Origin of the sequence: Acetobacter senegalensis (assembly GCF_001499615.1) — a bacterium.
Taxonomy (GTDB): Bacteria; Pseudomonadota; Alphaproteobacteria; order Acetobacterales; family Acetobacteraceae; genus Acetobacter; species Acetobacter senegalensis.
Genome location: NZ_LN606600.1, coordinates 2265001 through 2380343, shown reverse-complemented (window position 1 = coordinate 2380343; position 115343 = coordinate 2265001). Strand labels below are relative to the sequence as shown.

Here is a 115343-nt window from a genome sequence, read left to right as displayed (position 1 = left end):
GCCATTCCCGTTGCAACCCTCAACATGGATGAGTTCGCTTACGGGTTTGCGACCGAGAACGCGCATTATGGCACCACATGCAACCCGCATGATACGGCCAGATTAGCAGGTGGGTCTTCAGGCGGGTCTGCGGCAGCGGTTGCTGCCGGGATGCTTCCTTTTACATTAGGTTCTGATACTAACGGATCTATTCGGGTGCCAGCTTCACTTTGTGGGGTATGGGGATTACGCCCTACACAGGGTTTACTGCCGTTATCTGGTGTTTATCCCTTTGCAGCCAGCCTGGATGTCATTGGGCCATTTGCGCAAAGTGTTGCTGATATTCGGGTTGTGACTGAAGTCATGGCCGGGCGTAAATTTGAATATAAGGATGACGTTGATAATCTGAAAGTTGGTTTGCTCGGTGGATGGTTTGCTCAGGATCTTTCGGCCGACCTGCAATCCGGGATGCAGAAAATTCTTCAGAGTTGCCCGATTACGTGTGATGTAACACTTCCTGAAGCTGATAAAGCGCGGGCCGCGTCTTTTGTCATTACAGCAGCAGAAGGCGGGAATTTACATCTACCGCGCCTGAAAACAACCCCGATGGCCTATGACCCCGCTACACGGGATAGATTAATGGCTGGCGCGTTGCTACCGGCCAGCACAGTTATTCAGGCACAGCGTTTGCGCAACTGGTTTAGGGACATACTGCATTCAGTTTTTAACGAGGTCGATATCCTTATGGCTCCCGCAACCGTAGGTATAGCACCGCGGTTAGACCAACCCACCATAATGGTTGGCGGGAAAGCTGTTTCTGCACGCGCAAACCTGGGTTTGTTTACGCAGCCTCTCAGTTTGGCAGGTATGCCGGTTCTTTCCGCGCCTTTGCCTCCTTCTGAAGGCAATCAGAAAAACATGCCTTTGGGCGTGCAATTCATTGCGGCACCGGGGAAGGAAAATATGTTGCTGGCGTTTGCTGAAAAATTGGAACACTCCGGTCTTTTAGGTTTTCCTGTGGCTTCTCATTAGAGCAAATCAAGATGCTGCACACACCACGCTCTACGCGCGGGATGGTAACGTCCCCACATCATCTGGCCAGTCAAACCGGATTGGACGTTTTGAAAGAAGGTGGATCAGCCATAGAAGCGATGGTTGCAACCGCAGCCGCTCTTGCGGTAGTTTATCCGCACATGACGTCCATTGGGGGGGATGCCTTCTGGTTGATTTGCTGGCCAGACGGACGTGTTGACACAATCGATGCATGTGGTGCTGCTGCGTCGGGTGCAGACCTTGCTCTCTATAGGTCCGCGGGCCATAAATCTGTTCCTTGGCGTGGTGGGTTAGCTGCAAATACAGTTGCCGGTACTGTGTCTGGGTGGCAGGCTGCTCTACAGCTTGCGGCGCAGTATGACACGCAGAAAAAACAATTATTACCTACATCCCGTTTGCTTCGTGATGCCATATGGTATGCTGAACACGGAGTGCCAGTAACAACCGGTGGTGCGGAAGTTGCCGCTGCCAAATCGGCTGAACTGAAAGATGTATTTGGCTATTCTGCCATATATGAACCAGATGGTCGCCCCTTAGGCGTAAACGACATTCTAAAAAACCCAGCCTTGGCCCAAACGCTGCGTCGTTTGGTCACTGATGGCTTTCAAAGTTTTTACACTGGGTCTCTCGCCTATGATATCGCCGCTGATCTGACACAGGCGGGTAGTCCTGTAACATTCCACGATTTAGCGCGCCATGAAGCAGCAGTCAGACCTCCTCTTTCTGTTAAAATAAAAGACGCAACACTTTACAACATGGCCCCTCCCACCCAAGGCGTGGCATCACTCCTCATTCTGGCGTTGTTTGACAGGCTTCAAGCGGAAAATTGCGACAGTTTTGAACATATTCACGGCTTGGTAGAAGCAACAAAGCAGGCATTTCGTTTCCGCGACACGCATGTCGGTGATCCGGCTTTAATGAGCGTTGAAGCGCAAGACTGCCTTGATGATGAACAGCAACTGGCCACTATGCTGAAGAACATTGATCGGCATAAAGCGGCACCTTGGCCCTATCCTTCGCAGGCAGGGGATACGGTCTGGATGGGCGCCGTTGATGCCAATGGTGTCGCTGTCAGTATGATTCAGAGTACTTATTTTGAATTTGGCTCAGGTGTCGTGCTGCCACAGACCGGTATTGTCTGGCAAAATCGTGGAGCAAGTTTCCAATTAAAAGAAGAAGGGTGGAATGTTCTGCGGCCCGGCCGCAAACCTTTTCATACTCTGAACCCCGCAGCAGCAAGATTTAGCGATGGCCGCGTCATGGTTTATGGCACTATGGGCGGTGAAGGGCAGCCCCAGACACAGGCTGCACTTTTTAGCCGTTATGCTCGTTACGGTATGGGGTTACAGGAGGCGATTACTGCACCGCGTTGGCTTTTGGGGCGGACATGGGGGCAGGAAAGTGTGACGTTAAAATACGAAGACCGTTTTCAGGCGGATGTCATAGCACAGCTTGGTGCCGCCGGACATGCTATTGAGCGCGTTGCCCCTTTTACATCCATGATGGGGCACGCTGGCGCAATTGTCAGGCACAGTAATGGTGTTCTTGAAGGAGCGACAGATCCAAGAAGTGATGGCGTAGTGGCCGCTTGGTGATGTAGCTAAGATTAGATTATAATTTTTCGACAAAAAACTGTTCGATTTCAGAGATAATGAGCCGCGCCGCCATGGAAAGCTGGCGGGATCGATCAACGCATAACGCAAGGGTTACAGGTGATAGTTTTTTATTCTGAATTGGCGTGAAAGCGAGCTGCTTCTTCTGAACTTCATCATATGCGTCCAGATAGCTTAGAATACCGACACCAGCCCCTTCGCTTACAAGCGATTTGATCATTTGGATATCATCAGCGCGTGCGACGGGATGAATCTTGATACCCGTTTCAGCTTCAAGCAATTCTAACGGCCGCCATAACGCAAGCGGTGGCGCGGGAACAACCATCGGGTATTCCGAACAGATGCTGAAGTGAGCTTCCTGTAATCCTGCAACCGGATGATCCGGCAGCGTGATAAAACCGAGCGGAATTTCTTTATACGCCCGAACAAAGAGCTCACGCATATGACCAAGGTTAAACATCAGGGCAAAATCGGCATCACCATTTATAAGCATCTCCCCCATATCTTTGCTGGTGCGCACGTGAATGTTCACGGTAATACCGGGGTGGCTGTCCCTTAGCTTTCCCAGAACGGAAGGGATGAAGCCTTTTGTTAAAGCATCCGGTATCACGATATCAGCGGAGCCCTGCCGCAGACCTTTGAGGTTATCAATCTGCGTTGTGAGCGCAGAAAAATCACGCGTCCATCGGCGGCACGTTGTCAGAAGCAGTTCACCTGCCGTCGTTAATCTTAGTCCGCTTGGAAGGCGTTCAAACAGAAGTGTGCCAAGCTGTTTTTCGCCCTGCAAGATTTGTCGATCAATGGCTGAGGCCGCTATGTGCAATTCGTCAGATGCTTTTCTGATGGAGCCATGCTGCGCAACGGCCATGAAATAGCGAAGAAACCGCGAAAAAACAGGCATGACAACCGCTCTCATTTTGCGAACGAATTAGACTGATTTAAATCATATACAAGAACAGCTACTCTATGAAATTATTCTTCTGTGTGACAGACCTGTGTGAATGGCGGCTCGGAAAGTGACGATAAAACCAGATAGATCAGTCAGAAAAATATTTGGTGTTTGTCCCGTTTATCAGGGTGTGTGTCTTTTAGGACTTAATAAATGAATCACGTTTCCTCGGATGCTGGTTTGGCTGAACTCAAGCAGCGGGTGCTGGCCGACCTTGCGAAGATTAGCTATGCAACGGGAAACTGGTGCATACCCGCCAGCCATAATGATGCCTCTGTTCTGGATGTCGCCATTATTGGGGCTGGGCAAGGGGGCTTGGCGACGGCTTTTGGTCTTCGCCGGCGCGGGATTTCGAATGTACGTATTTTTGAGAAAGCTGACCGAGGTGGCGAGGGGCCGTGGGTCACCTTTGCGCGGATGCTCACCCTTCGTACCCCCAAGCACGTTACGGGGCCAGATCTAGGCATTCCCAGCCTGACACCTCAGTCTTGGTATGAAGCCCGATATGGCGCGGAAGCGTGGAAGAATCTCGACAAAATATCTCGACAAGACTGGCAGTCTTACCTTGACTGGGTAAGAGACACTCTCGATTTACCGGTTACTAATGACAAAAAACTTGTCGATATTGATTGGCAGGATGGCTTGTTATGCCTGACTTTTAAGCAAAGTGATGGCTCTGTTGTGCAACAATGGGCGCGTAAGGTTGTATTGGCTACAGGAATTGAAGGCGGAGGGGCTTGGCATGTCCCTGATTTCATTTCCCAAGCCGTAAACAGCTCACGTTATGCACATACGTGCCAGACGATCGACTTTGAAAAGCTGCGAGGCAAACGCATTGGTGTATTGGGCGCTGGTGCATCAGCTTTTGACAATGCCGCGACTGCGTTGGAGTATGGTGCCGCAAGCGTTGATCTCTGCCTACGTCGTGCAAAAATCCCAACCGTGAATCCTTACAGATGGATGGAAAATGCGGGGTTCTTGAGCTATTTTGCTGACCTTCCAGATCTGACCCGCTGGCGCTTTATGCGTAAAATCTACGATCTGAACCAGCCACCGCCTCAGGACACATTTTGGCGCTGCCGCAAGCACGCAAATTTTGCATTCCACCCCGGAACACCGTGGCTCTCCGTGAAAGAACAGGGAGACGAAGTGGTTGTTGAAACACCGCACGGTGAAATGGTTTTCGACTTCCTGATTATTGGAACAGGTTTTGTCATTGATCTGACAAAAAGACCAGAAATGCGCAAAATTGCGGAGAGAGTGCAATTGTGGCGTGATAAATTCGCCGCCCCAGCAGGTGAGGAAAATACACTACTGGGCAGCCATCCATATTTAGGAAAGCATTTCCAATTTCTGCCACGAAACGCAGATGATGATCTTGCCCCCATGATGGCCGCCATTCACAACTTCACGTTTGCAGCCATGCCAAGCATGGGGCTCTCCGGTGCCTCTATCAGCGGAATGCGGTTCGGGGTGGAACGTTTAACAAAAGCTATCGGGCGCGATCTGTTTGTGCAGGATGGAGATAAGCAACTACAAAGCTTGCTGGATTACAATACGGATGAACTTATTAGCCTTGAGCCACCTTGCTAAACCAGACAGAGACGGAAATCTGAGAAAGTGGTGATGTCTTCTTACCCGCGTGACATGGTTGGTTACGGCTCAACCCCACCTGACCCGAAATGGCCAAATGGTGCGCGAATTGCTGTGCAGTTCGTTGTGAATTATGAGGAAGGTGCAGAAAACAGCATTCTACACGGCGATAAAGGGTCAGAAGCATTCTTATCCGAAATGGTGGGGACGCGATCAATTATCGGCGCACGGTCCATGCAGATGGAAAGTCTGTATGAGTACGGAAGCCGGGCAGGTTTCTGGCGTTTACATCGATTATTTGATGAAGCAGGGTTCCGGCCTACAGTTTTTGGTGTTGCGAATGCGCTTGCATTAAACCCTAAAATTGTTGCTGCCATGAAGGAGAGTGAGTGGGAAATTGCGTCTCATGGTTTACGGTGGATAGATTATCAGGACATTCCCGAAGATATTGAACGTGCTCATATTCGTGACGCTATTGCACTTCATACAGAAGTAACAGGTCAGCGGCCTCTTGGCTGGTATCAGGGGCGCTCCAGCCCCAACACGGCAAGACTGATCGTGGAAGAGGGAGGCTTCGTCTATGATGCAGACTCCTATGCGGATGATTTACCGTATTATGATCGGCACTACGGAAAACCCCAGCTTATTGTGCCGTATACGCTTGACGTAAATGACATGAAGTTTGCTGCTCTGAATGGTTTTACAGACGGCGAACAGTTTTTTAGTTACATGCGCGACAATTTTGACATGCTTTACCGTGAAGGCGGCCGCATGATGTCAATCGGTTTGCACTGCCGTTTAGCTGGGAAACCTGCCCGGGCTTTAGCGGTAGCGCGTTTTCTTGACTACTTACGCAAGCAGGAAAACGTATGGGTGGCAACCAGATTAGAAATTGCGCAGCATTGGTTGAAAGTTCATCCGGCATGACCCTTGACGATATAAATAGCTTAAGCACCGAAGATTTTGTTGCAGAATTTGGTGCTATTTACGAACACTCACCATGGATCGCGGCGAAAGCCTGCGCGTATCGTCCATTTTCTGATACAGCACAAATGCTTGGGGCATTTGCCCAAGTAGTAAGACAAGCTGATAAAGAGGCACAATTAGCCCTTGTAAAGGCTCATCCTGAATTGGGTCATCGTGCAGGAATTGACCAGGCGTTGAGCACTGAATCCCAGCACGAGCAGGGAGGGGCAGGGTTAGATAGGCTTACACCTGCTGAATATGAGCAGTTTCATAAACTGAATACAGCATACCGAGAAAAATTCGGCATGCCATTTGTGATCTGCGTACGCAAAGCCGGGAAATCGCCCAAGGCAGTTATTCTTGAGGCAATGGCCACACGCCTGCAAAGTAGCCCAGACGCAGAACTGGCTGAAGCGCTTACACAAATTGACGCTATTGCATCGTTACGATTGCAGGATAAGGTGCAGTTATGAGTTCTTTATCCACACATGTTTTAGATACCGTCACGGGCAAGCCTGCGGCTGGGATTGCCTTTCGCCTGTTGCATGGTGCTACAGTTTTGTTTTCAGGAAAAACAGACGTAGATGGACGGTGTCCGCAATTGCGGGAGTTAGACCTGCAAAAGGGAAATTATCGTCTTGAATTTGATGTGGCTGACTATTTCCTTTCCCAAGGGATGACACTATCCGACCCACCGTTTCTAGATGTTGTTCCTATCGTCTTTGGACTGAGCGCGAATGCTCATGCCCATGTTCCACTTTTGGCCGCCCCTTACGGCTATTCGACTTATCGAGGGAGCTAACGTGGTGAATTCTGTCAGAACCGCAAAACAAGATGTTCATCCCGTGGATGAAATATTACCAGCTTGGCAGTTGGGTGTTTATGGGTTTCAGCATGTTCTGACATTTTATGCTGCCGCAGTTATTGTTCCCATTTTAGTGGCCAGTGCGTTAGGCTTACCCCATGACGTGCTTGAACATTTAATAGAAGCAGATCTTTTTACCTGCGGCCTTGCCTCCATGCTTCAGGCGGTAGGAATTGGCAAAATAGGTGTCAGGTTGCCTTTACTGCAAGGGGTAACATTTGTTGCTGTCATGCCGATGATTGCGATTGGCACGGCGGCCGGTGGTGGTATTGGTGGCTTGCAGCAAATTTTTGGCTCAGTAATTATTGCAGGTATTTTTTCATATTTTCTTGCACCTCATTTCTCTAAATTAATTCGATTTTTCCCGCCAGTTGTTACTGGGTCAGTTATTTTAATTATTGGACTGGCTTTATTGCCGGTTGCTGCAAACGATATCGTTGCCGGTAGAGGTAGCAATACGATGCAAGACCCTGTGCAACTGAGAAATGTTGCCTATGGATTGGGTACATTATTCTGTATTCTTGGCATCCAAAAATTCTGTAAGGGGTTCGTCGGTACAATTGCCATTCTTTTGGGATTGGTATGTGGTACGCTGATTGCCTGGATTTTAGGCGATGCACAGTTTCAGGACGTTTCTGCTGCCCCTTTATTGACGGTCCCAACACCATTTTATTTTGGTATGCCAAGTTTTCGGCTGGTTCCCATACTGTCGATGATCATAGTCATGATTATTTCTATGCTGGAAACAACTGGGGATGTGTTTGCAACAGGGGCAATCGTCAAAAAAAGGATCACTGAACAAGATATAGCAAGCGCAATTCGGGCAGATGGTATTGCCACAGCTATTGGCGGTATTTTGAACTCTTTTCCTTACACCTGTTTTGCTGAAAATGTTGGTTTGGTCAGACTGACCCAGATTAAAAGCAGATGGGTGGTGGCAGCCGCAGCGCTTATTATGATTATGTTGGGGTGCATTCCCAAACTGGCCGCTATTATGGCTTGTGTGCCGTTGCCTGTTTTAGGTGGGGCTGCGCTCTCAATGTTCGCGACGGTTGCTGTTGTTGGTATTCAGACGTTAACGCAGGTCGATTTCGATAATCAGAATAATATGATTATTGTTGGCACAAGTGTTGGTTTGGGCATGATGGCGACGGCGCAACCACACATTGCAGACAACTTTCCTCACTGGGCTCAAATCGTGTTTGGCAGTGGTATTACATTAGGTTCTGTGTCTGCCATGGCCTTACATTTAGTTTTCAACCATTTCATGCCCGAAACAGAAAAGAAATCGCCAAAGCAGCTTAGCCTAGTCAGTGACATATCAGGGCATGATAATCTGACGTCTTTTAATATGAAAGAAAAGTGAGCTTGACCATACTTTTATGCGTTAAGATGTGCTAGATCTTTACCATTATATTTTAAAAAACTCTATCCTAACAATGAAAGCGTTTCAAAATTTTTAGTAATTAAGGATAAAGTTGAATGAGACGCTGCTGAGATCTGCCTCTGAGTATTATGGATGAGCGCAAAGCCAAGAGGCCTGATGTCACTTTGCGCTATTTTTACAAAGCAAAGTTCTCCGGATTTTTCTTCATCAATAACATCAGCTTGCGTTAGTAACGCTATACCAAGGCCTGAACGTACAAGTGCTTTTACGCTGACGATACGGTTGCAGGTAAAAGAGGCTTGGATATCAGATTGGTGCGCTCGCAATCCCTCTTTGATTGCAGCACCAACGGCAAGCGTAGCATCTGGAAAAATAAAGCGATTACCAGCGGCCTGACTTAAACGTATTTCGTGACGCTGTGCAATAGGGTGATCTGGTCTTACAACAAACCCGATGGGTGCATGAAGTGTTGCTGCCACTTTGACACGTCTGGGAGTTTTTTCATCACTTAACAAAGTGATGCCGAAATCAACTTCATTTCGGGCGACAGTATGCCAAATAGCCTTAAAATCTTGCGTCTGAACGGAAAATTCTACACGTGGATAAACCTTGCTCATATCAGCAAGCACATCAGGAATAAAACGGTCGCTCATGGCTTCAACCACGGCCATTGACACGAGACCGCCGTGCAAACCTGAAAGGGCTGCCAGCCGTGTCTGGAAAGCATCAAAATCTCTTTTATTCGCACGGATCGTTGCCAGTAGTAATTCACCCGCGCTGGTTAAGCTTAGGCCCGCATTGTGACGATGAAACAAAAGAGTATCCAAATTGCCTTCAATAGCTAAAATTTGTCGGTTTATCGCCGAAGGCGAGACATTAAGCACCACTGCCGCCTGACGGATTGAGCCAGTCTGTGCCACAATTTCAAAATAGTGAGCAAAACGGGACATCGTGAATACGCGGACCGAATTTGGCATGTGATTGTAAGCTCCTGATGCCTGTCGATGTATTCTATGATTGCCGTCGACAAAAATGCAACGCGCTGTGTGTTTCTTTGTGTTGGACAAAGAACGATTTTTTGGTGATTTTATAAGAGACTACTATGCTCTATCAGTCGTATACTCAAGATGCTGAATGGGATTAAACGCTTACTTGCAGGCGTAATAAGCTCATCTAGGATGAATTTTCAGGGGAAAAGTGTCAGTGCGTGATCATATCCAATTTTATCTGGGAGATCAGTATTGCCAAGTTTCTGGCTTTGCTCCTGAAACAACGGTTTTGGATTGGTTGCGAGAAGAACGTCACCGGACGGGCACAAAAGAAGGATGCAATGAAGGTGACTGCGGCGCTTGTACTATCTTGGTTGTCCGTATGCAGGACAATAAATTGCAATGGAAAGCCGTAAACGCCTGTATCCAGTTTCTTTGGATGCTAGATGGAGCTCAAATCTTCACTGTCGAAGATTTACGTGATCCTACAGGAGCCCTTCACCCTGTTCAGCTGGCCATGGTCGATCAACACGGATCACAATGCGGATTTTGTACGCCAGGCTTCGTTATGTCTATGGTCGCCTACTATAAGTCCCCTTCAGCCAGTACGGATGAGGGGGCAATTAATGATGCTTTGGCAGGAAATCTTTGTCGCTGCACTGGCTACGCACCGATTGTAAAAGCCATGAAGCAGGCACTGGCAACAAAATCTGATCACTTTGATCAGAAAGAACAGACCATAAAAAATAGACTTGAAAAGTTTTTGCCTCGTAGTGCCTGCAAGATCAGTGCGCCGGCAGGGACAGTAAGTTTGCCTGCAACTGCCGAAGAACTGGCCTCAATTTACCAAGATAATCCGGACGCAACCTTGGTAGCCGGAGCTACTGATGTAGGGCTTTGGGTTACGAAACGGTTAAACTCACTTCCTCATATCATCAGTATTGGCAGTGTCGAAAGCTTGAAAGCACTGCATGAAACGGATGATGAACTTTGGATTGGCGCTGGGGTCACTTATAGTCGCGCCCATTCAGCTATTGCTACAATTCTACCCGATGCAGGAGAAGTCATTCGTCGCATTGGCTCGACACAGGTTCGGAACGCCGGAACTGTTTGTGGAAATATCGGCAATGGTTCTCCGATTGGGGATGGGCCGCCTCTTTTTATTGCGGCGGAAGCTACTCTGATTCTTAGAAAAGGGCAGGTAACTCGCTCGTTACCTATTGAAGATTATTTCATTGCTTATGGAAAACAGGATCGGCACCCGGGAGAGTTCATAGAGGCTCTGGTTATTCCAAAGCCAGATAAAAATCTGCTTTATAGGGCCTATAAAATATCAAAGCGGTTTGATCAGGACATTTCAGCATTGTTGGGTGTTTTTGCTATGACGTGTAATAGCGACGGCCTTGTTACCCATATTCGTATTGCGTTTGGGGGCATGGCTGCTACGCCTAAACGGGCTTATGCGACTGAAAATGCTATTCTGGGAAAACCTTGGAATGAAGCAACGCTTGAAGACGCACGAGATGCCATTCAGACTGATTTTACGCCCCTTTCTGACATGCGAAGCAGTGAGTGGTACCGACGGCAGGTTGCAGCCAATTTACTGACCCGGTTTTTTGCGGAAACTGCAACACCAACTACTGTTGAAACGCGGTTAGCTGGATGGAAAGACAAAGCGTATGTCTGATGCGTCCATAAGGTTAAAAAAACCAGAAAACGATCAGCCGCACCTGCCTGTAGTGACTGGCGGCGCGACCAAAAGCCTGAAGCATGAAAGTGCAAGAATGCATGTTTCAGGTTCAGCAACATATATTGATGACCTCCCTGAACCGCAGGGACTGCTGCATGTTGTCCCGGGTTTGAGCACGAAAGCGCATGCACGGATTATTTATCTGAATCTGGATGCCGTCAAAGCTCTGCCCGGTGTGATTGGGGTTCTGACGCACCGTGACGTTCCGGGGCATAATCAGGTTAGTCCTGTTGGGAAGGATGATGAACCGCTTCTGGCTGAAGATGAGGTTTTTTATTACGGTCAACCTATTTTTGCTGTGATTGCGGAAAACAGAAGTATTGCGCGAAAAGCTGCCCGGCTGGCGGAAATTGAATACGAAGACCTCCCTGCGGTTCTCAATATTGCACAAGCCCGCGCGGCCGGTTCTGAACTTGTTTGGAGACAGCTCGAAATGAAGCGGGGAGATGTGGATAAAGGTCTTGCGGAGGCTCCACGTCGACTAAACGGACGTATTACAATTGGTGGGCAGGAGCATTTTTATCTGGAAGGGCAGGCGGCCCTGGCACAGCCGGGTGAAGAAGGCGAGATGCGTATCTGGTCTTCAACGCAGCACCCCACTGAAACACAACACATGGTCGCGCATGTTCTGGATAGGCCAAGCAATCTTGTCACAGTGGAGGTCCGTCGTATGGGCGGTGGATTTGGCGGCAAGGAAACGCAGGCAAATACACCAGCATGCTTGGCTGCACTTGCCGCAAACCTGACCGGCCGCGCCGCCAAAATCCGTCTTGATCGTGATGACGATATGCTCATGACCGGTAAACGGCATGATTTTGTGATTGATTATAACGTTGGCTTCACTGATCAGGGCGATATTCTCGCGGTTGACATGGTTCTTGCTGCCCGATGTGGCTGGTCTGCTGACTTGTCAGGTCCAGTCATTGATCGGGCATTGTTTCATGCAGATAACGCCTATTTTTATCCTGATGTCAGGTTCCGTTCAGAACCATTAAAAACCAATACGCAATCTAATACAGCTTATCGCGGGTTTGGTGGGCCACAGGGCATTGTGGCAGCGGAAAGAGTTATTGAAGAAATTGCGTTTGCTACGGGCTTGGACCCATTAGATATCAGAATACGCAATACATATGGTACAGGCACACGGGACATAACCCCCTATCATATGACAGTTGAAGACTCTATCGCTGCGGATATTATGACTGAGCTGGCAGAGAGTTGCGACTATCGCCAGCGTCGGAGCGCTTTGAGGGAAAGAAATAAACATAGCCCTTACATAAAGCGTGGCATTGCTCTGACACCAGTAAAGTTCGGTATTTCCTTTACAGCAACACATTATAATCAGGCCGGCGCACTGGTGCATGTTTACACTGATGGGTCGGTGCAGGTGAATCATGGCGGCACTGAAATGGGGCAAGGACTCCATACAAAAATGGTGCAGATTGCCATGCGTGAATTCGGCCTAGCTGAAGACAGAGTAAGAATTACGGCAACAACTACAGGAAAAGTGCCAAACACATCCGCAACTGCAGCATCAAGTGGTGCTGATTTGAATGGCATGGCGGTTTTGGATGCCGTTACTAAAATTAAAGGCCGGCTTGAAGAGTTTGCCGCCAAACATTGGAATATAACCAGAGAGCAAGTTCGTTTTCTGCCTGATGGAGTACATGTCGGCGATAAGGTGGTCTCTTTTCCCGAACTAACCAAAGCAGCTTATTTTGATCGTGTCTCGTTATCTGCAAATGGATTTTATAAAACTCCTAAAATCTCATGGAATCCGAATACGGGCCGAGGTCGACCTTTTTATTATTTTGCGTATGGGGCAGCATGCGCGGAAGTGGCGATTGATTTATTGACTGGTGAAACACGGATTGAGCGTGTGGATATCCTGCATGATGCGGGTCAATCTCTTAATCCCGCGATTGATATTGGCCAGATTGAAGGGGGATTTGTTCAGGGTGCTGGTTGGCTGACAATGGAGGAACTTGTGTGGGACGATAAAGGACAGTTGCGAACCCACGCACCGAGTACCTACAAAATACCTGCCTGCTCTGATCGCCCGCGGATTTTTAACGTACAATTGCTAAAGCAAAGCCCAAACAAAGAAGAAACGATTTTTCGTTCAAAAGCAGTAGGGGAGCCGCCTTTTGTGCACGGTGTAGCCGTGCTACAGGCGATTTCAGATGCTCTAGCCAGTATAGCAGATTATAAAATTTGCCCGAAGCTTGATGCACCGGCAACACCAGAGTGTATTTTGCGCACAGCCGAAAAATTAACTGCTCAAAAGCCCGATCATAATTTCTGAAGCTATGTGCCCGTGCGTTCTATTTCGTCCGTTTTAGCTGACTGGACACCGCATTCCGCGGATTTTGCGTGTGTTCAATTGACAGAGACGCGAGGATCCACGCCGCGAGAGGCTGGCACTTTCATGCTTGTAGGGGAAACCTGGCAGGCCGGCACAGTTGGGGGCGGAACGCTGGAGTGGGACTGTTTACAGTATGCACGAGGTCTGCTGCGTTCTGATAAAGATGTAGAGTTTCATGAGTTTGTTCTTGGAAATGGTACAAATCAGTGTTGTGGGGGGCGGGCAAAAATAAAAATTACCCGATCAAATCTGCCTATGATTGAAACACTGACGCAGCAACTTTGCAGAGACGAAGAGTCCCGTAAAACAGTGCTTCTATTTGGTGCTGGGCATGTGGGACGTGCCTTGGCTTATGCGTTGGCACCGTTGCCGTTGAAGCTGGTATGGATTGATCCTCGGCAAGATGAGTTTGGCACTGTTCCGTCAGGGGTGGAAATGCGCGTTACATCTGACTGGGAACGGCAACTGACACTTGCTCCCCAAGGTTCAGGTTTACTTGCGTTAACGCCCAACCACTCCCTTGATGCACTGATTGTCGCAGCAGCACTGGAACGAAATGATTTTGCCTATATAGGATTGATTGGTTCTAAAACCAAAAGACGGCGTTTTGAAAATAGTTTTAGAGAAATTGGATTAACTGAAGAGCAGATAAAATCATTTATCTGCCCCATCGGAGACCGGAATATACGAGATAAGCGCCCAGAAATTATCGCGGCACTGGTCGCTGCAGAAATTGTAGAAAAGCTGCTTCATGCCGCATAAAGAAACTTGGTAGACGCCCCGTTAAGAGTAACCGGCCGTTTGAGGCCGCCTTATGATTAAAGATTGTGACTGGTAACTTACCGTCGTTAACGACGTCGTTATTGACGTCATTTGAGAGGTAAGAATGGCCCAGGAAATCCTGATTGGTGTTGAACGCCGTCGCCGCTGGTCGGATGAACGCAAACTGGCGATACTGTCTGAAGTTGGTGTGGATGGAGCGAGTGTATCGGATGTGGCACGTCGGCATGACCTGACCCGCCAACACCTTTACCAATGGCGGAGTTCATTCCGTCAAAGACTATCTTCGCCAGATCAGTCTGTGGCGTTTATTCCTGTTGCTTCAGTGACGACACCTGCTGTGACATCTGGCGGTGGACCTGACGAACTGGCCATAGTGCTGCGCAATGGCCGTAGTATCAGGGTGACGGGACATCCTGCCGAAGATCTTCTGGCCCGGGTCATCCAGATTGCGGAGACGGCATGATTGGCGTGGGCAACGGCGTGCGTGTCTATCTGGCCTGCGGGGTGACCGATATGCGCAAGGGCATATCGGGTCTGGCAGCACTGGCACAGGACGTGCTGCGTCAGAACCCGACATCAGGGGCGCTCTTTGCTTTTCGTGGTCGCCGTGGCGACAGGATCAAGCTTCTGATGTGGGACGGTCAGGGGTTCTGTCTTTATTACAAGGTGCTTGAGAAGGGACGTTTTCCATGGCCGTCTCCGGCAGAGGGCGTTGCACGCCTGACGACAGCACAGATGGCCATGCTGTGGGAAGGCATGGAGTGGAGACGCCCTTCCTGGTCTGCACCACCGTCTCGCGTAGCCTGATTTTTATGGCGTGATCGTGTAGAACCTTTTGAATTTTCTTAGATTTTCTGCTATTTTTTCATAATGACGCCTGCACCCGTGGTCCTGCCTGATGATCCGGATATCCTGAGGGAAATGATTGTTTCCCTGCAGACCGAAGTGGCCCGGCTTTCTGCGTCGGCCCGTGCGTATGAGGCTCTTGTCCAGTCTCTCAAAATCCGGATCGCACGCCTTCAGAAACAGAAATTCGGGGCCAGTTCAGAAAAGATAGACCGTGAGATTGAACAGCTCGAACTGCTCCTTGAAGATGTAAAAATCGCCATCGCGGCAGCCGATCCTTCTCCTGATATCAGGGAGCATGATGTCAGCGATGATGCAGTCTCTCCCCCACGGCAGCGTGGCAAACCACAGGTTTCTGACACGACACCACGGGAGCGTATTGTTCTCGACCCGGGTGAGGCCTGTCCTGCCTGTGGCGGTCCTCTGCGTCTTGTAGGCGAAGATGTCACCGAAATACTGGACTTTATTGCGGCAAAACTGAAAGTTGTCGAAACGGCACGGCTGAAGAAATCCTGCCGCCATTGCGAAACGATGGTGCAGCCTGAAGCACCGTCGCGCCCTGTTCCACGGGGGATGGCTGGCCCCGGGCTTCTGGCCCATATCCTGGTCTCGAAATTCGATGACCATATCCCGCTTTATCGTCAGAACGAGATCTTTGCCCGTCAGGGTGTGGACATTCCCCGTTCAACCCTGATCGACTGGTGTGGTCAGGCCGTTGCCGTTCTGCGTCCTCTCACAGATCTGATCCGTCAGGATGTCGTAAAGGCAGACCTGCTGCATGCCGATGATACACCCATCCAGGTTCTTGATTCCCGTCTGCGCCAGGCTGGGAAACCACGTGGTGTGAAGGAAGGGCGGATCTGGACCTATCTGCGCGATCCCCGCCCCTGGGGCGGGAGTGATCCGCCCGCCGTGGCCTACTGGTTCTCTCCCGATCGCAAGGGGATCAATCCCCAGACCCATCTGGCACAGTTCCGGGGCATTCTGCAGGCTGACGCCTACGCGGGGTTCAGGGATCTGTATAAACCCGATGCAACGGGAACCGTGCATGTGCGCGAAGCGGCCTGCTGGGCTCATCTCCGCAGGGCCTTCCATGATGTCTGGAAGGGCAGTGATTCGACAATCGCAAGGGAAGCACTCGAGCAGATCGGGGAACTCTACGATATCGAGCGGCAGCTCACCGGGTCTCCTGCTCCGTATCGTCTGGCTGTCCGACAGGAAAAAAGCCGCCCTCGTGTCACAGCATTCCACGCATGGTGCGAAACACAGCTCGCCCGTATCCCTGGCAAGGGGGAACTGGCAAAAGCAATCCGTTATGCGCTCAACCGGTGGGCAGCCTTTACCCTCTTCCTCGAAGATGGTCGTGTTGCCATCGACAACAATCCTGCCGAACGGGCCATACGACCGGTATGCGTCGGGCGGAAAAACTATCTGTTTGCCGGTTCAGACGCCGGGGGCGACAACATCGCTGATGCCATGACGCTTATCGAAAGCGCAAAACTTTCAGGCCTCAACCCGCACGATTACCTCGCCGATGTTCTCGCCCGCATCAACGAACACAAGATCAACCGCCTCCACGAATTGTTGCCATGGAACTGGCAACCCGCGAATACGCTTCACAAAAAGGCCGCATAATCAAGGCGGCACAGAACGGCCGGTTACCGTTAAGATGCTGGCTGTACAGCTTCGGATTGTTCGGCCATGAGAGAGACATGAGCTGCAACAATCTTCCACCCTTGGGACGAGCGATACCATGTCTGCTGCTGACGCCCTATCCGAGATGAATTGTCGCGTTTGAATTCCAAGCTAATCACGGCAGCGTTGTTCCCCAACAAGGTAATCACACGCCTAATGACCGTCCGTGGCGGAGAGCCACCACGTCGGGCGCGGCGAAATGCCGCAATTTCATCCGCGCCATAGAGGTTTTCACCCACACCATACCGGACGGTTTCCGCTCCATTGTAAAAAAAACAATCCAGAGCTTCTAGATTATTATCAGCAAGAGCGCGTTCATAGGCATCAGAAAGCAGTGTAACTTCTGTGAGTGTCTTTTCAGTAGCAGGCTGCATAAGAAAACCTTATTGACCAATGATAGCATCAAAATACGCTTGGAAACGAAAACCGAAAAGGCCACCAACAGCCAAATAATCTGTCAGTGACCTTTATGTGTTCAGAAATAGAAAATTTTACAGATGCCAATTCCGTTAGAATGAGGTTGAAATCGTTCCCGTCATTGAAAAACGTGGCTCAACCATGAATGAGTTACCATAGCCGGTATATGCTGGAGAACTGCCGCTATATACTGTGCTACTATCTTTAGCACTGTAAACAGCCCCCATAGCTCCTGTGCGAACAATAGACCCTGTTAGGTTTGTAAAATTAAGCTTGAACGTCGGTGATTTGAGGAACCCAAATGGCTTAAAATGATACCCGAGAGAAAGAGAGTTGGTTACATAACCTGGAATGCGTTGGTCATTAGCGACGCTTACAGACTGTGGCCCGGTATAATGAACCGCACCATTCGCAAAGAACCCTTTATAGGTGTAAGTCAGACCAAAATTGGCAATAATTCTTGGAGCCATAACAGCCTGCGTCCCTTTGGAATGCAGCATAATTTGCTGATATGGGTCAAAGACGTTGCTATCTTGTGTTGCATGAAGATATTCGACTGAAGCGTAGGGGCTAAAGCCGTGAATTTCACGCCCAGCAATCATAAAGTCAAAACCACGCATGGTTTGATTGCCAATAGAGAATGGACGAAAACTGTTCATTCCTAAATACTGATCTACAATGCGGTTAGTCACATTATAATTGAAGAAAGACATATCAATCATCAGATATTTGTTATGATAACGATACCCGAGTTCTTCTTTAATAGAGTATTGGTTTTTAGGAATGGGCATACTGGTATAAAGCCAGCCTAGATCATTCGTGCTTGGTTGACGGTAATCACCCTCGGCATTGATATAAACCTGATTCTGATTATCTATATTATAGCTGATAGACAACTGGGGGAGGGGAGCCGTGCGATTGTTTCCTTGGCTTCCGTAGTAATCTTTGTTCCATGTATTTGCCATTACAAACTTGAAGCCGGCATTAATCTGTAATCGGTCATGTAAATAGTGTGCTGTATCTTGAATAAACAACGAATGGATTTCATACCCAGCAGTCTGTCGGTCTCCTTTTGAAATAAGGTAATTTGCATTACTCGGACCCGGTGCCGCTCCATCTTCTCTTGTATAGCCTGAAGGATAGTTACGGTCTGTCACGTTGTTTTCGTACCAGTATCCAAGCGAAATATGGTTATGACGGTCTATGTCATAGCCAAGCTTTGCGGTGGCCCCGACTTGGCGTGCCCCATGTTCATTAAAATAGGACGTCATATTGCGTTGTGCACCGCTGGTATCTGTCTCTACGCCGCCTGGTGCTGCGTTCCATCCTTGGCCAAAGCTGAAATATGGCTGAAGATCAAACGTGAATTTTTTTGGTAAAACAATATGAATGGGTGCAGTTAAAAAAACCTGATTCCAGTGATCATTGTTGTTCTTCCAGTAGTTAACATTATTGGGATGAGAAGAACGTCCCCAGCCAATGCCATTATGCTTATAATTCAGGAACTGCTGTTCAGTAGGGTAGTTATCACTAACGATATCTTCTGAGTTCCATGATAGGAAAAGATGCGCATTGGACCCATTCTCCCAGTCTTTTCTCAAACCAAAATCAATATGCTTACGCTGATTGATACCTGAACCCATCCAGCTACGAGCATGAGTGTTTGAAAAAGAGAAAAAGCTCTTCACGCCAGAGTGGCCAATTTCGCCTGAATCAAGTCGAATGAACTCGCGCGACAGGTTGTTGGTACCATATGAAAAATCGACCATGCCACCAAACTTGTTGGATGGAACATGGGTGCGGGAGTTCATGACGCCCCCGGCCGCAGACATTACAGGTAAATCTCGCGCAGCACTTCCGGGGGTCACGCTGACTTCTTCAAGGTTTTCGGAATCAATGTCATCATTCACATATTTGGCAGCAGCAGCAGGAGCACCATCAACCATCAACGCCATATCAAGATCTGTCAGTCCACGAGACTGGATTTGACCACCCTGCATCCCCGAACTGTCTGGGGCCATGATGTTCAAACTCGGAAGATTTTTAACGAGATCTAGCGCAGTAGAGGTAGGGCTACGCATATTGATATAAGCTTTTGTAACAGTCTGAACGGCATGAGGCGCTGTTTCACGTCGCATCATGCCGCCGCCGCCATTGAGTTCCTGACGATGAGAACCGACAAGAATGTCCTCCTCTCCTTGCGCTTGCATGGGGCCAGAGAGACGTTTGGGACGCACAGGAACAGTGCTGGCCGGTTTTGTGCCGTGCCTGAGATGCGGCTGAGCAGATTTTACCGGCGTTGCCGCCTGCACGGCAGAGACTGAAGCGCAGAGTGAGGCTGCACTTGCAAGACTGGAAAGAGTAAAGAGGCGCTGTCTGCGAGACAGACAAGAAAACAAGCGAAAAGCACGAGAGCGGCCCAAAGACATACTCTATATCCCCTGCAAGATATGTTTGGAAAACAAATAAATATAAGAAAAAACTGGTATGGTGTGTCGTTTTCAACCGTTAGGAAACCACCTCCAGCACCATAGCTGGGTATGTGTGGGCTCGAAGGCGGCAATAACGATCCTTTCAAGCTGAATATATTGGAGGCGGAACGTTCTCACAAAAGCAAAAAAAGCATTTTTGCGTTGCTTATATGAGGACGCTGCTGATGCAGCACAAAAACGTGTGTTTGGTAGATACAGTGCAACTTAAACGGTAGCTGGCTGTTTACTGTCTAGAGGTAGCAGTCCAGCACTAAGAAGGCCTTGTTAAAACAAGGTAAAAACTGGAAGCCGCTACCGGGTTAAGGCTTCTGTTTCAGACTTTAGCAATCTTTAAGATAAAGTCTGAATGGGATGCTTCCTAATAGTGTGAGGCCATGATCATGAAGATAAAAGACCACATCACATCTGCAGCGACCCAGGTCGGAGATTTTCTTACGTTCGCAAAGCAAGATGAATCTGGGTTGCTATCTGTCATCAACGATATTCTGGGCCCAGTTCCTCAGCCAGATCATCCCAGTAAGCTTGAAGAAAGAGCCAGCGCGGCTGGGATGATTGATGTTATTCGCTATTGGCAAGCAACCGACAAGGCTCCGCCAGCCACCGAAGAGGAAATTAGCCCATCTTATTCATGTGGATGGGCTAGATACCTATCTTGCGGTGCGAAACCGGACGACAATCGGCGAAATCCTGAAGGCCGTCCCTGATGCCGCCGAAAAGGAGTTACCTCTTCAGCTCAAAGAGGCTGGATGGGAGCCACGGCGGTCAGCTACAGAACGCTTTTGGGTGAAAGTTTAAAACGGGTAGACTGATGAACCGGCTCTCCTTCTCACCAGAGAGGGAGAGTTGGCGTACGCCAAGCAGAAAGGCAGCTTTCGCCTCATGTCGGGCATTCAAAGCTATGAGTAGTGTTTCAGAAAGCGGACATAATTCTGTAAAAATCTTATTGTCGAATTGGGTCGCAAGTATATAAGTTAAAAAGATTGATTGTTTTATATACTGCATCATCAAAAAATATTCTTTTCTGCAATGTTGCGTGGGGTTCCACGTCGCATTTTCAATTAACGCTTCACCGCATGGAACAGAGGTGGACCCGTCTGATCGGACAGTTTTTGGGTTTGAATAAGCTATACCCGGTTGTTGTTATGCCGCCATTCTGACGGCTTTGCTGTTGGCCCTCTGGTCCGGGGTTAACCCCGGACCAGAGGGCGTGGGCACGTCATGATACGCCTCATCGGGCGTACGTCCAGCCAGTGCTGCGTGCGGACGCTGCCCGTTATAGTGGGTGATCCATTTCGTGAGCCCCACTCGAAGTTCTGATCCGGTCTCAAAGGCGTGCAGGTAGACGCATTCGTATTTCAGCGACCGCCACAGACGCTCGATGAACACGTTATCCAGCCAGCGCCCACGTCCATCCATGCTGATGCGGATCTGACGCTCTTCCAGGAGCCCGGTAAAACGGGGCGTCGTGAATTGTGAGCCCTGGTCAGTATTGAAAATTTCCGGGGTGCCGTAGCGCATCAGCGCATCCCGGAGCGCCTCGATACAGAACTCCGCATCCATCGTGTTCGACAGACGCCAGGACAGGACCTTGCGCGTGAACCAGTCCATGATCGCCACGAGATAGAGAAATCCCCGTTTCATGGGGATATACGTGATGTCGGAACACCAGACCTGGTTGGGCCGGTCGATGACCAGATCCCGCAGCAGATACGGATATTTCCGATGCTCTGGATGGGGCATACTCGTGCGTGGCTTCTGGTAGATCGCCCGCAGACCCATAATCGCCATGAGCCGCCGGACCCGCTTGCGACCGACTTCATGTCCCAGACGGCGCAGATGCCATGTCATCTGCCGCGAGCCATAATACGGCGTTTCCAGGAACTGGGCGTCGATCAGCCGCATCAACGCCAGATTGGCCTCGTTCTGTGGCACAGGCCGATAGTACACGCCCGATCAGTTGAGTTGTAGCAGCGTGCATTGCCGGATGATCGGCAGACGTGCTCGCTTCGGGTCAATCATCTGCCGCCTCTGATCACGCCCAACCGAGCAGAGGCATCGCGTAAAAAATCCCGTTCCACGAGAAGCTCGCCTATCTTCGCGTGTAGTTTCTCCACATCAGCAGGGCTGACCGGGGGCTCAGACACCGCCTTCCCCGAAAAGGTTGCCGCCATGCCCTCGACTGCCTGGCGCTTCCACTGGGCAATCATCGTCTGATGCACACCATGTTTCGACGCCAGTTCCGCCAGCGTCAGCTCCCCACGGATCGCCTCCAGGGCAACCCGTGATTTGAACTCCGCCCCATACCTCTTGCGCGTAACCTTACCCATAAAACCCGTCCTCTTTCAGGTCGGATTATAGCTTAGACACCTGTCCGAAAAATGGGGTCCACCTCTAACTATGGACGGAAAACGGCTACAAGCTTTCTGGAATCAGGAGGTCAAATCTCTCCTTGCCGTCTATCGGCAATTTGAGACTCTTCTTCCCAATTCGAAGACCGCTGGCGCAGAGCACCGTGGCGAAGACGGTCGCTACGTAGAAACGCTACTCCGCTCCTATCTTCAAAAATACCTTCCAAAAGACCTTGAGGTATTAACCGGTTTTATCCTTCGGCCTGCGGTCAAGTTGGGAGATAATAATCGTTCAAGATCGAAGATGAAGGACCTTCATACGACCCAGCTTGACATCATCATTTACGATTCCGGCACCTATCCCGTCTTCCAGCGCATGGTGGATACGGTTATCGTCCCGCCTGAAGGGGTAATAGCGGTTCTATCTGTAAAAAAAACGCTTCGGGATACAGAGATCCAGGCTGAATGCAATGCGTTGTTGGAGGCTTCACAGGCGTGTCGTTGTGACGAAGTCAGTCCCGAATGTCGCCGCCGCGGGCCGTTCTTAGCCCTCGTTGCAACAGCTTCCGATCTTGCGGATAAGCAAAAGCCCAAGGAAGAAAATGTTTTCGAAAAACTTCAGACTCTTTACGGGTCTGGGAGTGTTTTTGACGATATGATTGGCTTTGTAGGCGATCTTTCCGGTTGGCATGTGTTTAAAGCGCGTCCACCCGCACGGATCACTAGCTCAAATAAGGTCGCTAAGTATATGTATGTCGAGTTAGACGATGACGAGTTGCATCAAGGATTCCAATATATACTTTCAGGTATTTTGTCGGTTTATTACGACAAAACAAGAAGTGGAGTGAAGCGCCCTGGCTATACTGCGTTTGCATCGAAACCAGCTAGCATGATTGGAAAAATTGCTTTCACGTCTCTCCGTTAGCTCGTTTTCATAAGAGAAGCCGAGTCCTATGCGGGGGCGAGCTAAGTTTGACTCAACAAAAAGGAGCCACCCCATTTCTGGAGTGGCCCCTTTTCCTGGTTTTTTCCGCTATCAGCCTTCAGGAGTGACCAGCAACACGTTTTGGCTGCTTCGTTGGCAGACAACTGCCTGCCTCTTCTAGCAAGATAATGATGGCGGGGCAGAATTTCAAGAAGCATCACTGATTTGTGAACAGGTCGGCGCTGTCCCAATCCCGGGCATAGGGTGACAGTGAGATTACGTCCGGTCTTGAGTGGTCGTATCGGAGAGCGGACAGACAACTCCCCCCCGATAGTGTTGAAAAACTCATGGTGAAGAGTGAAGGTGTTGCCAAACCACTTCGATATGCGTGCGGCTTTCTTGCCTCAGGTGGATAAGGCAGGCGCTCCGGGAGGTATCAGTTTCGCCATTTTGCGGAGATTTTGGGCAGCTGCGGCGAGATGGAACTCATCACGGGCGCCGTTTGGTCCTCTGAGCCTCAACCGATCGATCTTCAAAATGCGCTTGAGGTGAGCAAACAGCATTTCGACCTTCTTTCGTTCTCGTCTGGAAACAATATAGGCGTCGGTTAAGGCAATGTCGCGGGCCATATCACGAGCACCTTCATGAACAGAGCGCAGAACCTTACGATTGGGCTGATTGGGGCAGCATTTTTGTTTGAGAGTGCATACGTCGCACGCCAGTTTCGACGAACGGTATCGAAGTAGGTTGTCGGGAGGGGTGTTTGGTCGATCCGAGTTAATCTTGCGCCACTGCTGCTTCAGTTCCTGTCCACCAGGACAGACGTAAAGATCATGCACGTGGTCATATGTGAAATCTCGGCGTTCGAAAGTCCCGTCCTGCCGGGCAGATTTGTCGAAGACCGGAATGTGAGGTTCTATGCCACGCTCATGAACCAGCCACGCAAGATTTTCAGCGGATCCATAAGCTGTATCCGCAGCAAGCCTTTCGGGCCATATTCCAAATGTTTCCTGCGTACGCTCTATCATTCTGCGTTGCGCCGTAACCTCGGCCTGCCGGATGGCTGTCGTGGTTTCTACATCCATGATGACAGCCGATTTAAGGTCGATGAGGTAATTTGTGCAGTAGGCATAATAAGCAAGGCCACCGCTTGCAGCGTTCCAACGTGCCGCAGGATCGACCGGAGAGATATATTTTGGTTGTACGGGCGTAGCAGACCCAAATGCAGCATCGTCCAGCACCGAGAAATACTCCCGCACAGCACGATGGGCTGCCTCGATTGGCAGCTTGTCTGGGCTCGGAACACTGCGCTGCCGATTAGCGTCGGCCTTGATCGTGCTGGCATCGACCGCAAAGCCTTCACCGCCCACCAGTCCCTTGGCGATGCACTGCCGGACGGTCATTTCGAACATTTGGCGAAGCAGATCACTCTCCCGGAAGCGTCCGTGCCGGTTTTTCGAGAATGTCGAATGATCAGGCACAGGGCCGTTGAGACCAAGGCCACAGAACCACCGGTAGGCCAGGTTAAGATGGACTTCTTCACATAACCGTCGCTCGGATCGAATACCCATCACGTAGCCAACGATTAACATCCGGATGATCAGTTCGGGATCGATCGAAGGCCGCCCCGTGCCGCTGTAAAATGGGCGAAGATGCTCACGCAGGCCGTCCAGATCAACAAGGCGATCAATTGAACGCAAAAGGTGGCCAGCTGGCACATGATCTTCAAGACGGAACTCGTAGAACAGTGCCTCCTGTATTTTCGTTCGATCACCCATCATTTGCAGGTTCCTCCTGCGAAGAGTGAATCAGTGCTTCACTCTCAAAGCAAGCGCGACTTTTTCAACACTATCCCCCCATTGCGGTCAAATAGAGTTATTTTTGCAGCATCATTTCCGCCATCCCGTCCAGTTGAGCCTTATGTCGTTCCCAGTCCGGCATGGCACGTTCCATGAGTCCCCAGAAAGCAGGGCCATGATTGTGCTCCTTGAGGTGGCACAGTTCATGCAGGATGACGTAATCAATGCAATCACGCGGGGCTTTGACCAGATGCGGGTTTAGCGTGATGGTCCCACCCGGTGAGCAGTTGCCCCACTGGGTCTGCATCACCTGAAGCTTCAGAGCGGGGGGCGTTGTCACCCATAGCGTTGTTGGGAGAAGCGCGCCCAGACGTGTCCGAAACACGTCTTGAGCCTTCGCGAAATACCAGAGTTCCAGCATCTTTTGGATCCGCAGGGCGTGACGTTCCTGCACGGACACCTCCAGCCGCCCCCGCAGCATCCGCACGGTCTCAGGCTTATCCGGCTGATGATGCACCTTCAGAAGATGCCGCCGCCCCAGATAGAAGTGGCTTTCTCCGCTGACATACGTGCGAGGCGTGGCATGTTCCTGCACCGCCCGGAAGTCCCGCAGCTTCTGCCAGATCCAGCGGGTTTTCTGGTGTAGAGCCTTGTCCAGATCAGCCTCTGTTGTGCCCTTGGGAATAACCACCTGCACAGTCAGGTCAGGATGCACCTTGATACGCAATGTCGTGCTGGGGTGGGGGCGGGGGATCAGGTTCACGCGGATCTGCTCACCCCCATAGGTCAGAATGCGAGAAAGGCTTTCTTCCATTTCAGCCCCGTAGAGTATCAGCAGGACCAGCCCGCATGATCTGGATGACCTGCTCAATGATCTCCTGCGCCTTGTCCACGCCAAAGCCTGCTTTCTGGCCCGTGCTGAACAGGAGGGGAAGCAGTTCCTTGCGCACGGCTTTTTCCATATCCGGGCGGCTGAGCGAGTTCTCCCGTACGGCCTTGTCCACGATGCTGTCGATCTCGAATGCCAGATCAACCCAGCGCTGGTTCTCCTCCTCCGTCTGCTTATGGTTGAAGATGGCCGCTAGAGTCTTCAGAAACACACCATAATAGGCCTGCGCATGGCGATGCCCGTCAAAAATAGACGGAATATTGTTGAGTTTGCGCTTCGCTACCTGTTCCTCAAACTCCTGAAACAGCATGAACTGCTTGAGGGGATGGTCGAACAGGCTCTCGGCCTCCTCGATCACCTTGCGCAGCAGGGCCGAGAACGCTTCCTTCGCGTACGGATCATCCTGCATTTCGTGGTCGATCATCTTCGTCACACGGGTGCGGATCAGGTCCGTCTCGTTGCGGGTTTTCTCTTTGCTCCAGTTTTCTGGCTCGTTGTCTTCAGGCTTCTGGCCCATCTTGCCCACTGCATAGAGCCCCTGGGCCTCATGCACCTTCACACCCGCCACATGCCGGTCCAGCAGTTTTTTGACCTGTTCGGCATACTGGTCGAAGTCCACGGTTTCACCGGTATCCTGCATGACCATCTGGCGCAGACTGGTCATCTGCTTGAGTGTTTCCTTGTAGGTGGCGCGATCTTTTTCCGTAAAGCTGGTGTCTTCAAAAAACGCCACAGATTGCAGAGCCACTTTCAGGCAGGCGGCAAACTTCGTCAGCGCTTCATAGAAATCATCCCGGCGCTTGAGGTTTACGTCCACCATCTGGCCGAGTTCCTCCACCATGCGCGGCATCAGCACGGCGCGAAGCTGCTGGAGGTCACTCCTGTTCTTCACGCCCTCAAAAATGGCCCACAGCGCTTTGTGCAGGGCAGGGAGTTCGCGGTATTCCGTGCTCATCTGGCTATAGAGCCCGGCAATGTCCTTCGGGTCATATCCGCCGACATTCTCGGCTGCCAGCTCGTCATACCGGGCCAGTGTGGTGTCCAGTTCTGCCAGAATGCCCCGATAATCAATCAGCAGACCGTGCTTCTTCTGGTCATGCAGGCGGTTCACGCGGGCAATGGCCTGCAACAGATTGTGCTGCTTCAGGGGCTTGTCGATATACAGCACCGCATTCTGCGGTTCATCAAAGCCGGTCAGTAGTTTATCGACTACAATGATCAGCCTGAGGTCCGGGTCCTTCTCGAAGCGCTCAATAACGCCGCGTGTGTAGTCTTCCTCGTTCTGACTGCCGACATTGTCCTTCCACCAGTCCTGAATTTCCGGCTGCCTGCGCTCATCCACTTCCGTATGGCCCTCGCGCGTATCGGGCGGGCTCATGACGATGGCGCTCTCGAACAGACCGACTTCATCCAGATACTGCTTGTAGCGAATGGCGGAGAGCTTGCTGTCACAGGCCAGCATGCCCTTGAGGACGCTGTCGATATTGCTGTCAAAATGCGTGGCCAGATCCATGGCGATCAGCCGGATGCGGTCGTCCGCCTTGTAGACCTGATTGGCGCGGGCAAAGCGCTTCTTGAGGTCCGTGACCTGCTCGTCCGTTAACCCCTGAGTGATGCGTTCGAACCAGGCATCAATGGCGCGATCATTCACATCCAGATCGGGTTTACGTTCTTCATAGAGCAGGGGCGTCACGGTGCCGTCCGAGACGGCCTGCTGCATCGTGTAGGAGTGAATGATCTTGCCGAACCGGCTGGTCGTCTCACTCCCCTTGAGCAGGGGGGTGCCAGTAAAGGCAATGAAGGCGGCATTGGGCAAAGCGTGCTTCATGCGGGCATGGTTTTCGCCGCCCTGACTGCGATGCCCTTCATCCACCAGCACGATGATATCCGCGCTGTCATTATGACACTCGGGCAAAGTGGTCGCGGTGTGAAACTTGTTGATGAGCGAGAAGATAATCCGCTCCTGCCCATGCCCGATCTGCTGCGCCAGACGGCGGCCTGAAGTGGCGAGTGCCTCTTCCTTGTCCTTCTTGTCCGCCAGTTCGCCGCCGGTGGAGAAGGTCGTGCTCAACTGGCGTTCCAGATCTTTGCGGTCTGTCACCACCAGAATGCGGCACTGTTTGAGATCGTCATCCAGAATGAGGGCACGGCTGAGGAACACCATGGTGAAGGACTTGCCCGACCCTGTGGTGTGCCAGACCACACCGCCCTCACGCCCGCCATCGGCGCGGCGGGATTTAATGCGCTCCAATAGGCGCTTGATCCCAAAAACCTGCTGATAACGGGCGACGATCTTGCCTGCCTTGCGGTCGACCAGCGTGAAGAACCGCGCCATGTCCAGCAAACGCTCGGGGGAGAGCAGGCCGATCAGCAGCCGGTCCTGATCCGTGACATGTAGGGGGCGGGAGGCCCAGTCCTCGAACCATACCCGGTCAGACGGTTTCCGTTCCGCAAACAACGCGTCTTTCTGGGAACCAGAAAGCGGCGTGTTCTTGAGTGCCTCCATCCGGCTTTCGGGAATGTCCTCTTCCTTCCAGCTTGCCCAGAATTTTTTGGGAGTGCCGCAGGTGCCATAACGCCCGTCATGCCCGGTGATGGAAAGCAGAAGCTGGCTGTAGGCAAAAAGCTGGGGGATTTCATCCTTATTCTGATTGCGGATGCTCTGGGAAATTCCGGCCTCCACCGTCGGGCCTTTGCCCGGCTGGCCATCGGGGCGCTTGGCCTCGATCACCGCCAGCGGAATGCCGTTGACGAAACACACAATATCCGGTCTGCGCGTCTGTGTCAGATCCGTGCGCAGGACGCTGAATTCTTCGGTAAAGGTAAAGCTGTTATTGGCCGGGTTCTGCCAGTCGATCAGCGCTATGGTCGGGTTAGCCTTGCGACCGTTGATGAACTCGGTGATGGCGATGCCGAACAGCAGATGCGTTGTCATCTTTTCATTGGCGTCACGCAGGCCGGAGACAAAGTCCGGATGCGTGACGTGAGAAACAAGCCGCTCAATAGCCTGATCGGACAGGGCGTGGTCCTGTCCTTCAAACGTAAAGCGGCGTTTTTTCAGTTCCGTCCGCAGGAGGGTGTCCAGCACCACCGCACTCTGCTTGCCGCCCCGCAAGGCCAGTGCTTCGGATGGGGGTAGAAACCGCCAGCCGAGGGTGCTGAGCAGGGCCAGGGCTGGCAGTTTGGCGCTGTATTCTTCCTGAAATTTTGGGGCGGGAGGCATGGTTTTCAAATATCCTGCGGGCTTACGTTTTTAAGTCGTCCTTCACGCGAAGCTTTTCCAGTCAGAAGCTGCTGCATCAGGGCTTTCTTTTCCTGACGCAGGCGGAAAAGGTCGGATTCAAGGGCTGCGATTTCTTCATCCGCTGTGGTCAGAACAGCGGCGATGGCTTTCTGTTCAGGTAGTTCAGATGGGATCTTTATTTTTTGTCTAAGAACATCTTTTTTTCCCAAGCCCAACTGAGCTGTACCGTTAGCCCTGCGACGTAAATTCTTATTTATTGGGTATGAATTTATTATAAAATGAAGAAATTTACTGTCACAATCTTCAATATGAAGAGCGTAAACATGGTCGCCCAGCACATACAGATTGTCTCGATCAATGTAAGATGTTCGGCCTATAATATTTCCGCCTCCGATATCGTCTTTTGGCATGACTAACGTACCTTTTGGCAAAAGGTCTGCATTATGCTGAGTCGATTTCGTGCAAACGAGATTTCCTAATCTGTTTACCGAACCCATATCGACAATAAATCGCTCTCCATTTTCACAGATATATTGAGTTTTGGATGTTGCTGTTTGTACCGTGGCGACGTCTGAAAGAGAGCAAATTCTCCACTCCCCCGTGAACCCCGACAGGCGTTCTTTGCCTGTGAGGAGTTGCTGCATGAGGGCTTTTTTCTGCTGCTGGCTGTTGGCCAGAAGCTTCTCCGTCCCCTCAATCGTACGATCCCACGTCGAGAGGATCGCCGCGATCTTCTTCTGTTCGGGGAGAGGAGGAAGTATGATTGGAAAAGAACGAATGGTCGAAAGATTCAGTCCTGCTTTTGCGCCTGCATCGTTTAGAGAGTTCAGTTTTTGATTGAGCTTCTTCGAAGATAGGGCGTAAGCGACGAATGTGCTGGAAGCAGCCGCATTCTTTAATCTAACTAAAGCAAGATGCTGATTGATAAATGCTGTTCCAAATCCGCTCGGAACCAGACCGATTTTTCCAAGTTCCGCTGTGATGGAAATGAGAATGTCTCCATTCTTCAATGCTGTGCGTTTTCCATCAGTGGAGTCATGCGGAATGGAGACGAACTTCATGTCGTTTTCTGAAATTCTGACTCCATCACGTGCAAGGTTGGTCATTCTTACAAATTTATCGCCAGTATCAGAATAATACTGCGCCCAATCCCGTGATCCGCTAGTGACGTTGGACGCAATTTCTCCAATATTGGAATATTTCCACCCCTCAGGAAGCATAACCCAGCTCCTTCAGATAAGCGTCCATCTGGGCTTCCAGCTTGCTCAGTTCCGCCTTGATCTCCGCCCGTTCAGTCCGCACGGCGTTCAGGTCGATTTCTTCTTCTTCCTCAAACGTATCGACATAACGCGGAATGTTCAGGTTGTAGTCGTTCTCTTTGATTTCGTCCGGCGTGGCGAGGTGGGCGTATTTGTCCACGTCCTTGCGGGCGCGGTAGGTATCCACAATTTTTGAGATGTTCTCTTCGGTCAGCACGTTCTGGTTCTTGCCTGCCCTGAACTCCCGGCTGGCGTCAATGAACAGCACATCCTTCGTCTTGCGGTCCTTGCGGAAGATCAGGATGGCGGCTGGAATCCCCGTGCCGAAGAACAGCTTTTCCGGCAGGCCGATCACCGCATCCAGCAGGTTTTCTTCAATCAGCTTCTGACGGATCCTGCCTTCCGAACTGCCCCGGAACAGCACGCCATGCGGCACCACCACGCCCATGCGGCCCGTGGACTTGTAACGGTTTTGTGCCGGTTGACTGAGCGTTTAAAGCTTTCAACAGGAAAGGCATGAGACCATGGCATTGAAACAGACAGAAGAGTTTCGCCGCGAGGCGGTCAGGATCGCGCTGAGCAGTGGTTTGTCCAGGACACGGGTTGCGGCGGATCTGGGGATTGGCAAATCAACGCTGAGCCACTGGATTTCGCAGTATCGGTCGACTGATCTAACAGTGCCTGAAGCGTCGACGGACCTCGTCCGGGAAAATGAGCGTCTTCGCCTAGAAAACCGTGTCCTGCGGGAGGAGAGGGAAATATTAAAAAAAGCCACGCAGTTCTTCGCGAGCCAAAAGACGTGAGGTTTGCGTTTATCAGGGCACATCGTGACCGTTGGCCTATCGCCGATCTGTGTCGGGTTCTGCAGGTCTCGACGCGTGGCTACCGCGCATGGGTTTCCCGGCCCATGTGCGAGCGCCAGCGCACCGATCTGAAGGTTCTGGCTCATATCCGCGAGCATTATGCCCTGAGCAACCGGACCTATGGCCGTCCGCGGATGACCATGGAACTCAAGGAAGCAGGGCTTGCTGTTGGTGAACGCCGTGTGGGGCGACTGATGAAAGCCAACGATATTCGTCCCGTACGTACGCGTTGGCACAAAGTCACGACCGATAGTCGGCATTCTCTTGGTTTTGCTGACAATATTCTGGACCGCGACTTCATGGCCGATGCCCCCAATCGCAAATGGGCGGGCGACATCAGTTATATCTGGACCAGTGAAGGCTGGCTTTACCTTGCCGTCGTCATTGACCTGTTTAGCCGCCGCGTTATCGGTTGGGCCGCCAGTGACCGGATGAAAAAGGATATCGCTATCAGGGCACTCGATATGGCGATGCGTCTACGCAACCCACCATCTGGCTGTATTTTCCATTCTGATCGCGGCAGCCAATATTGCTCCCATGATTTTCAGAAGAAACTGACCGAATACAGGATGATACCGTCCATGTCCGGCAAGGGAAACTGCTATGACAACGCCGTGGTCGAGACCTTTTTCAAGAGCCTGAAGGCTGAAATGCTTTGGAGACAATGTTGGCCAACGCGGCGTCAGGCAACAGCCGCCATCTTTCAATACATCAACGGCTTCTATAACTCGCGACGGCGCCACTCCTATCTCGGGAGTATCAGCCCACTCGCTTTCGAGGCCAAAGCCGCGTAAAAGAAATTACATACCGGCACAAAACCGTTACAAGTCCAACACGTGATCTGGCCGATCTGGTGTTTCTCGGTGCCCTTAATCGGACGGGAGAAAACCGCTATGCACGGTATTCTCTTTGTCTCGGGTAAACAGGGTGTTTGCCGTTCCGCCGCAGGAAAATAGGGGAGGTCGTCGCATTTATGAACGCTGACAATCTGACAGGGCTTATCGGATATCTGAAACAGGATCAGTGGCAAGCCTGTTTTGAAGAAGTGTTGGGTGAGCATCTGGGACCGGCTTTAGAGGCGGCGGATATCAGCTTTGAAGAGCTGGGAGATATCCTCGGGCAGGGTGCGGCAATGTCACTCTGGGGCTGTGCCTTCGAAGATTTCTTGGGACAGAACTGGGATAACGAAAATTTCGTTGAGGTCTATCTGAAACGACGGGGCTGGAAAGAAGGTCCACGCAAAAGCGCTTATATGCGGGGCCTCAAAGAGGCCGTCATGAGCCTGTATGAGGTTTCGCAGATCGTGCCGGGTCAAAGCATGATGGTGCGTGACCTGTTGCGGGGTGGTGATCCTGTTCTGGTTCATGAACGCTCAGCCACACAGTCCTTGAAGCCTTGGGAGCGCATCGCGGCACGCCTTGTTCCCGAAGACGGCAAAATGGTTTTGGCAGGGAGTCTGTTGGCATATTCTCAGCAGGCTTGCGAAGATCTGGCTGAGAATTTGCGCGATGTTCTCAAGCGTAAGCGAGGTCAGGCTGAGTTTCCAAAGATCAAGGCAGATGTGCTCCGTGATCTGGCTCCGGTCTTCACGCTGACTTGGCTCTTTAGAACTATGGAAAACATGGTGAGCGCCTCCGAGCCACCTGTCCTGTTTAACAGCGATGGCGAAGACCTGGTCTTTCATGACGTATGTTTTCCTCTCAGCAAGGGAACCACCCAGAAGAGCATTGCCGAGGTTTTGAATACGATACCCTGTTTGCAGCATGCAGGGCGTATGATCTGGAATTGGACGCGTCAGGCTGGTGACCATGTTCCTGAGGCCCATTCTAAGGCAGGAGACAGCAAAGCTCAGTTTTTGAGTACGACGTTGGATGATGGTGGTCTTGTTCTGGGGAACTTGGAACTGAAAGGCCGTCAGCTGAGATTGCAGGTCAATTCAGAAACGCGGGCTGAGCAAGGCACGGCTTTACTCCGCAACGCCTTGGGAAGTCTGATTGGATCTCCTCTGACACAGATTATGACTGCCGAGCAGGCTATAGAAGAGCAGCGGACCTCTGGCCGAGGGGACGTGCTTGAAGACGAGATCTCGCTCGAAGAAGAGGCGGAAGTTTTGGCTGCTGTTCTGGAACAGCATTATCGCCGTGTTCTGGATGAGGTTGTTCCGGGGCTTGGGCATGTCACGCCGAGGCAGGCTGTTAAAACAGCTGCGGGGAAGAAGAAAGTCGCGGCTTGGTTGAAGCAGATTGAAGCCACGACAGCAGGCTTGGGGCGTGAGGGGGCAGGGGCCTCTTTTAGTTTCGACTGGATGTGGGAAGAGCTGGGTATCAAGGGGCTGCGGAAGTGACGGGGAGCGCTGCTCAAAAACGCAACAAGTCGGGCCAAAGATGTGTTTTAGGCAGCCTCTCTATGAGAGACGCGCGTCTGGTTTTAGGTGGGATGGTCGCGGCGCTGTTGTGCATGCCCATGATCGGTCATGCTGCGCCGTCTCGCTGTAAATCCCCATCTCCTGTGAGCCTGGGTCAGTCCCACCAGAAGAGCGGCAATCCGGTCGTTCTCCGCTGCCAGTCGCGGACGATAGCGAAAGCAGGTTTCCGATATCCCAAAAATCCGACAGGCCAGCGCAATGCTGACCCCGTGATGCGCCACAGCCTCTACGGCCAGTTCCCGGCGCTGGACTGGCCTCTTCATTTTTTTCCAAGGGCTTCCTTCAGGATATCCGTCTGCATGCTCAGATCCGCATACATACGCTTCAGCCGACGGTTCTCCTCTTCCAGAGCCTTCATCTGACTGATCATAGACGCATCCATGCCGCCATATTTCGCGCGCCACCGGTAAAACGTGGCATTGCTGATCCCATGCTCCCGGCACAGCTCTGGAACCGGGACGCCACCTTCAGCCTGACGGACCACACCCATGATCTGCGCGTCAGTAAAGCGATCACTCTTCATCAGAATCTCCTCATTCCATACGCTGAGAAAATTCTCATTCAAAAGCCACTCTTTTTATGGGGGGATTACCGGCGTGTCTGCACGGGCCGGCAACTCTATCATTAATTTCTGCACGTTTATCGCGATTAAGTGGTTTTTTCGATGATAAAAATCTCAGTCAGCAGAGAATTATCATTATCTTCTGGGTTTCAATAAACCCTCCTTTTCCGGGAGCCAACCTACTTGCGATAAATTCAGTTTACGAAATAAAGCTGCTCACATATCAATAAGAAATACATATTTATTATCCGGACTGTATCCATAATATGATTTAACACCAGTAATACCAGCCATTGTTTGATCTGACTCGTGGGGTACCCATCGGGTTAAAAATGTGATTAATAGGATGCATATCTTTCTCTGAAGGAGGCATCTGGGATGGCCATTCCTCTGGCCCTGCGTGACGATTATGATAGTCTGGAGTTGCGGCGCCTTGCGCGCAGAAGCAGGCACGCGGGTCAGTCTCGTCGCCTGCTGGCACTTGCTGGGATTTATGATGGTGCCTCGCGCGGCGCGGCGGCGCTCCTTGCCGGAACTGACCGTCAGAGTATCCGAGACTGGGTGGTGCGTTTCAATGCGGAAGGCCCGGAAGGCCTTGTTGACCGTCATGGCGGGGGACAGAAAGCCCGCCTGACAGCGGAGATGCTGGCTGCTCTGAAAGCGCACATTGAGGAGGGTCCGATCCCTGCGGTGCATGGTGTTGTGCGCTGGAGACTGTGCGATCTGTGCGGCTGGCTGCATGAGACATATGGCGTCACCCTGTCGGAAACCCGACTGGGCCAGATCATACGCCGCGAAGGGTTCCGTCTGCTGACAGCCAGGCCCCGACACTATCGGCAGGATACGCAGGCCCAGGACATTTTTAAAAAGAGTTCCCCGATGTCATTGCTGCGATCAGGACCAGACATCCCGGACAACACATTGAAATCTGGTGGGCGGACGAGGCACGGATCGGCCAGAAAACAAAGCTGACCCGCCGGTGGGCAAAACGAGGGACCCGGCCCCGGGCGGTTGCTGACCTGCGCACCAGGTCCGCGTGGATTTTCGGAGCTATCTGCCCGCAAAAGGGGGCAGCTGCAGGCCTTGTGCTCCCTGCCTGCAACCTCCACGGGATGCAGCTCCATCTCGCCGAGATATCCCGCACAATCGCGCAAGGCGCTCACGCGGTGCTGATTGTGGATCAGGCGGCCTGGCACACCAGTCAGAAGCTGGATGTTCCTGAGAATATCACCATTCTCCCGCTGCCTCCCCGCGCCGAGAAACTAAACCCGGAAAGTGCCGCTTGGAAGTTATACCAATTTGTCGTGGTTGTGACTCATGGGGGGTACCCAAAAAGGTAGAAATGTGATTCACCGGATACCATTGAAGAAGGAAGGTATCCGAGATGAGCAAGGCTATTGCACTGCGCGAGGATTATGACGCATCGAGGGTGCGCAGTATTGCCCGACGAAGCAGACACGCGGCCCAGTCCCGGCGGCTTCTGGCCCTTGCGGCGATTTATGACGGGGCGACGCGTGGTGAAGCGGCCCGTCTTGCGGGAACGGACCGACAGATTGTTCGGGACTGGGTTCTGCGCTTTAACGCACAGGGACCTGCGGGTCTGATTGATCGTCATGGTGGGGGTGCTGCCCGCCGCATCACACCTTTTGTCATGGAGGCTCTGGCGCAGCGGATTGAAGAAGGCCCCATTCCTGCTGCTCATGGTGTTGTGCGCTGGCGATTGTGTGATCTGTGCGCCTGGCTTCATGAGGAACATGGGGTCAGCGTGTCTGTCTCCTGGTTGAACAGGATCGTCCGGAGTGAGAATTTTCGTCTGCTGACAGCTCGTCCCCGGCACTATGCCCAGAACCCGGATGCCCAGAGCGTTTTTAAAAAAACTTCCCTCAAGCCCTTGCTGCCATCAGGGCATGTCACCCCGGAAAAGATATCGAACTGTGGTGGGCGGACGAAGCGCGGATCGGCCAGAAAACGAAGCTGACACGGCGTTGGGCGAAGCGTGGCACCCGCCCCCGTGCGACAGCCGACCTACGGACCAGATCTGCCTGGATTTTCGGAGCAATCTGCCCCGCTCAGGGGAAAGGGGCCGCTCTTGTTCTCCCTTCATGCAACATCCATGCGATGAATTTCCACCTCAAAGAAATCGCCCAGGCGGTTGCTCCGCAAAGTCACGCAGTCCTCATCCTTGATCAGGCCGCATGGCATACCAGTCTGAAACTGACGGTTCCCGCCAACATCACCATCATGCCGCTGCCACCACGCTCTCCCGAACTCAATCCGGTCGAAAACGTCTGGCAGTTTATCCGTAATACATGGCTCTCAAACAGAATCTTCAAAACCTATGACGATATCGTCGATATCTGCTGTCACGCATGGAACAAACTTATCGACCAACCTTGGAGAATCATGTCACTCGGATTACGCAACTGGGCTCATAAGTCATAGCAAAGACAAATTGGTATTATCCGCAATACATGGCTCTCAAACAGGATCTTCAGAATCTATGACGATATCGTCGATATCGCCTGCCATGCGTGGAACCAGCTTGTCGACCAGCCATGGCGTATCATGTCAATCGGACTACGAAACTGGGCTCATGGGTAATAGCAAACAACGGTTGGTATTAGGTGTAAAAATGGGGCGGCCTGCCAGGATCACAAAGCTACAGCAACAGGAAATCAAGGTCTTGCGTCAAAGTGGCGCAACACTGAAAGAACTTGCGTTGGAATACGAGATCAGCACCAGCACGGTCTCAAGAATTGCAACAGGGACAGATAGTCACCGCAGCCGTAAACGCCCTAAAAAGGAAAATTGATACTTCAGCTCTCTCATCTATGCCACTATTCATGATCTTACAGCGTAACCCCGCTTGAGTTTTTGACGTAATAGATGTGCCAGTTGATTAGCCGCAGCTCCTGCATCAGAAAAAAGATCCAGCCTTACTTTTCCGGGAGTTCCTATTCTTCCCCATCGTCGAATGAGTGCTGCGCCACCGAATAGATCCGGTTGAATCGAAAGATCGTAATAGCGCCATGTGTTACGCGGCGGATAGATGCGCACCAGAGAAACGGCGTCCGGGAAAAGAGCAAGTTGCAGACAAGCCCCATCTCGCACGGTAAAATCATTCCGCCGCATCTCAGGCAATCAGCAAAGCTTCATTGACCTGTCAGAGCATCCTTGACAGCCTTTGCTGGTGTATAGGCCAGTTTACGAGATGCGGGGATCACCAGATCCGCACCAGTTTGTGGATTGCGTCCTTTGCGCTCAGCCATCTGACGGACAACAAATTTGCCAAATCCTGAGATGGTCGTTTCGTCACCTTTCGCAGCGGCTTCAGTAATTGCTGCAAATACTGTTTCCAAGGCTGCTTTGGCATCTTTTTTTGAAATATCCGTTGCAGCAACAATACGTTCAATCAAGTCCTGATTATTCATTTAACGTGTTCCAACATGATCCATTAGGGAATGGAAGGGTAATAGATTTTACACCACAACCACAAGGGTTTACCTTCCACTCCCTCAATGATGGAACTTATGACCTGACTGGTGATACAGCGGAAACCGGCTCAAAGTAGGGGCCAGTGCCAAGCTTATCATCCAGCAGCCGCATAACTGTGGATAGACGGCACATATACTGGCGCATTTGATCCGACCGCTCATTATTTTGTCCAAGAGCAAACCAACTGATTTGCACGAGCTTCACCAGGTGAATGAGTTCCAGAATATCCAGATCATAAGACCACGGACGTTTTGCTTCGCTTAACGCTCTTTCGACAGAGAATTTTCCATTCATGCGGGTCACCAGGTGACGGGTTGATTGATAGATATCACCTTCTTTGAGCTCCGCAAGAAGACGCAAATCAGCCTCGCTAATATCGGGCGTGGCGGTGCCACTGTCGGTCTGCGTAACTGCATTCGGCCGGTATTCTCCCGTGCGACGGATCTGGGGCAACACCTCATCTGTTACCCACCGCCGGAACCGCTTGGCTACGGGTTTCGTCGCTATGAACGTCAGGTGGTAAGCGCCGCTCTCGTTAACGACGTGTGCTTCCTGAGGACCGCCCGCTGTCTGCAACAACACCAGCATGCACTCGTCATCGTCCAAACGGGTCACGGCGTGTCTAGGGTTCCTGATACCCAGTACGTTGCAAATTTCCTTTGCCAGAACCCAACGCTTACCCTCGATTGATACTGCTCCCAGTCCTTGTTCCTCAAAACGCAGACTATCAGTCTCAACAACCAACGGCTCCTTGTGCTGTTGGTGTCTCCGCTGCGCGCTCTCGCTGTTCATTAATCTGCCCCTCTCTCCAGATGTTCGATATCGCGAGCATCGCCGCCCATCATGCGACGGAAAACAGATTTCACTCTCAAAAAATCAAATGAATTGGCCCCCAAAGGGAGTCACGATTCTGACTCCCTTTCTCTGCTTGCCCAATCCTGGCGGCGCAGCCGCCGCACTGAGGGTGCAATGGTGTATGAAGGGCCTAAATTTGGTGGAACGGACGTGGGACTCATATGGGGCGGAAACGGAACGGAAACCCCACAGATATGGGACGCCATGAGGAACGGAACCCCCACGGAAATGGAACAGAAAGCCCCACAATCGTGGAACGGAAAAGCGGATATCGTTTTCGGTCGCATCTTGGAAGCGCACCCTCAGAGGACACTGAGGCCAAGAGAGAGACCCATGAAGTTCGCAAAGCTGAAAGAACGACTCAAAACGCAACCGCGCAAGCGCACGACAGGAAAACTCTATCAGTGGCTGTTTGAAAACCACGCAGAACTGTTGGAAATGCGGCTACCTGGTGAAATGTGGTTGCCTTACATAGAACTCGCCATTGAGGACGGCGTGCCTATCAAGACTGATACCAGGTCGATACAACGTGTGCGCAAAACATGGCACCTCGTTTGTCGAGCCAAAGCCAAACGGGCTCAAGCCCTTGCCACCTCAGGCATGGAAAAGCCAAAGAATGATGAGAATAACGACAGGCCCATCATGCCCAGCCGCTTGCCCGCCGACTGGACACCAGAGTTCGTTAATATTCCACAACCTGCCCCGCCACCTGTTCAGCCAGTTCCTCAAAGCTCCTCTCTGACCCTTAAAACCGAGACGGTTCCTGCAGGTGCCCCCATGACGATGGAGCAAAAAATAGACAAAGCTCGTTTTACGCTTGGTCAGGCCAAGTTCGATCTTACGTTGGCCAAGGAACAGATCAGGCGAAATGACAGTCAGGGTGCGCCGATGCTGGTCAAGGAAGTAGAGGCAAAACTCCCTGAACTAAGAGAGATCATCAAGCAAAGGCGGGCTCTCTATGATCGTCTGCTCGCAGGCGAGGATGTTCCCGAGGAAGAATTGGAATTCAAATCACCTCGCGAGAGAGAGGAAGATCAGTATTCGGACTGAAGAGGCTTTTCATTTTTTTCTGGAGAAATCCTATCTGGTCGCATGATGACACGGTGAAATCCTTCTGAACGGCACTCTCATGATTGTGCGGTGCCGCACCAGAAAAGGATGATTCAATGACTGCAACCAGAACGGATCCAGCGAAGACACAACCTGCCAAGCCAGCCCGCACCAAACCCCCTGTGCTCCTGACCGCAGTCGGTCGGCAACGCACGGGCAAGACCGTTTTCCTCAATGCCCTGACTGAGACAGTCATGCGTCAAGGCGGTGATGTAGAAGTCTGGAATACAGACCTCCTGAACGTCTCCCACTCCATCGCGCACTTCCACCCCAATACAAGGAAACCCGCTACGGGCAATCTCAAGGAGCAGAAAACCTGGCTGGAACAGCAGATCGAAGGCATGGTGAAACGCCAGAAAGACGTGATACTGGATATCGGCGGCGGCTGGACTGCCTTCCACGAAATCATCAATAGCACCCCTCTTGTGCCGCAACTGGCCAAGCTGGGAATTAAGGTTGTCGTGGTATATATGCTCGGCACGGAACTGGCCGATGCTGACTACCTGCAGGATCTGCAAGAGAAACGGCGCTTCCTGCCCGGCCACAGCATCATCGTGATGAACCGTGGCTTGCTGCCGCTTGGTTACTCAAACAACAGCCATTTCGACAAAATCCGTCAGACACCGGCAGTCATGAACGCCACGGTAGATGCGTCAGATGAAAATGGCGGAATTTACTTCTTGCCGGAACTGGACGGTATGGACGAAATCACGGATCGTCGGATGTCTTACGCAGACTTCATTGATGACAAGAATGTCGAGGGCCATCCCCCCAGCGGTCTATTTGACCGGATGCGCGCAGAAGTCTGGTTTCACCGCTCTTTCCCCGAGTTTCTTGCACAGATTGACCCTAGCCTCCTTCCCGACATGCCCAAAGGTCTGCCTGTCCCGAAAGACTTTGAGTAGCCATGAGACAGAAAAACGACAGACAGCCGGACAATCCACCCACTCCCGCGCAGGCGATTGAGGAGCTGAAGCATGCGCTTCAGCACTTCACTGTCAGGCCGGATACTGCGAACGGGCGTTTCTTCCTGGCGATACTGGCCGTGCTGGAAGCACAAAACCGCACCCTTGAAGCTATGCCCAGATGCCTCGATGAGGCCCTCGTCTTAGTAAAGGCAGAACGTCGCTCAATCGAACTTACATTGCAGGATGGTGTGGATGCAGCGAACGCGCTGAGCCAGATTAACGAACGGATGGTTGAGCAACGTATTCTGGATGTTGTCAGCAAAGTCTTCCAGTCTTTGAAACCTGAGATAGGGCGGCGGGCAAAACTGATTGCCGACCGGTATCAATGGCGCTCCACAGGCATCATCATCTTCTGGGGAATGGTGCTTGTTCTGATCGGTTTCGTGCTTGGGCGGCTTCCATGAAAGTGTGACCATAATGGACACACTTTCCCTGCCCGCTCTTTTTTTTAACTCGTCGCATCATGATGAGGAAAAATCACCGCATCGCAACCAAAGGAGATGCTCGTGAAAAAGAGACGAACCACGTGGAAGGTCTGGCCTGTGCTTGGCTCTTCGTTCTTGGTTTATCCTGCATTGGCGCAAACCGTCAATGTCCCGGCAGGTTTGCCGCCAACGGTCAATGCAACCTATCAGGAAGTTGGGATGGGCGGCTGGACACCGCCGACCTCCACCACAACACAGCAGATTAGTGGAAGTGGGTCCGTAGTCTCTACAACCACAACAAACGGCAGCAGTACGGATGCTCTGCAATCGATGTATTCCCAGTCATGGGGATATGCCGCGGCCCAAAATGCCAGCGCCCTTGGGGTAAATCCAGATGCTCTGGCCGCAACGTGCGCTGTAGAGTCAGGGTGTCGCAACGTTTATACAGCAAATGGCAACTCATCGATTACTGGTGCATTTCAAATGTCGAACGGCACCTACAATGAAGCTCTGCAAAAGGCGTTGGCCTCTAACCCCGGCCTTGCATCCAGTATCACGAACACGGGCGTTTCTGGCCAGCAAGATCCGGCCACACAGGCGGTTGCTGCAGCACAGTATCTCAAGGATGCTGCGACATCTCTTCAGAATTCAGGGATTAGCAACCCGACAGCTCTTGATGCCAGAGGCTATTATAACTTCGGTCCGCACGCAGGAGTTCAGCTTGCGCAGGCAGATGAGAACGCTTCTATGGCCTCCGTATTATCCAATATGTCGTCTGACCAACTTGCTAAAAACGGCATTTCGCCGGGTGAGACAGTCGGACAATGGAAATCTAATGTTGCTTCCAAAATGGGAACAGCAGCAAACTCTCCAATCCTTGCTAGTTAATTGAGGGTATTATGAAATTACGAAATCTACTGGCTTTTGCCTTAGCCGTTGCCCCTATCCCAGCTCTGGCTGCCAGTTTGACACCAGTAAAACCCTTGGCTGGTTACACATGCATGATGCTGAATGAAACTGCAGCACAATCAATGGACTTCCAACATCCGGTTTCGTTCAAGCTGAGACCTTTTGACAATGAGCCCGATATTGCGCCAGTCGGAAATCAGGTGGCCGTAAAAATTGGTGCCCGTGTTATGAATGGCTATGTCGAAACATTTGATTTTGCATTCCGCCCGCGCTGGGTCGCACAGAAATACCTTGAGCCTTATCATGCAAAGGCCGATCCCTCTGCAACATGTACTCCCGCCGTCATGTCAAATGGCCATCTTGGCTTCACGTATGGTCACTAAGCCCAGCTTAGGCACTAACGAGAGACCTTCCTGGCATTAATGTCTCTACTGTAAGGTAATAGAAAAGCCGCCATAAGGCGGCTTTTTTTGTGGTTCAGCTGACTGCGCTCAAACTGCGATCCTGAAACGCCGGATCATGCAGTCGTTTTCGAGGAGATGGTCGCGCTAGAATTGCTGCTTCCAGATCGAGCAACCATGCCGAGAGATCAGGAGGCAATGACGATGTCCCAGCAATGGCGCGTCGAAACTGTGTGCGATGCATATCGCATCTCTCGGCCGCGAGACGTTCCGTCCAGCCCAGCACCATGAGACACTGGAACAGTCGGCGACCGGAGAGCCGTAGAGCCGGGCGTTCGGAAGAAGAGGGGGTGTCTGTCGTTTTCATAGTGTGATGTTGGCTGGCCATGATGCGACCGGCCAACCTTCACTGTGTTTTATCCCTGAATCAGGAAGGCCCGGAGCAAGCGCTTCCAGAATGGCACCCCTTCTGCCCTCCATGTCCGCTGGAGTTGCCTGTCTGCCGCAAGGCTATCCCATAGCAAAGGCGAGACGGACAGCCTCTCTCGTCGGGTTGCCCCCTCTCTGCGTTGCCGTTTCCGCTCCTTGCGGATCATGATCGCACGGGCAAGATTCATGATACACCTCTCTCGCAAGCTGTACTGCCGCCGTAGAGCTTTTCCACGACGCCGATAACTTCTGACCCAGGCACTGTGACGGTCCAGTACGTTCCATTCCTGCCGACCTTACTCACGTTGCACTCGTCAATCATCCAATGATTTTCCATGGCTGTCGCGGGTGTCACGAAGATGGCGCGTCCGGCAGACAATTCCGTCTCCGGATGCCCTGACAGCCACAGCACGTCTGAACTGTCTTCGTGCTTCGGATCGTGAGGCTCAATCCCGGAAACCCTGGCGCCCAGTAAAGCCACTATTTTCAAGGATACATGATAGCACCCTTCCAAGGACTTCGCATAACCCGCTGGTTTTTGCTCGACAGTGATGGTCAGGGGCAAAGAGGGATCGAAATTTTTTTCTCTCCGGACTGCTTTCATGAGACTGCCGAATTGTGCTTCAGCCTCATCATCCGCCACAGTCATGGAGACAATCGTCTCTGGCTGATAAACCTCTCTCGGCACCTGACGCTCCTGTGTCTGTAAAACCGTCATCTTTTCAGACAGTCTGGTTAAGTCTTCTTGTTATGCTGACCGTTTGTTTCTTCTGGGGCAAAAGACAGTCACGTCCCATCCTCCAGCCAGTTTTCAACCTTCAAGCCTCGAATGCGCATAAACTCACGTGTGTTGTTCGTCACCAGGGTCGCCTTGAGGGTGTAGGCGTGAGCCGCGATGAGCAGATCATTCATGCCGATCGTCTGCCCTGCGGCTTCGAGTTCGGCGCGGATGCCACCGTATTCACAGTCGGCAGGAATATCGAGAGGCAGCACGGGGACAAACGCCAGCACGCTTTCAACCCGGTTTAACAGCTTTGCAGAGCCTTTTTTAGCACATCCATATCGTAACTCAGCGGCCACAATAATGCTGGTACAAAGGTCGCCGGGATCGATACGTTCGATGCGACGCGCGCACGGGCCGGAAGGATTTCGGACAAGATCACTGATGATATTGGTATCAAGGAGATAGGCGCTCACAGAATATCTTCCGGTCTGGCGGCTACGTCCTGAATATCGGGAAAATCGTCTTCGGGGGCCAGCTGCGGTTCTTCGCGCCATGCCATGAGAAGCTCCTTCAGAGTGGAAGGGGTTTTCACAGGCTCCAGAACGAGCTTGTCACCGTCACGGCGTATCAGCACGCGATCTCCTGGCATTTCAAATTCGACTGGAATACGCACAGCCTGACTGCGATTGTTCCGAAAGAGTTTCACTTCGCGCGGTCGGGGAGTCACTTCAGGAACTGGCATCAGAGCCTCCTTTATGTATATCCCTAATTGTATATGCCAAACATGATGACTTCAAGGCTTTTTAATTGCCCATTAAAGGTGCCCGACAGTCACACCATCCTGTCCCCGCATGTAGTGCACCATATAATCGACGCCCGCTATGGACAGCGGCATAGCCACCCCCTGCAACCCTTCCAGACGGGCTTCGTCTCGGCGTGAGGCGATAAAAGCCAGCGCACTCCCTCTTGAGAAAGGCCTGAAGGATTCATCCTCGCGCAGCTGAAACCGTAACGGGACAAGGTCGGCCAGCCCGCGGGCGACATCATGTGGGGTTGGCTCCGGCTCTGGCACCTTGGACCGGAGCAACGAAGAGGCCACTCGGTCTTCCTGAATGGCCAGCAGCAGCCTTTCAAACCGCCTGAGTGTGTTGAGCCTGACAAAGGAAGGTGAGGGCATCCCCTTCACGATATGAAATGCCGTCCGCCCCAGCTCCTGGACAAGCTGTCTCATACCGCCATTCTCCTGCGGATCATGCCAATGCGATCGAGAACCCGCGCATCACGGGAAGCGACTGCGGCCATCCTTGCCTGCTCTGCTTCCTCTTCGATTTCGGCCATGATCTCCTGATTGAGGGCTATTCTGGCAGCCTCTTCGTCTTCACTGTCCCAGTCGTCTTCCTCCACATCATCGCATCCTGCCGGACAGCATCCGTATTCAATGCCGTGGCAGCAGAAGCCCGCAAGGTGGAAGCCATCGGCATCCGGGGCATAGTCCCCTTTCTGTCTTGCATAGTCCTGCAGGGCTGCGGCCTGATCGGGAGCGAGCCGAGAGACAGTCTGATCAATCTCTCTTGTCAGTTTCTGAACATAGAGTTCATAAGAGCAGCCACAGCCCTTGCTGGCTGCGGAATTGGCTGTTTCATACAGTTCTGCGACATCACACATGAGGAATACTCCGGCTGAACTGGCCGGGGCACCTCCCCGGCCTTAGAGGAAAAAACTGGCACTCAGAACGGTATCTCGTCATCGAGATCATCGTTTGACTGCGGCGCATCCCACGCCCCCGCCTGACCGCCGTTACTGCGGGTGCCAGAGTTCCGTGGGGCGTTGCTGTATCCGCCACTCTGTTCACCCTCCTCAGTGTGTCGCGTATCGAGAATGGTCAGCTCTCCGCCAAACCGAGGAACCACAACTTCGGTTGTGTAGTTGTCCTTGCCGTCCTGCCCCTGCCATTTCCGGGTCTGGAGTGAGCCTTCGAGATAGACCTTGCGGCCCTTGCGCAGGAAGCGTTCCGCCACATCTGCCAGACGTTCATTGAAAATAACGATGCGATGCCATTCAGTGCGTTCACGCCGTTCGCCAGACTGGCGGTCGTTCCAGGTATCGGACGTGGCCAGTGTGAAAGAAACAATCTTCTGCCCGGACTGGGAGTGACGCACTTCCGGGTCTTTGCCGAGGTTGCCGACAAGAATAACTTTATTAACGGAACCAGCCATAACACTTCTCCTACACTGCTATACTTCTGATGAAACCGGCTTTACTGGCCGTTGGCGGTGTTGTTTCTTTCGCCTACAAGTAAAAGATAGTACGGATGCTCAAATAACGCAAGGAAAAACAACAAGAGAGCGCAAGAAAATATAAGTTTTTCAAGACAACCCCAAATACACAAACCTTTCATTCCCGCGTGCCCTTTATTTACTTACTAATACATAAGTAAATAGCAAGTATAGGAAAGAACGGCGGTGAGCATTAGCACGAAAGTGGCGAGACCCCGTTTAGGGGGCTCGACATCTCTTAGCGGCTCTGCCGCTTAGAGATGCTGAGCGAACGCACCCCGACAGGGGCGCCCCGGACACTGCGGAGGATCACGCGGAAAAGCTGAAACAAACAGAAAGAAAGGAAGCAACCCGACAGGAAATCCAAGGCCATGCCGGTCGAGACCAGAACGATTCAGGCTTACAGCCAAAAGCGTGAGAGGATCCAGAACGCCCTCCCCCGCACCCAGCCTCATATGAGGAGGAAAAAGGGTGCAGTGATCCCCTTCATGAGCAGATGCAATCGGAGCTAACGGGGAACCTGAAGCGTCAGAGCGTGAGAACAGTCCAAGAGCTGCCGGGGCGCAGCCCCGGCCGTTCATAGTTGGCCAGCTCTGCTGGCCGCCTTTTCCCCGCGCTGGTGCAAGGCATAAGAGAAAGGCGGCACTGAGGCCGCCTTGTTGTCAGGAATGATGGGACGCCTGAGCGTCGAGCCTGTCGCGCAATTTGTTAAGACGGCGCAGGATTGGACCGAGAGCGAAGCCAAAAGCCAACGTGAAGATGCAGAACGGCACGACAATGCCAATCATGTTGATTGTAAAGTTACTCATGGTCGTTGTTCTCCTTTTCTGGAGGATATTGGATATAGGCCAGAGTTAGCAAGGAAATTACTTCCACTGAAGAAGCCACGCCAGCGGCAACCATCATCATACGCCAATTTACCCCCATTTGTGAGGTAAAAAACGGGGTTATGATACCAACCCCAACCACACTTAGCGCCATAGTCTGCAAGGCTGACGCTACTGCCTTAAGCCGATCCTCCTGAGATTTCCGGGTCTGCCTTGGGGGCAGAATAGCCCTGAGAAAGCGGCGCTCCCGGTCTGTAATCTGGTTCGTGTTCATCCAATACTCATCCGATGTGAAGGAAAAGAACCGGGCGGCGAAGCCGCCCGGCCGCTGTATCAGAAGCCCAGAGCGTCTGCCTGTGCATCGGCGATCTGGCGATCAAGAGAGCGGGCGGAATTGCGGCTGTAGGGCTTCCATTCAGAGCCAAAGTATTCGGCGTAAGCCTTGGCGGCACCTTCTGCAAGGGCTGACAGGCCATAGGCTTTCATGCCGAGTTGTGCGGCAAATTCGCGGGCGAAGGCGGCACGGTTGGCCTGCCCATCCACCCCCATACGATCTTCGTCGCGGTTGTCGTTTGTAAAGCCAGAGGACAGTTCACGGGCGGCCTGCCGCTTGGTTTCATAGAACTGGGCCTGCCCGAAAGCAGAGGCCACACGCGCGCCCACGATGCGCTGCATGTGCATTTCAAGAGCGCGGTAATTCTTTTCACCGTTTACGGTGGTTGCAAGAATGGGCTCCATGATCTTGATTTCTTCCATCACGGAATTGAAACCGGCTCCGAACACTTCATCAGTGTCCACTTCATCAATGGCGAAGGCGCGGGCAATAGCTGCGGCCTGTGCATCGGTGGGAATGAGTGCCTTGACGGCTTCAAGGCTGGCGATAGGGGCAGCGGCCTTGCGGTCAACGGCTTCCTGAAAGGAACGGGCGCGTGGTGCGTTTTTATTGGCCTTGTTGGCTTTCTTCTCTTGCGCTTCGGTATGGGCCTGAGCGATAGCGGTAGCAGCGTTTGACATGATCTAGTCTCCTGTCTGGCGTTAGCCCCGTTTCAGTGTTCGCATCACTGGCTCGGGGCGCTTTATGATTGGGAGTTATTTCCCTCTCACAAGTAAAAGATAGTATAAACCGCCCCACCATTGCAAGCATAAAATGCAATAAAAACAACAAAATAAATGAATTGTTTTTGTTTACTTGTCCATTAATTTCCGTTTTCTTTTCCGCATGCCCTTTATTTACTTTCACACAAACAAGTAAATGTAAGTATAGGAAAGAATGACGGTGAGCATTAGCACGAAAGTGACGAGACCCCTTCAGGGGGCTCGACATCTCTTGGCGGCTCGGCCGCCTAGAGATGCTGAGCGAACGCACCCCGACAGGGGCGTCCCGGATCCGTATTGAGGTGGAACACGCAAGAACGGGGCAAACGGAAACAAGGAAACTGCGTCTGCCCAAGCCCAACCTGATCTGGACTCTCTTCATAATTTTAAAGAAGGACTGTGTCCGTCGTCGAAAGATTTGGGACTATGGATGGTGTGAAATAACGGAGGGTCTGGCCCATCTGATTATGATGTTTAGGCGGCACGCTGCTGATGAAGCAAGCGTCGTTTCTGGATGGTAGCTCTTTTGATGCGCTCACGTTCGAGCAGGATTGTCTGCCCCCGTCCGAACCAGACATCTGCCGGCGTGAGATTGTTGAGGCTCTCGTGATAGCGGCGCTGATTATAGTTTTCGACGAATGCCTCGATCTGGCTTTCGAGATCTCCAGGCAGATAATAATGCTCAAGAAGCACGCGGTTCTTGAGCGTCTGGTGCCAACGTTCGATCTTCCCCTGTGTCTGGGGATGGTTGGGAGCGCCACGCACATGATCGATGCTGTTCTGATTTAGCCATTTCGCGAGTTCGTCAGCAACATAACAGGGGCCGTTATCGGAGAGCAGTCGCGGCCGGTGTCTGACCGTGGCTTGATGAAGCCCTGATGCCTGCAAGGCGAGTTCCAGCGTTTGCGTCACATCGGATGCGGCCATGGTCGTGCACAACTTCCAGGCGATGATGTAGCGTGAGAAATCATCAAGGATGGTCGACAGATAGAACCATCCCCATCCGATAACCTTGAGATAGGTGAAATCCGTCTGCCAGAGCTGGTTCGGCGCTGTTGTTTTTGTATGGAAGCTCTCCGCCGCCTTGATGACGATGAATTTCGGACTGGTGATCAGGTCATGGGCCTTGAGCAGGCGATAGACCGAGGCTTCCGAGACGAAATAGCCCTGCTCGTCGGTGAACCGCACGGCAATTTCACGAGGCGACAGTTCCGGCGTCTCCAGCGCCAGATCAATGATCTGTGCACGGATATCGTCCGCGATGCGGTTCCATATCCGATTGGGTCCAGAGGGTTTGTCCGCCAGGGCTTCCGGGCCGCCCGTCCGATAGAGATCGCACCAGCGGTGAAAGGTTGAACGCGGGATACCAATCTTGCCGAGAACCTGCCGAACCGGCAGGGCTGATTGCTCGACAAGGCGGATGATCTCGAGCTTTTCCGAAGCCATATATCTCATGCGGGGTCTCCCCCAGCCCCGATCATGCTTTTTTTAAGCAGGCGCAGTTCCAGTGTCTGCTCGGCCACGACCTCTTTCAGGGCCCGCGCCTCGTCACGCAGATGACGGACTTCACTGGTTGTGGCGTTACGCGCCGTATCGCCCGCAAGTCGTTTCTTCCCGGCTTCAAGAAACTCCTTCGACCAGGAATAATACAGGCTTTCGGCAATACCTTCACGGCGGCACAGCTCAGCTATGCTGCTCTCGCCCCGCAGGCCATCAAGCACAATGCGGATCTTCTCTTCCGCCGAATACTGCCGACGCGTCGCCCGGCGGATATCGCGGATCAACCGTTCCCCCGATGTCGTCTCCGGCAAGGATTTCTGGCTCATACTTCACTCCTTCGTCGTTACGATGAGCCAGAAATCCTCCATTATTCAATTCACCAATTTCGTCCCATAGATCCTGACGGCGGACATACCAGCCTTTCTGGCGGCATTGTGTGGTGGCTCAGACTCACTGTTCAGCAATGTGCCCTAACAAGGAGAACACTTGATGATGGATCCCAACGATAACACACGCACCATAACCCAAGGCGTAACTTACGGGTTTGCAGAAATAGCGATTGGCTGCACCGCCATTGGCCTTGCCTGTTCTGGTCACACGACCATCGCCCAATGGATGATGATTCCTACCACAGTGACTGGTATGTTCGCCTGGGGTTACATGATGAAAGCCGCGAAGATACGGTGAAACGCTCTCCTCCCACCTGCAAGACAGACTATGCAGGTGGGATAACTCTGACGCTAGAATGCGTAAGGTTTCCGCATCGCCAAGTCTTTCATCAGAGGTAGTTTGGAGTGGTGGATGACTGAGACGCTCGCCATGTTATAAATTGGCCGACCGTCCATGTAGCCAAAGGCAAATAAAGCCGCTGCATCCTTCATTTCATGCAGGGGCCGGACAAACCAGTCGTGAGTATCTGTTCCTCCAGGCTGCCCAAGGAGCGCTGTCAGCGTCTCAATTTTCCTCTTTCTCCACCCAGGACACTCGTCACCGAGTGTTGCAATCTGCAAAGACACCCCACAGCCCATTTTTTGCAAGAGGGTGTCAGGCGTTACTGCCTCAGAGACTATTGCCCTACATTTGCGTATGTATGTCTCGGCGGCCGTTTCAGATGCCCCACTGAACCGCATACCGCCCCCTTCACATGACGCAGCAAAAGTGACGAGCTGACGCATCACTTCCCACTCTGATCCCATTGCAATCAGTGACCAGTTTCTGACACGCCGTTGGAGGATGCGCTGGCGGGACGCATAGGATTCATAGAGGTTGTTGTCGCCACCCAATTCGAAGAAGAGATACTGGTCACTAGAAAACCCATGATCTGGGAAGGCTGCGTTTAGAGTGTCCGCAGAAAACCTCGTGGCAGCGAGGTCATAAACAATCCGATAGGACATGAGATGTCGCTTTCTTAAGAGTTATGAACTCCTTCAGGTCCGACCGGAGCGGGCTGTCGGGTGGTAATCCCCCCATAAAAAGAGTGGCTTTTGAATGAGAATTTTCTCAGCGTATGGAATGAGGAGATTCTGATGAAGAGTGATCGCTTTACTGACGCGCAGATCATGGGTGTGGTCCGTCAGGCTGAAGGTGGCGTCCCGGTTCCAGAGCTGTGCCGGGAGCATGGGATCAGCAATGCCACGTTTTACCGGTGGCGCGCGAAATATGGCGGCATGGATGCGTCTATGATCAGTCAGATGAAGGCTCTGGAAGAGGAGAACCGTCGGCTGAAGCGTATGTATGCGGATCTGAGCATGCAGACGGATATCCTGAAGGAAGCCCTTGGAAAAAAATGAAGAGGCCAGTCCAGCGCCGGGAACTGGCCGTAGAGGCTGTGGCGCATCACGGGGTCAGCATTGCGCTGGCCTGTCGGATTTTTGGGATATCGGAAACCTGCTTTCGCTATCGTCCGCGACTGGCAGCGGAGAACGACCGGATTGCCGCTCTTCTGGTGGGACTGACCCAGGCTCACAGGAGATGGGGATTTGGCCTGTGTTTCCTGTATCTACGTAATGTGCAGGGACAGCCCTGGAACCATAAGCGGGTTTATCGGATCTATCGGGAGCTGGAACTTAACCTGCGGATTAAACCCCGCAGACGTCTGGTTCGCGAAAAGCCTGAAAAACTTTCGGTTCCGACCCTTCCCAACACGGTCTGGTCCATGGATTTTATGGCAGACAGGCTTTTGGATGGACGCGCTTTTCGTCTCCTGAACATTCTGGATGACTTTAATCGTGAAGGACTGGCGATTGAGGTTGATTTTTCCTTGCCGGCCTGTCGGGTTGTCCGCTGTCTGGAACAGGTTATGGAGTGGCGCGGCAGGCCAGGGGCTATCAGAATGGATAATGGCCCTGAATATATCAGTCATACGTTGGTTTCATGGGCCGCAAAACAAGGAATTACCTTGATCTATACGCAACCGGGCAATCCGCAACAGAACGCCTATATCGAACGCTACAACAGAACAGTCCGGCAGGAATGGCTGGAGCAGTCTCTGTTTGAAAGCATTCAGGACGTACAGGAGGTCGCAACACAATGGCTCTGGACATATAACCATGACAGACCCAACATGGGGAACGGCGGGTTCACACCCGCTCAGAAACTAAAAGCAATTGCCTGAATTCTCAGTCAGAACCCCACTAAAAGTGGGGGGATTACCGGGTCATGCGCGGCGCACAGCGCCGGCACCGCAGGCCGTCTGGCGCAGACAGACGGACGAGGAGCCACCGCTTGATGCGAGAGACCGTTTCGGTCAGAGCGCTCCTGTCTTAGAAAGGAATATCCTGTTCCTCACTGTGTCTAAGCGATAATCTCGACTTCATGGGCTTTCCAGCCATTTTCTTTTGAAGTTGGCGCCATCTTCTATTGCGTGTGCGCTGCTTTTTTCCTGAGCGCCAATACGAGCGCAGAAACGGTCGCAACTCAGGCCAACGGGCTGTTACATCCGCATAAGCAACTGACTGTTCAGACGCACAACATCCGTAGCGATCTATGCCCTGTACGATAGCAACGCGCCCTATTTCAGATGAAAGCTGGACAAGGCATCCATCGTTCAGGTCGGGTTGCGAAGGGAGCCGTAAGAGAACTTTGCAGTCTGCATTGTGCAGGGCAAGCCAGCCGCCAGCCAACGTGGCCAGCTCTGAGAGAGCCATCAGATCGTAATCGGGCAGGATATGCTGTATCGCCATCTTTAAATCGGGCACGGCTTGCCAGAACCTGATCCTTTTATCGGCTAACGGCCCGCTGTAGCCTTCAGGCTTCTCACACGAGACGATCTCGCACAAATCACATTGGTATATTTTACGTCCGCTTTTCCAATAAGCAACACTGACGTCCTCGAAACAATCAACCCATTCTACGGCTCGGATATCCAGTGCTGGATAGTCTACAGAAAGAGCGTCTGCATGATGGAGAAGGGTCGAACCTGAGCCGTTATAAAGTGAAATTTGTACCGTATTGTCATCGATAACCATGATGTCTTCGGAGTGGCAGTATCCCTCAACAAGCTCTTTAACGAGCCGGTTGATGAGCGAGGCTGGGCCAGTGAGTGTCTGGACTGATATTGTGGATATACTCATCTTTGGGATCCTTTGATTTTGGTCCCAATTTCGTGGGGCACAGACAACCGGTCGGGGCAATGGCGCGCCATTAAGGGCGCGGGCCGCCAGGCCGCACCATTGCGGCGAGCGTGTTGTTCTGTGCGCTCAAGGCATTATAAAAGTCTCTTACCTGAAAAATGAGTATTTTTCGTCGCATCAGCACACTCCAAACTGGTTCCCGATCAGTGAGGAGTTTGTAATGCCGCGAAAATCCAGTCCCCAGTCTGTTGAGAGCAAACTGTCGAACCATTCGGTCATCACGTCCTCTGTCGAAACTGAAAACATTGTCATTGCACCCAACGGTTCACCGCACAAAACAACTCATTATCCGCGCACCTCTGGCGATAACATGTCAAAGCATCAACGATACTATGCTCGAAATCGCGAGTTGGTTTGTGCACGCCAGCGTGAAGCCAGGCGCCGCAAGAAAGTGTTGCGGGTATCCCAGAAAATGGAGGACATCTAATGCGTCGGCGATACGGGGCTCCCATGAGGTCTGCACGAGAAAACTCGTTCTTGAAAGCTTTCAAATCTGATATTCAGGGGCGCAAAGGTGAGACGAACGTCAGGAATATTCTTGCTGAATATGGTCTGCCCAGTCTCCATGATATTGTGTTGCCAACCCGATCAGGAAACCCAACGCAGATTGATCATGTCGCTCTGACGGCTTTTGGCATACTCGTCATTGAAACCAAGCACTTACAAGGCCGATTGAGTGGGGATATTCGCAACGATTACTGGCGGCAAACTCTGCCGGGTGGATGGTCTGAGAAAATCTACAGTCCTGTGCGGCAAAATGCCGGCCATTGTGATGCCGTCTATATGATCGTTCGTCACATAGATTCTCGGATTCAGACACTTAGTAGAATTGTCATGACAGGGACTGCAGAAGTTGCCCCGGCTCTTTCCTCAGTGGTGCATACAAGTGAAACGTTTGCGAAGGAACTGGAAAGCCTACGGAACAACTCTGTTTCAGAGCTGCTCCAGCATGCCTGGGATCGCCTAACTGAAGCAGCAAAACATCATGAGGGCTTGCGGAAAGGAACGACTTTATCCCCATTTGCCTGATTTGCTTCGCGATCATCTTCTCGAACAAGAATGACCTTTTCAGCCGGCCGGTTAAAATTGCGTTGCATGTAATCAATGAATTCCTCCCGGTCTTCATCGGTCAACGGAAACGCTGCCTCATAGGAATCAAAGCCATCTTTCTGGTAGCTACCACAATCAATTTCGAGCGCTTCCAGGTAGTCCAGCCCGTCACATGTCGCATTGACAAAACCAAGTCTTGAGGGCTCGTACCCGTCATATCCAAGCTGTACAATCCAGCTCTTTCCGAGATAGATCACGTCTATCATGCCATCTTCTGCATTGATCGGGGGCCACGCGCCTATTTCCACGCCTTTGAACTGGCCAGGAAACATGTCGGCCAGAGCCTTCGCCAGCCGTGCTGTCTGGGGCCTCATGACGGCAAAATCATGCACAACAGGAATAGGTGCATCCTCACGCTCGGCTCGGAAATACGCTTCAACTTTTTCTTCTGGCCACGCTTTATCAATAAGCGCATCCATTTCATCTTCTGTATAACGATGCCGAGCTGGATCTTCTGGAGCTTTGGACACGACTGGTTTTTTGGTGCGAGATGTTTTCTTGGATGGCATAATAGACCTGTGTGGTTGACTAAAAACGAGAGTTTGAATACCGCAAGACGCCTGGTCTTCTCAGTTCAAATCGCGACAGTCTGATGTGACATTATGACTCGAACGCAACACGACGTTGCCGTTCCTGTCGCCAATCAATTCACACCTTACCCATGATGCCTTGTGGCCTAGCTGGGCCGGCCGGAAAAGAATCATGGCTGAGCCTGTTTCACTATTGGCGCTGGAACGGATTTCATATCCAGAATTCAGCAACTGCTCCAAAGAGGCCGGGTGTTCAGCAAAGAGAGTAGGAACAGCATGTTGCGTGGTTTTGAGCGCGAACTGGCTCGTCCCGCTGCTGATCATGTTTTGCGCTGAAGCCGGTTGTGACAATGCCATCAAACCAGCAAAGGCTGTCAGTGACAGGCTATACGTTAATTTCACAAAAAATTTCCTTCATAGACAGAATTTCACCTTCGAGGGTGGCGGAGCAATTTCTCCAACCCGCCGCTTCACTTCCTGCATGAGCACGGCGGCAATTTCATGAATGAGTTCCATCATATACGGAGCCTCAGACGGACGCGGCCCGTATGGCGTGTTCGATATCAATGTAACAAGCTGTGGGAGAATGCCGCTTTTTGTGATTTCCTTGGGTTTGCCTGTCGGGGTGATCTTTCCCTGAGCATATCCAAGGCTGCCCAGCAAACTGGCGGTAATCAACGCTCCCAGGCGCATGTCTTCGTCCCACGTCATCAGGCCTAATAAATATGGTCTGACGATCTGTTCAGATCCACGGAACAGCCTGAAAAAGACACTGCCATCGACTATGCTGCCGTCTTCACTCAAGATATCTACACGTAACCGCCACCCGTCACGAAATCGGGGATGCGGTACGTTTCCTTCTCCATCCTGGGCAATTTGCCTGTAACGCGCTCTGACCTCTGGTGAACCTGGAGTGCGGAATGTCACAACACTGGTGGATGTCTCCTCCAGCTTCAGGTGCTCACCCTGTATTCCAGTATCTTCTCTGGTGCTTACCGCGTCACAACTCGGATTGACGCCATGTTGCATAACAGTTTCGTCTCCTTATCCCCGTGAGCCCCTATCTTTGCCTCACAAGATGCGACGAAAAACTTCGTCGCACCAGATTCGTCTAAAAAAGTGAATCTGGTCGCATGATGAGAGGGAATACTCCTCCCTAAAGGAGAACCACTTATGCCTCATCCCTATTGCTCTGCCAGCCATGGCAGACCCGTCCGCACAGCAAAACTTATCCTGCCTCTCTTTGTCTTGCTTAGGGGCACGCCCACGTTCGCGGTAGCACAAACCACGTCACCAGCCCCAAAAATGACACAGCCTACGAACACAATTCCGGAGCCTTCTCCGCTATTGCGTGAGCAAACCCGAGCTATGACCGAAAGTTGTAGAACTTGGTTGCCCACAACATTCCCAGCTATGCGCCAAGGCGAAAAGGGTATTCCGCCAAGCGTCCAGTTTAGCAGCGAAACACGACATCAGCGTGATTTATGCACAATGGCTATTCAGCCCGATCGGGTAGAAACATCTCTTCTGATACTCACCATAGGCACTGGCTGGGGCCTATTACTTACACTGGCAGTATTGGGTTATGTTTTCTATAGGGCTAACAACTGGCTTACAGGTATCATTAAGAACAAATACGCCCTTTTGAGAGAAAAAATTTCTTTATATAGAAAGCGTAACGATCGGTGATAAACGTTATGAATATAATTGACAACAAACCAAAATACACTTCTGGATCTGAACTCAGTACCGCCCAACCTCTGTTTGTACTGATTGATTATGAAAATGTTCAGACTGAGGATTTGAGCTATCTAAATCAACCCCACATGCATGTATTACTGTTTGTGGGCGCCTTACAAAAGAAAATTTCTACGAAACTGGCAGTCCAGATGCAGGCACTGGGTTCTCGCGCACAATACATTCAACTTGAAGCTACAGGACAAAACGCTCTCGACATGTGCATTGTGCATCACACTGGATTTATCCTTGCCCGCATGCCCACAGCCCGTTTTTTTATCATATCCAAAGACAAGGGATATGATCCCCTCATCCAGTTTCTGAACAATCGTGGCGTTCCCATCGAGCGCAGTCCTCAGTTACCATCATCTTTACCACCCCAAGGAGAGCGCTCTGCCCAACAAACAACGCCTCATAAACACGCTATAGAGCGCATTATAGAAATACTTAAGAGACACGATAAAAATCGTCCCGCGTCACGTGCAACCCTTATTTCATGGACTACCAATAAGATTTCATCAGAAAAACTTGGCCTAACGGCAGAAAAAATCATTAAAGATTTTGAAAAAAAAGGGGTAATTTCTTACGATGGAAAACGGGTAATCTATTCATTGCCTTAGGTCTACTTGGAAACTAATCTAGTACTCGTCTGGTCTTAAAAACTTTTGATTTCCATTATCTCAGCCAGTTCTGTGGTATATCGCGGTGACAACATATCTTGCCGTGGACGCCATGACCTTACGATCCCTGTAGCAGCCGGTCTGACTGTTTCTCGACCGTATCGCCTGTTAAGGGTGTCCATTGCGTCCATCAACGCAGATGTCTGCTCCTGAGGCTTCTCAAATAATGAGGATTGTCGCCCACAAGGAGCAAGATCATTAAGTTGCACGCCCGCTTTCGTATATCTGTAGCCGTCTTTCCAGATCGTACGTAACAGCCGACTGACGATTCCGATCATTGTCAGAGCATCCTGTGTCGGAGCACAGGTTATGCTGGCTTGGTTGGCGTACCCCCCCTCAGAATGCCGATGTATATTTGTCTGGACAAAAACACTCACGTGCCCTGCATCAAGCTTTTCAGCACGAAGCTTTTCCGTCACTCTTACAGCGAATCCCGCCAGGGCTTCCCTCATCTCTGAGTAACACGTGATAGGCCTACCAAATGAACGCGTACACGCCAGACCTTTGCGAACATCAGCCATTTCTGACAGTTCAAGGCAAGACACACCGCGTAACTCTGCTTGCAGTCGCACCCCTGTCATTGTCATGATCTGCCGGATCTGAGCGGGGTCAGCTTCTACAAACTGTTCGATAGTCCGTATGCCCACACCATTCAGTCGTGGTACAAGTCTCCTGCCAACGCCCCAGATCTCACTGATCGGTAAATTACGATAATAACGCTCTCTGACACGATCATCGGTCAAGTCGCATAGGCCTTCTAACTCCGGTCGGTCCTTTGCAATATAATTTGCAAGTTTCGCAATCGTTTTACTTGCTCCCCACCCAACGCAAGTCGGGATTTTTGTGATCTGTTCGACACGGCTTCTGATTGTTTCACAGGTGCTGTCACATTAACTCTGACCTGTGATAGTCTCCGCTGATGAGCGCTGGATCTGTGAGCTACAAACGACATCGTTTTCCGAGTGAGCTGATCGCGCATGCGGTATGGCTGTATTTCCGGTTTCCCCTGAGCTTTCGTCTGATTGAGGAGATGCTGCTCGAACGCGGGATTGTTGTGTCGTATGAGACGATCCGCCGGTGGAGCCTAAAATTTGGAGTGGCCTTTGCCCGCTCGCTGCGCCGCAAGGCCGCTAGACCCGGGGATATCTGGCATCTCGACGAGGTCCGGGTCGTGATCCATGGCCGGCCACACTGGCTGTGGCGCGCCGTCGATCAGGACGGTTACGTTCTCGACGAAATCCTGCAGACCCGAAGGAACACTAAAGCCGCAAGGCGATTGCTGACGCGACTGCTGAAAAAGCAGGGTATCCGGCCCGCGCGCTTGGTCACCGACAAGCTGGGCTCTTACGGGGCGGCCAGACGTAAACTGAGGCTCACGGTCCGGCACCTATCCCACAAGGGCCTGAACAACAGGGCGGAGAACAGCCATCTGCCACTGCGAAAACGCGAACGGGTCATGCAGAAATTCCGCTCACCTGGGGGATGCCAGCGCTTCGTCTTCGTTTTCTCCGCCGTCCGCAACCTCTTCGTCCCGCCCCACTCCATCGACAATGCCCTCTCCCGGCACATCCATCGGATCAGGGCTTTCGTCCAGTGGAACAACGCTACCGCGCTTACCGCCTGAATGCGTCAACACCGAGAGGAGCTCAACAAACCAAAGTTAATGTGACAGCACCTGATTTCTGGTTTGTTGAGAGACAATGTAATAAGCGTTTGTTCAGTTTTCACGAATTTCGAAAGTTCAGCACAGTAAGTCCCCGAACCTGAGCAAAAGCCTGATCACTGGTCACTAACGCGAGATGCTCTGTCAGGGCATGTGCGGCGATCATCATGTCCAAAGACCCAAGAATTTGACCATGCCGCTCTTGCTCAGCGCGTAATTTGCCGTAGCGCTCCGCTACGCCATGATCCCAGGGCAGTATGGTCAGCCGATCCATGACAGTGCGTGTCAGACGCAGTAATCGAGTTGCCGATGGGCGTTTGGCTAGTCCATACGCAACTTCTCCGGCGGTTACGGCCGAGACACAACACCGGCCTGGATCAAGCGCCTCCACGTGTGAGAGCACTCTTTCGTCCGCGCGTATGATATCACTTATTGTATTGGTATCGAACATATAAGAAATCACGTTAGGCACACAGCAAATGGATCTCTGTCCTGTTGATCCTGGTTGCGACCTTCAGGGAAAAGCTCAGTCCCTTTGGCCTGCCGGATGGCAGAAAGTGCCTTACCCCACCCCAGGGGACGCGGCGAGAGAATGACATCACCGGTACGTGGATCTCTGCGGATTGTGACCTCTGATGTGTCAAATCGGTAAGCTGCAGGAAGACGCACGGCCTGGCTGCGACCGGTCATAAAAAGTTTGGCTGTATCAGACATGTCCACCTCCTTGGAGTAGGTATCATTGATATCTATCATTTAGATCCAAACGACGCAACATCAAACCCACGCGTGGCCGTATGGACTTACTTTATTTGGTGCTGTCACATTAACTCTGACCTGTGATAGTCTCCGCTGATGAGCGCTGGATCTGTGAGCTACAAACGACATCGTTTTCCGAGTGAGCTGATCGCGCATGCGGTATGGCTGTATTTCCGGTTTCCCCTGAGCTTTCGTCTGATTGAGGAGATGCTGCTCGAACGCGGGATTGTTGTGTCGTATGAGACGATCCGCCGGTGGAGCCTAAAATTTGGAGTGGCCTTTGCCCGCTCGCTGCGCCGCAAGGCCGCTAGACCCGGGGATATCTGGCATCTCGACGAGGTCCGGGTCGTGATCCATGGCCGGCCACACTGGCTGTGGCGCGCCGTCGATCAGGACGGTTACGTTCTCGACGAAATCCTGCAGACCCGAAGGAACACTAAAGCCGCAAGGCGATTGCTGACGCGACTGCTGAAAAAGCAGGGTATCCGGCCCGCGCGCTTGGTCACCGACAAGCTGGGCTCTTACGGGGCGGCCAGACGTAAACTGAGGCTCACGGTCCGGCACCTATCCCACAAGGGCCTGAACAACAGGGCGGAGAACAGCCATCTGCCACTGCGAAAACGCGAACGGGTCATGCAGAAATTCCGCTCACCTGGGGGATGCCAGCGCTTCGTCTTCGTTTTCTCCGCCGTCCGCAACCTCTTCGTCCCGCCCCACTCCATCGACAATGCCCTCTCCCGGCACATCCATCGGATCAGGGCTTTCGTCCAGTGGAACAACGCTACCGCGCTTACCGCCTGAATGCGTCAACACCGAGAGGAGCTCAACAAACCAAAGTTAATGTGACAGCACCGTAGAGTTCACACATGGCGGGTCTTTCCCTGCGGATAACAATCAGGCTTCGATCTTCGTGCCCAGAACCTTAAGGAACTGGCCGATCCAGGCCGGGTGTGCTGGCCATGCTGGTGCTGTCACCAGCTTACCGTCCGTCACAGCCCCATCAATCGCAATCGCCTGATAGTCTGCGCCTGCAAGGATCATTTCAGCACGACAGGCGGGATAGGCAGAAACCTTGCGACCGGAAATGACATTGGCAGCAGCGAGAAGCTGCGGGCCATGGCAGACGGCAGCAATCGGCTTGTCAGCCGTCACAAAGGCCCGGATCAAGTCCAGCACGCTTTCATCGGTGCTGAGCTGTTCAGGCGCACGACCGCCCGGAATGACCAGCGCATCGTAATCATCTGCTTTCGTGTCTGCATAGGTGGCGTTGAGCGTGAAGTTGTGGCCACGCTTTTCGGTGTAGGTCTGATGGCCTTCGAAATCGTGGATGGCCGTCGCCACCTGCTCGCCAGCCTTCTTGCCCGGAGACACCACATCCACCTTGTGTCCAACCATCAGCAGCATCTGGAATGGCACCATGATTTCGTAATCTTCAACGAAATCACCTGCGAGCATGAGAATACGTTTACCAGCCATGAGATCATCCTGACGATCGAGGTTCAAAAGACGGACTCCTTCTTACCGTATGCAGAAGGACTGTGGGTAATAGCTGGTAACGACACGCAGTCCTGTCACCCACCTGCCGGTGAGGTGGTCCCCATTTTTCGGACAGGATAATAAGCTCTCATGACCGTCATTAGGGGATTGTAGCAACGCGAAGCCTACACCAGACATCTGCCTGATGTGACCAATAACTGATGATGGACCTGACGGGTGTGCCGCGAGCCGATCGACGACGATTGATTATGCTCTCATCCGCGGGCTCATATGGAAGCGAGCGGGTTCGTACATCTTCCGGTGAATATGGGGCACGCCCTGAAGGCTGGGGACAGGGGAGCTATTTTACAGGTTTCCGGTGTCGCTCCTTTCGGCATGACCTATATCAATTCAAAAAATGATCCGCGACATAAATAATAATTACCGAATTAGTATTTCGGCGTAGCCCGAGACTTCCGTACAATGAGATGGTGGTCTCAGGCATGTCATACAGACTTCAACCACAATGGGTCGACACTCCCAACGTATTGGTTATGACCTGTGCGATATCACAGTTTGCACAAAAAAAATCTGCTCAGGCGCGTCGAGACGCGGGCCGACTGCTCACCGGGCAACTTTGGATAAGTCACTTATCTGCAACGTAGCACAAATTACATCAAGAAGCGGGATGAGGTGCAAGTCGTCGCTAAAGACTTCTATATGCATGTTCGGTTTTATCAGTGGCTTACACAAAGCAGACCTTCTGTTCCCTCCCCCCATAGCAGTCTATCACCAGATACGGACTGTGCCGTGATATTTAAAGAGAAGGCCTCAGTAGCTACGGCCAGGCGATAGAGGCAGCAGCCATTTTATTCGATCTTCATCGTGGGAAGTGGAGCATCAATCTCTGGCGCAGAGACCGATACCGGATTTTGACAGGCGTTGTTAACCTGTAAACTGAAGATATCAGGACGGGCATAATGCCCCGCTACGTCGAGATCATATTTCCCCCGGATGACATCATCCAGATCAATATCCGCCGTAAGGATGGCTTCACGATCATAGATCGGGCCTGCGATGATTTCTCCGAGCGGATTGACGATCACGCTTCCGCCACGAATGAGAGCGGTTTCCGGGTTGTTACCCTGATGGCAGGTATAATTTTCCGGCGCATCCGCGCGCGTCATGTACTGACAGGCACTGAGCACAAACGTCCGTCCTTCATACGCAATATGCCGCATGGAAGCCTGCCAGATATCGCGCTCATCCACCGTAGGCGCACACCAGAGATTGATACCCCGGGCATACATACTCTGACGTAAGTCGGGCATGTAATTTTCCCAACAGATCGCAGCCCCGATACGCCCAATCTCTGTTTCGAATACCGGAATGGTCGAACCGTCTCCCTGTCCCCAGACCAGTCGTTCGGTGCCGGTCGGCATCAGCTTGCGGTGTTTGCCAAGAAGCGCCCCATCTGGCCCAAAAAAGAGCGCCGTACAATACAACGTCGCCCCATCACGTTCGATAACCCCAACAACAACATGGGCTTTCATCTTCGCTGCGAAAGAGCCGATCTGCGCTGTTTCTGCTCCCGGAACGTCAATGGCTGACTTCCAGTATCGAAGATAATCCTCACGCCCTTCAGGAAAGCGGCTTCCCAGAACAGCGCCGAAGTTCAGACCTTTTGGATATCCGCCAACATAGGCTTCAGGAAAAACTGCCAGCTCCACACCCTGCGCTGCTGCGGCTTCGCAATGGGCCTCCATCCGATCGAGTGTGCAAGGGGTGTCGAAGAGACTGGTTCCTGCCTGGATAACGGCGACGCGATGCTGGCTCATGTCCGGATCTCTCATGGATGTAGTGTATTGCAATGACGGGGAGAGTGGACTTTCCTACATTATCGGGCAAATTGATTGTTTTGATAGTCAAAATCACCATGGTCGATATCTCACGTCTTGATTTTAATCTGACGACTACTTTTCTGGCGCTCTGGGAAGAACGCAGCGTCTCCCGAGCGGCAAAGCGATTGTCACTGAGTCAGTCAGCCGTCAGCGCCTCTCTGGCCCGCCTGAGGGAAGCGGCGGATGACCCTTTGTTCGTCCGCAACCGTGGCGGTATGCAGCCGACACTTCGGGCAATCGCCATGGCGGAGCCGATTCAGGGCGGGGTCGCTCTGATCCAGAACGCATTCTCGACGGTTACTGCCTTTGATCCCGCAACCAGCCGACAACATTTTTCCATAGGGATGTCTGACGATTTCCAGATTGCAATTGGGCCGCTGATTACAAGACGGCTGGCAGAAGAAGCGCCTCGTGTTTCAGTGACATTCAGGCAGGCTAACACACACCGCGTGGAGGCCCTTTTTGAAGCGGACGAAATCGACTTTGCCGTTGTCGCACAGCCGAATGTGCGCTCCGGATTACAGCAGCAGGAGATCGGGCGGTCTCGTTATGCCTGCCTGCTTGATCCAGCCGCCTGCGACCTTACACTGCCGCTAACACTGACAGATTATCTGTCTCTGCCACATCTTCTGGTCTCGTTTTCAGGCCGCGAAGGCATTGTAGATCACGTTTTAAAGGATCTGGGCTATTCGCGGCAGGTGCAATCAGCGTTGACACATTTCTCGGCCCTCCCTCCCTTCCTGATCGGGACGCGCGCAGTTGCAACGTTGCCAATCCATGCCGCCCAGAGCCTTGCTGCCGTTTCGGGCCTTACAGTCTGCGCTGCCCCGATTGATCTGGGAGAATATTCTGTATCGATCCTCTGGCAGAAAACGGCCGATAATCACTGGATGCGCCAGGTTATAAGCGATGCCTTCCTGGCGATTTTACCGGGCTTAGAGGCAATCTATTCGGGTTAATCTCGCATCTTGAATGTCTGATATCGGACAACAATAAACTGATAGCCGACCTTTGGCCCTTCGGTTCCCTTCCCCATTTCTTCCATTCAAATTAGGTTGACCCAAACAGTCTATAGTCAGATTGGGACAAGCCGGAGCCACGGTGTATCAAGGGCTGCATGGTGGTTTTTCCGGGAGGGTTCAAACAGGATAAAGCGGTCTTTGCTTTGTCTCCTCCAGATAATGTCCTTTATCAGGAAGAGGCGAGCGGAATGCAATTACCTTGTGTTTTGCATAATGTAATTGCATAATAAGCTTCTGACTTTAGATCAGGAGGCGATGATGCCCCGGACCACTTCCCATCCGAAGGCGGAGAATTTCAACTTCCGGATTGACCCGGCACTGAAGGCAGCGTTCACGGCGGCAACCCGTGCGGATGAACGGCCTGCGGCTGAAGTGCTGCGGGATTTCATGCGTGCTTATGTCGCGCGGCGAGAACAGCGTGCTTTCGAGACGGAAGCGCGGCGGCAATCCCGTGAAGTGGCGGCGCTGGCGTGTGATCCGGTAAGTGATGAAGCTCAGGTGTTGCGCGAACTGGACGCGCTCTTCGAGGAAGATGATTTCCAGGATGAGTGGACGGCGTGAAACGCGGTGATCTGGTGACGATCGCCGTCAATGGTGATTATGGTAAACCGCGTCCGGCCCTTGTCATACAGGCTGACGCCTTTTCTGACCTGCCGGCCGTGACTGTGTTGCGGTTGACCAGCACGGTGCAGGACTGGCCTTTGTTCCGGATTACGGTTGTCCCCAGCACGACGAACGGCTTGCGCCGCCTGTCGCAGGTGATGATTGATCGGGCGGTGTCCTTGCCACAGGAAAAAATCGGTCCGGTTTTCGGACATCTGGAGGTCTCGTCTTTGCGTCAGGTCGATCAGGCTTTGTCAGTCTTTCTCGGTCTGTCGGTCGGCCGCCTTCCATGATCGCGTGCAATCTGGACAAAAAGACGGATGCGATAGCTGGAAATTACCCTGTCCGATAGAGGATGGCTTACTGTCTGTGCAGGGCGGGTCAGTGCTTTGATGCGAGGCTATCCCAGACCTGCATGAGCGTCGTGATGGCTGCATCCAGTTTTTTTGCACTGTCGCCATCCCTGGTTTCGCAGGCCATGCCGTGGAGAAAGGTTGTCAGTAGCGTGGGCAGGGTTTCGGTAGCAGGCGAGCCTGCCAGTTCCCCGTTTGCAATGGCCCGGTCCACGCAGGCTTTGATACCTTTGCGGTTACGTTCCCTCTCGGCAGCCAAAAGGGTCTGCACGGGCTGGTTTTCTGGCGAGCAGTTGGCGGCTCCCAGCACAATCAGGCAGCCGGTGGGATGTGAGCGGGTCGTCTGCATACGGACGGAGCGTCGCAGGGTCTGTTCGATGGCGTCCCGTGGGGCAAGTGTTTCGTCCCATAGCGGTGCCATAACCTGACCGTAAGTTTCCAGATAACGCTGTACGACTTCGCGGAACAGCGCTTCCTTGGAGCCGAACGCGGCGTAGAAGCTTGCGGGCGAGATGTCCCCCATGCTGGCCTTGAGCTGGTTCAGCGACGTCGGTTCATAACCCTGCGCCCAGAACAGCGTCAGCGCGGCCTCCAGCGCCTTGTCCCGATCAAATTCACGGGGCCGTCCTGTCCGGGCCATGCAGTGTCTCCGTTGGTATGAATAATTTTCTATACTAATCGGTCCGGAAGTAGATTGCCAGCATTACGCACTGAAGCCACCATCAATGGTCTGCATGGCTCCGGTAATGCCGCGCGCCGCAGGACTGGCCAAAAACGAGACATAGGCAGCAACATCCTCTGCGGAGCCGTGTTCCTTGATGGCCATGACGCTGTGCATAAGATCGGCCTGTGGACCGTTGGCCGGGTTCATATCCGTGTCAGTCGGTCCCGGCTGGATGACGTTGACCGTGATGTGACGGTCCCCAAAGTCTCGTGCCAGACCGCGTACCATGCTTTGCAGTGCAGATTTTGTCATGCTGTAGGCCGCCAGTCCCGTGAAAGGTACCCGGTTGGCGTTCGTGGAGCCGATCAGAATGATCCGGCCCCCATCCGGCATGGAGCGGGCGGCTTCGACCGAAGCGTGATAGGCAGCGCGAATGTTGATATCGATCATGCGATCAATGTCGTCTGGATCGAGCGTCAGCGGATCTCCGGCGATGCAGATTCCGGCGTTGAAGACAAAGATATCGATGGGGCCGGCGTCGCGCGTGGCGGCAAGAATTGCGGAGCGGTCAGTTGCATCCGCCTGAATGGCTTCTGCCCCGGTCTGGCGGGCAAGGTCTTCGGCTTTTGTGCGCGAACCGGCCCATGTGAAGCGCACGGATGCGCCTTCGCTGGATAGTTGTTTGACGATTGCAGCTCCGATCCCCCGGCTGCCGCCGATGATCAAAGCTTTTTTTCCTGAAAGTTTTGCCACGTTATGATCCCTCACATTCTGTACCGATCAATACAGAACAAAAAAGACGGCGGCGCGCAAGTTTATTCTGTATCAAATGATACGGAAATAATTTTTAGATGATTGCTTTCCAGAAACTGAAAGATTGCCCTCTGCTTCCCACAGTATGGTTTTGTCTCCTCTGACCGGCATATTTCAATACTGACCGGTCCAGAAATTCGTTGCTAAATATCGGTTATGCACATATATGGATCGCCCGATACATATATGTGAGTTACAAATGACCGAACGTCTATCTCCATCGTCAGATGATAGCTTACCGGTAGCCGGTCTTCTGGCTCTCGCAATGACAGGCTTCCTGTGCATTATGACAGAGACACTCCCAGCAGGCTTGCTGCCGGAGATCAGCACTGGCCTACATATATCACCCGCCTATGCAGGGCAGATGGTGACGGCTTATGCTGTGGGCTCTCTGAGTGCCACCATCCCACTGATGCTTGCGACCCAAAGATGGCGACGACGGGCTGTTCTGCTTCTGGCGATCGTTGGCTTCCTGGTATTCAATGCCATAACGGCCCTTTCTCAGGATTACTGGCTGACACTTGCTGCCCGTTACAGCGCGGGAGCCGCCGCTGGCTTGGCTTGGGCGCTTCTGGCAGGATATGCGCGGCGGATGGTGAGGCATGACCAGCAGGGACGGGCGCTGGCTATTGCCATGGTAGGCACGCCTATTGCGCTTTCTCTCGGTGTCCCGGCAGGAACTTGGCTGGGGAGCGCGCTAGGATGGCGGCTGGCCTTTGGGATGATGTCGATCTTTACACTTTTTCTGACAGGCTGGGTATTGGCGACAGTGCCAGACTTTCCGGGAGTGTCTGATAAGGAACGTCTGCCGTTCCGGCATGTTCTGATTACACCCGGGGTTCGATCGGTTCTTGGTGTCGTCGTCTTTTGGATGCTCGCGCACAATATTCTTTACACTTATATCGTGCCTTTTCTTATCCCATCGGGGCTGGCGGGAAAGGCAGATCTTGTACTGCTGGTTTTTGGCATTGCTGCACTGGGTGGGATCGGACTGACCGGAAAGTTGGTAGACCATGCGTTACGAACGACCGTTCTGGTCAGCCTGGCGGTCTTCGCTGGGGTCTGCGCCATTTTTACTGTGGGGGCCAGCTTTCCTGCTGTCGTCTGGGCAGGTGTAACTGTTTGGGGACTGACTTTTGGTGGGGCTGCGACATTACTCCAAACTGCTCTGGCTGATGCAGCTGGAAAGGGGGCTGACGTCGCGCTGTCTATGAATGTTGTGGTCTGGAATAGTGCAATCGCTGGGGGAGGACTTCTGGGAGGGATACTGCTGAATCTATATGGCGCTTCCTCTTTTGCATGGGTGATGCTGGGCCTTCTGGCCTGTGGTTTGGGTATTGCATGGCTGGCGCGCTCATACGGTTTTCGGGCAGGTCATCGTCTTTCGCAGCATAACTCTGAATTATAATTGCGTTTATTATTTTAAATAATAGGAAAATTAATTCATATTTTGGATTTTTCTTATAAAAGTCGATTATAATATTAAATTTTACTTCAAAAATTATTTTTTATTCACTTTTTAAAGATTACCTAAAATTTTTTATTAAAGTATTCTGATGGTTTATCTTGGAGCGTGATAGAAGGTTCTCCCATTGATTTCAGATTTTTGACGACTAAACCGGATCTCCCAGATGCTTACGCATCCATTTGGTTTCTTTAGTCGGGCGGCGATGGAAATGGTGTTTGCAGTCCCGGCTGAACTGGGTGGGGCTGGCATAGCCGACCTCGGCAGCAATCAGGGCTCTCGAACTCTTACGATGTGCTACGGTAATCCCCCCATAAAAACAGCTGCCTGAATTCTCATTCAAAAGCCACTTTTTATGGGGGGATTACCGATCCAGTTATGGGACGCCGGGGCAAGAGAATAGAGCTGCGCGAGGTTATTGACCTGGGTTCCCAGCCTTCCCGAGAGGGAAGGCTGAAAGTAAAAACTTCTACTTATTACGTTGGAGTTGCTGGAAAACTCCGAGCCGCCCCTCTTCAACGCGATCACATAGCGAGCGCGACGGCAATCAGCACGATCACGCACACGGCGTAGGTAATGAGCTGTTGTGGGGCGAGGCCGGCTGGCCTCGAGGTTTCAGCCTCGAACTCCGGATCGGTCCACGCCGTGCCGGGGAAGATCGGTGCGAGCGCCATCGAGACGAAGTTGCTGGCGGCCGCGACCGTCGCGAACAGGAACATCGGCAGCGTCAGCGGATGCGAGCCGAATAGGATGGCGAGCGATAACCCGCCGCCGAAGAACCCCATCAGCATCGTTTGCGCGTTGTGAAACTTGGCATGGGGAGGCCAGTGCGGGTTCCACAGATGCTGCCTGGCGGTAGCGGGCACGAGCGCGTCGGCCACGAAGCCACCGAAGTTGACCACCGCCACGAAGGCGATGAGGTATTTTGCGATATCCATAAGACACACCTTTTCCGTTGGCTGGAAAAGGACGTGCCGGAGGTCGGTCCCACACATGCGGGCGACTTGTACGAGCGTAAATGCCACCCGGACTACCTACCGGGCTGTGACTTTTACACGTCCATGCCTCAGATCGCATATCTGTCTTGCTGCGGTCAAGTGAAGTGCCCTAGGCCTTGCTATCTCCACAAAACCCGGGGCGATTTCAGCTAGAAAGGCGAAACTTGATCTTCTGTTTGGAAAATGTCTTCGTATGTCGGTGCCGACTACTGGCAGCGTGAAAATTCAAGCCGTTGTTTCGGAGGTTTTTATCAGGGAAGCAGTCTGCTCACGTAACCATACGGAGGCCGGATCACGGTCGTTCCGGGCTGACCAGACCATTGAGACTGCCGGTATGCGCAGATCAAGCGGCACCGGCTGCACCGTCAAACCAAAATGAGCAGCATGCTGATGCGCAATCCGATTGGGAAGCGTCGCCAGAACTGGCGCCGCCGCTGCTGTCGCCAACGCCGTCAGGAAATCCGATGCCGCCAGAACAACATTCAGTTCCTGACCGATCTGCATCAGCGCGTCTGACAGGCACCCCTGAATGTCGTCCTTCAATGTCATAAGCACATGCGGGAGTGCCAGATAGCTCTCAACGGTGAGAGGCGCTTCCAGACTGATCAGATCAGGATTGAAACAACAGGCAAGCGACTGTTCATAGAGCGGCATCCCAAGGTGCCGCTCCAAGCCAAAGTCAAAGCACCCGATTGCGATATCAAGTGCGCCTGTATCCAGCAGAGCATGAACTTCGTTCCTCGGAGACCCTCGCGATAGCAGCCGTATTCCCGGGGCGTGATGCTGCAGATAAGCCGTCAGTCTCGGCATCAGGAAGACTTCAAGTTCGGATGAAAACCCAAAGCGAAAAATCCGCTGCTCCGTCCTGGGATCAAACTGGTCTTCGGCTGTCAGAATACCCTGAGTCTGCCTCAACAGAGTATGGATCTGCGGGGCCATGGCAGCCGCCTTGGCAGTGGGCTGCATGATCGCGCCGGTTCGCACCAGAATATCATCGGCCAAAAGGTGCCTCAGCGTCGCCAGCGCGTGGCTCATCGCAGGCTGCTGAATGCGCAAACGGCGTGCAGCCTTCGTGACGCTGCGTTCCGATACGAGCGCATCAAACGCGATCAAAAGATTAAGATCGAAAGACCGTAAATTGAAGTGATCGATTGGCTTCATTTTTCAGATCGATTTGCGTGATGCTTGGCTGCACCCTACCTTCCGATGCAACGCAACACAATCGCTTCGAGGCCAAAAATGACGCCGTCTTTTCAGGTAGGCGATGCCCGCATCACCCGCATCCCCGAACTCCATTGGAACAACGCAGATCCCGGTCACCTGTATCCGGATATTGATGCGGAGGCACTCGCGATGTTCGCGCCCAGTTTGACCGCAGGCTCCTATAACGCCGCGACTGGCCTGCTCGCCCAGGGCACCCATGCCTGGCTTGTTCAGCGGGCGGGTCTCACTCTCCTGATTGATACCGCTACCGGAAACGACAAGCCTTTACCCGACGCGCCTGCGCTTGATCATCTCCATACGCCGTTTCTTGAGCGTCTCGCTGATATGGGTGTCCAGCCGGAGCAGGTTGATCTCGTTCTCCATACACACATTCATGCGGATCACGTTGGGTGGAACACCCGTCTGCACGATGGAAAATGGGTGCCAACCTTTCCGAATGCACGCCACATCTTCTCGGCGGTCGAAGCACAATATGGGGCCAGCAATGATGGTGTCGACCCAGCTCCGGACTTGCCACCTGGTGTGTTAGGCGTGCCCAATCATCGTCCTCTGCCCCGGGTTTATACGGACAACATCCTGCCTGTCATCGAAGCTGGTCTGGCACAGGCCATCGAGATCGACGGACAGGAAATCGTTCCGGGCTTTTCCTTCCATCCGACCCCGGGCCACAGCATCGACCACGCTTCGATCCGTCTGCAGTCCGGAGGCGAAGAAGCCTGGTTTACAGGAGATGTCATGCACCATCCGCTGCAGGTCTACCGTCCTGATCTGCGATCCGTTTACTGCGAGTTCATCAAGCCTGCCGAGCAATCGCGTCGATGGTTCCTCGCTCAGGCGGCCGAAAGCGGGAGTTTGTGCTTCACCTCGCATTTTGCAGAAACCGGTGTGGGGCGGGTCAAGCGCCGTGAAGACGGGTTTTCATGGGAATTTGTACAGCCAAATCAGGAAGACATCGGATGACTGACATCCTTACGGAAAATCTGCATATCCCGAGCGATACTGCAGGAATTTCACTCCATCTTCGTCACAAGAAACGCACGGATCTTCAAGTGTTTGGTCCGGATCGCACCGTCCTCCTGATGCATGGCGCAACATTGCCGGCAGAAAGTCTCTTCGACGTACCCGTTGATGACGGCTCATTCATGGACAGCCTGGCCCATCAGGGATTTGACGTTTACGCGCTCAACGTACGGGGTTTCGGCGGCTCGACACGACCTGCGGGCATGGAAGGCGCTCCGGAAGATGCGCCTCCACAGGTCCGGACCGAGACAGCTGTGCGTGACCTGGGATCGGCTGTTGACCATATCCTCTCAGAACGCGCCCTTTCTCGCCTGTGCCTGATCGGCATGTCATGGGGCGGCACGGTGACAGGAGCATATACAGCAGCCAATAACGACAAGATCGAGAAGCTGACACTGATCGCACCGCAATGGATCAACAATGGGGTTTCCCGACTGGATCCCGGTGGGCCCATTCATGCCTATCGCCGCTTCGACGTTCAGGCGTTTCGGAAGCACTGGCTCGAAGGTGTCTCTGAAGACAAGTGCTCTGAAGTGCTCCCTTCAGGATGGTTCGAGCAGTGGGCCCAGGTCATTCTGGCCAGCGATCCGAAAGAACAGGGTGGTATCATTCGTGCACCTGCGGGGGTGATCCAGGATGTCCGAGAATTTTGGTCTGCGGGAAGGTCCTTCTATGTGCCCGAAGACATCACGGTCCCTGTTTTGCTGATTCATGCCGAATGGGACAGGGATGTCACCCTTGAGCAGATGGTAAACCTGTTCCCACGCTTTCGAAATGCGCCTTTCCGACGCTGGGTCGAAATCGGTGAGGGCACTCACATGGTTATTATGGAACGAAACCGGTGGCAGATCCTTGAGAGCATCCGAGCCTTCTTGGACATTAAGAACCCACTCGACCTTTCGAGGCACTAAAGCCACGGATGGAGAACGCGAAGGGCACTTGATTGATGTGTGTCCTGAGATGTTCTCGCTCTGCCATTTCTGAAAAGCAGACATTACTGTGCCTTAGGTGTTTAGTCCCCGGGATTTGATGGTGTGATATTTTCACGAGAGTGGAAGGAAACCTCATGGGACAGATACGTCATGGCCGCGGCACGACCACGCATGCCGTGCGAGCAGCACTACAGCGATAGCAGGCTTCGCTCACTGCGCTGAGCTCGGGATTAACCCGAAAACAGTTGCAAAATGTCGCAAGCGACAGACTGTCGAAAATCAGAAAACTGGTCCTAAAGAGCCTTGTTCAACGAGCCTGACAGAAAACGAAGAAGCCATGGCAGTTGCTTTTCGTCGGCATGCTTTACTGCTGCTGGACGACTGCCATTATGCCCTGCAGGCCAGTATTCCTCTGACACGTTCGGCCCCTCATGTCTAACGGGCAGTTTTTCGCCTTGCGGCTGTTTCTGGCCATCTAGTCCTTTTGATCTAGCGTTCATATACAGAGCTTGAATCACATCAGATCGATTTTCTTAACAGGCTCTTAAAGCTCTTTACGCTACCGAAGCCTCAGGCAGGAAGGGTACACTATTACCTATAGTGTAACAGGCAAGGCCTGAAACCGGCCGGCCGGTTCCGCGATCGGGGCAGTTTTCCTGTGCGGGCCAGGTGAGATGTGTTACACTTCTCAGGATATCATGCCCAAACCCGTCCCGAAGGCCCCTGTCCGGCCGCCTTGCCAGCTGTCGCTGTTTCCCGAAACGGCGGCGCTGGTGCGCGTGGACCCGGCGACCAACTGCTGGCGCTTCTATTCCCTGTCGCTGCAGCCCGACCTGTTCGGCGGCACCGCCCTGGTACGGCAGTGGGGGCGGATCGGGACGGCGGGGCGGCAGGTCTGCGCATTATATGATGATGCCGGGCAGGCGTGGGACGCCCTCGCCCGCCAGCTCCGGGTCAAGCGCCGGCGGGGCTATCGCGACAGGGGGGCCGGATGAGTGCCCCCCGAAACCGGGCAGCGGGCGATCCCGGCCGGCGCCCCCGGCGGGATGCAGCTCTTCGACCGCGACGGGAGCCGCAAATACCTCACGGTCGTCGAGCGGGCGCGCTTCCTGCGCGCAGCCGAGCAGGCGCCGCGCGAGGCCCGTACACTGTGCATGACCCTGGCCTGGTCAGGCTGCCGCCTGTCCGAGGCCCTCGCTTTGACAGCGGACCGGGTGGACCTCGCCGGCGGCGTACTGGTGTTCGCCACGCTCAAGAAGCGCCAGGACGGGATCTATCGCGCCGTGCCGGTGCCCCCGTCCCTCCTGGAGGCCCTGGATCTGGTGCATGGCATCCGTGAGGCGCAGCGCCGGCGGGGGCGTGGCGCAGGTGTCCGGCTGTGGCCCTGGTCGCGCATGACCGGCTGGCGGGCCGTGCACGCGGTCATGGTCGCCGCCGGCCTGTCCGGCCCGGCCGCCTCCCCCAAGGGCCTGCGCCATGCCTTCGGCGTCGCCGCCGTCTCCAGCGGCATCCCCCTCAACATGGTGCAGAAATGGCTCGGCCACGCCCAGCTCTCCACCACCGCCATCTATGCCGATGCCGTCGGCGCCGAGGAGCAGGATATCGCACGGAAAATGTGGGGGTAAACGAGAAATATCTCGTTTGGGGAAATATCCTATATTCAGATTGAATGAATATTTATTTCACATTTTATGTGATTGACAAAGGTAAATATATTATGAGATGAAAAGACGTTATTTTGAATATTCAAAAAGGATTAAAAAGTGATTATAGCAATAGGGAATACGAAAGGAGGGGTGGGGAAGACCACTTTAGCTGTTCAACTCGCCATAATCCGTGCCACTGCTGGTAGAGAGGTATGGCTGATTGATGGTGATCGACAGGGTACAGCTGTTGCTGCTATCGCAGCTCGTTCTGAAGCTGGAAAGCTACCTGGGATTGCTTGTGCACAGTATCCAGACGGCCCCAATCTACGTGCCCAAGTTCAGCAGCAGCGTGATAAATGGGATGATATTATCATCGATGTTGGCGGCCGAGATTCTACAGCGCTTCGTGCAGCACTCATTCTCGCTGATACGCTTCTGGTTCCGTTTGCGCCGCGTTCCTATGACGTATGGGCACTAGACGACATGGCTGCTCTTATTGATGAAGCACGAAGTGTTCGGGATGGATTGCGTGCTGTAGCTGTTATGAACCAAGCCGATCCAGGAGACCATTCAACGGATAATGCAGAGGCTGCTGCAGCAGTGAAAGAAGTGCCGCAATTCATTTATCTGCCGATACCAATTCGACGCCGCAAAGCGTTCAGTAATGCTGGTGGAGCAGGTCTGTCTGTTTCCGAACTGACACCGCGAGACCCTAAAGCTGTCGCTGAAATTTCTGCACTTGCAAATGCCGTTTTTAATCCAATTTGAATATTCATAACATATTAAGGATAGATTAAATGGCAATTCATCGCAAAGCTAAACCAACGCCGGTAGAATCTGCTGCAGATGCTTTCGTTACTGGAGCTCCGGATGCAGGAAAAACAAAGCCTCTATCATACGACAAAGGGTTGCCAAAGGGACATAAACGCCAGATTAGTTTGACCATTGCTCCAGACTTGTTACGGCGTGTTGATGAACGCGCTGAAGCTATGGGAACAGGCCGAGCTGCGTTTATCAGTATGGCAATTTTTAAAGCGTTAGAAGAAAGTTAAAATAATATTTTAAGAATATTCAAAAAATATCTTAATGGTAATTTTCTGGGTTAATTTTAGAGCCACTGAACGCGCATATGTCTCCCTAAAGGGGATCTCGGCGGTGCTGTCACATTAACTCTGACCTGTGATAGTCTCCGCTGATGAGCGCTGGATCTGTGAGCTACAAACGACATCGTTTTCCGAGTGAGCTGATCGCGCATGCGGTATGGCTGTATTTCCGGTTTCCCCTGAGCTTTCGTCTGATTGAGGAGATGCTGCTCGAACGCGGGATTGTTGTGTCGTATGAGACGATCCGCCGGTGGAGCCTAAAATTTGGAGTGGCCTTTGCCCGCTCGCTGCGCCGCAAGGCCGCTAGACCCGGGGATATCTGGCATCTCGACGAGGTCCGGGTCGTGATCCATGGCCGGCCACACTGGCTGTGGCGCGCCGTCGATCAGGACGGTTACGTTCTCGACGAAATCCTGCAGACCCGAAGGAACACTAAAGCCGCAAGGCGATTGCTGACGCGACTGCTGAAAAAGCAGGGTATCCGGCCCGCGCGCTTGGTCACCGACAAGCTGGGCTCTTACGGGGCGGCCAGACGTAAACTGAGGCTCACGGTCCGGCACCTATCCCACAAGGGCCTGAACAACAGGGCGGAGAACAGCCATCTGCCACTGCGAAAACGCGAACGGGTCATGCAGAAATTCCGCTCACCTGGGGGATGCCAGCGCTTCGTCTTCGTTTTCTCCGCCGTCCGCAACCTCTTCGTCCCGCCCCACTCCATCGACAATGCCCTCTCCCGGCACATCCATCGGATCAGGGCTTTCGTCCAGTGGAACAACGCTACCGCGCTTACCGCCTGAATGCGTCAACACCGAGAGGAGCTCAACAAACCAAAGTTAATGTGACAGCACCGCTGAGGTTCCCTATGTGGAAGACCGAAATCCGCGTCCGCTATAATCGGGACCGTCTGCGTTACCCGAGCGATCGGCTGATAAGGAACGGGCGTTGATCAGGTCGGTCACTCGCCACGCGAAGCGTGGCGGCATCTGGCCTGATTCGGTTGATGGTCAGAAGCCTATGTCATAGCTAATATTCTTTCCAAATGGACTCTGAGGGTGAGAGCTTCTCGTTTACCTCACGTTCAGAATCTGCTTTTGCCAGGATGCCTCTCCTTGATACTTGCTTCGTCGATGTAGGTTTCGACGATCTGCAGGCTTCTGTGTCGGGAGAAGCGTTTCAGTTCCAGCAGGTCATAGCCGTCCTTTGCGCCGGTGCTGATGGCGCCGCGTCGAAGACTATGACCCGAGAAGTCGCCTTCCAGACCAGCCGCACCACACCGCTTGCGAATAATGTCCGCGACAGAACGGTCGGAGAGTGCGACAGAACCGATCTTTGGCGGGGCAGGGGGTTCACCGGGCCTGGAGACTGGTGCAAGCCAGATCCGTCGAAACACCGGCCCAGCTTCTATGCCGACGGTTTTGATCCAGGCTTCATAGGCCCGCACCGGGCAGTTCCGGGTAATCCCACGTGGAATGCCGATCAGCACCCCCTTTGCGGCCGGGTCGCCTTTCGATCGCCTCAGCCGGATCCGCATGCCATCATCGTCGGTGACGATGTCGCTGACCTCCAGACCGGCCAACTCGGAGCGCCGGAATGCTCCTGCAAAACCGAGCAGGAGGATCGCACGATCACGGACGGCAACCGGATCCTGCCCCTGGATCGCATCGACCGCTTCGGTCAGCCGGTCCCAGGTGAGGGCAGTCTTCTGACGTGGTGCAGGATCGTCGTCCTCCCGCCGGATACCGGCCAGCGTGGCCGAAACAAGGGGATGGGATGTCGGCACGGCAACCTGTGCAAGATGATGCAGATAGCGCAAGGCGGCCCGGTGAAGATCGATGGTGCTGGTTCTGCGCTTGCGCAGCGCCATGTCGGCAAGATAGGCGGCGACGTCCTCACTGCGTGCGGGAAGGGCAGGGAGGTCGTGGGTATTGGCCCACTGGCACCAGGCCCGCACAGCGGCGCGGTATCCCCGTAACGTGTTGGCGGCCTTGCTTCGTTGCACGTAGGCGTCCACCGCCTGGCGTGCGGTGTGCAGCTTTCCGTCGTGCGCGGGGACCGGCTGGGAAGAGACGAGGGCGAACCAGCGGGCGACAGTTACCGGCGCCTGCCCGACGGGCGGTGGTGGTCGGGCAGGGGGAGCGGAAACGGGAGTGGCTTCTTCCTCGATGTTTCGGATCCAGGCCACGAACCGTGGAATACCGTCGTCGATTTCCAGCCCAACCGCCAGTTCGGATCCGATCGGCGCATCGCCGAGATGATCGCGTGCCAGATGCTCGGCCGCGGCGAGATAGGGCATGGCGCGCCCGATCGTGCGATCGGGCGCATACGCCCCGTCGGGCATCTCGGTTCCAGCGATCACCAGGGGAAGGGGAGGGGAAAATCGCGCCGTCGACAGGATCTGGCTGGCGGCCGTCAGGTCTGTGTGCTCCAGCTGGCTGCGGGTGAGGCGATCGACCCGCTCAAGGATCGCGCGACGCGCTCTGGCCCGTGACCCGAGAATGCGGACTTCACTGAGCATCCGGCACATCCTTCCTGAGGGACGCGCCCTGTTGGCGGATGCGTGCGTCGGCACGGGCGTCCTGGTCGCGCACAAGCCAGTAGACGATCCCGAGTGCGAGGACCGCAGCGGCGAGGGAGAGCACGTCCATGGGGGCGATGGTCTGCAGGTCCAGGAGGATGAACTTGCGTGCGATCGCGAGCAGGGCGATCAGGACGATCGTGCGCACCCGTACGATATTCTCGCCATGGGCGAGCACGGCCAGCAGGGAGCGCTTGAATTCGAGGGCGATCAGAACTGTGAAGACGGCCCCGAAAACGGTCTGGAACACCCCCTGGTCCGTGGGATCGACAGCAGACCTGGAGAGCAGGTGCCAGACCGCCACCACGAGGTGAGCGGTAGCCGAGACCGTAACGGCCATGATCAGACCGATCAGGACGAGCATGATAGCCTGCTCGAAGCGCTCATAGAGCGTCAGACCACTTGAAGGCGAAAGCATATTGCGCCACGGCGTGGTCCAGCGGCGGGCGGTACGGGGAGTGGATGAAGAGGGCTGCGTGATCATAGGGCTGCGGTTTCGGCAACAATCATCGTTCAGAGAGAATAATTCCCCGCCCGGGTGGCGCTGTCAACCTACTTCCGACAAGGTAACTTATCGGAAGTAGGTGGCGGGGAAGGGGGAATTTTCAGGAAAAGACGGAGTTTGAAGTTAAACGGTAATTAAGGTAATCTTATCCTCTCAAGGCCTGAGGAGTGTGTCCCAGAACATGTTCGGGGAATGACCCTTCGAAATTTCCACCTGTCTGTACATCGGGAGATGGACTTCCAGCATGTCAATAGTGTCCCCGGGCATCATCAGACGCGATAACCGGCCTGGTCACGGCAGTCTGCTGGCTTTGACCCGCGCTGCGCTGATTTTTGGTCGGCTGGACCAGCGCCTGCACACCCATCCTCTGCTTCCCGCAATCCTGTTCCGGGAGCGCCTGGAGGCGGCGCGCGCCTGTGCTGCCGTGGATGGTTTCCTCATCGATCCGTGGCATCTTGCCGCCGAACTGGAAGGCCTGAAACCACGGGTTGTCGGGGAAAGCGCCTATGAGCGCGGCGATGTGATTGATGCGGCCCGCGCGGCCTTTGAGCAGTATCTTTGGCTGGCCCGTCCTGACGGCCGGCAGAAAGATGCCATGGTCCCGCCCGAAGCCCTTCTGCAAGCGGAAGCCAGGCAGGCCGGGCCGCTCCTGGGAGCCGCACGCGCGTTTCATCACTGGATCGAGACAGGTCACGATCGCAGCTCCATGCGGGGCGCTCTGGTGAGTTTCTGGCAGGAGAGCCATCTGCTGCGTACACCGTTACCGCTTGTTGCGGCCAGAGCATTCGCCAGTGACGCCCCATGGTCTCCCTCAGAATGGATCCCGCTATTTCTCTCACGCCTGGCCGAAGACGCTCAAGCCATGGAGCAGCGCGTCATTGCCCTGGAGCACGGGTGGCGCATGGCGCGGGCGAAAGCCTCTGGTCAGCGCAGCACCTCACGGGCTACTGCCGCGCTGGACTTCATTGCCGCCTTTCCGGTGCTCTCCGCCTCGCGTCTGGCCGGCATGCTGGGCATCTCGCTCAAGGCCGCCTATCTGCACCTCGAACGGTTTCTGGCCGAAGACCTGATCGTGGAAGTGACACATCGATCCGCACGCAGGCTCTTTGCACTGAAGGGAATGGCGCCTCTCCGGGAAGCAGTACGCCCACCCCGCCGTCCTCTTCCCGGTCGCAGCCGCGGTCGTCCCCGTCGTGACGAGGACATCCTGCCCCAGCTTCCCCCTGAGCCGATGGGCCCGTCCGCTATGACCGATCTTTCAAGACGCAGCCCGGAGCCGATTGACTATACGGCTTTAGAGGAGGCTCTGGCAGCAGCGGATGCCGCCATGACGCGGTTTCGCTCTGTTATCGACTGACACGCTACTCTCACCGCAGCGTATTCCACGGACCGTGATCAGCATCCCGTGGAACGGGTAATCGCGATCGATCGGAGTGCGCAAATAGATTGCCGCTCCAAATCACGCTTCAATATGGGCAAAAAGGTTGCCTAACGGACGGCGTCCACGCAAGGCGCTCTGCTACACCCCATTACGTACCCTTAGCCGTTCTTGCTTTGGGGTAGACTGCCGGCGAGCGTGCGACTATCCCGGTAGAAGCCTCAATGGGACAACATGGTTTCTAAATCGTTAAAGCGAACGAGGTTGTCCACGGTGCCGAGGAGTCTACAAACGTAAGCGTGAGAGAACCTCCGTGCAAAACGGTGCTGTCACATTAACTTTGGTTTGTTGAGCTCCTCTCGGTGTTGACGCATTCAGGCGGTAAGCGCGGTAGCGTTGTTCCACTGGACGAAAGCCCTGATCCGATGGATGTGCCGGGAGAGGGCATTGTCGATGGAGTGGGGCGGGACGAAGAGGTTGCGGACGGCGGAGAAAACGAAGACGAAGCGCTGGCATCCCCCAGGTGAGCGGAATTTCTGCATGACCCGTTCGCGTTTTCGCAGTGGCAGATGGCTGTTCTCCGCCCTGTTATTCAGGCCCTTGTGGGATAGGTGCCGGACCGTGAGCCTCAGTTTACGTCTGGCCGCCCCGTAAGAGCCCAGCTTGTCGGTGACCAAGCGCGCGGGCCGGATACCCTGCTTTTTCAGCAGTCGCGTCAGCAATCGCCTTGCGGCTTTAGTGTTCCTTCGGGTCTGCAGGATTTCGTCGAGAACGTAACCGTCCTGATCGACGGCGCGCCACAGCCAGTGTGGCCGGCCATGGATCACGACCCGGACCTCGTCGAGATGCCAGATATCCCCGGGTCTAGCGGCCTTGCGGCGCAGCGAGCGGGCAAAGGCCACTCCAAATTTTAGGCTCCACCGGCGGATCGTCTCATACGACACAACAATCCCGCGTTCGAGCAGCATCTCCTCAATCAGACGAAAGCTCAGGGGAAACCGGAAATACAGCCATACCGCATGCGCGATCAGCTCACTCGGAAAACGATGTCGTTTGTAGCTCACAGATCCAGCGCTCATCAGCGGAGACTATCACAGGTCAGAGTTAATGTGACAGCACCGTTGCGAGGCTGACATGGACATGATGGCGCACTCCGTCCAATCGGCTTCGCCCGACACCTCAGAAAGGGTCGGTGGCCTGATTGCATAGGTTTGTCGGGATTAGTGGCAAGGAGCGGGAAGGGGAGCGTCTACTCTCTCTTCATCCCTTGTCCTTGATGCTTTCCGAACAACCGGGCCGGAGTGGGTGGCGCAAGTGCGGTGCGAAGCGCCGGGAGCGGAGCCACGCACAGGCCGCGCAGCGGACGAGCATGGAGAGCACCCACCACTTGCAGCGCACGCTCCGGGCTGGTGATCCTTCTGTCCTATGCAACGTTGCATAGCCTTGGAACTGTCAGATTATTTCCCTCTACTAGCCCAGTAATTGATCAATCATATCGCGAGCTTGTCGGAGATCATTTTTCTCTTCCTCTGACAAAGCTATCTTCTTGTCACCTATGCTTGTGGTTTCCTTTATAAATCTACGAATAGTTTTGAAAGCCTTCAGCTCGGATCCTGTTTTTTTTCCCGCTATGTTCTGCGATTTCGTATCAGCCTTTTTGCGTAAATCTTGCACTTCGGCCACTGTCGCGGAGCCGGTCATCACTCGATCCATCAAGACCTGCTGCTGAGCTGGATCCTCTTCACGCACTATTTGAACTAGTACGTTAATGGGAACTGCGTGAGCCGATGCGAAATCTAAAAAAGCACTAGGAAGATCGAGAATGCGCAGCGTGCGATTTACCCTAGATTGACTTAACCCTAGCTGGCGGCCTGTTTCGCTTTGTGACCAGTTATTTAAGTCCATTATATTGCGTAGCCCACGCGCCTCTTCCACTGCTGACAGATCAGTTCGGAGTAAATTTTCAACCAAGCTTGCCGCTCTATAATCACCTTCATATTCAATAGCTGGAAGCTTCTCCCAGCCAAGGCTGGCAGCTGCTCTCCACCGTCTTTCACCTGCAACGATAATCCATTTTGCAGAACCTTCTTCTGCTTCTCTAACAAGGATTGGCTGCAGAATTCCCCGTTCTGAAAGAGAAGTAGCTAACGCTTTAATATCTTCCGAATTGAATAACTTGCGAGGTTGATCAGGGTCAGGAACTAATTCAGAAAGCTGCACCTCGAAGCTATGATTAAATCTTCCCTTACCGAGAAATGGAGTTGAGAAAGACGTTGTTATACCCTTTTGTGCTTCTAGAAAGGCCGAGGGGTTTCTCTTCTTGAATGTTCTAGCCACGGACATCTTCCTCTGTTTGGTTTAAGTCCAAACCATCGGTGGCTAGCGTAGGCTGATTTCCATTGCTGATAGCTTCGGCAAGTCTCACGTAAGGGCGCACAGCAGGGTTGGTTGGTGATACTTCCACGGAGATCTTTCCTTCCCAAGCTGCATTACTAAAAGCAGTACTACTTGGCACCGGTTCCAAAACGTCAGCCTTCCCCGCAAGCGTTGTTATTAGATGCTCTATTATTCCAACATCAACGTATTGGTTAGACGAAAATTGAGTGGGAATTACTCCACCAATTCTCAGACGTGGGTTGGACCGACGGTTTACTTTGGAGATCGTGTCTAGGATCAGGTTCACCCCCATAACGTCATATGGTTCTGTACGAACAGGAATGAAAACCTGATTTCCGGCTGTTAATGCCATCCACGTTAGAAAGCCTAGGTGCGGTGGACTATCGATTATAATGTAGTCAAAATCATTCTGTACGCCTTGAATGGCCTCACGAAGCAGACCTTCTGTACCAGGTTCCCTGCGAACATCTACTTCGGCCAGATCAATATGACTTGGTATAAAAGAGAACGGTAGAATTCGTCCGTTTCCAAGTTCCGTTGATTTGTCGAGTATCACGTCAGCAAAGGGGATTCCCTTAAGCAATGCCGCATCGAGTGTTCTGCCATTGCGATATAGCTCTACTAAAGCATCGCCAACGAGTGCTGAGGTTGCACTGGCTTGTGGATCTGCATCTATTAGCAGCACGCGATAGTTAAGGCGACTTAAAGCATATGCAACATTTAAGGCGCTTGTCGTTTTACCAACTCCACCTTTTTGGTTGGCAAAGACTATGACTTGCAATGGCTGAGGTCTGCGCTCGATTAGCTGCTGTAGTTCGTTCAACACCTCCGAAGGGATAGGCTGGCGTCCGTTTTCCCAACGTGAGATCGTGTGTCGATCATAGTTTCTAGAAAGCCGTTCGTTTAATAAGGATTTTAACTCAGCCTGTGAAAGACCTAAGTTCGTCCTAATTTTCTTAAGAGTATTGCCTGCATTCTTTTCCGTCATCACCACTCTCCTGTCATCTATCACAGTGAGTGTTGAGCAATCAACACCCCCCTGTCAACACTCAACATCAACGGAGAGGGTATTGGACTAAACTCACGCACTTTTTTTGCGTAAACAACTGATGTAATTGGAAAATATTTTTTCTGATGATGTGGTTTTAAAACTGAACAAACCAGACCGTGAGAGAAGTCCAATCCAAAGACGTTTCTTAAAGCAAATACCGGTTACGCTCTTTTACTGGTGCCGGGGAAGGAAATAGGGTTAGACCTTGACGGTCGTCTATAGTTACTACGGCCTCAGGGTAAACGGACAGAGCAAGATTTAAAGATGGGATGATGTCCCGTCTGAAAAAACGAAGTTCTCTATAATCGGGACCAAATTGACTTTTAAGGGCTGCCCAACTCACTTTAACAGGCCCTGGCAGAATGTGGAGACGGTAAGCAAGCCAAATATAAAGGTCAATAGCCATTGACCTACCTGAGATTTGGCGAATTGCCACTTCACGTAAAGGTAGTGGATGCTGAATCAGACTGTTATAGAAGGACTCATCGAGAGTTACTACTTCTAGCCACAGTGACTGCTGATCTGAGTTTGATGGATCCAGAGGAAATATAGCGTCTCGTACGAATGCGCCGTTACTGACATACTGATTCCCGGCATCTGATCGGAAAAAGGTTAGTCGGCAGCGGCTAATTCTTCGACTTTGCTCTCTTACTAAATTGTAAGTTTTTCCTCCAATAGATAGATTCATTGCTGAAAGCCAAGCGTTCATTGACGCTCCGAGTTCAATTTGTCTGCTTTTATTTCTGACTGCTTGTGTCTGAAGATATAAAAGTATCAGTCGTGCTACTGAACCATAAGGAATGCCTACAGGCTCTTTATTGGCATCAAGACCGCTTTCAATGAGTAATTTTACTGGTCCACCGTCGCGTTCCCAAACAGGAGAGTTGGGTTTTTTGTGGGGAAGGGCGGCCATTGCGAAGCCTGCATGTGCAATACCGATAGCTTGTTGTTCGTCGCACAGCACTTCGTGGGCAGCATCGACACAAGCACGAGAGTTCTTGTCGATGTTTTGCAATCGCCGGGCCTCATCAAGACCATGCTGCAACAAAAGATGATGAACGTCTGCCATTACCCTGACCCTGACGTAGCATGTGGGCTTTGGTCAAGTTGGACTTTACTCACAGAAGTTTTCCACGTGATTAGGTTGGACGTTACTCACGGATTTTGGACTTCTCTCACGCAGCAAATTGAAGATTATTAGATTTATATTATTTGCTGTGTGAGTAGGGTCCAGTGGATTAACCAGAGTCGTGTGAGAAGAGTCCAATTGTACCGTGAGTAAAGTCCAATGCCCCCTGAAAGTTTGGTCTTGCCAATTGTTGTTGGGAGCTTTTCCAATGGATTAGCCGTGAGTAAAGTCCAATAAATCCCGACTCTATGCAACGTTGCATAGAGTCAGTCTGATTCCCTGATGTGAGATATATGGTCGGCTTTCATTAAGAATCGTATAGCATTCATCTATCAGTCTAAATTTCTCTAAAAACGCGTCTTTCCTGGATGTTTTGAAAGAGCTTGATCCTCCTCAATATAAGCCTCCAGTACGCGGTAATCGCGATGACGGGAAAATCGTTTGAGTGACATCAGGTCAATGCCGTCCTGAGCGCCTGTCGTGATGGCACCCCGACGTAGACTGTGCCCGCTAAAATCGCCCTCAATCCCCGCAGCCTGACAGCGGCGTTTGATGATTGTGGCTATCGACGCGGAAATCTCACAAAAGGGTTGTACATCGGGTTAGATTATGAAAAAGTCTGTTTTGCACAAAAGAATTTCTCATAAGCAATAAACGAACCCGATGCAGACAGAGTGTAGCGCAAGCGCGTATGAGTTTCCAGCCTCCTGTGGACGGCGTGTTGTGGCCCGTTTTGACGGGGGTCGCATGAGTTCGGATGGGGGCGTCATTCTGGTGAAGCAGGCTGATGACATTCTGGGTCTCAGCTGCCGCTTTGCTGCCTGTTTTCGCGATAAGCGGCATCCCGGCTTTGTGGAATACCGGGTTGAAGACCTTGTCCGTCAGCGGATCTTGGGACTGGCCCTGGGCTATGAAGACCTCAATGATCATGATGCCTTGCGTCATGACCTGATCTTTGGTCTGGCCTCGGGCCGTCTGTCAGGAGGTCGGGCCAACTGTGCGGCACTGGCCGGAAAATCCACACTAAATCGGCTGGAGCGCAGTGGCCACAAAGCAGACCGTTACTGCCGCATCATTGCTGATCATGAGGCACTGGCTACCCTGTTCGTGACGCTCTTCATGGACCAGCATGAGCGCGTACCCGCCCGCATCGTTCTGGATGTGGATGCCACCGATGGGTGCTGTCACATTAACTCTGACCTGTGATAGTCTCCGCTGATGAGCGCTGGATCTGTGAGCTACAAACGACATCGTTTTCCGAGTGAGCTGATCGCGCATGCGGTATGGCTGTATTTCCGGTTTCCCCTGAGCTTTCGTCTGATTGAGGAGATGCTGCTCGAACGCGGGATTGTTGTGTCGTATGAGACGATCCGCCGGTGGAGCCTAAAATTTGGAGTGGCCTTTGCCCGCTCGCTGCGCCGCAAGGCCGCTAGACCCGGGGATATCTGGCATCTCGACGAGGTCCGGGTCGTGATCCATGGCCGGCCACACTGGCTGTGGCGCGCCGTCGATCAGGACGGTTACGTTCTCGACGAAATCCTGCAGACCCGAAGGAACACTAAAGCCGCAAGGCGATTGCTGACGCGACTGCTGAAAAAGCAGGGTATCCGGCCCGCGCGCTTGGTCACCGACAAGCTGGGCTCTTACGGGGCGGCCAGACGTAAACTGAGGCTCACGGTCCGGCACCTATCCCACAAGGGCCTGAACAACAGGGCGGAGAACAGCCATCTGCCACTGCGAAAACGCGAACGGGTCATGCAGAAATTCCGCTCACCTGGGGGATGCCAGCGCTTCGTCTTCGTTTTCTCCGCCGTCCGCAACCTCTTCGTCCCGCCCCACTCCATCGACAATGCCCTCTCCCGGCACATCCATCGGATCAGGGCTTTCGTCCAGTGGAACAACGCTACCGCGCTTACCGCCTGAATGCGTCAACACCGAGAGGAGCTCAACAAACCAAAGTTAATGTGACAGCACCCTTTTATGATACAGGATAAAAGAACGGAGAGAATCAGGTCTTTTGGGCCTCGCAAAAAGCAGAAAAATTGAATAAAGACGCTCTGCACACTCTATTTCGAGCGTTAGATGCTTCTCGAGACATGAATAGAGCGCATGAATTCCCTATAGCTATGCATTGCGATGACGAAAACTGTGTCAAAAATGCAGCATTTCTTGAGCAAAATATTACACACCCGGAATATTGGGATCGACCGATTGGGAAATTGCCTCTTAATAGGGGCACCGCTTTTTAAAAAGCATTTAACCTTTAAGTTTCGGGACTATTTTGAATGATACAAGGACATAGTAGGAAGAAGGGGAGTTCGCTTTCCTTCTCTTTGCTCTACGTCTTGCCCGTTCTGGCGATTAGTATTCCGGTTTTGACAAGCGTTGCAGAAGCTCAAACAAACGCAGAAGTCGTTCCCAAAACGCCTACTAAAACAGGCAAGGCGAAGAAAGCTCAGGCTAAAACTGCTACAAAGGCAGCACCTCAGCCCACAGCAGCCGCTTCTACCACTACCTCTGCTACGGTGACGCCTGCTGCATCTGCGACGCAGAGCCAGGCCACTTCCACGGATCAGAATTCCGTTGCATCTAAAGTTATGAAGCAGGCTTCCGATACAAATGCTGGTACGGAATCGAACACGGAAAATGTGACTGTTACAGGATCACGTCTGCTGCAAAACCGTCTGACCAATACCATGGCGACCATGGATCTGGATGCCGAGCAGATTCAGAAGCGTGGATACACGAACATCGGTTTGGCGCTGATGCGGGAAAACCCGAACTATGCTGTGCCAGATAACAGTCCGATTGGGGCTCAGCAAGGGAAGTTCGGCGCGGGGCAAACCTATGCAGATCTGTTGGGTCTTGGTTCGCAGCGTACTCTGACTCTGGTTAACGGGCGTCGCTTCGTTTCTTCCGCCACATCTTCCATTTTTGGTGTCACGGCGGGTTCTCCCGTAGACGTAGGCAACATTCCGACGCTTCTGATCAAAAAGGTGGAAACAGTCGTCGGTTCGGGTGGTCCTGTATACGGGTCTGACGCCATTGCTGGCGTACAGAACTTTGTTCTTGATGATGATTATCAGGGCGTAAAGCTGGATGGCCAGACTGGCTTCAGTCAGCGCCAAGATGCCATCAATTACCGTCTGGCAGGCAAGGTCGGTCGTCATTTTGATCATGACCGTGGCACTATTGTATTCGATGCGGAATACAATCAGGTGTTCGGTATGACCAATGCTGATCGGGCCAACTGGGTTGGTGCTGGTGATGATCGTCTGCAGTATGTGCGTAATCAGGCTGGGACTGGTTATGATCTGGCGCGTGGTGGCCGATACTATCTGCCGTTTACCACGGCTGGTGTACCGTCAATGTCTGGCGCATATTATGATCTTCCCAATGAATATGGACAGAATGTTGGAACGGCTATTACCAACTCTGCTGGCCAGCCGCTGGTATTCAGCCAGGATGGCAAGTCTCTGGTACCATTGAGGTACGGTAAACTGACGGGAGACGGGCTGACTGCGACCGGCACAAAAGCCAATAGCAATGGTTTTCCGATCAGTAATTATAATAACCTGATCACCAACCAGCAGCGCCTCAACCTGACCATGCTGGGGCATTACGATATTACAGATCATCTTCGGGCGTCGTTTGAAGGGTGGTATGTCCGGTCCTCCGCCTCTAACATGGCGAACCAACCCTACTACAATACGCAAATGTTTGGCGATGCCATGACGGATATGGATAACGCCAATGGTGCGTTGCCACTTAGTACCAATAATCCGTATCTGACATCTGCCGAACGGACCACTATTATCAATAGTTTGCAGGCAGCCGGGTTGCCGACGGACCAGTTCTATCTGGCGCGTGCGAATACAGACTATTACACCGGAAAATATACAACGAACACCAACCTGTTCCGTTTTGTTGGTGGATTACAGGGTGATTTCCATTTTGCAGGCCGCAAATTTGAATGGAAAGGCAGTGCAGAATATGGAGAGTACCGTTCCAGTACAGAACAGCGGGAAATACTGACCCAGAACTACATCAATGCACTCAACGCGGTGACAGATGCCTCTGGCAACATTGTGTGTGCTTCTGGCTATACGAGTGCTGCTTATCCGTCGCTCAATTCAACCTGTTCGCCGATCAATCCGTTTGGCGTGAATCAGTCCAGCAAAGCGGCTGCAGACTACATTCAGACAGACGCCCGTACCAAATCCATCAACCAGCAGTGGGATTTCAACGCGGATGTTCGAAGCACCGTGGTAAAACTCCCTGGCGGGCAGTGGACGTATGACCTTGGATATGAGCACCGTTACGAAGGCATGAACTTCAACCCTGGTAATTTCTACCGTGGGGAGCAAATGGCCGACGGTAGTTATCAGGCTTATGGTGCGGTCGTTCCGATGACGAGTGTTGGCGGTGCGTACCATACGAACGAAGTCTATGCGGAAACCATGATTCCGCTTGTGTCTCCGCAGATGAACATTCCGGGCGTATATGCACTGACAGCAACAGGCTCTGGTCGGTATGTGAACAACAGTGCAACGGGCGGATTCTGGGCCTATTCTGGCGGCGGTAGCTATGCGCCGGTGAAAGATATTGTTTTCCACGGCAACTATACAACGTCTTTCCGTGCACCTGCTATTACGGAACTCTACTCTCCTGATGCAACGGTGTTTGATAGTGGCACGGATCCATGTGACGTCTCTTCCATCAACTCTGGGCCCAATCCTGCTCTGCGCCGTGTGAACTGTCAGAAAGCTGGGATCCCTGCTAACTTTCAATCCAACATTCAGAAATTCACTATTAAAGGTCTCTCTGGCGGTAACCGGCACCTGCAGAATGAGCAGTCAACCCAGTTTACAGGTGGCGCTTCTTTCCAGCCGCGCTGGGTCAGGGGGCTGACAATCGGTGCGGACTTCTATGATGTTCGCGTAAAGAATGAAATTGCTGCTCTTGGGATCGAAGACATCATGGCAGCCTGCTATGATTCAACAACTTACCCGAATAACCAGTATTGTCAGGCGTTCTCGCGTGATTCAAATGGTCAGGTTAATCAAGGGTACCAGGAAGGCTACTATAATATCGGGACCGAACATTATCGCGGTCTGCAGGCGCATTTGTCTTATTTCTTACCTTTGAGCAAGCTGGGGCTTTCCGAAGATGATGGCGCGCTTCAGACGACTGTGAACTATAAGCATGGCTTTGTTCATAACGGTTCAATTCTGACCAGCCAGTATGACTATCTGGGCACATCAAGCGATCTGCGTGACAACTTTACCGCCAACTTTAACTATATGCGTGGTCCGTTGTTCGTGCAGTGGCAGATGATGTATTACGGAAAAGCCAAGTACGCGCTTCAGGTTTCGGATAGCCTATATCCGAATAACACCATGAAGCAGTATTTCATGTTCAACACGACCATTGGCTACACCTTTGCCAAGCACTACAATGTGAGCTTTGTGATGAACAACGTGTTTGATGCGAAGCCGCAGTATCCGTACCAGGGTAGCACTAACCGTTACTGGGATGCCATTATTGGCAGGAACTTCCAGGTTCAGGCTGGCGTGGAATTCTAAGAAATTTTGGTCAGGTTGCCTCGGCAGCCTGACCATTGAGCAAGATAGTGCTGGAGGGGCATCCTTGTGGGTGCCCCTTTTTTATAGGCGTTTTGTTAAATCCCCAGTAGCGTAAGCTCTTTTTGCAGATGTGGTGGTAGGTTGGATATCTGTAAGCGTGAGCTGATCCTTTCAATTACCCATAAATCTCATTCCGATTTTGGCACCGATCGCGATATCGGTGAGACGAGAGAGACCTCGCCCAGATAACCGTGTTACCTGGCGGCGGATCATTGGCTCTATTAAGATACCCGCCGAGCTTTGCAATCTTTGTTAAATATATTGAGAGGTGCTGTCACATTAACTCTGACCTGTGATAGTCTCCGCTGATGAGCGCTGGATCTGTGAGCTACAAACGACATCGTTTTCCGAGTGAGCTGATCGCGCATGCGGTATGGCTGTATTTCCGGTTTCCCCTGAGCTTTCGTCTGATTGGGGGTGCTGTCACATTAACTTTGGTTTGTTGAGCTCCTCTCGGTGTTGACGCATTCAGGCGGTAAGCGCGGTAGCGTTGTTCCACTGGACGAAAGCCCTGATCCGATGGATGTGCCGGGAGAGGGCATTGTCGATGGAGTGGGGCGGGACGAAGAGGTTGCGGACGGCGGAGAAAACGAAGACGAAGCGCTGGCATCCCCCAGGTGAGCGGAATTTCTGCATGACCCGTTCGCGTTTTCGCAGTGGCAGATGGCTGTTCTCCGCCCTGTTGTTCAGGCCCTTGTGGGATAGGTGCCGGACCGTGAGCCTCAGTTTACGTCTGGCCGCCCCGTAAGAGCCCAGCTTGTCGGTGACCAAGCGCGCGGGCCGGATACCCTGCTTTTTCAGCAGTCGCGTCAGCAATCGCCTTGCGGCTTTAGTGTTCCTTCGGGTCTGCAGGATTTCGTCGAGAACGTAACCGTCCTGATCGACGGCGCGCCACAGCCAGTGTGGCCGGCCATGGATCACGACCCGGACCTCGTCGAGATGCCAGATATCCCCGGGTCTAGCGGCCTTGCGGCGCAGCGAGCGGGCAAAGGCCACTCCAAATTTTAGGCTCCACCGGCGGATCGTCTCATACGACACAACAATCCCGCGTTCGAGCAGCATCTCCTCAATCAGACGAAAGCTCAGGGGAAACCGGAAATACAGCCATACCGCATGCGCGATCAGCTCACTCGGAAAACGATGTCGTTTGTAGCTCACAGATCCAGCGCTCATCAGCGGAGACTATCACAGGTCAGAGTTAATGTGACAGCACCTGTTAGAGCGGCGCAACAAGGTCATAGCTCACTCCGATGCTGATCGGCAGCGCATTAGCTTCACAACCGAATGCTTCAGTTTGGAAAACAAGCTGGTAATGATGCCACGTTGGGACTTCGACGATGCGCTGGAATTTTTTGCTAAGCGGGAGGCGTTGGTTGCGTGGTTTGGCACCCTTATGTCGGCGACTAGCAAACGTCTATTTGAACAAGTGCAAAGCATGTCGGAGATACGCTTCGTTCGTGATCATACTTTGATTGTAAGTTCCGGCGCAGAAGAGGGCTAGGGCGTGTCGTCAGTTAAACGGGGGGCTTATGAAGCTTGTACTCCCGTTTGATCTGTGATGTTTTCTTCCTGTTTCTGGAACGGGGAGAGTGTGAATGCGACGGTATGGTCTGAGCGATGGTCAGTGGGAACGGATAAAAGATCTTCTCCCGGGTCGCGAAGGTCATGTCGGTGGGACGGCTGCGGATAACCGTCTGTTTATCGAAGCCGTGCTGTATCGTTACCGTGCAGGCATTCCCTGGCGTGATCTGCCTGCCCGGTTCGGGGACTGGAAGAACGTGCACCGGCGGCTGCGTCGCTGGTGCGAAGGCGGCGTGATCGAGCGGATTTTCCGGCATCTGGCTGCTGACCATGACAACGAATACATGATGATCGACAGCACCATTGTCCGTGCTCACCAGCATAGCGCGGGCGCCCGTAAAAAAGGGGGATGGATCAGGCCACCGGGCGGTCCCGTGGCGGACTGACCACGAAAATCCATGCCATTGTCGATGCCGCGGGAAAGGCTGTGGCTCTTTCCCTGACGCCCGGACAAAGGGCCGACATCACAGAAGCAGAGCCATTGCTCGATGAAGTCGATCCCGAGGTCTTCATCGCCGACAAGGCTTATGATGCCGATCCCCTCATCGAAAAGCTTGAAGAGCGGGGGATCACACCGGTTATTCCGTCAAAGAAAAACCGACGCAATCCACGGAAAATCCTCTTTTCGCTTTATAAAAAACGAAACATCATCGAACGCTTCTTCGCCAGACTTAAACAGTTCAGAGGTATTGCAACACGATATGACAAGCTGAAGTCAACTTTCCTCGCAGCCGTGCAATTCGTCTCCGCCATCATTGGAATTAACTGACGACACACCCTAGTCGAAGTTGACAACTGGAATTTCGGCACCCTCGGGAATGGTCATGGCTGTGATGCGCGCGATGTTGAACTCCGGATCGTTGAAGACCAACTGCCATTGCCCGTAATAGGTTGCAAACGGCCCCTTGACGATCGACCCGCCAAGCTCGGGCACCTTGTGCGCGATCTCATCTACCGTTGCCCAGTCTTCAACCACGAACGTCACCATCGTGCCGGTGCTGGATGTTGGTGTCCTGCGTCTCTCACGATCCTTCAGGCCCAGAAGCTCATAGGCCGGGACACCGTTGAAGGCCAGCTGGAAGCCGTTGCCTTGCAGAACCCGGTAGATCGGCGAAGAGGCATCGGGAATGTCGTCCCAACCCAGGATTGCAGCGTAAAATTGTTTCTGTTTCTCCACATCATCGCAAAAGATGTTGTGCATAGGCTGGAACTTGTCTGCACTGGCCATCGGTGTGTCCACGCTCCTCTTGAGATCAGGCATTGAGGTCGCCGTCGGCGCATCGAGACGACATCTTTATGTCCAGGGGGGCCGCCAGTCCCGCATCCATCAGCGTCCCGACAAGCTCGGCGTGATAGGCGGCATAGGCTTTCACTGAAACATAGCGGTCCTCGGGTCTGATGATGTTGAACATCAGCGATCCTTGGCGGACACTGGGCAGCACCCAGGACTTGTAGGCCCATTCCGGGTCCGCATGCGTGAAGTAGTCCGAGTTCTTCGGTCGCAGCCATCTTGCGCCGTCATGAGGTTGATCGATATTGCCGACCGACGCGTTGAAGGCCCTAAGTGCCTTCTTCGGTTCGGCGGTGTTCACATACAAGGCCAACTTTCTTCCTTTCCGTTCCAAATCTATCCGCCTGACAGGTTTCGTGACTGCTCAATTCAGTCGAACCTCATCAAAGCGCACGTCCATCCACCGGAGGAAGGTTTCCACCAGCCTCGTGTAGTACAGCTTGACCACGTCAGGTGGGATGCCTTTGCCGCCGTCGGCATGAAGTTCGAAGGTCAACGTGCCCGCATCGACGCTTGGCACAAGCATTGCGCCGATATCCGACACGTCTTCGGAATGCTGGTAGGAGGTATCACCCTTCAGCATCCAGCCTTCCGCCTTCCCCCACGCTTCTTCCTGGACAATTCTCCGGTTGAACTCCCGAAGCAGCGCATCGGGAGAACTGGTCATGAAATGGACTGACACTGGGATATCTCCTGAAATCCGGCCGAGCGTCAGCCCGCGACCGCATGCAGTTCAGGGTGCATCCGGTCGCTTTCAAGAACCGGCGTCAGGAGAGCCTTCTCGAAAGCCTCCTTGCCCTGCGCGTGGGCGTTTTCCAGTTCCTTGATCCATTTCCTGTACTGTATCGAGATCTTGTCGGTCACGACCGACAGTTCGTCGTCGTAAATCTCTTCTGGCCACTGCGATTCAATGACCGGCTGGTCCTCGGCAAAGACCAGGTCGTTGAAGGCGATGTGGGGATGATCCGAATCGTTCAAGCTCTTCTCGCGGGCGAAGATCAGGAAGTTCTTCGTTTGCTTCGCGTTCACCGGGCAGGACACGTTGAAGAGGACGTGAAGGTTGTTCCCCACATATTTTTGAACGGCCAGGTTGATCGTGAACGGCATACTGCAGTGGTAGGTGAAGTTGCCGATGGGTGCCTGATCGGGAACATCCATGCCCGGGGGCGTGTCATAGACAAAGCGCAGCTGGCCCTTCACGCGATCGATCGGCACGATGGGCGGCTCGGCGTTGTTCGGATCGAACAGAGTGCCGGGGTGAACGAACGCGAAGTGCGAAAAGTCCGTGAAGTTTTCCCAGCGGCGCGGTGCGCTGGCATTCCACCAGTAGGGTTCCTGCACGACAATCTTCATCCTCGGGTCATCAGCGACGCTGAAATACGGGATTTCCGTCACGTTCCACGAGCTATCCAAACGGACCCATATCAGGCCGTACTTCATTTCGCATTCATAGCTTGCCACCTTGGCGCGGGAGGAAATCTTTTGCGTCGGGCATGCCGGCATGTGGGTGCACTTGCCCTCGGCATTGTACATCCATCCGTGGTACGGACACTGGAGTTGGTCGCCTTGGACCTTTCCGCCGGACAGCTTGGCCGAGCGGTGGACGCATTGGTCTTTCATTGCGACCATCTTGCCGTCGAGACGAGCAAGAACGACCTTCTCGTCAAGTAAGGTGACAGCCATAGGGCCATTGCCCAGCGGGTCGGCCTTCTCGAACTCGTCAAGAGTCGCGACCGGATGCCAAAAGTGGCGGAGAAATTCCATGTTCTCGATCAACGGACGTACGCCCATACCGGCATTCCTTCTGTAGCTTTTGCTGCATAGAATAGAGCGGTAGTGTCAGCCCGACATGTCGCTGTTACATAGAGTTTTTATGTGAACAGGGTGTCTAAAATCCGCAACATGATCTATCTGACGTGGTCGTATAGCGTACGGCGCATTTTCCCAGACGCTTTGTTCACGCCCGTCGTCTTACAAACAAGACGGGTTTCAAGCAAAAGTGCTTTGTCCAATTCGGCCATGGGCCTGCTGGGGTGAACTGACAATATAGCGCAAGGGAACGCACCAGAAACCTTGCCCTAGAAATCCCACCTCGGTGTACAAGAGCAATGCGTCGTACAAATTTCTGTACATTAGGTCCAGATAAACTGTCTCCTTTCGACGGTGAATGACCTTACTATTACCCTGTCCAATAAGACACGTCCGGCGTCTACAATCTCTGCCGGACGTGGCGAAGCCTCGATCCTCCCTGTCGAGGCTTCGCTAGGGTGTGTCGTCAGTTAATTCCAATGATGGCGGAGACGAATTGCACGGCTGCGAGGAAAGTTGACTTCAGCTTGTCATATCGTGTTGCAATACCTCTGAACTGTTTAAGTCTGGCGAAGAAGCGTTCGATGATGTTTCGTTTTTTATAAAGCGAAAAGAGGATTTTCCGTGGATTGCGTCGGTTTTTCTTTGACGGAATAACCGGTGTGATCCCCCGCTCTTCAAGCTTTTCGATGAGGGGATCGGCATCATAAGCCTTGTCGGCGATGAAGACCTCGGGATCGACTTCATCGAGCAATGGCTCTGCTTCTGTGATGTCGGCCCTTTGTCCGGGCGTCAGGGAAAGAGCCACAGCCTTTCCCGCGGCATCGACAATGGCATGGATTTTCGTGGTCAGTCCGCCACGGGACCGCCCGGTGGCCTGATCCATCCCCCTTTTTTACGGGCGCCCGCGCTATGCTGGTGAGCACGGACAATGGTGCTGTCGATCATCATGTATTCGTTGTCATGGTCAGCAGCCAGATGCCGGAAAATCCGCTCGATCACGCCGCCTTCGCACCAGCGACGCAGCCGCCGGTGCACGTTCTTCCAGTCCCCGAACCGGGCAGGCAGATCACGCCAGGGAATGCCTGCACGGTAACGATACAGCACGGCTTCGATAAACAGACGGTTATCCGCAGCCGTCCCACCGACATGACCTTCGCGACCCGGGAGAAGATCTTTTATCCGTTCCCACTGACCATCGCTCAGACCATACCGTCGCATTCACACTCTCCCCGTTCCAGAAACAGGAAGAAAACATCACAGATCAAACGGGAGTACAAGCTTCATAAGCCCCCCGTTTAACTGACGACACGCCCTAGTCGTAGACATGGAACCCCGGCGTCAGACCAACGCCACCAGCCTATCCCGGACCGGCAACGCCGCTAACCCACGGGGTCTCCTTGCCGCTTACCAAGCGGCGTTGATCTCGATCCAGATATCTCACGACGATTGGCCCTGACGGGCCAGTGCGCAATGGCACACGCCAGCTATGTGGAAAGCGCGCGTGCCATGGCGCACACCCTCACCAACTGGCCTGGTTTTGCTCCGCCGCCATGGCCGATTTTTGCGCCGCCGTTGACAGGTTTAGAGTTATAGGTCCTGACGCACGAGTGCATAGCCTGGGTGACGAATCAATTTGTCGAAGTTTTGGCAAAGCGTATCAATTACTAGTTTGACGCGAGGGTTGCGATGGCGGGCGGCGCCATATATTGCCCAGACAGATATTTTTTCACTCTCGTTGGCTTCTTGGAGGAGCGGTATGAGGTGACCTTGAGCAACTTCATAATGCACAAAAAAGTTCGGCAGATATGCTATTGCCTCTCCTGAAACTGCATAGAATTTTGCCATCCAATAATCATGAACGCTGAATCGCACATTGTAATCGCCAATCCGCTGTCCGTCTGTGTCTTGAAGTAGCCAAGGCTCCGCTATTCCCTTGCGCGTATATTCTATGCCGGGCATTTCCCTTATATCCTCAACAGAATTAGGGGTTCCTAGCCGCTGCAGAAGTAGCGGACTAGCGTAGGCGCGATACCCAACATTGCCTAGTTTTCGACAAACGTGATGAGATGATGGGGCAGTGCCAACAAAAATAAGGCAATCAAATTCTGTTTGTTCTGGCAATGGAGTGTCACTAGGGTACATTCGTGTTTCGAAGGATAGCCCCGGATGCTCTCTTGCCAAGTACAAAGTTGCTGCGCCAATAATGCTGGTCCCAAACTCCGCACTTCCTAATATCCTCACTTTACCATTCAAGGAGCTATGGGCACGTTGAGCCGCACTTGCAGCCAGTTCGATGCTGTCAAATATACGGCCGGTATTATCTAGAAGGGCACGTCCAGAATCTGTGAGCTGCAAGCCTCTCTGAGAACGATGAAACAACTCAACTTCCAGCAAATCCTCCAGGCGGCGGATGCTGTGGCTGAGCGTTGCCTTTGGTACGCCGGAAATCATACCGGCGCGCATCAGGTTTCCCGTCCTCGCGACATGAACGAAATTGCTGATATCCTTGAATTCAACTTTGGTCGTCATGGCGGCCTGGGCTTTTCCAAACCTCGAACGGAAGGTCTGGTCAGTTGGTTTACTCCGGGTGGCAACGCGTTGCTACCAAATTATGACAGCGTTCTGTCTTCGGCAGGCGAGGTTAGCACTTTGCTGCCATTTTATGCAAGGGTGACAACAAAAATAGCTACTTAAGTAGCACTTGGTGGGGATTCCGCCCGAGAACGCTAAAGCGTGAGGAGGGTAGCACTCGGAGACCAACAGGTCGCTGGTTTAGTGCCGCGCTGAAGATGTCATTTTCAGCTCTGCTGCGGCTTTGGCTTGTTCATCTGTTCTGTGTGGCGGGTTTGGTCGGTTTGCGACGTCATCTTCTGCTCAAGCCGGGTCAGCTTTGGCAGTCTGGGGAGATTTCCGGCGGCCAGCGTCATGATGAAGCGAAACCGTGCGCATTCAATGCCGCGATAAACGGTCTGGACGGCGCCTCCGATGGTTTTGGCCCAGCCGAAAGCCTCCTCGATCCGTTTGCGGTGCCTGAGGGGACGAGCGTAGCCCTTGTACCCGGTGAGCGCAAGGGAAGGTGCGGTAAGTGGGTCCGTCGAAACACCAGCGGGAAGGGCGCTGTGCATCAGATAAGCCCATGCACTGCATTCCTTGGGGGCCCCGGCCCGAGGGCCGGAGTGGACAGGCCGAACGAAAGAGCCGCACCAGAGGGCGCGGCAGTTGCTTGTCATCGCTAGAAGACAAGAGGGTTCAGCTATGGGCCGGGGGTAGTCGTGGTCAAGGGCACCGTTGTGTCGTGCCTGCGTCGGCTTCCGGCTGACAATCACCGGGGATGCCGCCCTAGATAACGGCTCGGCTTGGCAGCACAGGGCCTGCGTAGGCACAGGCCCTAGGGCGTGTCGTCAGTTAAACGGGGGGCTTATGAAGCTTGTACTCCCGTTTGATCTGTGATGTTTTCTTCCTGTTTCTGGAACGGGGAGAGTGTGAATGCGACGGTATGGTCTGAGCGATGGTCAGTGGGAACGGATAAAAGATCTTCTCCCGGGTCGCGAAGGTCATGTCGGTGGGACGGCTGCGGATAACCGTCTGTTTATCGAAGCCGTGCTGTATCGTTACCGTGCAGGCATTCCCTGGCGTGATCTGCCTGCCCGGTTCGGGGACTGGAAGAACGTGCACCGGCGGCTGCGTCGCTGGTGCGAAGGCGGCGTGATCGAGCGGATTTTCCGGCATCTGGCTGCTGACCATGACAACGAATACATGATGATCGACAGCACCATTGTCCGTGCTCACCAGCATAGCGCGGGCGCCCGTAAAAAAGGGGGATGGATCAGGCCACCGGGCGGTCCCGTGGCGGACTGACCACGAAAATCCATGCCATTGTCGATGCCGCGGGAAAGGCTGTGGCTCTTTCCCTGACGCCCGGACAAAGGGCCGACATCACAGAAGCAGAGCCATTGCTCGATGAAGTCGATCCCGAGGTCTTCATCGCCGACAAGGCTTATGATGCCGATCCCCTCATCGAAAAGCTTGAAGAGCGGGGGATCACACCGGTTATTCCGTCAAAGAAAAACCGACGCAATCCACGGAAAATCCTCTTTTCGCTTTATAAAAAACGAAACATCATCGAACGCTTCTTCGCCAGACTTAAACAGTTCAGAGGTATTGCAACACGATATGACAAGCTGAAGTCAACTTTCCTCGCAGCCGTGCAATTCGTCTCCGCCATCATTGGAATTAACTGACGACACACCCTAGTTCTACGCCTATGCCTGCGACTGGTAGCTTACAGTTGGTCGAGGCTGTGATCGAGTGTTGATTTTCACTGAGAACTGATGGGGTGGATGCCCGCTCCCGACGGCATCGCGAGATGTGCCAAGGTGATGTTGTTGTTCAACGTCACGGGAAGGAGAAGGCATCCATGGACGGAGTTGCCATTATTGGCCTTGATCTTGCAAAGCGGGTTTTTCAGCTTCACGGCGCTCGGGCAGACGGAAGCGTAGCGTTCCGCAAGAAGCTGCCGCGCGCTCAGGTAACGACATTCCTGGCGAAGCTGCCACGGTGCATCGTTGCGTTGGAAGCGTGCGCGACAGCCCACTTTTGGGCCCGGACGATCGGTGCGCTCGGACATGACGTGAGGCTCGTGCCGCCGGCGTATGTGAAGCCTTTCGTCAAGCGGCAGAAAAACGACGCGGCCGATGCCGAAGCCATCGCAGAAGCGGCGAGCCGTCCGACGATGCGCTTCGTGGAGCCCAAGACGGAACGCCAGCAGGCTCGGGCGATGGTCTTCAGGACGCGTGACATGTTCGTGCGTCAGCGGACGCAGATGATCAACGCGCTCCGGGCTCACCTGGCGGAACATGGCATCATCGCCGCCAAGGGAATCACGAACGTGCAGGAATTGGGACGGATCATCGAGACGGCGGAAACCGGGATTGAGCCTCTGGTCGTGGAGACGGCCCGCATCTATCTCGATCAGATCGAACAGATTTCGGGGCGCATCGCTGCATTGGAGAAGACGCTCAGGCAGGAGGCCGGTCAATCCGACAGGACGGAGCGGATGATGAGCATGCCGGGGATCGGCCCGGTGACGGCCATGGCGGTCGAGGCGTTCGCGCCCACCCTGTCGACATTCCGGCGCGGCCGAGATTTCGCGGCATGGTTGGGCCTGGTGCCGAAACAGCATTCGTCCGGCGGCAAACAGGTTCTGGGGCATACGTCGAAAATGGGCCAACGCGACATCCGCCGCCTGCTCATCATCGGCGCCATGTCCGTTATTCGCTGGTTCAGCCAAAACACGCCCGACGCCGATACTTGGCTCGGGCGGCTGCTGCGCCGCAAGCCCCGTCAGTTGGCTGCCATTGCCCTGGCCAATAAAATGGCCCGCTCGCTCTGGGCCATGGAAACACGGGAAGAGTTTTTCAGGGATCCGCGCGCGGTTGCCGCCTGACAATCAGTCGGGAGTAACTACGCGCGGTACGTCGGCGTGTGAGGAGGTCGTCGAGCAGTAAGGACAAACGATCGGAAAGAACGGGTCTGGAAAAGCATTCGGGTCAATGAACCTCGAGTTCGCAGAATTGATTTGCACCAGATCCGCGTAGCCCATACCGGCCAGTGGTCATGTTCAGACCGCATCCAAAGGCCTGATACATGACCGCATCCGATCACACGCCTCTATTGTTCAACGCATCTGCTTGCACGAACGCGGGCATCCATACATGACCCGGGTAGGGCGGAAATTTTCATTGAGATTTGACCCATGCCTTCACACTCCCCGGCATCATCTGCTGGGGGTTTGAGGAGTGATTGACATGGAGCTTCTGAGTGTGATCCGTCGGTGGCACTGCCGGGATCATCTTCCGATCCGCGAGATTGAACGCCGGACGGGGCTGTCACGCAATACGATCCGGAAATATCTCCGGGCGGAGAGTATTGAACCGCGGTACCAGGTTCCCGAACGCCCCAGCCGACTGGACCCATTTGTTGACAGGCTGAGGGGATGGCTCGTCCTGGAAGCTGCCCGATCACGCAAAAACCGGCGCACGGCGCGACGACTACATGAAGACCTTGTGGCGCTGGGTTATGATGGCTCCTACGGACGGGTGGCCGCTTTTATCCGGCAATGGAAACACGAACAGCACCAGGCACGCCAGACAACGGGTCGAGGTGTTTTTGTCCCCCTGCGCTTCCAGCCCGGAGAAGCCTTCCAGTTCGACTGGGGTGAGGACTGGGCGGTGATTGCCGGGCATCGCGTCAAGCTGCAGGTTGCCCACACCAAACTGTCCTTTAGCCGGGCCTTCATACTCAGGGCCTATCCCCTGCAGACCCACGAAATGCTTTTCGATGCGCTTACCGAGGCCTTCCGCGTGCTCGGTGGTGTTCCGCGGCGGGGTATTTTTGACAACATGAAGACCGCCGTGGACCGGATTGGGTCAGGCAAGGCACGTCAGGTCAATCTGCGCTTCATGGCTCTGGCCAGCCATTATCTGTTCGAAGCGACTTTTTGCAATCCGGCAGCGGGATGGGAGAAAGGGCAGATTGAGAAGACCGTGCAGGATGCCCGGCGCCATATCTGGCAGGATCTGCCTGCCTTTGCGGATCTGGGGGCGCTGAATGCCTGGCTGGAAGCCCGCTGCCTGGACTGCTGGGAACGGCTGCAGCATATCGAACTGGCCCGGACCATCGCCGAGGTCCATGCCAGTGAGCGTCCACACCTCATGGTCCCGGGGCGTCCCTTTGACGGTTTTGTCGAACAGACCAAGCGCGTCTCGCCAACCTGCCTGATCCAGCCGTCATGCGTCATGATCCTGCAGCCGCTTCACTTGTCATCATGCTCCGTGGACTGCGGATGTATGGCATGGCCCAGGCTACGGCTGACCTCATAGAGCAGGGCGCGCCAGCTTTTGAGGCGGCCATCCCCATCCTCTCGCAACTTCTGAAGGCGGAGCTGGCCGAACGCGAAGTGCGCTCCATCGCCTACCAGACAAAGACAGCCTGGTTCCCTGCCTACAAAGACCTGTCCGGGTTCTCTTTTGCCGATACGCAGATCAACGAGCCCATGGTCCGCCAGCTCCATGGCGGGGACTTCATCGAGCGTGCTGAAAATGTCGTGCTGATCGGCGGTCCGGGAACCGGGAAAACCCACCTGGCGACCGCGCTGGCCATCCAGGCGATCACCCATCACCGCAAGAAGGCACGCTTCTGGTCAACGGTTGACCTCGTCAATGCGCTCGAACAAAAAAAGGCCGCCAACCGGGCCGGGCAGATTGCCGACAGGCTGCTCCGCCTGGATCTCGTGATCCTTGATGAACTCGGTTATCTCCCCTTCAGTGCGTCTGGTGGCGCCCTGCTGTTCCATCTGCTCAGCCGCCTCTACGAGCGCACCAGTGTCATCATCACAACCAATCTGAGCTTCAGTGAATGGGGAGAGGTCTTTGGTGACCCGAAGATGACGACGGCGCTCCTCGATCGGCTGACCCATCACTGTCATATCCTCGAGACAGGAAATGACAGCTACAGGTTCCGCGCCAGCACTGCCGCGTCAAAAAACAGAAAGGACAGATCTCCTTCTTGACCGCCCGCATAACTATACCTGAAATAGCATCTGGCTGGGTCAATTCCTGATGAAAAACCCGGGTCATGTATGGATGCCCGCGTTCGTGCAAGCAGATGCGTTGAACAATAGAGGCGTGTGATCGGATGCGGTCATGTATCAGGCCTTTGGATGCGGTCTGAACATGACCACTGGCCGGTATGGGCTACGCGGATCTGGTGCAAATCAATTCTGCGAACTCGAGGTTCATTGACCCGAATGCTTTTCCAGACCCGTTCTTTCCGATCGTTTGTCCTTACTGCTCGACGACCTCCTCACACGCCGACGTACCGCGCGTAGTTACTCCCGACTGATTGTCAGGCGGCAACCGCGCGCGGATCCCTGAAAAACTCTTCCCGTGTTTCCATGGCCCAGAGCGAGCGGGCCATTTTATTGGCCAGGGCAATGGCAGCCAACTGACGGGGCTTGCGGCGCAGCAGCCGCCCGAGCCAAGTATCGGCGTCGGGCGTGTTTTGGCTGAACCAGCGAATAACGGACATGGCGCCGATGATGAGCAGGCGGCGGATGTCGCGTTGGCCCATTTTCGACGTATGCCCCAGAACCTGTTTGCCGCCGGACGAATGCTGTTTCGGCACCAGGCCCAACCATGCCGCGAAATCTCGGCCGCGCCGGAATGTCGACAGGGTGGGCGCGAACGCCTCGACCGCCATGGCCGTCACCGGGCCGATCCCCGGCATGCTCATCATCCGCTCCGTCCTGTCGGATTGACCGGCCTCCTGCCTGAGCGTCTTCTCCAATGCAGCGATGCGCCCCGAAATCTGTTCGATCTGATCGAGATAGATGCGGGCCGTCTCCACGACCAGAGGCTCAATCCCGGTTTCCGCCGTCTCGATGATCCGTCCCAATTCCTGCACGTTCGTGATTCCCTTGGCGGCGATGATGCCATGTTCCGCCAGGTGAGCCCGGAGCGCGTTGATCATCTGCGTCCGCTGACGCACGAACATGTCACGCGTCCTGAAGACCATCGCCCGAGCCTGCTGGCGTTCCGTCTTGGGCTCCACGAAGCGCATCGTCGGACGGCTCGCCGCTTCTGCGATGGCTTCGGCATCGGCCGCGTCGTTTTTCTGCCGCTTGACGAAAGGCTTCACATACGCCGGCGGCACGAGCCTCACGTCATGTCCGAGCGCACCGATCGTCCGGGCCCAAAAGTGGGCTGTCGCGCACGCTTCCAACGCAACGATGCACCGTGGCAGCTTCGCCAGGAATGTCGTTACCTGAGCGCGCGGCAGCTTCTTGCGGAACGCTACGCTTCCGTCTGCCCGAGCGCCGTGAAGCTGAAAAACCCGCTTTGCAAGATCAAGGCCAATAATGGCAACTCCGTCCATGGATGCCTTCTCCTTCCCGTGACGTTGAACAACAACATCACCTTGGCACATCTCGCGATGCCGTCGGGAGCGGGCATCCACCCCATCAGTTCTCAGTGAAAATCAACAATGTCGGCAATCGAACACTGTCGCACCGCAGCCCTTGGTGGTCATGTCGCAGCGTGCGGGGACTGTGGACACAGGCGGATCGCCTATAACAGTTGCCGCAACCGTCATTGTCCGCGCTGTCAGGGGAACGCCGCACGGACATGGCTGGCCGAACGTGAGGCCGATCTGCTGCCGGTCGGGTATTTCCATGTCGTCTTCACCCTGCCTGCGCGGATCGCCCACATCGCGCTCCAGAACAAGGCCGTTCTCTACGCCCTGCTGTTCCAGGCCGCCTCGGAGACGATGATGACGATCGCCGCCGATCCCCGGCATCTGGGTGCCCGCATCGGCATCACCGCCGTGCTGCACAGCTGGGGTTCGGCGCTGACCCACCATCCCCATGTGCACATGATCGTGCCGGGTGGCGGTCTCTCGCCCGATGGCCGGCGCTGGATCTCGTCACGCCCTGCCTTCCTGCTGCCCGTGCGCGTGCTGGGCAAACTGTTCCGCCGCCTGTTCCTGACCCGGCTGCGCGCACTTTTCGATGCCGACCGGTTGGTCTTTCGGGGGCAGCTTGCCCCTTTGGCAGACCGCCGTGCCTTCCTGCGGTATCTGGCCCCTGTGCGCAGCAGGCGCTGGGTCGTCTACGCCAAGCCCCCGTTTGCCGGTCCAAAAGCGGTGCTGGCCTATCTGTCACGCTATACCCACCGTGTCGCCATCTCGAACCGCCGCCTCCTGGCGTTCAACGAAAACGGCGTGACGTTCCGCTACAAGGACTACCGGCGGGACACGGCCCACCAGCAGCAGGTCATGACACTCGCCACGGATGAGTTCATCCGCCGCTTCATGCTGCATGTCCTGCCACGGGGATTTCATCGCATCCGCCATTATGGCCTGCTGGCCAGTTCCAGCCGCAAGGCCAGCCTCGCCCGGGTGCGGGAACTGCTGAATGTCATGTCCACACCAGCGCCAGAAGTCCCGGAAACCGAACCGGTCACGCCACCGCCGTGCCCATGCTGTGGTGGTCCGATGGTCGTCATCCCGATCCTTCCCCGATGGTGCCAGCCCCGAGGGCCACCCCGGGCGACTGCTCCGGCCGGGGGATCACCATGACAGCCCGCAGAGATTACAGCATGACCGATCCCGATGTCGGAGTGGCTCCGCTCCGGCAAACCGGGGCTCCTGTAAGCATCACCGGAAAAGCCGGGAAAATCGCTGTCTGCACCGCAAATTCTGTCATCGCGTCATGCAGATCCGGTCATAAAAACCCGTTCCAGTTCCACAAACGCACCTGTATGTTCTGGCTCAGGCTCTCCCCCGGGGCGGCGCCAGTTGCAAATTCCCCATAACTGAGTCCCGGTGTCGCGGGTTCGGTCTTCCCAGACTTTCGTACGCCTCGCGGCGCCCGAAACCCTTCAGGGCAAACGGAATGTCTGCTTCCGGACAAAAGATGCAGAAAGCCGCCAGTTAATTCCACAGTTTCCAAGACGCCCCTAACAGATTTCGTCTCCACCCGAAGCCAGAAAAGCGCGGATCCAAAAAATCTGACAATCTGTTCATCCTAGTTTACTCACGAAATGTCTGAGATGATCTGCAATGAAACTGGCTATAAAATAATAACTGTGATCGTAATCAGGACGAAGATTCAGGATGAGTTCCTGCCCTGCATTCTGTGCGGCTTCCTGGAACAGTTCTGGTCTGAGCTGTTCTTTCAGAAACTGGTCCGCCAGACCCTGATCTATCAGAACAGGCAGTCTTTCCTTCGCTGTCCGCACAAGTTCAAGCGGGTCATAGGCTGCCCAACTGGCACGATCCGGACCCAGATAAGCACTGAATGCTTTTTCACCCCATGGTACCTGCGTTGGCGCCACAATGGGTGAAAAGGCTGACACAGAACGATAGCGGCCAGGATTACGCAGCGCGATCATGATGGCGCCAAATCCACCCATCGAATGTCCCGCAATGCCTCGCTGCTGCGTAACCGGAAAGCTCGCCTCAATCAGCGCAGGAAGTTCCGTGACGACGTAATCATACATCCGATAATGCGCAGCCCACGGCTCCTGCGTCGCATTGAGGTAAAATCCGGCACCCTGTCCAAGATCGTACGCATCGTCATCAGCCACACCCACGCCCCGTGGACTGGTATCCGGCGCGACAATGGCGATGCCCAGTTCTGCGGCCACGCGTTGCGCGCCAGCCTTGCCAATGAAATTCTGCTCCGTACATGTCAGACCGGAGAGCCAGTAAAGAACGGGAACCTTTTCAGTTTTTGCCTGCGGCGGCAGGTAGATCGCGAAGTTTGCTTCCACACCCAACGACACGGACTTGTGTCGCCAGACTTCCTGCACGCCCCCAAAAGAGGCGTGTGTTTCCTTGCGTTCCATGGCTCTCACTGCCTTTTGCGCATGTCAGTTACCGTCCGTGAAGGTATAACTGCAGATCTTGTTCCCTGCCGGATCCCGGAGATAGGCAGCGTAAGCGCCCGGTAAGTGGCTTCGCGGGCCGGGTGCGCCTTCATCGGTTCCCCCATTGGCAAGACCTGCGGCATGAAAAGCCTCCACTTCGGCGGGTGTCGCTGCTGCAAAACCGATGGTGACACCGTTGCTTGAGGGCGCTTCACCGTTGCCAGGACGTGCAATGATGAAGGCTGGCTTTTCGCGGCCATACAGAATCCACCCATGCCCGAACGGCCCCAGGTTTTTTATGCCCAGAGCCGCAAGCGCGGCGTCATAGAATTTCGCGGATACCGCAGTATCCACTGCCCCAAGAAAAACGTGAGAGAAAACACCGTCACCGGAAATAACTGCCATGATCGTTCTCCTGTAATTTCCAACCATTGGAAATGATGTTGCGCGGTGAGACGTAGACCTTAGAAATGAATGACGGAACGGATGGATTTTCCTTCATGCATCAGATCGAAGGCCGTATTGATGTCTTCGAGCGGCATGGTGTGGGTTACGAAAGGCGCAAGTTCGATATCGCCACGCATGGCATCTTCGACCATGCCGGGAAGCTGGCTGCGTCCCTTGACCCCACCGAAAGCCGAGCCGCGCCACGAACGCCCCGTCACAAGCTGGAAGGGACGGGTCGAAATTTCCTGACCGGCCCCTGCCACCCCGATGACGATCGACTGCCCCCACCCACGATGCGCGGCTTCTAACGCCGCGCGCATGACGTTGACGTTTCCGATACATTCAAATGTATGATCAATACCCCAGCCGGTCATTTCCACAAGAACCTGCTGAATCGGTTTGTCATAATCCTTGGGGTTGAGGAATTCCGTGGCGCCGAATGCTTTGGCAAGTTCAAACTTTTCCGGGTTGGTATCAATAGCGAAAATCCGGCCAGCCTTTGCCTGTCGCGCTCCCTGAATGACCGCCAGACCGATCCCGCCCAGACCGAAGACGGCAACCGTATCTCCCGGCTGCACCTTGGCCGTGTTGTGTACCGCACCAATCCCTGTGGTGACGCCACATCCCAACAGACAGACATGCCCTGGATTGGATGCGGGATTGATTTTTGCCAGAGAAACCTCGGCGACAACCGTGTATTCGCTGAACGTCGAACACCCCATGTAATGATGGATCGGCTGACCTTTGTAGGAGAAGCGTGTCGTGCCATCCGGCATCACACCTTTACCCTGTGTGGCGCGCACTGAAATGCAGAGATTGGTTTTTCCCGACTTACAGAACAGACATTCACCGCATTCCGCCGTGTAAAGCGGAATGACATGGTCGCCGGGGGCAACGCTGGTTACGCCTTCTCCGACCTCGATGACAATTCCCGCGCCTTCGTGACCCAAAACGGCTGGGAACAGTCCCTCGGGATCATCCCCTGACAGGGTAAACGCATCAGTGTGGCAGACACCCGTATGTGTGATCTGCACGAGCACCTCACCCGCACGAGGAGGCGCTACGTCGATCTCGACAATCTCAAGGGGCTTACCCGCCTCGAAAGCAACTGCGGCCCGTGATTTCATGATTTTTCTCCAAATAACCTGTCAGTCAGCGTCGTGAGCATTACCGGAGATAGGATCGAACGAGTGACACCACATTCTCGATCGAACCACTGGCAGCATCACGATCACCGGCGCATTCAACAAATTCTTCCCGCAGGTGGCTTTCAAGAACACCGGCCATTAATCCGTTGATCGCTCCTCGGATAGCCGCAACCTGTTGCAGTACCGGACCGCAATCAGCCCCCTTCTCCAGAGCCTGTTCCAGCGCATCAAGTTGCCCGCGAATACGGCGCACGCGGGTCAGAACGCGCTTTTTCTCAGCTGGTGTGTGCGGCACGAAACGTTTACTCCGAATATACTGCCCTTGAGTATCCTTTCATACTATGGGGCAGTATGACAAGGATACATACTATGGGGCAGTATGACAAGGATATAAGGATGTGCTTGTCATATGATCCGATCAAAAGTCCGTATCGCTGAAATTTTCACCGTAACGTCCATTGGGGGACTGCCTGTGTCTTGGAATCATTCAATAGGTGTAATCAGTGAAATCCAGACAAGCTCTACAACGAGGCTTTGAAGCGCTGATGTCCGCTATTTGACAAATAATCTTGTGGTCCAAACGACCGAGATGAAGGCGAAAGCAGACCCGTGCGTTGATAAACATGCGGTCGCGTTTTGTCTCCTAATTATGGGCTTTTTTCGCATCAATAAGGGACCTTCCCATAATTAAGGGTATCACTAACATGCTGAAATATAAGAATATTGACTAACATAATTAAGGTATTTCGACATTTGTCGAAAACCAGAAGATAATGATAATCCGCAGCTGACTGCCTTTTTTGTCGACGCAAAAACCACTTAATCGCGATAAAAATGCAGAAATTAATGATAGAGTTGCCGGCCCGTGCAGACACGCCGGAAACCATGCAAACAGACCCAGAACTTCCGCTTACGCCTCATGCCGGACGCTCAAGCTCTTTGGAGCCCGTCTCAAAAGTGGACTTTCGTTTACGACCGGCCACGCAGCCCCGTTACGACCATCATAAAGTAGCTGGGGATATTGGCGAGCAACACCCGCATTACTTCTTCCTGCCGAGAGGTGGCTCACACCCCGCTGTGATCTATTACATTTCCTCACGCTAGGCTTAGGATTTTGGTAACGTATTGGCCTTGTGCCCGATTAATTAGTGATCTTAGTCCGTAGGCGAATACATAGTACCTTTGACTCCTAGAGCGTGTCGTCAGTTAAGTAGGATAATGATTGAAGCGAACTGCACGGCTGCGAGGAAGGTCGATTTCAGCTTGTCGTAGCGTGTTGCGATAGCACGGAACTGCTTGAGTTTATTGAAGAACCGCTCGACAAGGTTCCGTTCGCGGTAGAGAGCGAAGTCGGTTTCCCGTTGGGTTGTTCTATTGCGTTTCGGCGGGATGACCGGAGTAATCCCGCGCTGTGTCAGCCGATCAATCAGTCTGTCCGCGTCATACGCCCTGTCGGCGAGGAAGGCATCCGGATCGATGTTTTCCAGCATCGGTTCCGCCTGGCTGATATCCGCATCCTGCCCCGGTGTGATGCCGAGTTCCACCGGATTGCCCAGAGCGTCGCAGATGGCATGGATCTTTGTCGTCAACCCGCCTCGTGATCGTCCGATGGCCTGATCCGCGCCCCTTTTTTGAGGGCTCCGGCACTATGCTGATGTGCCCGGACAATGGTGCTGTCGATCATCATGTATTCATTGTCGTGATCCGCGGCTAGATGGCGAAAGATCCTCTCAATAACACCGCTTTCACACCAGCGGCGCAGACGCCGATGCACGTTTTTCCAGTCTCCGAAACGGGCAGGAAGATCACGCCATGGAATGCCTGCGCGATAGCGATACAGCACGGCCTCCACGAACAGGCGGTTGTCCGCTGCTGTGCCGCCGACATGACCTTCACGACCGGGGAGAAGGTCTTTTATCCGTTCCCACTGATCGTTGCGTAAACCGTAGCGCCGCATCTGTTGCTCTCCCACAAAATCGGGAAAACAGTCAGCACAGGACGCCACAAAGTACAACCCTCACGTGCCATACTCAGCGCTTAACTGACGACACGCCGTAGTGAGATCCAGACAATCTCTGCAACGAAGCTTTGAAGCGCTGATGTCCGCTATTTGGCAAACAACCTTGTGGTCCAAACGACCGACATGAGGCGACTGCTGCCTGTCTGCTCCTGTATCATTGAGCAGACAGGCCAATCAGGGGGGGATTGCTGCCGGTCTGGTTTCGGGCGGGCAAATGGCTATAGCTGCCATGGCAAGCAACGTCCGCTTTTCCGAAAAGGATTGCAGAAGCGGGAAAGCTTCTGCAGACCGATTAACGGGCTGTCGGTTGCATAAGCTCTATCGTGATATGATCGGGGCCTGAAACGTAGGCCACCAAAGTTCCCTTCCGTGGACCACCAGGGATCGACAGCGCACTACCCTTGGCCTTCCATCCTGCTGCCTCGACGCGGGCAATTGCTGCATGAATATTCTTCACAGTCAGAGCTAAGTGGGCTGCTCCGATCGATCCCGCGCTGTTGGGTATGGCTCCGTTCTGGCGCCCATTTGAATATTGCAACAGTTCGACCACGTAGCCGCCTGGTGCTTTGACGATCGCCGTTTTTACACTCGGGTCATCGACGCCCGTCACCTGATACAGGAAGTCACCTCCCATTTCCGATTGCCGCTCAAGTGTGAAACCGAGCGCTCCCGTCCAGAACCGAATGGCTTCGTCCAAAGACGATACAGCGAAGCCTGTGTGGTCCACGGCAACTACGTTTACGGCGTCCGTCATTACTGTACTCTCACTGGGCCGAGGTTGCGGTGTTAGGGCCTGCGCGCCCGCTGCAACCGAACTTGGCAGCATGGCGAACATGATCGTCATCGTGGTGCTTTAACCCTAAGGCCGATTCCTGAAAAGGAACGTCTAACGGAACACGGGCCGGCTGGCCGTCGTGTCGATGCTTCAAACGGCTCGTGTTTCCTGAAACCTGCCCCGATTGCGTTTCCCGAAATGTGCTGCTCTACATGGAATAACAGGACAGAAGCGACCGGCTCAAAGACGCGTTTCGGGAAGACACGCCTGCAGCCTTAGCGGACAAGATGAGCGCGCAAGCGGTCGAACGAACGTTCGATTTCAAAATTACTGCGCTATCCCCGCGATGCCTGATGGCACATCAATGCAAGCATCATCAAGGGCAACTGTCCTAAAAACGCCGGCAATACCGACCGAAACACGCCGCCTTGCCGTCAGTTCATTGTCTCCGAAACGGTCGACGGCCCAGGACAATGCCACGACGAGTTCGAACACTTCTGCCGCTGTCACACCGTCCCCAGCATTTCCGGACAGGGTTGCCTGACGGAGAAATATCCCCGTTCGATCAATCAGCGCGGCGCACGCAGCAGCCATGGACGATTGTGGGTCGGCCTTAGCGGACGCAACACAGGTCGGCAGGTCGTGCCAGATGCGCAGTGTCCAGGCGAGCCGGATCAGCCATTCCGCCAGTGCCTCTTTCGGTGCGAGCGCTCTGGACAGCGCATCGGCTTCGGCCAGAGCAGTTTCGATGCTGACCGAAGCCACGGCGGCAAGCAAATCGTCCCGCGTCGGAAAGTTCCGATACAGCGTCGCATTTCCCACACCTGCACGTAGGGCGATGCCGTCAAGAGAGGCGAGAACACCCTCTTCCTCAAATGTGGCACGCGCGGCCGCAAGGATTGCATCACGGTTACGCCGTGCATCGGCGCGCATGGGACGCGGCGCGGCTGAACTTTTCTCCTGCTCGACGGTCATAAATATATTCCCTTGACTAATCGGGGAGAGTCCCCGGATAATGTTCCAGGGAAAATCCCCACTTAATGGAGAACTATAGGATGACGCAGGCAATCGACAAGACCAACCATACTCTGGAGGATCGGGTCGTTCTCGTAACCGGTGCCAATGGCGGTCTCGGGGAAGAATTCGTCCAGCAGGCCCTTCAGCGTGGCGCACGCCGCGTTTATGCGGCAGCCCGAAAACCCAAAGTTTGGAATGACGCTCGCATCGTACCGCTGACGCTTGACATCACGAAAGCCGACGACATCGCATGCGCTGTTGCCACTGCGTCTGATTGTGACCTGCTTATCAACAACGCGGCCATCGCACCGGAAGCCGATGTATTACTTCAGCCCGAGGCGGAGACACGGCGCATCTTCGACACGAATTTTTTCGGCACGTTGAACGTCGCCAACGCCTTTACACCGGTCCTCGGTGCCAATGGCGGGGGGACAATGCTCAATATTCTGTCCGTTGCGGCATGGATCAGCATACCCACGGCCTATGCAGCATCGAAGGCCGCGCTGTGGTCCGCGACCAACGGTTTGCGTATGGCGCTTGAGGGACAAAACACGCAGGTCATCGGGCTGCTGGTCGGTATGATCGACACACCGATGACGAAAAACTGGACTATTCCGAAGAGCAGCGCGGCGAGCATCGTGACAGAAGCGTATGCCGGTATTTCTGCCGGTGCTCTCGAAATTCTGGCCGATGATACGACGCGCGACCTGAAGTCGAGACTCAACACGAAAGGCGAGGAACTGTATCCGTGGGTCCATGCCCAGCTCCGGGCGCTGATGGTCTCGTAACGCGAGCTACCATAAGAGGATGGAGATGAGTTAATGGCTGCCCCCGGCAGAACACGTCTGCTTTTCGCCCGCGTCGGGCCGCCTGTATGGCCGACATGAGGGCGGAAGCTGCCTGTCTGCTTGGCGTGCGCCAACTCTCCTTCTCTGGTGAGAAGGAGAGTCGTTGCATCGCTCTATCCGTTTTTGACTTTCGCCCAATAACGTTCTGTAGCTGAGCGCCGTGGCTCCCATCCAGCTTCTTTGAGCCTGACAGGCAATTCCTTTTCGACGATGCCTGGAACGGCCTTCAAGATTTCGGCGATTGTTGTCCGGTCTCGACCAGCAAGATAGGTCTCGAGACTTACAACCTGTGGCAATGCTGAGAACGAAGGCATCGGAATTTCCTCAATCCGGATGCCTTCCTTCTCCTCAAGGTACTCTGCCACTCGGTGTAAGCCGAGAAATTTCACCCCGGCCAGCCTGTCTTCGGCATAGAAGCCTGACCCTGCTGCGTCAGCAAACATGTCCCAAAGCCTATCCACCACCGTGGATGGAAGATGCTGGAGCATGGTGAGTCGGTTGATCGGCTCCCACCGGAGAAGTTCGTCCGGCTCCCCTACGATCACTTCGATCCTGTCTGTGGCGACATTGAAGCGTATCCGGCCCTTCATGCGGGCACGGATTTCCTCGCGCATTTCCTGATCTTCATACATTGATCTGGTTCCTTCGATGAATATTGAAAACGATCGGAGAAACCATTGAGGCGGCCCTGTTGGCCATGGCGTGGAGTGGACGTGCGAGATCGCCCGGCCCTCTTTCGAGGGGCGGGACACGTGTAACTGTCTGATAAGCCAGTATTTCATGGCGATCAGCAGTCGATTTGTAGAGATTTATGATGGAAGTGGTTGCGGGGGCAGGATTTGAACCTGCGGCCTTCAGGTTATGAGCCTGACGAGCTACCGGGCTGCTCCACCCCGCGTTTGTGGTGATTTTAGGGTGATTTGGAAGACCTGGCGGCGACCGACTTTCCCACGACTTAAGCCGCAGTATCATAGGCGCTGGGGGTTTTCACGGCCGAGTTCGGGATGGGATCGGGTGGATCACTCCCCGCCATGGCCACCAGGTCATCCAAATCACCCTTGAGTTGGGGTGGTGTGGACGGTTGGGTATGATGAAGTATGACGTTTTGCATGGATGATTTCTGTGCACGGGCCGTTCTTTTAAGGGAACGGTAAGAGAGTGAGCCTATTGGGCGATTAGGACCAGTTAGCTACACGCATTACTGCGCTTCCACACCTGGCCTATTGACGTGATGGTCTATCACGGCCCTTGGGGAGACCTAGTTTTGAGGTGGGTTTCCCGCTTAGATGCTTTCAGCGGTTATCCCGTCCACACTTAGCTACCCGGCGGTGCCGCTGGCGCGACAACCGGTGCACCAGAGGTGTGTTCATCCCGGTCCTCTCGTACTAGGGACAAATCCTCTCAAGTCTCCAACATCCACGGCAGATAGGGACCGAACTGTCTCACGACGTTCTAAACCCAGCTCACGTACCACTTTAATCGGCGAACAGCCGAACCCTTGGGACCTGCTCCAGCCCCAGGATGTGATGAGCCGACATCGAGGTGCCAAACCTCCCCGTCGATGTGGACTCTTGGGGGAGATCAGCCTGTTATCCCTAGAGTACCTTTTATCCGTTGAGCGATGGCCCTTCCACGCGGGACCACCGGATCACTATGGCCGACTTTCGTCTCTGCTCGAGCTGTCACTCTCGCAGTCAGGCGGGCTTATGCCATTGCACTCAACAGCCGGTTTCCGACCGGCCTGAGCCCACCATCGCGCGCCTCCGTTACACTTTGGGAGGCGACCGCCCCAGTCAAACTGCCCACCATACAGGGTCCCGGATCAGGCTAACTGACCGCGGTTAGACATCAGAAAAATTCAGGGTGGTATTTCAAGGATGGCTCCACGGGAACTGGCGCCCCCGCTTCAAAGCCTCCCACCTATCCTACACAGAATGTCTCTGATGCCACTGTAAAGCTGCAGTAAAGGTTCATAGGGTCTTTCCGTCTGACCGCGGATACCCCGCATCTTCACGGGGAATTCAATTTCGCTGAGCCGATGCTGGAGACAGCGGGGAAGTCGTTACGCCATTCGTGCAGGTCGGAACTTACCCGACAAGGAATTTCGCTACCTTAGGACCGTTATAGTTACGGCCGCCGTTTACCGGGGCTTCAATTCAGTGCTCTCACACCTCCTCTTAACCTTCCGGCACCGGGCAGGCGTCAGGCCCTATACGTCGTCTTTCGACTTCGCAGAGCCCTGTGTTTTTACTAAACAGTCGCTACCCCCTGGTCTGTGCCACCCGCCAATGGTTGCCCACCAACGGGTCTCGCTTATCCCGAAGTTACACGAGTAATTTGCCTAGTTCCTTCAGCATCGTTCTCTCAAGCGCCTTGGTATTCTCTACCAGTCCACCTGTGTCGGTTTCGGGTACGGTCTATACGCCAGAGCTATTTCCTGGAATGCGCAAAAAGCCAGTCCAATCCATTAAGGACTGACAACATCTTGCATTCGTCACTTCTGACAGGTTCAGGAGTGTTCACCTGATTCCCATCGACTACGGCTTTCGCCCTCGCCTTAGGGGCCGACTAACCCTGCGTGGATTAACCTTGCGCAGGAACCCTTGGACTTTCGGCGACAGTGTTTCTCGCACTGTTTGTCGCTACTCATGTCAGCATTCGCACTTCCGATATCTCCAGAGAGGGTCACCCCGTCTCCTTCACAGACTTACGGAACGCTCCGCTACCGCGCATATCATAGATATGCACCCACAGCTTCGGCACGTGGCTTGAGCCCCGTTACATTTTCGGCGCAGGGTTTCTATTAGACCAGTGAGCTATTACGCTTTCTTTAAAGGATGGCTGCTTCTAAGCCAACCTCCTGGTTGTTTTGGAATCCCCACATCCTTTCCCACTTAGCCACGATTTGGGGGCCTTAGCTGGTGGTCTGGGCTGTTTCCCTCTCGACAATGGACCTTAGCACCCACTGTCTGTCTGCCAGGCTATACTTCCGGGTATTCGGAGTTTGGTTAGGTTTGGTAAGGCTTTGGGCCCCCCTAGCCCATCCAGTGCTCTACCCCCCGGGGTAAATACCTGACGGTCTACCTCAATAGATTTCGCGGAGAACCAGCTATTTCCGAGTTTGATTGGCCTTTCACCCCTAGCCACAGCTCATCCCCGACTTTTTCAACAGGCGTGGGTTCGGCCCTCCAGTGCGTGTTACCGCACCTTCAGCCTGGCCATGGCTAGATCACTCGGTTTCGGGTCTTCTGCCAGCAACTCGGCGCCCTATTCAGACTCGCTTTCGCTACGCCTACACCTATCGGCTTAAGCTCGCTGCAAACAGAAACTCGCTGACCCATTATACAAAAGGTACGCCGTCACCCCATAAGAGGCTCCGACTGCTTGTAGGCATTCGGTTTCAGGTCTATTTCACTCCCCTCGTCGGGGTGCTTTTCACCTTTCCCTCACGGTACTTGTTCACTATCGGTCACCAGGGAGTATTTAGGCTTGGAGGGTGGTCCCCCCATGTTCAGACAGGGTTTCACGTGCCCCGCCCTACTCAAGCATTCTCAAAGACACTACGCATACGGGGCTATCACCCACTATGGCGGACCTTTCCAGATCCTTCTGCTTCTTCTTCAAAAATGACTGGCCTGTTCCGCGTTCGCTCGCCACTACTAGCAGAATCTCAATTGATGTCTTTTCCTCCAGGTACTGAGATGTTTCAGTTCCCCGGGTTCGCCTCACAGCCCTATGTATTCAGACTGTGATACCCTTGCGGGTGGGTTGCCCCATTCGGATATCTACGGATCAAAGCCTGCTCGCGGCTCCCCGTAGCTTTTCGCAGCGTGCTACGTCCTTCATCGCCTCCTGGTACCAAGGCATCCACCGAATGCCCTTATCGCGCTCACTCACCCC

At 53.5% G+C, this 115343-nt stretch carries 109 protein-coding genes, 1 tRNA gene, 2 rRNA genes and 11 pseudogenes (1 of these 123 running past the window's edge); 57 read left to right on the top strand and 66 right to left on the bottom strand.

Going from position 1 to position 115343, the window contains the following annotated elements:
* Both ASN_RS11115 and ASN_RS11110 read left to right on the top strand, forming a co-directional pair.
* A protein-coding gene (locus ASN_RS11115; RefSeq protein ID WP_058988211.1) for an AtzE family amidohydrolase crosses the window boundary here: on the top strand, positions 1-1011 show its 3' portion. The gene continues 333 nt to the left of window position 1, outside the view; the window shows 1011 of its 1344 coding nt (coding positions 334-1344); the start codon falls outside the window, past its left edge; its stop codon occupies positions 1009-1011.
* A gap of 11 nt (positions 1012-1022) precedes the next feature.
* Positions 1023-2627, top strand: a complete 1605-nt coding sequence (locus ASN_RS11110) for a gamma-glutamyltransferase family protein (RefSeq protein ID WP_058988210.1) — start codon at positions 1023-1025, stop codon at positions 2625-2627.
* Between the two features lie 16 nt (positions 2628-2643).
* Here the strand turns inward: ASN_RS11110 and ASN_RS11105 are convergent, their stop codons facing one another.
* Positions 2644-3546, bottom strand: a complete 903-nt coding sequence (locus ASN_RS11105) for a LysR family transcriptional regulator (RefSeq protein WP_058988209.1) — start codon at positions 3544-3546, stop codon at positions 2644-2646.
* A 201-nt stretch (positions 3547-3747) separates the two neighbouring features.
* On the opposite strand from ASN_RS11105, the gene ASN_RS11100 reads away from it, so the two are divergent.
* The 5 genes from ASN_RS11100 to ASN_RS11080 are packed head-to-tail and all read left to right on the top strand — an operon-like array spanning position 3748 to position 8384.
* Complete coding sequence (locus ASN_RS11100; protein ID WP_058988208.1) at positions 3748-5187, top strand: NAD(P)-binding domain-containing protein; 1440 nt, start codon at positions 3748-3750, stop codon at positions 5185-5187.
* Between the two features lie 33 nt (positions 5188-5220).
* A complete protein-coding gene (puuE, locus tag ASN_RS11095) occupies positions 5221-6114 on the top strand; it encodes an allantoinase PuuE (protein WP_058988207.1) in 894 nt (297 codons plus the stop codon).
* The gene (gene uraD / locus ASN_RS11090) at positions 6111-6626 is read left to right on the top strand and encodes a 2-oxo-4-hydroxy-4-carboxy-5-ureidoimidazoline decarboxylase (RefSeq protein ID WP_058988206.1); all 516 of its coding nucleotides are present in this window, start codon (positions 6111-6113) and stop codon (positions 6624-6626) included. The genes puuE and uraD overlap by 4 nt, the downstream gene beginning before the upstream one ends.
* Entirely contained in the window at positions 6623-6955 is a 333-nt protein-coding gene (gene uraH, locus ASN_RS11085) for a hydroxyisourate hydrolase (RefSeq protein ID WP_058988205.1), read from the top strand. The genes uraD and uraH overlap by 4 nt, the downstream gene beginning before the upstream one ends.
* A gap of 4 nt (positions 6956-6959) precedes the next feature.
* Positions 6960-8384: a nucleobase:cation symporter-2 family protein gene (locus tag ASN_RS11080; protein WP_058989290.1), complete on the top strand. Its 1425-nt coding sequence runs from the start codon at positions 6960-6962 to the stop codon at positions 8382-8384.
* A 62-nt stretch (positions 8385-8446) separates the two neighbouring features.
* Here the strand turns inward: ASN_RS11080 and ASN_RS11075 are convergent, their stop codons facing one another.
* Entirely contained in the window at positions 8447-9382 is a 936-nt protein-coding gene (locus ASN_RS11075; protein ID WP_058988204.1) for a LysR family transcriptional regulator, read from the bottom strand.
* 226 nt (positions 9383-9608) lie between these two features.
* On the opposite strand from ASN_RS11075, the gene xdhA reads away from it, so the two are divergent.
* The 6 genes from xdhA to tnpC all read left to right on the top strand — a co-directional run bounded on the left by xdhA (position 9609) and on the right by tnpC (position 16773).
* Positions 9609-11081, top strand: coding sequence for a xanthine dehydrogenase small subunit (gene xdhA, locus ASN_RS11070; RefSeq protein WP_058988203.1), 1473 nt, complete (start codon positions 9609-9611; stop codon positions 11079-11081).
* Positions 11074-13449 (top strand): xanthine dehydrogenase molybdopterin binding subunit, encoded by a 2376-nt coding sequence (xdhB, locus tag ASN_RS11065; RefSeq protein WP_058988202.1) that lies wholly within the window; start codon positions 11074-11076, stop codon positions 13447-13449. The genes xdhA and xdhB overlap by 8 nt, the downstream gene beginning before the upstream one ends.
* Before the next feature lie 12 nt (positions 13450-13461).
* Positions 13462-14271 carry a xanthine dehydrogenase accessory protein XdhC gene (gene xdhC / locus ASN_RS11060; protein WP_058988201.1) on the top strand — a complete coding sequence of 270 codons (810 nt, stop codon included), beginning with the start codon at positions 13462-13464 and terminating at the stop codon, positions 14269-14271.
* 124 nt (positions 14272-14395) lie between these two features.
* Positions 14396-14755, top strand: a complete 360-nt coding sequence (gene tnpA / locus ASN_RS19250; RefSeq protein WP_058986867.1) for an IS66-like element accessory protein TnpA — start codon at positions 14396-14398, stop codon at positions 14753-14755.
* Complete coding sequence (gene tnpB, locus ASN_RS11050; protein WP_010510701.1) at positions 14752-15099, top strand: IS66 family insertion sequence element accessory protein TnpB; 348 nt, start codon at positions 14752-14754, stop codon at positions 15097-15099. Before tnpA ends, tnpB begins: the two co-directional genes overlap by 4 nt.
* 63 nt (positions 15100-15162) lie before the next feature.
* The gene (gene tnpC, locus ASN_RS11045; RefSeq protein ID WP_058986868.1) at positions 15163-16773 is read left to right on the top strand and encodes an IS66 family transposase; all 1611 of its coding nucleotides are present in this window, start codon (positions 15163-15165) and stop codon (positions 16771-16773) included.
* A gap of 29 nt (positions 16774-16802) precedes the next feature.
* Here tnpC and hpxZ read toward each other — a convergent pair whose 3' ends face one another.
* Positions 16803-17207, bottom strand: a complete 405-nt coding sequence (hpxZ, locus tag ASN_RS11040; RefSeq protein WP_058988200.1) for an oxalurate catabolism protein HpxZ — start codon at positions 17205-17207, stop codon at positions 16803-16805.
* Between the two features lie 135 nt (positions 17208-17342).
* Positions 17343-19679 carry a TonB-dependent receptor gene (locus ASN_RS11035; RefSeq protein ID WP_058988199.1) on the bottom strand — a complete coding sequence of 779 codons (2337 nt, stop codon included), beginning with the start codon at positions 19677-19679 and terminating at the stop codon, positions 17343-17345.
* Between the two features lie 443 nt (positions 19680-20122).
* On the opposite strand from ASN_RS11035, the gene ASN_RS11030 reads away from it, so the two are divergent.
* Positions 20123-20446, top strand: coding sequence for a hypothetical protein (locus ASN_RS11030; protein ID WP_197603279.1), 324 nt, complete (start codon positions 20123-20125; stop codon positions 20444-20446).
* A 436-nt stretch (positions 20447-20882) separates the two neighbouring features.
* Here ASN_RS11030 and ASN_RS18850 read toward each other — a convergent pair.
* Positions 20883-22069 (bottom strand): annotated as a pseudogene (locus ASN_RS18850) (IS3 family transposase).
* A 70-nt stretch (positions 22070-22139) separates the two neighbouring features.
* On the opposite strand from ASN_RS18850, the gene ASN_RS11010 reads away from it, so the two are divergent.
* Complete coding sequence (locus ASN_RS11010) at positions 22140-23015, top strand: DUF6602 domain-containing protein (RefSeq protein ID WP_058988194.1); 876 nt, start codon at positions 22140-22142, stop codon at positions 23013-23015.
* 404 nt (positions 23016-23419) lie between these two features.
* On the opposite strand, the gene ASN_RS11005 is transcribed toward ASN_RS11010, so the two are convergent.
* From ASN_RS11005 to ASN_RS10985, 5 genes and pseudogenes are all read right to left on the bottom strand, one after another.
* Complete coding sequence (locus ASN_RS11005; protein ID WP_058988193.1) at positions 23420-24796, bottom strand: IS1182 family transposase; 1377 nt, start codon at positions 24794-24796, stop codon at positions 23420-23422.
* Positions 24797-24890: 94 nt separating this feature from the next.
* The gene (locus ASN_RS11000; protein ID WP_058988192.1) at positions 24891-25628 is read right to left on the bottom strand and encodes a M48 family metallopeptidase; all 738 of its coding nucleotides are present in this window, start codon (positions 25626-25628) and stop codon (positions 24891-24893) included.
* Between the two features lies 1 nt (position 25629).
* Entirely contained in the window at positions 25630-28926 is a 3297-nt protein-coding gene (locus ASN_RS10995; RefSeq protein ID WP_058988191.1) for a type I restriction endonuclease subunit R, read from the bottom strand.
* Between the two features lie 5 nt (positions 28927-28931).
* A complete protein-coding gene (locus ASN_RS10990) occupies positions 28932-30167 on the bottom strand; it encodes a restriction endonuclease subunit S (protein ID WP_058988190.1) in 1236 nt (411 codons plus the stop codon).
* Positions 30157-30663: pseudogene (locus ASN_RS10985) on the bottom strand (N-6 DNA methylase); the annotation flags it as partial. The pseudogene ASN_RS10985 and the gene ASN_RS10990, both read right to left, overlap by 11 nt.
* A gap of 67 nt (positions 30664-30730) precedes the next feature.
* Between ASN_RS10985 and ASN_RS10975 the strand changes: the two are divergent.
* Together ASN_RS10975 and ASN_RS10970 are read left to right on the top strand one after the other, a co-directional pair.
* Positions 30731-31863 (top strand): IS3 family transposase gene (locus ASN_RS10975; RefSeq protein WP_099048305.1). Its coding sequence is split into 2 segments (ribosomal slippage): positions 30731-30968 and positions 30968-31863, totalling 1134 coding nucleotides; the frame shifts between segments, so codons are not numbered across the junction.
* A 179-nt stretch (positions 31864-32042) separates the two neighbouring features.
* Complete coding sequence (locus ASN_RS10970) at positions 32043-33413, top strand: hypothetical protein (protein WP_035379789.1); 1371 nt, start codon at positions 32043-32045, stop codon at positions 33411-33413.
* 149 nt (positions 33414-33562) lie between these two features.
* Here ASN_RS10970 and ASN_RS18845 read toward each other — a convergent pair.
* Positions 33563-34017: pseudogene (locus ASN_RS18845) on the bottom strand (transposase); the annotation flags it as partial.
* 417 nt (positions 34018-34434) lie between these two features.
* Between ASN_RS18845 and ASN_RS10955 the strand changes: the two are divergent.
* From ASN_RS10955 to ASN_RS10935, 3 genes and pseudogenes are all read left to right on the top strand, one after another.
* Positions 34435-35345: pseudogene (locus ASN_RS10955) on the top strand (IS630 family transposase); the annotation flags it as partial.
* 95 nt (positions 35346-35440) lie between these two features.
* Positions 35441-36498 (top strand): IS630 family transposase gene (locus ASN_RS18840; protein ID WP_099048300.1). Its coding sequence is split into 2 segments (ribosomal slippage): positions 35441-35933 and positions 35933-36498, totalling 1059 coding nucleotides; the frame shifts between segments, so codons are not numbered across the junction.
* 151 nt (positions 36499-36649) lie between these two features.
* Positions 36650-36868, top strand: a complete 219-nt coding sequence (locus tag ASN_RS10935) for a helix-turn-helix domain-containing protein (RefSeq protein ID WP_197603278.1) — start codon at positions 36650-36652, stop codon at positions 36866-36868.
* Positions 36869-36897: 29 nt separating this feature from the next.
* Here ASN_RS10935 and ASN_RS18835 read toward each other — a convergent pair whose 3' ends face one another.
* The 3 genes from ASN_RS18835 to ASN_RS10925 form a co-directional block, all read right to left on the bottom strand.
* Positions 36898-37188, bottom strand: coding sequence for a WGR domain-containing protein (locus tag ASN_RS18835; RefSeq protein WP_082666649.1), 291 nt, complete (start codon positions 37186-37188; stop codon positions 36898-36900).
* A gap of 20 nt (positions 37189-37208) precedes the next feature.
* Entirely contained in the window at positions 37209-37487 is a 279-nt protein-coding gene (locus ASN_RS10930; protein ID WP_058988184.1) for an HU family DNA-binding protein, read from the bottom strand.
* A 97-nt stretch (positions 37488-37584) separates the two neighbouring features.
* Positions 37585-38343 (bottom strand): BRO-N domain-containing protein, encoded by a 759-nt coding sequence (locus tag ASN_RS10925; RefSeq protein ID WP_082666648.1) that lies wholly within the window; start codon positions 38341-38343, stop codon positions 37585-37587.
* A gap of 396 nt (positions 38344-38739) precedes the next feature.
* Here ASN_RS10925 and ASN_RS10920 point away from each other — a divergent pair, with 396 nt between their 5' ends.
* From ASN_RS10920 to ASN_RS10900, 5 genes are all read left to right on the top strand, one after another.
* Complete coding sequence (locus ASN_RS10920; protein ID WP_231948184.1) at positions 38740-39456, top strand: hypothetical protein; 717 nt, start codon at positions 38740-38742, stop codon at positions 39454-39456.
* A 116-nt stretch (positions 39457-39572) separates the two neighbouring features.
* Positions 39573-40421, top strand: a complete 849-nt coding sequence (locus tag ASN_RS10915) for a hypothetical protein (protein WP_058988182.1) — start codon at positions 39573-39575, stop codon at positions 40419-40421.
* 2 nt (positions 40422-40423) lie between these two features.
* Positions 40424-40888 carry a hypothetical protein gene (locus ASN_RS10910; protein ID WP_058988181.1) on the top strand — a complete coding sequence of 155 codons (465 nt, stop codon included), beginning with the start codon at positions 40424-40426 and terminating at the stop codon, positions 40886-40888.
* 96 nt (positions 40889-40984) lie between these two features.
* The gene (locus ASN_RS10905; RefSeq protein ID WP_058988180.1) at positions 40985-41797 is read left to right on the top strand and encodes a hypothetical protein; all 813 of its coding nucleotides are present in this window, start codon (positions 40985-40987) and stop codon (positions 41795-41797) included.
* Positions 41798-41808: 11 nt separating this feature from the next.
* Positions 41809-42201 carry a hypothetical protein gene (locus ASN_RS10900; RefSeq protein ID WP_058988179.1) on the top strand — a complete coding sequence of 131 codons (393 nt, stop codon included), beginning with the start codon at positions 41809-41811 and terminating at the stop codon, positions 42199-42201.
* Positions 42202-42295: 94 nt separating this feature from the next.
* Here ASN_RS10900 and ASN_RS18830 read toward each other — a convergent pair whose 3' ends face one another.
* From ASN_RS18830 to ASN_RS10845, 12 genes are all read right to left on the bottom strand, one after another.
* The gene (locus ASN_RS18830; protein WP_231948183.1) at positions 42296-42586 is read right to left on the bottom strand and encodes a hypothetical protein; all 291 of its coding nucleotides are present in this window, start codon (positions 42584-42586) and stop codon (positions 42296-42298) included.
* A 49-nt stretch (positions 42587-42635) separates the two neighbouring features.
* Positions 42636-42836, bottom strand: a complete 201-nt coding sequence (locus tag ASN_RS10895; protein WP_006560470.1) for a hypothetical protein — start codon at positions 42834-42836, stop codon at positions 42636-42638.
* On the bottom strand, positions 42833-43366 hold the full coding sequence (locus ASN_RS10890) for a hypothetical protein (protein WP_058988178.1): 534 nt from the start codon (positions 43364-43366) through the stop codon (positions 42833-42835). Before ASN_RS10890 ends, ASN_RS10895 begins: the two co-directional genes overlap by 4 nt.
* A gap of 68 nt (positions 43367-43434) precedes the next feature.
* Positions 43435-43845, bottom strand: coding sequence for a type II toxin-antitoxin system VapC family toxin (locus tag ASN_RS10885; protein WP_058988177.1), 411 nt, complete (start codon positions 43843-43845; stop codon positions 43435-43437).
* Positions 43842-44114 (bottom strand): antitoxin, encoded by a 273-nt coding sequence (locus ASN_RS10880; RefSeq protein WP_058988176.1) that lies wholly within the window; start codon positions 44112-44114, stop codon positions 43842-43844. Before ASN_RS10880 ends, ASN_RS10885 begins: the two co-directional genes overlap by 4 nt.
* Before the next feature lie 72 nt (positions 44115-44186).
* The gene (locus tag ASN_RS10875) at positions 44187-44603 is read right to left on the bottom strand and encodes a hypothetical protein (protein WP_058988175.1); all 417 of its coding nucleotides are present in this window, start codon (positions 44601-44603) and stop codon (positions 44187-44189) included.
* On the bottom strand, positions 44600-45037 hold the full coding sequence (locus ASN_RS10870; protein ID WP_058988174.1) for a hypothetical protein: 438 nt from the start codon (positions 45035-45037) through the stop codon (positions 44600-44602). Before ASN_RS10870 ends, ASN_RS10875 begins: the two co-directional genes overlap by 4 nt.
* 62 nt (positions 45038-45099) lie before the next feature.
* Positions 45100-45588, bottom strand: coding sequence for a single-stranded DNA-binding protein (gene ssb / locus ASN_RS10865; protein ID WP_058988173.1), 489 nt, complete (start codon positions 45586-45588; stop codon positions 45100-45102).
* Positions 45589-46310: 722 nt separating this feature from the next.
* Entirely contained in the window at positions 46311-46457 is a 147-nt protein-coding gene (locus ASN_RS19965) for a hypothetical protein (RefSeq protein ID WP_162870764.1), read from the bottom strand.
* Positions 46450-46749: a hypothetical protein gene (locus tag ASN_RS10855; protein ID WP_058988171.1), complete on the bottom strand. Its 300-nt coding sequence runs from the start codon at positions 46747-46749 to the stop codon at positions 46450-46452. Before ASN_RS10855 ends, ASN_RS19965 begins: the two co-directional genes overlap by 8 nt.
* A 59-nt stretch (positions 46750-46808) precedes the next feature.
* Complete coding sequence (locus ASN_RS10850; protein WP_058988170.1) at positions 46809-47489, bottom strand: hypothetical protein; 681 nt, start codon at positions 47487-47489, stop codon at positions 46809-46811.
* A gap of 555 nt (positions 47490-48044) precedes the next feature.
* A protein-coding gene (locus ASN_RS10845) for an IS3 family transposase (protein ID WP_099048284.1) occupies positions 48045-49396 on the bottom strand; the annotation gives its coding sequence in 2 pieces (ribosomal slippage) (positions 48045-49060 and positions 49060-49396; 1353 coding nt in all).
* 163 nt (positions 49397-49559) lie between these two features.
* Here ASN_RS10845 and ASN_RS10835 point away from each other — a divergent pair.
* Positions 49560-49757: a hypothetical protein gene (locus tag ASN_RS10835; RefSeq protein ID WP_058988169.1), complete on the top strand. Its 198-nt coding sequence runs from the start codon at positions 49560-49562 to the stop codon at positions 49755-49757.
* A gap of 53 nt (positions 49758-49810) precedes the next feature.
* Here the strand turns inward: ASN_RS10835 and ASN_RS10830 are convergent, their stop codons facing one another.
* A complete protein-coding gene (locus ASN_RS10830; protein ID WP_058988168.1) occupies positions 49811-50464 on the bottom strand; it encodes a hypothetical protein in 654 nt (217 codons plus the stop codon).
* 132 nt (positions 50465-50596) lie between these two features.
* Between ASN_RS10830 and ASN_RS10820 the strand changes: the two genes are divergently transcribed.
* Positions 50597-51684, top strand: a protein-coding gene (locus ASN_RS10820; RefSeq protein WP_099048368.1) for an IS3 family transposase whose coding sequence is annotated in 2 segments (ribosomal slippage) — positions 50597-50858 and positions 50858-51684 — 1089 coding nt in all. Because the reading frame shifts where the segments join, the coding sequence is not laid out codon by codon here.
* Positions 51685-51832: 148 nt separating this feature from the next.
* Here the strand turns inward: ASN_RS10820 and ASN_RS10815 are convergent.
* Positions 51833-52642, bottom strand: coding sequence for a hypothetical protein (locus ASN_RS10815; RefSeq protein ID WP_058988167.1), 810 nt, complete (start codon positions 52640-52642; stop codon positions 51833-51835).
* Positions 52643-52862: 220 nt separating this feature from the next.
* Here ASN_RS10815 and ASN_RS19960 point away from each other — a divergent pair, with 220 nt between their 5' ends.
* Together ASN_RS19960 and ASN_RS10805 are read left to right on the top strand one after the other, a co-directional pair.
* The gene (locus tag ASN_RS19960; RefSeq protein WP_058988166.1) at positions 52863-53129 is read left to right on the top strand and encodes a hypothetical protein; all 267 of its coding nucleotides are present in this window, start codon (positions 52863-52865) and stop codon (positions 53127-53129) included.
* A 50-nt stretch (positions 53130-53179) separates the two neighbouring features.
* Positions 53180-53731: a nuclease-related domain-containing protein gene (locus tag ASN_RS10805; protein WP_058988165.1), complete on the top strand. Its 552-nt coding sequence runs from the start codon at positions 53180-53182 to the stop codon at positions 53729-53731.
* Here ASN_RS10805 and ASN_RS10800 read toward each other — a convergent pair.
* Genes ASN_RS10800 through ASN_RS10790 form a run of 3 tightly spaced genes read right to left on the bottom strand, consistent with a single transcriptional unit; the run spans position 53686 to position 55371 of the window.
* Positions 53686-54321: a hypothetical protein gene (locus ASN_RS10800; protein ID WP_058988164.1), complete on the bottom strand. Its 636-nt coding sequence runs from the start codon at positions 54319-54321 to the stop codon at positions 53686-53688. The genes ASN_RS10805 and ASN_RS10800 overlap by 46 nt on opposite strands.
* Positions 54322-54381: 60 nt before the next feature.
* The gene (locus tag ASN_RS10795) at positions 54382-54744 is read right to left on the bottom strand and encodes a hypothetical protein (protein ID WP_058988163.1); all 363 of its coding nucleotides are present in this window, start codon (positions 54742-54744) and stop codon (positions 54382-54384) included.
* 12 nt (positions 54745-54756) lie between these two features.
* Positions 54757-55371: a hypothetical protein gene (locus ASN_RS10790; RefSeq protein ID WP_058988162.1), complete on the bottom strand. Its 615-nt coding sequence runs from the start codon at positions 55369-55371 to the stop codon at positions 54757-54759.
* A 668-nt stretch (positions 55372-56039) separates the two neighbouring features.
* Here ASN_RS10790 and ASN_RS10785 point away from each other — a divergent pair.
* Positions 56040-56699, top strand: coding sequence for a PIN domain-containing protein (locus ASN_RS10785; protein ID WP_058988161.1), 660 nt, complete (start codon positions 56040-56042; stop codon positions 56697-56699).
* 35 nt (positions 56700-56734) lie between these two features.
* Here ASN_RS10785 and ASN_RS20225 read toward each other — a convergent pair whose 3' ends face one another.
* On the bottom strand, positions 56735-57211 hold the full coding sequence (locus ASN_RS20225; RefSeq protein ID WP_231948513.1) for a DUF4113 domain-containing protein: 477 nt from the start codon (positions 57209-57211) through the stop codon (positions 56735-56737).
* A gap of 467 nt (positions 57212-57678) precedes the next feature.
* Between ASN_RS20225 and ASN_RS10775 the strand changes: the two genes are divergently transcribed.
* Positions 57679-58383, top strand: coding sequence for an IS6 family transposase (locus ASN_RS10775; protein WP_058988143.1), 705 nt, complete (start codon positions 57679-57681; stop codon positions 58381-58383).
* 100 nt (positions 58384-58483) lie between these two features.
* On the opposite strand, the gene ASN_RS10770 is transcribed toward ASN_RS10775, so the two are convergent.
* Positions 58484-58825, bottom strand: coding sequence for a type II toxin-antitoxin system VapC family toxin (locus ASN_RS10770; RefSeq protein WP_231866488.1), 342 nt, complete (start codon positions 58823-58825; stop codon positions 58484-58486).
* A gap of 449 nt (positions 58826-59274) precedes the next feature.
* On the opposite strand from ASN_RS10770, the gene ASN_RS10760 reads away from it, so the two are divergent.
* Positions 59275-59979: an IS6 family transposase gene (locus tag ASN_RS10760; protein WP_058988143.1), complete on the top strand. Its 705-nt coding sequence runs from the start codon at positions 59275-59277 to the stop codon at positions 59977-59979.
* Positions 59980-60072: 93 nt separating this feature from the next.
* On the opposite strand, the gene ASN_RS10755 is transcribed toward ASN_RS10760, so the two are convergent.
* Positions 60073-60654, bottom strand: coding sequence for a DJ-1/PfpI family protein (locus ASN_RS10755; protein ID WP_058989288.1), 582 nt, complete (start codon positions 60652-60654; stop codon positions 60073-60075).
* A gap of 869 nt (positions 60655-61523) precedes the next feature.
* A complete protein-coding gene (locus ASN_RS10750) occupies positions 61524-62492 on the bottom strand; it encodes a carbon-nitrogen hydrolase family protein (RefSeq protein WP_058988159.1) in 969 nt (322 codons plus the stop codon).
* 80 nt (positions 62493-62572) lie between these two features.
* Here ASN_RS10750 and ASN_RS10745 point away from each other — a divergent pair, with 80 nt between their 5' ends.
* The 3 genes from ASN_RS10745 to ASN_RS10735 all read left to right on the top strand — a co-directional run bounded on the left by ASN_RS10745 (position 62573) and on the right by ASN_RS10735 (position 64473).
* Complete coding sequence (locus ASN_RS10745; protein WP_231948182.1) at positions 62573-63514, top strand: LysR family transcriptional regulator; 942 nt, start codon at positions 62573-62575, stop codon at positions 63512-63514.
* A gap of 318 nt (positions 63515-63832) precedes the next feature.
* A complete protein-coding gene (locus ASN_RS10740) occupies positions 63833-64138 on the top strand; it encodes a hypothetical protein (RefSeq protein ID WP_231948181.1) in 306 nt (101 codons plus the stop codon).
* Positions 64135-64473 carry a type II toxin-antitoxin system PemK/MazF family toxin gene (locus ASN_RS10735; RefSeq protein WP_058989286.1) on the top strand — a complete coding sequence of 113 codons (339 nt, stop codon included), beginning with the start codon at positions 64135-64137 and terminating at the stop codon, positions 64471-64473. Before ASN_RS10740 ends, ASN_RS10735 begins: the two co-directional genes overlap by 4 nt.
* Positions 64474-64561: 88 nt before the next feature.
* On the opposite strand, the gene ASN_RS10730 is transcribed toward ASN_RS10735, so the two are convergent.
* Both ASN_RS10730 and bdcA read right to left on the bottom strand, forming a co-directional pair.
* The gene (locus ASN_RS10730) at positions 64562-65173 is read right to left on the bottom strand and encodes a TetR/AcrR family transcriptional regulator (protein WP_058988157.1); all 612 of its coding nucleotides are present in this window, start codon (positions 65171-65173) and stop codon (positions 64562-64564) included.
* Between the two features lie 63 nt (positions 65174-65236).
* Positions 65237-65950: an SDR family oxidoreductase gene (gene bdcA, locus ASN_RS10725; protein ID WP_058988156.1), complete on the bottom strand. Its 714-nt coding sequence runs from the start codon at positions 65948-65950 to the stop codon at positions 65237-65239.
* A 259-nt stretch (positions 65951-66209) separates the two neighbouring features.
* On the opposite strand from bdcA, the gene ASN_RS10720 reads away from it, so the two are divergent.
* Complete coding sequence (locus ASN_RS10720) at positions 66210-67418, top strand: MFS transporter (RefSeq protein WP_058988155.1); 1209 nt, start codon at positions 66210-66212, stop codon at positions 67416-67418.
* 581 nt (positions 67419-67999) lie between these two features.
* Here the strand turns inward: ASN_RS10720 and ASN_RS10715 are convergent.
* The gene (locus ASN_RS10715) at positions 68000-68413 is read right to left on the bottom strand and encodes a DUF6640 family protein (protein WP_058988154.1); all 414 of its coding nucleotides are present in this window, start codon (positions 68411-68413) and stop codon (positions 68000-68002) included.
* Between the two features lie 285 nt (positions 68414-68698).
* Positions 68699-69634: a LysR substrate-binding domain-containing protein gene (locus ASN_RS10710; RefSeq protein ID WP_058988153.1), complete on the bottom strand. Its 936-nt coding sequence runs from the start codon at positions 69632-69634 to the stop codon at positions 68699-68701.
* A 78-nt stretch (positions 69635-69712) separates the two neighbouring features.
* Between ASN_RS10710 and ASN_RS10705 the strand changes: the two genes are divergently transcribed.
* The 8 genes and pseudogenes from ASN_RS10705 to ASN_RS10675 all read left to right on the top strand — a co-directional run bounded on the left by ASN_RS10705 (position 69713) and on the right by ASN_RS10675 (position 75195).
* Complete coding sequence (locus tag ASN_RS10705; RefSeq protein WP_231948180.1) at positions 69713-70657, top strand: MBL fold metallo-hydrolase; 945 nt, start codon at positions 69713-69715, stop codon at positions 70655-70657.
* A complete protein-coding gene (locus tag ASN_RS10700) occupies positions 70654-71628 on the top strand; it encodes an alpha/beta hydrolase (protein ID WP_058988151.1) in 975 nt (324 codons plus the stop codon). Before ASN_RS10705 ends, ASN_RS10700 begins: the two co-directional genes overlap by 4 nt.
* A gap of 155 nt (positions 71629-71783) precedes the next feature.
* Positions 71784-72082, top strand: a pseudogene (locus ASN_RS18825) (IS481 family transposase); the annotation flags it as partial.
* A gap of 265 nt (positions 72083-72347) precedes the next feature.
* Positions 72348-72644, top strand: coding sequence for a WGR domain-containing protein (locus ASN_RS10695; protein ID WP_048481289.1), 297 nt, complete (start codon positions 72348-72350; stop codon positions 72642-72644).
* The gene (locus ASN_RS10690) at positions 72645-73274 is read left to right on the top strand and encodes a tyrosine-type recombinase/integrase (RefSeq protein WP_231948179.1); all 630 of its coding nucleotides are present in this window, start codon (positions 72645-72647) and stop codon (positions 73272-73274) included.
* Between the two features lie 138 nt (positions 73275-73412).
* The gene (locus tag ASN_RS10685; RefSeq protein ID WP_082666645.1) at positions 73413-74063 is read left to right on the top strand and encodes an AAA family ATPase; all 651 of its coding nucleotides are present in this window, start codon (positions 73413-73415) and stop codon (positions 74061-74063) included.
* 29 nt (positions 74064-74092) lie between these two features.
* Positions 74093-74347 carry a ribbon-helix-helix domain-containing protein gene (locus ASN_RS10680; protein WP_040133507.1) on the top strand — a complete coding sequence of 85 codons (255 nt, stop codon included), beginning with the start codon at positions 74093-74095 and terminating at the stop codon, positions 74345-74347.
* 143 nt (positions 74348-74490) lie between these two features.
* Entirely contained in the window at positions 74491-75195 is a 705-nt protein-coding gene (locus ASN_RS10675) for an IS6 family transposase (RefSeq protein WP_058988143.1), read from the top strand.
* A 281-nt stretch (positions 75196-75476) separates the two neighbouring features.
* On the opposite strand, the gene ASN_RS10670 is transcribed toward ASN_RS10675, so the two are convergent.
* Positions 75477-76913, bottom strand: a complete 1437-nt coding sequence (locus tag ASN_RS10670) for a tyrosine-type recombinase/integrase (RefSeq protein WP_058988149.1) — start codon at positions 76911-76913, stop codon at positions 75477-75479.
* The gene (locus ASN_RS10665; protein ID WP_407922282.1) at positions 76903-77457 is read right to left on the bottom strand and encodes a phosphate-starvation-inducible PsiE family protein; all 555 of its coding nucleotides are present in this window, start codon (positions 77455-77457) and stop codon (positions 76903-76905) included. Before ASN_RS10665 ends, ASN_RS10670 begins: the two co-directional genes overlap by 11 nt.
* A 265-nt stretch (positions 77458-77722) precedes the next feature.
* Here ASN_RS10665 and ASN_RS10660 point away from each other — a divergent pair, with 265 nt between their 5' ends.
* The gene (locus ASN_RS10660) at positions 77723-78835 is read left to right on the top strand and encodes a hypothetical protein (RefSeq protein ID WP_231948178.1); all 1113 of its coding nucleotides are present in this window, start codon (positions 77723-77725) and stop codon (positions 78833-78835) included.
* A 395-nt stretch (positions 78836-79230) separates the two neighbouring features.
* On the opposite strand, the gene ASN_RS10655 is transcribed toward ASN_RS10660, so the two are convergent.
* The 5 genes and pseudogenes from ASN_RS10655 to ASN_RS18815 all read right to left on the bottom strand — a co-directional run.
* Positions 79231-79935: an IS6 family transposase gene (locus ASN_RS10655; RefSeq protein WP_058988143.1), complete on the bottom strand. Its 705-nt coding sequence runs from the start codon at positions 79933-79935 to the stop codon at positions 79231-79233.
* Between the two features lie 391 nt (positions 79936-80326).
* Complete coding sequence (locus ASN_RS10650; RefSeq protein WP_058988147.1) at positions 80327-81199, bottom strand: ParB/RepB/Spo0J family partition protein; 873 nt, start codon at positions 81197-81199, stop codon at positions 80327-80329.
* Positions 81186-82241 (bottom strand): Aca2/YdiL-like domain-containing protein, encoded by a 1056-nt coding sequence (locus ASN_RS10645; protein ID WP_058988146.1) that lies wholly within the window; start codon positions 82239-82241, stop codon positions 81186-81188. Before ASN_RS10645 ends, ASN_RS10650 begins: the two co-directional genes overlap by 14 nt.
* 208 nt (positions 82242-82449) lie before the next feature.
* A complete protein-coding gene (locus ASN_RS18820; RefSeq protein ID WP_082666644.1) occupies positions 82450-83373 on the bottom strand; it encodes a replication protein RepA in 924 nt (307 codons plus the stop codon).
* 407 nt (positions 83374-83780) lie between these two features.
* Positions 83781-84002: pseudogene (locus tag ASN_RS18815) on the bottom strand (tyrosine-type recombinase/integrase); the annotation flags it as partial.
* A gap of 94 nt (positions 84003-84096) precedes the next feature.
* Between ASN_RS18815 and ASN_RS10635 the strand changes: the two are divergent.
* The 4 genes and pseudogenes from ASN_RS10635 to ASN_RS19240 form a co-directional block, all read left to right on the top strand.
* Positions 84097-84621: pseudogene (locus ASN_RS10635) on the top strand (transposase); the annotation flags it as partial.
* A 30-nt stretch (positions 84622-84651) separates the two neighbouring features.
* Positions 84652-85356, top strand: coding sequence for an IS6 family transposase (locus ASN_RS10630; protein WP_058988143.1), 705 nt, complete (start codon positions 84652-84654; stop codon positions 85354-85356).
* A 674-nt stretch (positions 85357-86030) separates the two neighbouring features.
* The gene (locus ASN_RS10625) at positions 86031-89018 is read left to right on the top strand and encodes a TonB-dependent receptor domain-containing protein (RefSeq protein ID WP_157765168.1); all 2988 of its coding nucleotides are present in this window, start codon (positions 86031-86033) and stop codon (positions 89016-89018) included.
* Positions 89019-89386: 368 nt separating this feature from the next.
* Positions 89387-89485 (top strand): annotated as a pseudogene (locus ASN_RS19240) (IS6 family transposase); the annotation flags it as partial.
* A gap of 61 nt (positions 89486-89546) precedes the next feature.
* Here the strand turns inward: ASN_RS19240 and ASN_RS10620 are convergent.
* Positions 89547-90251: an IS6 family transposase gene (locus tag ASN_RS10620; RefSeq protein ID WP_058988143.1), complete on the bottom strand. Its 705-nt coding sequence runs from the start codon at positions 90249-90251 to the stop codon at positions 89547-89549.
* Positions 90252-90673: 422 nt separating this feature from the next.
* Between ASN_RS10620 and ASN_RS18810 the strand changes: the two genes are divergently transcribed.
* Positions 90674-91428 (top strand): IS5 family transposase gene (locus tag ASN_RS18810; RefSeq protein WP_085948960.1). Its coding sequence is split into 2 segments (ribosomal slippage): positions 90674-91010 and positions 91010-91428, totalling 756 coding nucleotides; the frame shifts between segments, so codons are not numbered across the junction.
* Positions 91429-91437: 9 nt separating this feature from the next.
* Here the strand turns inward: ASN_RS18810 and ASN_RS10600 are convergent.
* From ASN_RS10600 to ASN_RS20220, 7 genes and pseudogenes are all read right to left on the bottom strand, one after another.
* Positions 91438-91920, bottom strand: coding sequence for a VOC family protein (locus ASN_RS10600; RefSeq protein ID WP_197603276.1), 483 nt, complete (start codon positions 91918-91920; stop codon positions 91438-91440).
* Positions 91913-92257 (bottom strand): hypothetical protein, encoded by a 345-nt coding sequence (locus ASN_RS10595; RefSeq protein ID WP_039998263.1) that lies wholly within the window; start codon positions 92255-92257, stop codon positions 91913-91915. The genes ASN_RS10600 and ASN_RS10595 overlap by 8 nt, the downstream gene beginning before the upstream one ends.
* Positions 92258-92314: 57 nt before the next feature.
* Positions 92315-92632, bottom strand: a complete 318-nt coding sequence (locus ASN_RS10590) for a hypothetical protein (protein ID WP_007396212.1) — start codon at positions 92630-92632, stop codon at positions 92315-92317.
* 29 nt (positions 92633-92661) lie between these two features.
* A complete protein-coding gene (locus ASN_RS10585; RefSeq protein ID WP_007396211.1) occupies positions 92662-93741 on the bottom strand; it encodes an aromatic ring-hydroxylating oxygenase subunit alpha in 1080 nt (359 codons plus the stop codon).
* Between the two features lie 484 nt (positions 93742-94225).
* Positions 94226-94980 (bottom strand): IS5 family transposase gene (locus tag ASN_RS18805; RefSeq protein ID WP_085948960.1). Its coding sequence is split into 2 segments (ribosomal slippage): positions 94226-94644 and positions 94644-94980, totalling 756 coding nucleotides; the frame shifts between segments, so codons are not numbered across the junction.
* A 369-nt stretch (positions 94981-95349) separates the two neighbouring features.
* Positions 95350-96291, bottom strand: a complete 942-nt coding sequence (locus ASN_RS10570; RefSeq protein WP_058988141.1) for a LysR family transcriptional regulator — start codon at positions 96289-96291, stop codon at positions 95350-95352.
* Between the two features lie 356 nt (positions 96292-96647).
* Positions 96648-96824: pseudogene (locus ASN_RS20220) on the bottom strand (IS5/IS1182 family transposase); the annotation flags it as partial.
* 424 nt (positions 96825-97248) lie between these two features.
* Here ASN_RS20220 and ASN_RS18800 point away from each other — a divergent pair.
* From ASN_RS18800 to istB, 4 genes and pseudogenes are all read left to right on the top strand, one after another.
* Positions 97249-98003, top strand: a protein-coding gene (locus ASN_RS18800) for an IS5 family transposase (protein WP_085948960.1) whose coding sequence is annotated in 2 segments (ribosomal slippage) — positions 97249-97585 and positions 97585-98003 — 756 coding nt in all. Because the reading frame shifts where the segments join, the coding sequence is not laid out codon by codon here.
* Positions 98004-98179: 176 nt separating this feature from the next.
* Positions 98180-99208, top strand: coding sequence for an IS110 family RNA-guided transposase (locus ASN_RS10550; RefSeq protein ID WP_034928490.1), 1029 nt, complete (start codon positions 98180-98182; stop codon positions 99206-99208).
* A gap of 361 nt (positions 99209-99569) precedes the next feature.
* Positions 99570-100544: pseudogene (gene istA / locus ASN_RS10545) on the top strand (IS21 family transposase); the annotation flags it as partial.
* A gap of 8 nt (positions 100545-100552) precedes the next feature.
* Entirely contained in the window at positions 100553-101332 is a 780-nt protein-coding gene (istB, locus tag ASN_RS10540; RefSeq protein WP_058988139.1) for an IS21-like element helper ATPase IstB, read from the top strand.
* 335 nt (positions 101333-101667) lie between these two features.
* Here istB and ASN_RS10535 read toward each other — a convergent pair whose 3' ends face one another.
* Entirely contained in the window at positions 101668-102696 is a 1029-nt protein-coding gene (locus ASN_RS10535) for an IS110 family RNA-guided transposase (RefSeq protein WP_034928490.1), read from the bottom strand.
* A 108-nt stretch (positions 102697-102804) separates the two neighbouring features.
* Between ASN_RS10535 and ASN_RS10530 the strand changes: the two are divergent.
* A pseudogene (locus tag ASN_RS10530) lies at positions 102805-103896 on the top strand (IS91 family transposase); the annotation flags it as partial.
* Between the two features lie 443 nt (positions 103897-104339).
* Here the strand turns inward: ASN_RS10530 and fghA are convergent.
* From fghA to frmR, 4 genes are read right to left on the bottom strand one after another with little or no spacing between them, the layout of a single operon-like run.
* Entirely contained in the window at positions 104340-105167 is an 828-nt protein-coding gene (gene fghA / locus ASN_RS10525) for an S-formylglutathione hydrolase (RefSeq protein ID WP_058988137.1), read from the bottom strand.
* A 24-nt stretch (positions 105168-105191) separates the two neighbouring features.
* On the bottom strand, positions 105192-105593 hold the full coding sequence (locus ASN_RS10520; protein WP_003618982.1) for a VOC family protein: 402 nt from the start codon (positions 105591-105593) through the stop codon (positions 105192-105194).
* 59 nt (positions 105594-105652) lie between these two features.
* Positions 105653-106762: an S-(hydroxymethyl)glutathione dehydrogenase/class III alcohol dehydrogenase gene (locus ASN_RS10515; RefSeq protein WP_003618980.1), complete on the bottom strand. Its 1110-nt coding sequence runs from the start codon at positions 106760-106762 to the stop codon at positions 105653-105655.
* Positions 106763-106802: 40 nt separating this feature from the next.
* Positions 106803-107078, bottom strand: coding sequence for a formaldehyde-responsive transcriptional repressor FrmR (gene frmR, locus ASN_RS10510; RefSeq protein WP_003626675.1), 276 nt, complete (start codon positions 107076-107078; stop codon positions 106803-106805).
* A 551-nt stretch (positions 107079-107629) separates the two neighbouring features.
* Between frmR and ASN_RS19670 the strand changes: the two genes are divergently transcribed.
* Positions 107630-107887, top strand: a complete 258-nt coding sequence (locus tag ASN_RS19670) for a hypothetical protein (protein WP_143225527.1) — start codon at positions 107630-107632, stop codon at positions 107885-107887.
* A 98-nt stretch (positions 107888-107985) separates the two neighbouring features.
* Here ASN_RS19670 and ASN_RS18795 read toward each other — a convergent pair.
* The 3 genes from ASN_RS18795 to ASN_RS10490 form a co-directional block, all read right to left on the bottom strand.
* Positions 107986-108740, bottom strand: a protein-coding gene (locus tag ASN_RS18795) for an IS5 family transposase (RefSeq protein WP_099048343.1) whose coding sequence is annotated in 2 segments (ribosomal slippage) — positions 107986-108410 and positions 108410-108740 — 756 coding nt in all. Because the reading frame shifts where the segments join, the coding sequence is not laid out codon by codon here.
* A gap of 355 nt (positions 108741-109095) precedes the next feature.
* Positions 109096-109557 (bottom strand): VOC family protein, encoded by a 462-nt coding sequence (locus ASN_RS10495; protein ID WP_197603275.1) that lies wholly within the window; start codon positions 109555-109557, stop codon positions 109096-109098.
* 348 nt (positions 109558-109905) lie between these two features.
* The gene (locus ASN_RS10490) at positions 109906-110511 is read right to left on the bottom strand and encodes a TetR/AcrR family transcriptional regulator (protein WP_058989283.1); all 606 of its coding nucleotides are present in this window, start codon (positions 110509-110511) and stop codon (positions 109906-109908) included.
* Between the two features lie 122 nt (positions 110512-110633).
* Between ASN_RS10490 and ASN_RS10485 the strand changes: the two genes are divergently transcribed.
* The gene (locus ASN_RS10485) at positions 110634-111383 is read left to right on the top strand and encodes an SDR family oxidoreductase (protein ID WP_058989282.1); all 750 of its coding nucleotides are present in this window, start codon (positions 110634-110636) and stop codon (positions 111381-111383) included.
* Positions 111384-111556: 173 nt separating this feature from the next.
* On the opposite strand, the gene ASN_RS10480 is transcribed toward ASN_RS10485, so the two are convergent.
* The 4 genes from ASN_RS10480 to ASN_RS10465 form a co-directional block, all read right to left on the bottom strand.
* The gene (locus ASN_RS10480) at positions 111557-112075 is read right to left on the bottom strand and encodes a hypothetical protein (protein ID WP_082666642.1); all 519 of its coding nucleotides are present in this window, start codon (positions 112073-112075) and stop codon (positions 111557-111559) included.
* Positions 112076-112264: 189 nt separating this feature from the next.
* Positions 112265-112341, bottom strand: a tRNA-Met gene (locus ASN_RS10475).
* 29 nt (positions 112342-112370) lie between these two features.
* A 5S ribosomal RNA gene (gene rrf, locus ASN_RS10470) occupies positions 112371-112486 on the bottom strand.
* A 111-nt stretch (positions 112487-112597) separates the two neighbouring features.
* A 23S ribosomal RNA gene (locus tag ASN_RS10465) occupies positions 112598-115338 on the bottom strand.
* Between the last annotated feature and the right edge of the window lie 5 nt (positions 115339-115343).

Coding starts and splice junctions, on each gene's coding strand:
- ASN_RS11110 (WP_058988210.1), top strand. CDS start 1,023: ATGCTGCACACACCACGCTCTACGCGCGGGATGGTAACGTCCCCACAT.
- ASN_RS11105 (WP_058988209.1), bottom strand. CDS start 3,546: ATGCCTGTTTTTTCGCGGTTTCTTCGCTATTTCATGGCCGTTGCGCAG.
- ASN_RS11100 (WP_058988208.1), top strand. CDS start 3,748: ATGAATCACGTTTCCTCGGATGCTGGTTTGGCTGAACTCAAGCAGCGG.
- puuE (WP_058988207.1), top strand. CDS start 5,221: ATGTCTTCTTACCCGCGTGACATGGTTGGTTACGGCTCAACCCCACCT.
- uraD (WP_058988206.1), top strand. CDS start 6,111: ATGACCCTTGACGATATAAATAGCTTAAGCACCGAAGATTTTGTTGCA.
- uraH (WP_058988205.1), top strand. CDS start 6,623: ATGAGTTCTTTATCCACACATGTTTTAGATACCGTCACGGGCAAGCCT.
- ASN_RS11075 (WP_058988204.1), bottom strand. CDS start 9,382: ATGCCAAATTCGGTCCGCGTATTCACGATGTCCCGTTTTGCTCACTAT.
- xdhB (WP_058988202.1), top strand. CDS start 11,074: ATGTCTGATGCGTCCATAAGGTTAAAAAAACCAGAAAACGATCAGCCG.
- tnpA (WP_058986867.1), top strand. CDS start 14,396: ATGGCCCAGGAAATCCTGATTGGTGTTGAACGCCGTCGCCGCTGGTCG.
- tnpB (WP_010510701.1), top strand. CDS start 14,752: ATGATTGGCGTGGGCAACGGCGTGCGTGTCTATCTGGCCTGCGGGGTG.
- tnpC (WP_058986868.1), top strand. CDS start 15,163: ATGACGCCTGCACCCGTGGTCCTGCCTGATGATCCGGATATCCTGAGG.
- hpxZ (WP_058988200.1), bottom strand. CDS start 17,207: ATGCAGCCTGCTACTGAAAAGACACTCACAGAAGTTACACTGCTTTCT.
- ASN_RS11035 (WP_058988199.1), bottom strand. CDS start 19,679: ATGTCTTTGGGCCGCTCTCGTGCTTTTCGCTTGTTTTCTTGTCTGTCT.
- ASN_RS11030 (WP_197603279.1), top strand. CDS start 20,123: ATGAAGATAAAAGACCACATCACATCTGCAGCGACCCAGGTCGGAGAT.
- ASN_RS11010 (WP_058988194.1), top strand. CDS start 22,140: ATGGACGGAAAACGGCTACAAGCTTTCTGGAATCAGGAGGTCAAATCT.
- ASN_RS11005 (WP_058988193.1), bottom strand. CDS start 24,796: ATGATGGGTGATCGAACGAAAATACAGGAGGCACTGTTCTACGAGTTC.
- ASN_RS11000 (WP_058988192.1), bottom strand. CDS start 25,628: ATGGAAGAAAGCCTTTCTCGCATTCTGACCTATGGGGGTGAGCAGATC.
- ASN_RS10995 (WP_058988191.1), bottom strand. CDS start 28,926: ATGCCTCCCGCCCCAAAATTTCAGGAAGAATACAGCGCCAAACTGCCA.
- ASN_RS10990 (WP_058988190.1), bottom strand. CDS start 30,167: ATGCTTCCTGAGGGGTGGAAATATTCCAATATTGGAGAAATTGCGTCC.
- ASN_RS10970 (WP_035379789.1), top strand. CDS start 32,043: ATGAACGCTGACAATCTGACAGGGCTTATCGGATATCTGAAACAGGAT.
- ASN_RS10935 (WP_197603278.1), top strand. CDS start 36,650: ATGGGTAATAGCAAACAACGGTTGGTATTAGGTGTAAAAATGGGGCGG.
- ASN_RS18835 (WP_082666649.1), bottom strand. CDS start 37,188: ATGCGGCGGAATGATTTTACCGTGCGAGATGGGGCTTGTCTGCAACTT.
- ASN_RS10930 (WP_058988184.1), bottom strand. CDS start 37,487: ATGAATAATCAGGACTTGATTGAACGTATTGTTGCTGCAACGGATATT.
- ASN_RS10925 (WP_082666648.1), bottom strand. CDS start 38,343: ATGAACAGCGAGAGCGCGCAGCGGAGACACCAACAGCACAAGGAGCCG.
- ASN_RS10920 (WP_231948184.1), top strand. CDS start 38,740: ATGAAGTTCGCAAAGCTGAAAGAACGACTCAAAACGCAACCGCGCAAG.
- ASN_RS10915 (WP_058988182.1), top strand. CDS start 39,573: ATGACTGCAACCAGAACGGATCCAGCGAAGACACAACCTGCCAAGCCA.
- ASN_RS10910 (WP_058988181.1), top strand. CDS start 40,424: ATGAGACAGAAAAACGACAGACAGCCGGACAATCCACCCACTCCCGCG.
- ASN_RS10905 (WP_058988180.1), top strand. CDS start 40,985: ATGCTCGTGAAAAAGAGACGAACCACGTGGAAGGTCTGGCCTGTGCTT.
- ASN_RS10900 (WP_058988179.1), top strand. CDS start 41,809: ATGAAATTACGAAATCTACTGGCTTTTGCCTTAGCCGTTGCCCCTATC.
- ASN_RS18830 (WP_231948183.1), bottom strand. CDS start 42,586: ATGAAAACGACAGACACCCCCTCTTCTTCCGAACGCCCGGCTCTACGG.
- ASN_RS10895 (WP_006560470.1), bottom strand. CDS start 42,836: ATGAATCTTGCCCGTGCGATCATGATCCGCAAGGAGCGGAAACGGCAA.
- ASN_RS10890 (WP_058988178.1), bottom strand. CDS start 43,366: ATGACGGTTTTACAGACACAGGAGCGTCAGGTGCCGAGAGAGGTTTAT.
- ASN_RS10880 (WP_058988176.1), bottom strand. CDS start 44,114: ATGCCAGTTCCTGAAGTGACTCCCCGACCGCGCGAAGTGAAACTCTTT.
- ASN_RS10875 (WP_058988175.1), bottom strand. CDS start 44,603: ATGAGACAGCTTGTCCAGGAGCTGGGGCGGACGGCATTTCATATCGTG.
- ASN_RS10870 (WP_058988174.1), bottom strand. CDS start 45,037: ATGTGTGATGTCGCAGAACTGTATGAAACAGCCAATTCCGCAGCCAGC.
- ssb (WP_058988173.1), bottom strand. CDS start 45,588: ATGGCTGGTTCCGTTAATAAAGTTATTCTTGTCGGCAACCTCGGCAAA.
- ASN_RS19965 (WP_162870764.1), bottom strand. CDS start 46,457: ATGAGTAACTTTACAATCAACATGATTGGCATTGTCGTGCCGTTCTGC.
- ASN_RS10855 (WP_058988171.1), bottom strand. CDS start 46,749: ATGAACACGAACCAGATTACAGACCGGGAGCGCCGCTTTCTCAGGGCT.
- ASN_RS10850 (WP_058988170.1), bottom strand. CDS start 47,489: ATGTCAAACGCTGCTACCGCTATCGCTCAGGCCCATACCGAAGCGCAA.
- ASN_RS10835 (WP_058988169.1), top strand. CDS start 49,560: ATGATGGATCCCAACGATAACACACGCACCATAACCCAAGGCGTAACT.
- ASN_RS10830 (WP_058988168.1), bottom strand. CDS start 50,464: ATGTCCTATCGGATTGTTTATGACCTCGCTGCCACGAGGTTTTCTGCG.
- ASN_RS10815 (WP_058988167.1), bottom strand. CDS start 52,642: ATGAGTATATCCACAATATCAGTCCAGACACTCACTGGCCCAGCCTCG.
- ASN_RS19960 (WP_058988166.1), top strand. CDS start 52,863: ATGCCGCGAAAATCCAGTCCCCAGTCTGTTGAGAGCAAACTGTCGAAC.
- ASN_RS10800 (WP_058988164.1), bottom strand. CDS start 54,321: ATGCCATCCAAGAAAACATCTCGCACCAAAAAACCAGTCGTGTCCAAA.
- ASN_RS10790 (WP_058988162.1), bottom strand. CDS start 55,371: ATGCAACATGGCGTCAATCCGAGTTGTGACGCGGTAAGCACCAGAGAA.
- ASN_RS10785 (WP_058988161.1), top strand. CDS start 56,040: ATGAATATAATTGACAACAAACCAAAATACACTTCTGGATCTGAACTC.
- ASN_RS20225 (WP_231948513.1), bottom strand. CDS start 57,211: ATGAGGGAAGCCCTGGCGGGATTCGCTGTAAGAGTGACGGAAAAGCTT.
- ASN_RS10775 (WP_058988143.1), top strand. CDS start 57,679: ATGAGCGCTGGATCTGTGAGCTACAAACGACATCGTTTTCCGAGTGAG.
- ASN_RS10760 (WP_058988143.1), top strand. CDS start 59,275: ATGAGCGCTGGATCTGTGAGCTACAAACGACATCGTTTTCCGAGTGAG.
- ASN_RS10755 (WP_058989288.1), bottom strand. CDS start 60,654: ATGGCTGGTAAACGTATTCTCATGCTCGCAGGTGATTTCGTTGAAGAT.
- ASN_RS10750 (WP_058988159.1), bottom strand. CDS start 62,492: ATGAGCCAGCATCGCGTCGCCGTTATCCAGGCAGGAACCAGTCTCTTC.
- ASN_RS10740 (WP_231948181.1), top strand. CDS start 63,833: ATGATGCCCCGGACCACTTCCCATCCGAAGGCGGAGAATTTCAACTTC.
- ASN_RS10730 (WP_058988157.1), bottom strand. CDS start 65,173: ATGGCCCGGACAGGACGGCCCCGTGAATTTGATCGGGACAAGGCGCTG.
- ASN_RS10720 (WP_058988155.1), top strand. CDS start 66,210: ATGACCGAACGTCTATCTCCATCGTCAGATGATAGCTTACCGGTAGCC.
- ASN_RS10715 (WP_058988154.1), bottom strand. CDS start 68,413: ATGGATATCGCAAAATACCTCATCGCCTTCGTGGCGGTGGTCAACTTC.
- ASN_RS10710 (WP_058988153.1), bottom strand. CDS start 69,634: ATGAAGCCAATCGATCACTTCAATTTACGGTCTTTCGATCTTAATCTT.
- ASN_RS10705 (WP_231948180.1), top strand. CDS start 69,713: ATGACGCCGTCTTTTCAGGTAGGCGATGCCCGCATCACCCGCATCCCC.
- ASN_RS10700 (WP_058988151.1), top strand. CDS start 70,654: ATGACTGACATCCTTACGGAAAATCTGCATATCCCGAGCGATACTGCA.
- ASN_RS10695 (WP_048481289.1), top strand. CDS start 72,348: ATGCCCAAACCCGTCCCGAAGGCCCCTGTCCGGCCGCCTTGCCAGCTG.
- ASN_RS10680 (WP_040133507.1), top strand. CDS start 74,093: ATGGCAATTCATCGCAAAGCTAAACCAACGCCGGTAGAATCTGCTGCA.
- ASN_RS10675 (WP_058988143.1), top strand. CDS start 74,491: ATGAGCGCTGGATCTGTGAGCTACAAACGACATCGTTTTCCGAGTGAG.
- ASN_RS10670 (WP_058988149.1), bottom strand. CDS start 76,913: ATGCTCAGTGAAGTCCGCATTCTCGGGTCACGGGCCAGAGCGCGTCGC.
- ASN_RS10665 (WP_407922282.1), bottom strand. CDS start 77,457: ATGATCACGCAGCCCTCTTCATCCACTCCCCGTACCGCCCGCCGCTGG.
- ASN_RS10660 (WP_231948178.1), top strand. CDS start 77,723: ATGTCAATAGTGTCCCCGGGCATCATCAGACGCGATAACCGGCCTGGT.
- ASN_RS10655 (WP_058988143.1), bottom strand. CDS start 79,935: ATGAGCGCTGGATCTGTGAGCTACAAACGACATCGTTTTCCGAGTGAG.
- ASN_RS10650 (WP_058988147.1), bottom strand. CDS start 81,199: ATGTCCGTGGCTAGAACATTCAAGAAGAGAAACCCCTCGGCCTTTCTA.
- ASN_RS10645 (WP_058988146.1), bottom strand. CDS start 82,241: ATGACGGAAAAGAATGCAGGCAATACTCTTAAGAAAATTAGGACGAAC.
- ASN_RS18820 (WP_082666644.1), bottom strand. CDS start 83,373: ATGGCAGACGTTCATCATCTTTTGTTGCAGCATGGTCTTGATGAGGCC.
- ASN_RS10630 (WP_058988143.1), top strand. CDS start 84,652: ATGAGCGCTGGATCTGTGAGCTACAAACGACATCGTTTTCCGAGTGAG.
- ASN_RS10625 (WP_157765168.1), top strand. CDS start 86,031: ATGAAGCAGGCTTCCGATACAAATGCTGGTACGGAATCGAACACGGAA.
- ASN_RS10620 (WP_058988143.1), bottom strand. CDS start 90,251: ATGAGCGCTGGATCTGTGAGCTACAAACGACATCGTTTTCCGAGTGAG.
- ASN_RS10600 (WP_197603276.1), bottom strand. CDS start 91,920: ATGCCTGATCTCAAGAGGAGCGTGGACACACCGATGGCCAGTGCAGAC.
- ASN_RS10585 (WP_007396211.1), bottom strand. CDS start 93,741: ATGGGCGTACGTCCGTTGATCGAGAACATGGAATTTCTCCGCCACTTT.
- ASN_RS10570 (WP_058988141.1), bottom strand. CDS start 96,291: ATGACGACCAAAGTTGAATTCAAGGATATCAGCAATTTCGTTCATGTC.
- ASN_RS10550 (WP_034928490.1), top strand. CDS start 98,180: ATGGACGGAGTTGCCATTATTGGCCTTGATCTTGCAAAGCGGGTTTTT.
- istB (WP_058988139.1), top strand. CDS start 100,553: ATGCGTCATGATCCTGCAGCCGCTTCACTTGTCATCATGCTCCGTGGA.
- ASN_RS10535 (WP_034928490.1), bottom strand. CDS start 102,696: ATGGACGGAGTTGCCATTATTGGCCTTGATCTTGCAAAGCGGGTTTTT.
- fghA (WP_058988137.1), bottom strand. CDS start 105,167: ATGGAACGCAAGGAAACACACGCCTCTTTTGGGGGCGTGCAGGAAGTC.
- ASN_RS10520 (WP_003618982.1), bottom strand. CDS start 105,593: ATGGCAGTTATTTCCGGTGACGGTGTTTTCTCTCACGTTTTTCTTGGG.
- ASN_RS10515 (WP_003618980.1), bottom strand. CDS start 106,762: ATGAAATCACGGGCCGCAGTTGCTTTCGAGGCGGGTAAGCCCCTTGAG.
- ASN_RS19670 (WP_143225527.1), top strand. CDS start 107,630: ATGATAGAGTTGCCGGCCCGTGCAGACACGCCGGAAACCATGCAAACA.
- ASN_RS10495 (WP_197603275.1), bottom strand. CDS start 109,557: ATGACGGACGCCGTAAACGTAGTTGCCGTGGACCACACAGGCTTCGCT.
- ASN_RS10490 (WP_058989283.1), bottom strand. CDS start 110,511: ATGCGCGCCGATGCACGGCGTAACCGTGATGCAATCCTTGCGGCCGCG.
- ASN_RS10485 (WP_058989282.1), top strand. CDS start 110,634: ATGACGCAGGCAATCGACAAGACCAACCATACTCTGGAGGATCGGGTC.
- ASN_RS10480 (WP_082666642.1), bottom strand. CDS start 112,075: ATGTATGAAGATCAGGAAATGCGCGAGGAAATCCGTGCCCGCATGAAG.